Source organism: Aeromonas allosaccharophila, assembly GCF_016026615.1.
Classification (GTDB): Bacteria; Pseudomonadota; Gammaproteobacteria; order Enterobacterales; family Aeromonadaceae; genus Aeromonas; species Aeromonas allosaccharophila.
On sequence record NZ_CP065745.1, the window covers coordinates 3,700,172 to 3,812,154 of the forward strand.

At 59.1% G+C, this 111,983-nt stretch carries 109 protein-coding genes and 4 tRNA genes (2 of these 113 running past the window's edge); 75 read left to right on the forward strand and 38 right to left on the reverse strand.

Going from position 1 to position 111,983, the window contains the following annotated elements; all coding sequences use genetic code 11:
• From I6G90_RS16900 to I6G90_RS16910, 3 genes are all read left to right on the forward strand, one after another.
• A protein-coding gene (locus I6G90_RS16900) for a LysR substrate-binding domain-containing protein (protein WP_182970176.1) crosses the window boundary here: on the forward strand, window positions 1–213 show its end. It extends 759 nt beyond the left edge of the window; the window shows 213 of its 972 coding nt (coding positions 760–972); its start codon lies beyond the left edge, outside the window; it ends in the stop codon at window positions 211–213.
• A gap of 106 nt (window positions 214–319) precedes the next feature.
• A complete protein-coding gene (locus I6G90_RS16905; RefSeq protein ID WP_042062429.1) occupies window positions 320–1,159 on the forward strand; it encodes a PfkB family carbohydrate kinase in 840 nt (279 codons plus the stop codon).
• A gap of 345 nt (window positions 1,160–1,504) precedes the next feature.
• Complete coding sequence (locus I6G90_RS16910) at window positions 1,505–1,957, forward strand: Rrf2 family transcriptional regulator (protein WP_005339654.1); 453 nt, start codon at window positions 1,505–1,507, stop codon at window positions 1,955–1,957.
• 72 nt (window positions 1,958–2,029) lie between these two features.
• On the opposite strand, the gene I6G90_RS16915 is transcribed toward I6G90_RS16910, so the two are convergent.
• The gene (locus I6G90_RS16915) at window positions 2,030–2,551 is read right to left on the reverse strand and encodes a ferredoxin-type protein NapF (RefSeq protein WP_005339657.1); all 522 of its coding nucleotides are present in this window, start codon (window positions 2,549–2,551) and stop codon (window positions 2,030–2,032) included.
• Window positions 2,552–2,691: 140 nt separating this feature from the next.
• Here I6G90_RS16915 and I6G90_RS16920 point away from each other — a divergent pair, with 140 nt between their 5' ends.
• Complete coding sequence (locus I6G90_RS16920) at window positions 2,692–2,907, forward strand: hypothetical protein (RefSeq protein WP_197928430.1); 216 nt, start codon at window positions 2,692–2,694, stop codon at window positions 2,905–2,907.
• Window positions 2,904–4,244 (forward strand): DNA recombination protein RmuC, encoded by a 1,341-nt coding sequence (rmuC, locus tag I6G90_RS16925; protein WP_197928432.1) that lies wholly within the window; start codon window positions 2,904–2,906, stop codon window positions 4,242–4,244. The genes I6G90_RS16920 and rmuC overlap by 4 nt, the downstream gene beginning before the upstream one ends.
• Before the next feature lie 151 nt (window positions 4,245–4,395).
• On the opposite strand, the gene add is transcribed toward rmuC, so the two are convergent.
• From add to glnA, 5 genes are all read right to left on the reverse strand, one after another.
• The gene (gene add, locus I6G90_RS16930) at window positions 4,396–5,397 is read right to left on the reverse strand and encodes an adenosine deaminase (protein WP_100647087.1); all 1,002 of its coding nucleotides are present in this window, start codon (window positions 5,395–5,397) and stop codon (window positions 4,396–4,398) included.
• A 142-nt stretch (window positions 5,398–5,539) separates the two neighbouring features.
• The gene (gene glnG, locus I6G90_RS16935) at window positions 5,540–6,958 is read right to left on the reverse strand and encodes a nitrogen regulation protein NR(I) (RefSeq protein ID WP_042062424.1); all 1,419 of its coding nucleotides are present in this window, start codon (window positions 6,956–6,958) and stop codon (window positions 5,540–5,542) included.
• Between the two features lie 9 nt (window positions 6,959–6,967).
• Complete coding sequence (gene glnL, locus I6G90_RS16940; protein ID WP_197928434.1) at window positions 6,968–8,023, reverse strand: nitrogen regulation protein NR(II); 1,056 nt, start codon at window positions 8,021–8,023, stop codon at window positions 6,968–6,970.
• An 86-nt stretch (window positions 8,024–8,109) separates the two neighbouring features.
• Entirely contained in the window at window positions 8,110–8,688 is a 579-nt protein-coding gene (locus tag I6G90_RS16945) for a DUF4124 domain-containing protein (RefSeq protein ID WP_139409732.1), read from the reverse strand.
• Between the two features lie 115 nt (window positions 8,689–8,803).
• The gene (glnA, locus tag I6G90_RS16950) at window positions 8,804–10,213 is read right to left on the reverse strand and encodes a glutamate--ammonia ligase (protein ID WP_197928436.1); all 1,410 of its coding nucleotides are present in this window, start codon (window positions 10,211–10,213) and stop codon (window positions 8,804–8,806) included.
• Between the two features lie 352 nt (window positions 10,214–10,565).
• Between glnA and typA the strand changes: the two genes are divergently transcribed.
• Complete coding sequence (gene typA / locus I6G90_RS16955; RefSeq protein WP_042062420.1) at window positions 10,566–12,377, forward strand: translational GTPase TypA; 1,812 nt, start codon at window positions 10,566–10,568, stop codon at window positions 12,375–12,377.
• 249 nt (window positions 12,378–12,626) lie between these two features.
• Here the strand turns inward: typA and I6G90_RS16960 are convergent, their stop codons facing one another.
• The 5 genes from I6G90_RS16960 to def all read right to left on the reverse strand — a co-directional run bounded on the left by I6G90_RS16960 (window position 12,627) and on the right by def (window position 18,444).
• On the reverse strand, window positions 12,627–14,069 hold the full coding sequence (locus I6G90_RS16960; RefSeq protein ID WP_042657333.1) for a TrkH family potassium uptake protein: 1,443 nt from the start codon (window positions 14,067–14,069) through the stop codon (window positions 12,627–12,629).
• Window positions 14,070–14,165: 96 nt separating this feature from the next.
• Window positions 14,166–15,542 (reverse strand): Trk system potassium transporter TrkA, encoded by a 1,377-nt coding sequence (gene trkA / locus I6G90_RS16965; protein WP_042062417.1) that lies wholly within the window; start codon window positions 15,540–15,542, stop codon window positions 14,166–14,168.
• A gap of 79 nt (window positions 15,543–15,621) precedes the next feature.
• Entirely contained in the window at window positions 15,622–16,914 is a 1,293-nt protein-coding gene (gene rsmB, locus I6G90_RS16970) for a 16S rRNA (cytosine(967)-C(5))-methyltransferase RsmB (protein ID WP_111807273.1), read from the reverse strand.
• A 60-nt stretch (window positions 16,915–16,974) separates the two neighbouring features.
• Window positions 16,975–17,919 (reverse strand): methionyl-tRNA formyltransferase, encoded by a 945-nt coding sequence (fmt, locus tag I6G90_RS16975; protein WP_197928438.1) that lies wholly within the window; start codon window positions 17,917–17,919, stop codon window positions 16,975–16,977.
• Between the two features lie 12 nt (window positions 17,920–17,931).
• Window positions 17,932–18,444: a peptide deformylase gene (gene def, locus I6G90_RS16980; RefSeq protein ID WP_042062412.1), complete on the reverse strand. Its 513-nt coding sequence runs from the start codon at window positions 18,442–18,444 to the stop codon at window positions 17,932–17,934.
• Window positions 18,445–18,552: 108 nt separating this feature from the next.
• Between def and I6G90_RS16985 the strand changes: the two genes are divergently transcribed.
• The 9 genes from I6G90_RS16985 to I6G90_RS17025 all read left to right on the forward strand — a co-directional run bounded on the left by I6G90_RS16985 (window position 18,553) and on the right by I6G90_RS17025 (window position 25,314).
• A complete protein-coding gene (locus I6G90_RS16985) occupies window positions 18,553–19,644 on the forward strand; it encodes a LysM peptidoglycan-binding domain-containing protein (protein WP_197928440.1) in 1,092 nt (363 codons plus the stop codon).
• Between the two features lies 1 nt (window position 19,645).
• Window positions 19,646–20,761 carry a DNA-processing protein DprA gene (dprA, locus tag I6G90_RS16990; RefSeq protein WP_197928442.1) on the forward strand — a complete coding sequence of 372 codons (1,116 nt, stop codon included), beginning with the start codon at window positions 19,646–19,648 and terminating at the stop codon, window positions 20,759–20,761.
• Window positions 20,754–21,227 (forward strand): DUF494 family protein, encoded by a 474-nt coding sequence (locus I6G90_RS16995; RefSeq protein ID WP_042062407.1) that lies wholly within the window; start codon window positions 20,754–20,756, stop codon window positions 21,225–21,227. The genes dprA and I6G90_RS16995 overlap by 8 nt, the downstream gene beginning before the upstream one ends.
• Before the next feature lie 55 nt (window positions 21,228–21,282).
• Window positions 21,283–21,840 carry a DNA topoisomerase family protein gene (locus I6G90_RS17000; protein ID WP_197928444.1) on the forward strand — a complete coding sequence of 186 codons (558 nt, stop codon included), beginning with the start codon at window positions 21,283–21,285 and terminating at the stop codon, window positions 21,838–21,840.
• 74 nt (window positions 21,841–21,914) lie between these two features.
• Complete coding sequence (gene purE, locus I6G90_RS17005) at window positions 21,915–22,418, forward strand: 5-(carboxyamino)imidazole ribonucleotide mutase (protein WP_042062405.1); 504 nt, start codon at window positions 21,915–21,917, stop codon at window positions 22,416–22,418.
• 132 nt (window positions 22,419–22,550) lie between these two features.
• Window positions 22,551–23,111: an L-threonylcarbamoyladenylate synthase gene (locus tag I6G90_RS17010; RefSeq protein WP_197928445.1), complete on the forward strand. Its 561-nt coding sequence runs from the start codon at window positions 22,551–22,553 to the stop codon at window positions 23,109–23,111.
• Between the two features lie 112 nt (window positions 23,112–23,223).
• Window positions 23,224–24,132: an oxygen-dependent coproporphyrinogen oxidase gene (gene hemF, locus I6G90_RS17015; RefSeq protein ID WP_197928446.1), complete on the forward strand. Its 909-nt coding sequence runs from the start codon at window positions 23,224–23,226 to the stop codon at window positions 24,130–24,132.
• A 103-nt stretch (window positions 24,133–24,235) separates the two neighbouring features.
• Window positions 24,236–25,057 (forward strand): shikimate dehydrogenase, encoded by an 822-nt coding sequence (gene aroE, locus I6G90_RS17020; RefSeq protein ID WP_197928447.1) that lies wholly within the window; start codon window positions 24,236–24,238, stop codon window positions 25,055–25,057.
• The gene (locus I6G90_RS17025; protein WP_197928448.1) at window positions 25,054–25,314 is read left to right on the forward strand and encodes a DUF1488 family protein; all 261 of its coding nucleotides are present in this window, start codon (window positions 25,054–25,056) and stop codon (window positions 25,312–25,314) included. The genes aroE and I6G90_RS17025 overlap by 4 nt, the downstream gene beginning before the upstream one ends.
• Window positions 25,315–26,090: 776 nt before the next feature.
• Here I6G90_RS17025 and yihA read toward each other — a convergent pair.
• Window positions 26,091–26,747 (reverse strand): ribosome biogenesis GTP-binding protein YihA/YsxC, encoded by a 657-nt coding sequence (yihA, locus tag I6G90_RS17030; RefSeq protein WP_005341943.1) that lies wholly within the window; start codon window positions 26,745–26,747, stop codon window positions 26,091–26,093.
• 142 nt (window positions 26,748–26,889) lie between these two features.
• On the opposite strand from yihA, the gene I6G90_RS17035 reads away from it, so the two are divergent.
• From I6G90_RS17035 to hemN, 4 genes are all read left to right on the forward strand, one after another.
• Window positions 26,890–27,507, forward strand: a complete 618-nt coding sequence (locus I6G90_RS17035) for a c-type cytochrome (RefSeq protein ID WP_197928449.1) — start codon at window positions 26,890–26,892, stop codon at window positions 27,505–27,507.
• A gap of 838 nt (window positions 27,508–28,345) precedes the next feature.
• Window positions 28,346–28,933, forward strand: coding sequence for a Der GTPase-activating protein YihI (gene yihI, locus I6G90_RS17040; RefSeq protein WP_042063757.1), 588 nt, complete (start codon window positions 28,346–28,348; stop codon window positions 28,931–28,933).
• Between the two features lie 11 nt (window positions 28,934–28,944).
• Window positions 28,945–29,385 (forward strand): DUF2489 domain-containing protein, encoded by a 441-nt coding sequence (locus I6G90_RS17045; RefSeq protein ID WP_075111916.1) that lies wholly within the window; start codon window positions 28,945–28,947, stop codon window positions 29,383–29,385.
• Window positions 29,386–29,416: 31 nt separating this feature from the next.
• Window positions 29,417–30,790: an oxygen-independent coproporphyrinogen III oxidase gene (gene hemN, locus I6G90_RS17050; RefSeq protein ID WP_197928450.1), complete on the forward strand. Its 1,374-nt coding sequence runs from the start codon at window positions 29,417–29,419 to the stop codon at window positions 30,788–30,790.
• A 715-nt stretch (window positions 30,791–31,505) separates the two neighbouring features.
• Here hemN and I6G90_RS17055 read toward each other — a convergent pair.
• The 3 genes from I6G90_RS17055 to I6G90_RS17065 form a co-directional block, all read right to left on the reverse strand.
• Window positions 31,506–31,874, reverse strand: a complete 369-nt coding sequence (locus tag I6G90_RS17055) for a CopG family transcriptional regulator (protein WP_197928451.1) — start codon at window positions 31,872–31,874, stop codon at window positions 31,506–31,508.
• Window position 31,875: 1 nt separating this feature from the next.
• Complete coding sequence (locus I6G90_RS17060) at window positions 31,876–32,523, reverse strand: AAA family ATPase (protein ID WP_042063761.1); 648 nt, start codon at window positions 32,521–32,523, stop codon at window positions 31,876–31,878.
• Between the two features lie 97 nt (window positions 32,524–32,620).
• Window positions 32,621–32,797: a hypothetical protein gene (locus I6G90_RS17065; protein WP_197928452.1), complete on the reverse strand. Its 177-nt coding sequence runs from the start codon at window positions 32,795–32,797 to the stop codon at window positions 32,621–32,623.
• Between the two features lie 747 nt (window positions 32,798–33,544).
• Between I6G90_RS17065 and arcA the strand changes: the two genes are divergently transcribed.
• The 4 genes from arcA to I6G90_RS17085 all read left to right on the forward strand — a co-directional run bounded on the left by arcA (window position 33,545) and on the right by I6G90_RS17085 (window position 38,368).
• Window positions 33,545–34,765, forward strand: coding sequence for an arginine deiminase (gene arcA, locus I6G90_RS17070; protein ID WP_042063762.1), 1,221 nt, complete (start codon window positions 33,545–33,547; stop codon window positions 34,763–34,765).
• Window positions 34,766–34,827: 62 nt separating this feature from the next.
• The gene (arcC, locus tag I6G90_RS17075; RefSeq protein WP_005339719.1) at window positions 34,828–35,754 is read left to right on the forward strand and encodes a carbamate kinase; all 927 of its coding nucleotides are present in this window, start codon (window positions 34,828–34,830) and stop codon (window positions 35,752–35,754) included.
• A 79-nt stretch (window positions 35,755–35,833) separates the two neighbouring features.
• Window positions 35,834–36,838, forward strand: a complete 1,005-nt coding sequence (gene argF, locus I6G90_RS17080; RefSeq protein WP_021231476.1) for an ornithine carbamoyltransferase — start codon at window positions 35,834–35,836, stop codon at window positions 36,836–36,838.
• A 123-nt stretch (window positions 36,839–36,961) separates the two neighbouring features.
• Entirely contained in the window at window positions 36,962–38,368 is a 1,407-nt protein-coding gene (locus tag I6G90_RS17085; protein ID WP_182933135.1) for a YfcC family protein, read from the forward strand.
• A gap of 128 nt (window positions 38,369–38,496) precedes the next feature.
• Here the strand turns inward: I6G90_RS17085 and I6G90_RS17090 are convergent, their stop codons facing one another.
• The 5 genes from I6G90_RS17090 to I6G90_RS17110 all read right to left on the reverse strand — a co-directional run bounded on the left by I6G90_RS17090 (window position 38,497) and on the right by I6G90_RS17110 (window position 41,406).
• Window positions 38,497–38,988 carry an arginine repressor gene (locus I6G90_RS17090; RefSeq protein WP_042063766.1) on the reverse strand — a complete coding sequence of 164 codons (492 nt, stop codon included), beginning with the start codon at window positions 38,986–38,988 and terminating at the stop codon, window positions 38,497–38,499.
• A 200-nt stretch (window positions 38,989–39,188) separates the two neighbouring features.
• Window positions 39,189–39,653: an aspartate carbamoyltransferase regulatory subunit gene (pyrI, locus tag I6G90_RS17095; protein ID WP_042063767.1), complete on the reverse strand. Its 465-nt coding sequence runs from the start codon at window positions 39,651–39,653 to the stop codon at window positions 39,189–39,191.
• 15 nt (window positions 39,654–39,668) lie between these two features.
• Window positions 39,669–40,589 carry an aspartate carbamoyltransferase gene (gene pyrB / locus I6G90_RS17100; protein ID WP_042063824.1) on the reverse strand — a complete coding sequence of 307 codons (921 nt, stop codon included), beginning with the start codon at window positions 40,587–40,589 and terminating at the stop codon, window positions 39,669–39,671.
• Window positions 40,570–40,764, reverse strand: coding sequence for a hypothetical protein (locus I6G90_RS17105; protein WP_148140577.1), 195 nt, complete (start codon window positions 40,762–40,764; stop codon window positions 40,570–40,572). The genes pyrB and I6G90_RS17105 overlap by 20 nt, the downstream gene beginning before the upstream one ends.
• 99 nt (window positions 40,765–40,863) lie before the next feature.
• Entirely contained in the window at window positions 40,864–41,406 is a 543-nt protein-coding gene (locus I6G90_RS17110) for a hypothetical protein (RefSeq protein WP_197928453.1), read from the reverse strand.
• A 201-nt stretch (window positions 41,407–41,607) separates the two neighbouring features.
• Between I6G90_RS17110 and I6G90_RS17115 the strand changes: the two genes are divergently transcribed.
• Both I6G90_RS17115 and I6G90_RS17120 read left to right on the forward strand, forming a co-directional pair.
• A tRNA-Trp gene (locus I6G90_RS17115) sits at window positions 41,608–41,684 on the forward strand.
• Window positions 41,685–41,944: 260 nt separating this feature from the next.
• Window positions 41,945–43,837 (forward strand): methyl-accepting chemotaxis protein, encoded by a 1,893-nt coding sequence (locus I6G90_RS17120; RefSeq protein WP_197928455.1) that lies wholly within the window; start codon window positions 41,945–41,947, stop codon window positions 43,835–43,837.
• Between the two features lie 66 nt (window positions 43,838–43,903).
• On the opposite strand, the gene I6G90_RS17125 is transcribed toward I6G90_RS17120, so the two are convergent.
• The 6 genes from I6G90_RS17125 to I6G90_RS17150 form a co-directional block, all read right to left on the reverse strand.
• Window positions 43,904–44,368: a gamma-glutamylcyclotransferase family protein gene (locus I6G90_RS17125; protein WP_197928457.1), complete on the reverse strand. Its 465-nt coding sequence runs from the start codon at window positions 44,366–44,368 to the stop codon at window positions 43,904–43,906.
• Window positions 44,365–45,009: a pyroglutamyl-peptidase I gene (gene pcp / locus I6G90_RS17130; RefSeq protein ID WP_197928459.1), complete on the reverse strand. Its 645-nt coding sequence runs from the start codon at window positions 45,007–45,009 to the stop codon at window positions 44,365–44,367. The genes I6G90_RS17125 and pcp overlap by 4 nt, the downstream gene beginning before the upstream one ends.
• Window positions 45,010–45,026: 17 nt before the next feature.
• Window positions 45,027–45,950, reverse strand: coding sequence for a DUF979 domain-containing protein (locus tag I6G90_RS17135; protein WP_058052017.1), 924 nt, complete (start codon window positions 45,948–45,950; stop codon window positions 45,027–45,029).
• Complete coding sequence (locus tag I6G90_RS17140) at window positions 45,950–46,645, reverse strand: DUF969 domain-containing protein (protein ID WP_058052016.1); 696 nt, start codon at window positions 46,643–46,645, stop codon at window positions 45,950–45,952. Before I6G90_RS17140 ends, I6G90_RS17135 begins: the two co-directional genes overlap by 1 nt.
• A gap of 399 nt (window positions 46,646–47,044) precedes the next feature.
• Entirely contained in the window at window positions 47,045–47,557 is a 513-nt protein-coding gene (locus I6G90_RS17145; RefSeq protein ID WP_197928461.1) for a lipocalin family protein, read from the reverse strand.
• Window positions 47,558–47,574: 17 nt separating this feature from the next.
• On the reverse strand, window positions 47,575–48,477 hold the full coding sequence (locus I6G90_RS17150) for an AraC family transcriptional regulator (protein WP_042657309.1): 903 nt from the start codon (window positions 48,475–48,477) through the stop codon (window positions 47,575–47,577).
• Window positions 48,478–48,634: 157 nt separating this feature from the next.
• Here I6G90_RS17150 and yqhD point away from each other — a divergent pair, with 157 nt between their 5' ends.
• From yqhD to I6G90_RS17190, 8 genes are all read left to right on the forward strand, one after another.
• Window positions 48,635–49,798: an alcohol dehydrogenase gene (gene yqhD, locus I6G90_RS17155; protein WP_197928463.1), complete on the forward strand. Its 1,164-nt coding sequence runs from the start codon at window positions 48,635–48,637 to the stop codon at window positions 49,796–49,798.
• A gap of 507 nt (window positions 49,799–50,305) precedes the next feature.
• Window positions 50,306–51,832: a Re/Si-specific NAD(P)(+) transhydrogenase subunit alpha gene (gene pntA, locus I6G90_RS17160; RefSeq protein ID WP_197928465.1), complete on the forward strand. Its 1,527-nt coding sequence runs from the start codon at window positions 50,306–50,308 to the stop codon at window positions 51,830–51,832.
• Window positions 51,833–51,843: 11 nt separating this feature from the next.
• Window positions 51,844–53,328, forward strand: a complete 1,485-nt coding sequence (pntB, locus tag I6G90_RS17165; protein WP_075111904.1) for a Re/Si-specific NAD(P)(+) transhydrogenase subunit beta — start codon at window positions 51,844–51,846, stop codon at window positions 53,326–53,328.
• Between the two features lie 98 nt (window positions 53,329–53,426).
• Window positions 53,427–54,203 (forward strand): substrate-binding periplasmic protein, encoded by a 777-nt coding sequence (locus I6G90_RS17170; protein ID WP_197928467.1) that lies wholly within the window; start codon window positions 53,427–53,429, stop codon window positions 54,201–54,203.
• A 148-nt stretch (window positions 54,204–54,351) separates the two neighbouring features.
• Entirely contained in the window at window positions 54,352–55,020 is a 669-nt protein-coding gene (locus I6G90_RS17175; protein WP_197928469.1) for a helix-turn-helix transcriptional regulator, read from the forward strand.
• A 21-nt stretch (window positions 55,021–55,041) separates the two neighbouring features.
• Window positions 55,042–56,343 carry an L-cysteine desulfidase family protein gene (locus tag I6G90_RS17180; protein WP_197928471.1) on the forward strand — a complete coding sequence of 434 codons (1,302 nt, stop codon included), beginning with the start codon at window positions 55,042–55,044 and terminating at the stop codon, window positions 56,341–56,343.
• Window positions 56,344–56,476: 133 nt separating this feature from the next.
• Window positions 56,477–57,877, forward strand: a complete 1,401-nt coding sequence (locus I6G90_RS17185; RefSeq protein WP_042063787.1) for an L-cystine transporter — start codon at window positions 56,477–56,479, stop codon at window positions 57,875–57,877.
• A gap of 98 nt (window positions 57,878–57,975) precedes the next feature.
• Window positions 57,976–59,304 (forward strand): CoA-disulfide reductase, encoded by a 1,329-nt coding sequence (locus I6G90_RS17190; RefSeq protein WP_197928472.1) that lies wholly within the window; start codon window positions 57,976–57,978, stop codon window positions 59,302–59,304.
• Between the two features lie 145 nt (window positions 59,305–59,449).
• On the opposite strand, the gene I6G90_RS17195 is transcribed toward I6G90_RS17190, so the two are convergent.
• A complete protein-coding gene (locus tag I6G90_RS17195) occupies window positions 59,450–60,205 on the reverse strand; it encodes an outer membrane protein assembly factor BamD (protein ID WP_042082907.1) in 756 nt (251 codons plus the stop codon).
• A gap of 117 nt (window positions 60,206–60,322) precedes the next feature.
• Between I6G90_RS17195 and rluD the strand changes: the two genes are divergently transcribed.
• The 4 genes from rluD (at window position 60,323) to I6G90_RS17215 (ending at window position 65,809) form a co-directional block, all read left to right on the forward strand.
• Window positions 60,323–61,303 carry a 23S rRNA pseudouridine(1911/1915/1917) synthase RluD gene (gene rluD / locus I6G90_RS17200; RefSeq protein WP_042657303.1) on the forward strand — a complete coding sequence of 327 codons (981 nt, stop codon included), beginning with the start codon at window positions 60,323–60,325 and terminating at the stop codon, window positions 61,301–61,303.
• A gap of 109 nt (window positions 61,304–61,412) precedes the next feature.
• The gene (gene pgeF, locus I6G90_RS17205) at window positions 61,413–62,150 is read left to right on the forward strand and encodes a peptidoglycan editing factor PgeF (protein WP_197928473.1); all 738 of its coding nucleotides are present in this window, start codon (window positions 61,413–61,415) and stop codon (window positions 62,148–62,150) included.
• A 200-nt stretch (window positions 62,151–62,350) separates the two neighbouring features.
• The gene (gene clpB / locus I6G90_RS17210; RefSeq protein WP_042657301.1) at window positions 62,351–64,924 is read left to right on the forward strand and encodes an ATP-dependent chaperone ClpB; all 2,574 of its coding nucleotides are present in this window, start codon (window positions 62,351–62,353) and stop codon (window positions 64,922–64,924) included.
• Window positions 64,925–64,984: 60 nt separating this feature from the next.
• Window positions 64,985–65,809, forward strand: coding sequence for an MBL fold metallo-hydrolase (locus I6G90_RS17215; RefSeq protein ID WP_197928474.1), 825 nt, complete (start codon window positions 64,985–64,987; stop codon window positions 65,807–65,809).
• Between the two features lie 223 nt (window positions 65,810–66,032).
• Here the strand turns inward: I6G90_RS17215 and asnA are convergent, their stop codons facing one another.
• The gene (gene asnA / locus I6G90_RS17220; RefSeq protein WP_197928475.1) at window positions 66,033–67,025 is read right to left on the reverse strand and encodes an aspartate--ammonia ligase; all 993 of its coding nucleotides are present in this window, start codon (window positions 67,023–67,025) and stop codon (window positions 66,033–66,035) included.
• A 154-nt stretch (window positions 67,026–67,179) separates the two neighbouring features.
• Here asnA and asnC point away from each other — a divergent pair, with 154 nt between their 5' ends.
• Entirely contained in the window at window positions 67,180–67,641 is a 462-nt protein-coding gene (gene asnC / locus I6G90_RS17225; RefSeq protein WP_033135290.1) for a transcriptional regulator AsnC, read from the forward strand.
• Window positions 67,642–67,649: 8 nt separating this feature from the next.
• Here the strand turns inward: asnC and I6G90_RS17230 are convergent, their stop codons facing one another.
• The gene (locus I6G90_RS17230) at window positions 67,650–68,414 is read right to left on the reverse strand and encodes a substrate-binding periplasmic protein (RefSeq protein ID WP_197928476.1); all 765 of its coding nucleotides are present in this window, start codon (window positions 68,412–68,414) and stop codon (window positions 67,650–67,652) included.
• Between the two features lie 87 nt (window positions 68,415–68,501).
• Here I6G90_RS17230 and I6G90_RS17235 point away from each other — a divergent pair, with 87 nt between their 5' ends.
• Window positions 68,502–69,038: a DUF2301 domain-containing membrane protein gene (locus I6G90_RS17235; protein ID WP_005357578.1), complete on the forward strand. Its 537-nt coding sequence runs from the start codon at window positions 68,502–68,504 to the stop codon at window positions 69,036–69,038.
• Here I6G90_RS17235 and I6G90_RS17240 read toward each other — a convergent pair.
• A complete protein-coding gene (locus I6G90_RS17240) occupies window positions 69,035–69,439 on the reverse strand; it encodes a CBS domain-containing protein (protein ID WP_111807320.1) in 405 nt (134 codons plus the stop codon). The genes I6G90_RS17235 and I6G90_RS17240 overlap by 4 nt on opposite strands.
• 162 nt (window positions 69,440–69,601) lie before the next feature.
• Here I6G90_RS17240 and I6G90_RS17245 point away from each other — a divergent pair, with 162 nt between their 5' ends.
• Window positions 69,602–70,306, forward strand: coding sequence for an SDR family oxidoreductase (locus tag I6G90_RS17245; protein WP_197928477.1), 705 nt, complete (start codon window positions 69,602–69,604; stop codon window positions 70,304–70,306).
• On the opposite strand, the gene I6G90_RS17250 is transcribed toward I6G90_RS17245, so the two are convergent.
• Entirely contained in the window at window positions 70,232–70,807 is a 576-nt protein-coding gene (locus tag I6G90_RS17250; RefSeq protein WP_197928478.1) for a 2-amino-4-hydroxy-6-hydroxymethyldihydropteridine diphosphokinase, read from the reverse strand. The genes I6G90_RS17245 and I6G90_RS17250 overlap by 75 nt on opposite strands.
• Window positions 70,808–70,931: 124 nt before the next feature.
• On the opposite strand from I6G90_RS17250, the gene cydH reads away from it, so the two are divergent.
• The 4 genes from cydH (at window position 70,932) to I6G90_RS17270 (ending at window position 74,329) form a co-directional block, all read left to right on the forward strand.
• Window positions 70,932–71,024 (forward strand): cytochrome bd-I oxidase subunit CydH, encoded by a 93-nt coding sequence (cydH, locus tag I6G90_RS17255; RefSeq protein WP_111807323.1) that lies wholly within the window; start codon window positions 70,932–70,934, stop codon window positions 71,022–71,024.
• Between the two features lie 103 nt (window positions 71,025–71,127).
• On the forward strand, window positions 71,128–72,528 hold the full coding sequence (locus I6G90_RS17260; RefSeq protein WP_197931215.1) for a sensor histidine kinase: 1,401 nt from the start codon (window positions 71,128–71,130) through the stop codon (window positions 72,526–72,528).
• Entirely contained in the window at window positions 72,525–73,052 is a 528-nt protein-coding gene (locus tag I6G90_RS17265) for a hypothetical protein (RefSeq protein ID WP_408628284.1), read from the forward strand. The genes I6G90_RS17260 and I6G90_RS17265 overlap by 4 nt, the downstream gene beginning before the upstream one ends.
• Window positions 73,049–74,329 (forward strand): sigma 54-interacting transcriptional regulator, encoded by a 1,281-nt coding sequence (locus I6G90_RS17270; protein ID WP_005339807.1) that lies wholly within the window; start codon window positions 73,049–73,051, stop codon window positions 74,327–74,329. The genes I6G90_RS17265 and I6G90_RS17270 overlap by 4 nt, the downstream gene beginning before the upstream one ends.
• A 128-nt stretch (window positions 74,330–74,457) precedes the next feature.
• On the opposite strand, the gene I6G90_RS17275 is transcribed toward I6G90_RS17270, so the two are convergent.
• Window positions 74,458–74,940: a DUF1097 domain-containing protein gene (locus I6G90_RS17275; protein ID WP_197928480.1), complete on the reverse strand. Its 483-nt coding sequence runs from the start codon at window positions 74,938–74,940 to the stop codon at window positions 74,458–74,460.
• A 368-nt stretch (window positions 74,941–75,308) separates the two neighbouring features.
• Between I6G90_RS17275 and msrP the strand changes: the two genes are divergently transcribed.
• Both msrP and msrQ read left to right on the forward strand, forming a co-directional pair.
• Window positions 75,309–76,310, forward strand: a complete 1,002-nt coding sequence (gene msrP / locus I6G90_RS17280; protein ID WP_058052000.1) for a protein-methionine-sulfoxide reductase catalytic subunit MsrP — start codon at window positions 75,309–75,311, stop codon at window positions 76,308–76,310.
• Window positions 76,301–76,927: a protein-methionine-sulfoxide reductase heme-binding subunit MsrQ gene (msrQ, locus tag I6G90_RS17285; RefSeq protein WP_111807327.1), complete on the forward strand. Its 627-nt coding sequence runs from the start codon at window positions 76,301–76,303 to the stop codon at window positions 76,925–76,927. Before msrP ends, msrQ begins: the two co-directional genes overlap by 10 nt.
• Here the strand turns inward: msrQ and I6G90_RS17290 are convergent.
• Complete coding sequence (locus I6G90_RS17290) at window positions 76,924–77,172, reverse strand: PepSY domain-containing protein (protein ID WP_058051998.1); 249 nt, start codon at window positions 77,170–77,172, stop codon at window positions 76,924–76,926. The two genes, msrQ and I6G90_RS17290, sit on opposite strands and share 4 nt — an antisense overlap.
• 63 nt (window positions 77,173–77,235) lie before the next feature.
• On the opposite strand from I6G90_RS17290, the gene I6G90_RS17295 reads away from it, so the two are divergent.
• Genes I6G90_RS17295 through I6G90_RS17310 form a run of 4 tightly spaced genes read left to right on the forward strand, consistent with a single transcriptional unit; the run spans window position 77,236 to window position 80,101 of the window.
• On the forward strand, window positions 77,236–77,574 hold the full coding sequence (locus I6G90_RS17295) for a PepSY domain-containing protein (RefSeq protein ID WP_042063810.1): 339 nt from the start codon (window positions 77,236–77,238) through the stop codon (window positions 77,572–77,574).
• A 21-nt stretch (window positions 77,575–77,595) separates the two neighbouring features.
• Window positions 77,596–78,252, forward strand: a complete 657-nt coding sequence (locus tag I6G90_RS17300) for a response regulator transcription factor (protein ID WP_005339826.1) — start codon at window positions 77,596–77,598, stop codon at window positions 78,250–78,252.
• The gene (locus I6G90_RS17305) at window positions 78,249–79,598 is read left to right on the forward strand and encodes a sensor histidine kinase (RefSeq protein WP_042063812.1); all 1,350 of its coding nucleotides are present in this window, start codon (window positions 78,249–78,251) and stop codon (window positions 79,596–79,598) included. The genes I6G90_RS17300 and I6G90_RS17305 overlap by 4 nt, the downstream gene beginning before the upstream one ends.
• Before the next feature lie 41 nt (window positions 79,599–79,639).
• Window positions 79,640–80,101 carry a hypothetical protein gene (locus tag I6G90_RS17310; RefSeq protein ID WP_033135304.1) on the forward strand — a complete coding sequence of 154 codons (462 nt, stop codon included), beginning with the start codon at window positions 79,640–79,642 and terminating at the stop codon, window positions 80,099–80,101.
• Between the two features lie 85 nt (window positions 80,102–80,186).
• Here I6G90_RS17310 and torA read toward each other — a convergent pair whose 3' ends face one another.
• Both torA and I6G90_RS17320 read right to left on the reverse strand, forming a co-directional pair.
• On the reverse strand, window positions 80,187–82,667 hold the full coding sequence (torA, locus tag I6G90_RS17315; protein WP_197928481.1) for a trimethylamine-N-oxide reductase TorA: 2,481 nt from the start codon (window positions 82,665–82,667) through the stop codon (window positions 80,187–80,189).
• 23 nt (window positions 82,668–82,690) lie between these two features.
• Window positions 82,691–83,821, reverse strand: coding sequence for a NapC/NirT family cytochrome c (locus I6G90_RS17320; protein ID WP_197928482.1), 1,131 nt, complete (start codon window positions 83,819–83,821; stop codon window positions 82,691–82,693).
• A gap of 277 nt (window positions 83,822–84,098) precedes the next feature.
• Between I6G90_RS17320 and I6G90_RS17325 the strand changes: the two genes are divergently transcribed.
• From I6G90_RS17325 to I6G90_RS17335, 3 genes are all read left to right on the forward strand, one after another.
• The gene (locus I6G90_RS17325) at window positions 84,099–86,066 is read left to right on the forward strand and encodes an ATP-binding protein (protein WP_197928483.1); all 1,968 of its coding nucleotides are present in this window, start codon (window positions 84,099–84,101) and stop codon (window positions 86,064–86,066) included.
• Window positions 86,067–86,121: 55 nt separating this feature from the next.
• The gene (locus I6G90_RS17330) at window positions 86,122–86,619 is read left to right on the forward strand and encodes a response regulator (protein ID WP_197928485.1); all 498 of its coding nucleotides are present in this window, start codon (window positions 86,122–86,124) and stop codon (window positions 86,617–86,619) included.
• A gap of 67 nt (window positions 86,620–86,686) precedes the next feature.
• Window positions 86,687–88,663 (forward strand): DNA topoisomerase III, encoded by a 1,977-nt coding sequence (locus tag I6G90_RS17335; RefSeq protein ID WP_197928487.1) that lies wholly within the window; start codon window positions 86,687–86,689, stop codon window positions 88,661–88,663.
• A 114-nt stretch (window positions 88,664–88,777) separates the two neighbouring features.
• Here I6G90_RS17335 and I6G90_RS17340 read toward each other — a convergent pair whose 3' ends face one another.
• Complete coding sequence (locus I6G90_RS17340; protein WP_075114208.1) at window positions 88,778–90,133, reverse strand: TrkH family potassium uptake protein; 1,356 nt, start codon at window positions 90,131–90,133, stop codon at window positions 88,778–88,780.
• A complete protein-coding gene (locus tag I6G90_RS17345) occupies window positions 90,130–90,783 on the reverse strand; it encodes a potassium channel family protein (protein ID WP_042657286.1) in 654 nt (217 codons plus the stop codon). The genes I6G90_RS17340 and I6G90_RS17345 overlap by 4 nt, the downstream gene beginning before the upstream one ends.
• Before the next feature lie 127 nt (window positions 90,784–90,910).
• Between I6G90_RS17345 and murB the strand changes: the two genes are divergently transcribed.
• Window positions 90,911–91,948, forward strand: coding sequence for a UDP-N-acetylmuramate dehydrogenase (gene murB, locus I6G90_RS17350; RefSeq protein ID WP_159158029.1), 1,038 nt, complete (start codon window positions 90,911–90,913; stop codon window positions 91,946–91,948).
• Window positions 91,945–92,910, forward strand: coding sequence for a bifunctional biotin--[acetyl-CoA-carboxylase] ligase/biotin operon repressor BirA (gene birA / locus I6G90_RS17355; RefSeq protein ID WP_197928489.1), 966 nt, complete (start codon window positions 91,945–91,947; stop codon window positions 92,908–92,910). Before murB ends, birA begins: the two co-directional genes overlap by 4 nt.
• A gap of 80 nt (window positions 92,911–92,990) precedes the next feature.
• On the opposite strand, the gene coaA is transcribed toward birA, so the two are convergent.
• On the reverse strand, window positions 92,991–93,929 hold the full coding sequence (gene coaA / locus I6G90_RS17360; protein ID WP_042063823.1) for a type I pantothenate kinase: 939 nt from the start codon (window positions 93,927–93,929) through the stop codon (window positions 92,991–92,993).
• A gap of 263 nt (window positions 93,930–94,192) precedes the next feature.
• Here coaA and I6G90_RS17365 point away from each other — a divergent pair.
• The 20 genes from I6G90_RS17365 to fusA all read left to right on the forward strand — a co-directional run.
• A tRNA-Tyr gene (locus I6G90_RS17365) sits at window positions 94,193–94,277 on the forward strand.
• A 38-nt stretch (window positions 94,278–94,315) separates the two neighbouring features.
• Window positions 94,316–94,390: transfer RNA gene (locus tag I6G90_RS17370), tRNA-Gly, on the forward strand.
• A 172-nt stretch (window positions 94,391–94,562) separates the two neighbouring features.
• The gene (gene tuf, locus I6G90_RS17375; RefSeq protein WP_042657281.1) at window positions 94,563–95,747 is read left to right on the forward strand and encodes an elongation factor Tu; all 1,185 of its coding nucleotides are present in this window, start codon (window positions 94,563–94,565) and stop codon (window positions 95,745–95,747) included.
• 53 nt (window positions 95,748–95,800) lie between these two features.
• A tRNA-Trp gene (locus I6G90_RS17380) sits at window positions 95,801–95,877 on the forward strand.
• Between the two features lie 60 nt (window positions 95,878–95,937).
• Window positions 95,938–96,309 (forward strand): preprotein translocase subunit SecE, encoded by a 372-nt coding sequence (gene secE / locus I6G90_RS17385; RefSeq protein ID WP_005306322.1) that lies wholly within the window; start codon window positions 95,938–95,940, stop codon window positions 96,307–96,309.
• 9 nt (window positions 96,310–96,318) lie between these two features.
• Window positions 96,319–96,870 carry a transcription termination/antitermination protein NusG gene (nusG, locus tag I6G90_RS17390; protein WP_042058251.1) on the forward strand — a complete coding sequence of 184 codons (552 nt, stop codon included), beginning with the start codon at window positions 96,319–96,321 and terminating at the stop codon, window positions 96,868–96,870.
• Between the two features lie 134 nt (window positions 96,871–97,004).
• On the forward strand, window positions 97,005–97,433 hold the full coding sequence (gene rplK, locus I6G90_RS17395) for a 50S ribosomal protein L11 (RefSeq protein WP_026456244.1): 429 nt from the start codon (window positions 97,005–97,007) through the stop codon (window positions 97,431–97,433).
• A 4-nt stretch (window positions 97,434–97,437) separates the two neighbouring features.
• Window positions 97,438–98,139 (forward strand): 50S ribosomal protein L1, encoded by a 702-nt coding sequence (gene rplA, locus I6G90_RS17400; RefSeq protein ID WP_042058253.1) that lies wholly within the window; start codon window positions 97,438–97,440, stop codon window positions 98,137–98,139.
• Window positions 98,140–98,395: 256 nt separating this feature from the next.
• A complete protein-coding gene (gene rplJ / locus I6G90_RS17405; protein WP_033135317.1) occupies window positions 98,396–98,896 on the forward strand; it encodes a 50S ribosomal protein L10 in 501 nt (166 codons plus the stop codon).
• A 51-nt stretch (window positions 98,897–98,947) separates the two neighbouring features.
• The gene (rplL, locus tag I6G90_RS17410) at window positions 98,948–99,310 is read left to right on the forward strand and encodes a 50S ribosomal protein L7/L12 (protein ID WP_033135318.1); all 363 of its coding nucleotides are present in this window, start codon (window positions 98,948–98,950) and stop codon (window positions 99,308–99,310) included.
• Window positions 99,311–99,534: 224 nt separating this feature from the next.
• A complete protein-coding gene (rpoB, locus tag I6G90_RS17415; RefSeq protein ID WP_075112886.1) occupies window positions 99,535–103,563 on the forward strand; it encodes a DNA-directed RNA polymerase subunit beta in 4,029 nt (1,342 codons plus the stop codon).
• Between the two features lie 91 nt (window positions 103,564–103,654).
• Window positions 103,655–107,959: a DNA-directed RNA polymerase subunit beta' gene (rpoC, locus tag I6G90_RS17420; protein WP_042058256.1), complete on the forward strand. Its 4,305-nt coding sequence runs from the start codon at window positions 103,655–103,657 to the stop codon at window positions 107,957–107,959.
• 194 nt (window positions 107,960–108,153) lie between these two features.
• Window positions 108,154–108,870 (forward strand): helix-turn-helix transcriptional regulator, encoded by a 717-nt coding sequence (locus I6G90_RS17425; RefSeq protein ID WP_005339902.1) that lies wholly within the window; start codon window positions 108,154–108,156, stop codon window positions 108,868–108,870.
• 24 nt (window positions 108,871–108,894) lie between these two features.
• Window positions 108,895–109,275, forward strand: a complete 381-nt coding sequence (locus I6G90_RS17430; protein ID WP_042019309.1) for a RidA family protein — start codon at window positions 108,895–108,897, stop codon at window positions 109,273–109,275.
• Window positions 109,276–109,359: 84 nt separating this feature from the next.
• Entirely contained in the window at window positions 109,360–109,752 is a 393-nt protein-coding gene (gene tusD / locus I6G90_RS17435; protein WP_197928491.1) for a sulfurtransferase complex subunit TusD, read from the forward strand.
• Between the two features lie 8 nt (window positions 109,753–109,760).
• A complete protein-coding gene (tusC, locus tag I6G90_RS17440; RefSeq protein WP_197928492.1) occupies window positions 109,761–110,120 on the forward strand; it encodes a sulfurtransferase complex subunit TusC in 360 nt (119 codons plus the stop codon).
• 7 nt (window positions 110,121–110,127) lie between these two features.
• The gene (gene tusB / locus I6G90_RS17445) at window positions 110,128–110,406 is read left to right on the forward strand and encodes a sulfurtransferase complex subunit TusB (protein ID WP_139710660.1); all 279 of its coding nucleotides are present in this window, start codon (window positions 110,128–110,130) and stop codon (window positions 110,404–110,406) included.
• A gap of 182 nt (window positions 110,407–110,588) precedes the next feature.
• Entirely contained in the window at window positions 110,589–110,963 is a 375-nt protein-coding gene (gene rpsL, locus I6G90_RS17450; protein WP_005306278.1) for a 30S ribosomal protein S12, read from the forward strand.
• Window positions 110,964–111,056: 93 nt separating this feature from the next.
• Complete coding sequence (gene rpsG / locus I6G90_RS17455) at window positions 111,057–111,527, forward strand: 30S ribosomal protein S7 (RefSeq protein WP_010675949.1); 471 nt, start codon at window positions 111,057–111,059, stop codon at window positions 111,525–111,527.
• A gap of 75 nt (window positions 111,528–111,602) precedes the next feature.
• Window positions 111,603–111,983: the 5' end (the start) of an elongation factor G gene (gene fusA, locus I6G90_RS17460; RefSeq protein WP_042058265.1), read on the forward strand. The gene runs 1,725 nt beyond the window's last position; the window shows 381 of its 2,106 coding nt (coding positions 1–381); its start codon is at window positions 111,603–111,605; the stop codon falls past the right edge of the window.

Sequence of the window (111,983 nt, forward strand, 5' to 3'; positions counted from 1 at the left end):
GGGCTGGTCTCCATCAATCTGGAGCACCTGTTCAAGCCCTGTCCGGCGCAGATCTGTTTCAGCAAGAGCATCCTGCTGCAGAACTACATGTATGACTTCATCAGCTCCTTCTCGCCCCACCTCACCAAAGAGGTGATCCAGAGCGTGATGCAGCAGCCGAGTCAGGCGCGTATCGACGAGCTGCTGGCCGGGGTGGAGTTGCCCATCTATTGATCCCGATCGGATTCCCGATCGCTGCCGGTTGTCTCTTCTGTCAGGCTGGGCTCTACTCGGGGTTCAGCCTGTCTCTTTTGGGCTATCTCCATCGTTCGAGGTCTATATGTCCCGCATTCTGCTGCTTGCCAATCTCAACTGTGATCATGTGCTCTCCCTCTCCGAACCGCTGGTTGCGGGGGCCCGGCTGCAATACGTGGATCAGGGACGCAGGCTCGGCGGCGGCGCGGCCAACACCGGCATCGGGCTGGTGTGGGCGGGCCACGAGGTGACTATCGCTTCCCGCATCGGGCTGGATGAGACCGGCGACTGGCTGCTGGAGCAAGCGGCCGGTTACGGGCTGGATTGCAGCCATGTGGAGCGCTTTGGCGGCGAGACCGGCGAGCTGCTGATCCTGGTGGACTCCACCGGCGAGCGCACCATACTGCGTCGCCCGCGGCGTCCCGATCTGCCCGGCGATCTGCCGCTGGAGGGGGTGGATTGCCTCTATGTGAACTATCCCGGCACCGCCATCATCAGCTACATGCGCCAGATGCTCGGCAAGAGCTTCGTGGTGGCCCAGTATCCCAAGGGCGGCCAAGCGCGCCGCCCCTGCCACGTGCTGGTGGCCTCCCGTTCCGATCTCGGCGAGGTGAGCGACCCCTGGCAACATGCCCGCCAGCTGGCGGGGGAGCAGCTCGAATGGCTGGTACTGACTGAAGGCAAGGCAGGGGCCGTCGCCATCCACGGTGAGGAGCAGATCCGGGTCGCCGCCCGCCCGGTCTCGGTGGTCGATACCACGGGGGCGGGAGATGCCTTCGCCGGTGGATTGATCCACGGTCTGGCACGGGGCATGGCGATCAAGGATGCGTTGCAGTGTGCAGTGGACTGGGGCGCGTTTGCCGTCGCCTCCGAGAGCTCCATCCCCTCGGTTGCGCTGAAAAACTGGCTGAAACAGCCTCACTGAACCACCTCTCTGCCGGTCGATTCAGGGGCGGTTCGCGGGCCATATGGCTGCTGCTCGAAGGGCTTTGGTGAGGGGGGTGATTCGGGAGATTTACCCGCCATAAAGCGGGTAAACGCCGGGCTAACCCGGCAAGTTTGCGATCAATCAAAGAAAGTGTCGATTTATGTGCATCTTCATCGACACCCGGTTGTGCTGCTCTTAACCTGTCACTCCGCAACTCAGATTAAGAGACAGGCCCCCCTCTGGCGAACCAATGGGAAAACAGAGGCAAACCGGTTGTCTCCTGCCTCTTAGCTCAATGTTGTCGTCCTGATTCCTGGCTTGTAGTAAGAGGCAAGTGCGACCATGCAACTGACACGATTTACCGACTACGCCCTGCGTACCCTGACCTTCCTGGCGGTTCAGCCGGGGGATCGTCTGTCGACCATTACCGAAGTGGCCGATACCTTCGGCATCTCTCGCAACCACGTGGTCAAAATTGTGCACCAGCTTGGTATCAAGGGGTACATCGAGACGGTACGCGGCAAGCACGGTGGCATCCGCCTCGGTCGCTCGGCGGTCTCCATCAATTTGCGGGATGTGGTGATGGACATGGAGCATGTGCTCTGTCCGGTCGATTGCAAGCGGGAGAACTGCCGTCTCTCCGGCGGCTGCCGTATTCAGGGCATTCTGCGTCGCGCCATGAACGCCTTTCTCGAAGTGCTGGGCGAGTACACCCTGGCCGATGCGGTGCGCGATCCCAACCGTCTCTGCCACCTGCTGGGTATCGAGCAAGAGACGATTGTGACCATGGCCTGACGGGGCGCGGGATAACGAACAAGATGTGAAAGGGGCCTGATGGCCCCTTTTGCTTTTGTACGCAGATGGTTTTTAACGACTGCCTGGCTGGCGGATCAGGGTGATGGCGCCGTGCAGGCAGGCGAGGCCGCAGGCACCGCAGCCATTGCAGGCATCCATATTGACGTTGATGCCGTCGGCGGTGGCCTTGATCGCCTGTTGGGGGCAGGCATCTTCACAGAGCAGGCAGTAGAAGCCCTGCCGTGCCTGACAGCTCTCTTCAATCTGGACCCGGGTCTGCACCTGTCGACCCAGTTGCAGATCGAGGGCGCCGGTGGGACAGGCTCTGGCGCAGCTGCCGCAGTAGCTGCACTGGCCGCAGGCAAGATCGAGCACCGGCGTACCGGCGATGGGGCTCCCCTCGTACTCCTCCTGGGTGGCCGGTTTGAGCAGACCGCGCGGGCAGGCCTTGAAGCACTCGCCACAGCGGGTGCAGAGGGAGAGGTACTGGGACTCCTCGATGGCCCACGGCGGGCGCGCTTCATGGCAAACCACGGCGGGCTTGCGGGAAGCTTGCCAACCTTGTGTCAGCCAACGGAGGAAATAGTGAGTCATGCTCGCCCCTGATACCTATTAGGGGTTAATTTTATCGAAGTTTCGGCAAGCAGGCCAGAGAATAGCGGCCGTCAGGATCGCAAGCGCAGTTGCCCTTGTGTAAGCTAGGCGGGTCTTTTTACGTGGTTGAATGAAAACATATGTGGCTATTTCTCTGGCGTGCGTCCCTGCTCTATGTCTTTCCCCTGCTGATGTGGGCCTACTGCCGCATCAAGGATATCGAGTTCGCCGAGCTCGATACCGGCGTCAACACTCACAAGTGGGTGGTGCTGGCCGTCTACCTCATCTACGTGGTGATCTGGATTTTGGTTAACCGCTATCTCGAACTGTTCCTGCGTCAGCGGAGCCGCAAATGATCGACCCCGGGCTCTGGGGAATCTTGTTGCCCGCCGCCGTGCTGGCCCTCGGACTGGGCTGGCTGATCGGGCAGCGAGCCGCCACGGCGCAGGCTCAGGAGCTGATGCTGGCGCAGGAGCGTTATCAGGCGCTGCAGGATCGCTTCGACGAGTTGCAGGATGAGCGGATGCAAGGCCAGCAGAAGCTGGATCAGCAGCAGACCCTGCTCATCAAGCTCACCGCCCGCCTCAAGGATGCGGAAGCGACCTTGCGCAGCGAGCGGCTGGCCGCCGCCGAGAAGCTGCAACTGCAACAGGAGGCGGAGCAGCGCCTTAGCCAGCAGTTCGAGAACCTTGCCAACCGGATCTTCGAGCAAAACTCCGGTAACTTCCGCGAGTTGAACCAGAACAGCCTCGATCTGTTGCTCACACCGCTCAAAGAGCAGCTCGAGGGCTTTCGCCGTCAGGTGGGTGAGACCCACGCCCAGGAGACAGCCCAGCGCCACAGCCTCAAGTTCGAGCTGGAGCGCCTCGCCGAGCTCAACGCCCGCATGACCGAAGAGGCGGCCGCCCTGACCCGCGCCCTCAAGGGCGACAGCAAGCAGCAGGGCAACTGGGGAGAAGTGGTGCTGGCACGGATCCTCAGTGAGTGCGGTCTGCGCGAAGGTCACGAGTACCACACCCAGGTCAATATCGAGGTGGAGAAGGGCAAGCGCTACCAGCCCGACGTGATCGTCCACCTGCCACAAGAGAAAGACATCATCATCGACGCCAAGGTGTCACTGACCGCCTACGAGCGCTGGTACAACGCCGATGACGAGCTGGAGAAGGCGGTGGCGCTGAAAGAGCACGTCGCCTCGGTGCGCAACCATATCCGCGAGCTGGGCCGCAAGGATTACCAGCAGCTGCCCGGGGTGCGCACCCTCGATTATGTGCTGATGTTCGTGGCGGTGGAGCCCGCCTTCCTCACCGCGATGGAAGCCGATCCCTCGCTGGTGCGTTACGGTCTCGACAACAACATTCTGCTGGTGAGCCCCACCAACCTGATGGTGGCGCTGCGCACCATCGAGAACCTGTGGCGCTACGAGCGGCAGAACCAGAATGCCCGCCAGATTGCCGAGCGGGCCGGTCGCCTCTACGAGAAGCTGCGGCTGTTTGTCGAGGAGATGCAGCAGATGGGGGGCAGCTTGCACAAGGCGCAGGAGAGTTACGACAAGGCGATGGGGCGACTGGTCAACGGCCGTGGCAACCTGATTGCGCAGGTCGAGCGTTTCCGTGAGCTGGGGGTGGAGGTGACCAAGAGCCTGCCCGAGCCGCTGGTGGAGCGCGCGCTGGAGCGCGACAAGGAGCAGGAGTAGTTTTCCCCTGCACCGCCATCAGCAAAAGGCCCAAACACGGTTTGGGCCTTTTGCTATCTACCGTCTGCCTAGCGCCTACCCATCTTCAGAACTCCGTAAATAACAACGGCCCACCGAAGTGGGGCGTTTTTATTTGTACTGCTGGTGTTAATCAGCGGCTGGCAGCGCGGGCGCTCAGCTCTGCTTTCTCGCTATCGCTCAGGAAGGCCAGGGTCAGGCCGTTCTGCTGGGCGGTGCGGATTTCGCTCGCCGTCATGCCAGCGGCCGGAGCGGCCACCTCATATTCGTGGGGCAGGTCGATGCCCTCTACTGCCGGGTCGTCGGTGTTGAGGCAGGCCAGTACACCGGCAGCCAGGAACTGGCGGATCGGGTGCTCGGTCAGGCTCGCTACCGTAGTGGTCTGGATGTTGGAGGTGAGGCAGGATTCGATGCCGATGCGGTGTTCGGCCAGATAGGCCATCAGGGCCGGATCCTGAATCGCTTTGACGCCGTGGCCGATACGCTCGGCGCCCAGCTCGCGAATGGCCTGCCACATGCTCTCGGGGCCAGCGGCTTCACCGGCGTGCACCGTGACGCGCAGGCCCGCATCGCGCACCTTGCGGAAGTGGTCGGTAAAGAGGGTGCCCGGGAAGCCCAGCTCGTCACCGGCCAGATCGATGGCGACCAGCTTGTCGCGGTGGGCCAGACAGGCGGCCAGCTCCTGATTGCACTGCTCGGTGCCGAAGGTGCGGCTCATGATGCCGATCAGGTTGGTCTTGATGCCGAAGTCGCGGCTGCCAGCGGCCACGCCGTCGATAATGGCTTCCACCACGCCCTGCGGGTGCAGTTTGTGGGCCATCGCCATGTAGGCTGGGCTGAAACGCAGCTCGGCATAGTCGATACCGGCGCGCAGCAGATCTTCCACGTTTTCGTAGGCGACCCGGCGGCAGGCGTCATAGTCGGCCAGCACGGCCACGCCCCAATCCAGCTTCTTGAGGAAGGCGACCAGACTCGGCTCGTTCTCGACGATCTGTACGTGGGGGCGCAGCGCTTCCAGCTCGAAGGCGGGCAGCGCGATATTGTGTTGGCGACCCAGCTCGAGGATGGTTTGCGGGCGGATGTTGCCGTCCAGATGGCGGTGCAGGTCGGTCAGGGGGAGAGATCTGTCAATCATGGTTGGCGCCCTAGTCGAGTCAGGTTTGAAAGCCTGCCATTCTAGGCGGGGCTTTCAAAAAAGATACCCCGTTTACGGTTAAACGGGGTGCTTGCGGGCAGTGATTTGTCAGGGCGTGATGGGAATCGTTTTTCCCGGGGACTCAGGAGAGATCGAGTTCCTTCAGCTTGCGGGTCAGGGTGTTGCGACCCCAGCCAAGCAGGCGCGCCGCTTCCTGTTTGTGGCCGTGGGTGTGTTCCAGCGCCGTCTCCAGCATGATCCGTTCGAACTGGGGCATGGCATCGGCCAGGATATCGATCTCGCCCAGCGCCAACTTGCTGGCCACCCACTCCTGCAACTGCTGCTGCCAGCAGCCGGGCATCGCCGGTTGACCGGGTTCGGCACTGTTGGTGATGGGGGTGAGCAGCTCGGCAGGCAGATCGCCGACCAGCACCTCCTGCCCCGAAGCCATCACGGTGAGCCAGCGGCAGACGTTCTCCAGCTGGCGCACGTTGCCCGGCCAGGGCAAACGGCTGATATAGGCCTGGGTATCCGGGTGCAGGCTCTTGGCCTCGACGTTCAGCTCCTTGGCGGCGCGCAGCAGGAAGTGGCGGGCCAGCTGGGGGATATCCTCGCGGCGCTCCTTGAGGGCGGGGATGTGGATGCGGATGACGTTGAGGCGGTGGAACAGATCTTCGCGAAACTCGCCATCGGCCACTCTTTTCTCCAGATTCTGGTGGGTGGCGGCGATGATCCGCACATCCACCTGCACCGGCTGGTGGCCGCCGACCCGGTAGAATTGGCCATCGGCCAGCACCCGCAACAGCCGGGTCTGCACATCCAGCGGCATGTCGCCGATCTCGTCGAGAAACAGGGTACCGCCGTCGGCCTGCTCGAAGCGGCCGTGGCGGATGTTGTTGGCGCCGGTGAAGGCCCCCTTCTCGTGACCGAACAGCTCGGATTCGATGAGATCTTTCGGAATAGCCGCCATGTTGAGGGCGATGAAGTTCTTGTGGGCGCGCGGGCTGTGCTTGTGCAGCGCATGGGCGACCAGCTCCTTGCCGGTGCCGCTCTGGCCGTTGATCAGCACCGAGATGCTGGAGCGCGACAGGCGGCCGATGGCGCGGAACACCTCCTGCATCGCCGGTGCCTCGCCGATGATCTCGGGAGTGGCGGTGGCTTCTTGCTGGCGAGACTTGCGCTTGGTGCGCTGCTCCTTGAGGTGATTTTCGGCGCGGCGCACCAGGGTCACCGCTTCGTCGATATCGAACGGCTTGGGCAGGTACTCGAAGGCACCGCGCTGGTAGGCGTTGACCGCGCTGTCGAGATCCGAGTGGGCGGTCATGATGATGATGGGCAGATCGGCCTGACGGCGGTGGATCTGCTCCAGCAGGCTCAGGCCGTCGATGCCGGGCATCCGGATATCGGAGAGGATCACATCGGGCGAGCGCAGCTCAAGGGCGTGCAGCAGCGCTTCGCCATCGGCAAAGCTCTCGCAGTTGAAGCCTTCGCTGCCGAGAGTGCGCTCCAGCACCCAGCGGATAGAACTGTCGTCATCGACGATCCACACTTTGGCGGTCATGGGGTTCCCTTACTTGCGAAGCGGTAGAAAAATGGTGAATTCGGTGTGACCCGGCCAGCTGATGCAGTCAATCCGTCCCTTGTGCTGGTCGATCAGGTTCTGGGCGATGGAGAGGCCGAGCCCGGTACCTCCCTCCTTGCCGGTGATCATCGGGTAGAACAGGGTGTCGCGGATGGCATCGGGAATGCCGGGGCCGTTGTCGATGATCTTGATCTCCGCCGCCAGCCGGTAGCGTTGGCCGTGGATGGTGATCTGGAACGCGGTGCGAGTCTTGATGCGGATAAGCCCGGTCTGATCGCCCAGCGCTTCGGCGGCGTTGCGCACTATGTTGAGAAACGCCTGCTGCAGCTGATCCGGCTCCATCTCGAATTCGGGGATGCTGGGGTCGTAATCCCGCTCGATGCGAACAGAGGGGGGCAGCTCCAGCTCCACCAGTCGACGTACCTGCTCCAGCACCGAATGGACATTGTGCATCTGGTGGCGGCCGGGGCGCTGGGGGCCGAGCAGCCTATCGACCAGCACCCGCAGCCGGTCGGCCTGCTCGATGATGATGCCGGTATATTCGCGCAGCGCCGGGTCCGGCAACTCTTTTTGCAGCAGCTGGGCCGCGCCGCGCAGGCCGCCGAGGGGATTCTTGATCTCGTGGGCCAGGCCGCGCACCAGCTCCTTGGCCGCCAGCTGTTGGGCATGTTGCTGCTGCTCCTGGCTGATCTTCTTCTGCTGGTCGATCTTGCGCAGCTCCACCACCAGCAGGCGCTGTTCATGGTCAGCCATGGGCGTTGCACTCAGTTCTACCAACCGCGGTTCTCCCTCTACCACCAGGGTCACTTCGCTATCGGTAAAGCCCTGCCCTGAAATGAGGCACTGTTTCAGCCGTTGCAGGTCGAGGGAGATATGTTCCAGCAGATGGGGCAGTTCGATACCGATCAGCCTGCGTTCACTGAGGGAGAGCAGCTGTTCAGCCGCCGGGTTGACGAATTGGATGCTGAGCCGCTCATCCATCAGGATCACGGCGGTCAGCAAATTATCCAAGAGTGTTTTGGCGTTGTCCGAGCGGGTTGGCACAGGTTTCTCCCTAAAACGGTGCTACACACCTGTTATGCACCGATATGGTGCATAGAGTTTACCCGCATCGGTGCGCTATATCACCCCTAGTCGGCTTTGGGGGTGGGTTTGGGAGCCGGCGTCACGCTCGCTCTATGCAGGTAAAAGGTGACTGCACTGGATTTAGCAAGGATCGTACCGTCTTTGGCGAGCAGCTCGAGCTGAGCCTCGTGGGCGCCGCGATCAACGTTCTCGACGCGGATCGACAGGCTGTTGTTGACGATGGGGGCAGCCTTGCCATCCAGGATCAGGCGCACATCATACTGGGTCGGTGGTTTCGGACTGATATTGCCCTGAAAGACGATGTTGCCGGTGTTGTCGCGCAGCGTGCTGCCCTGTTCCGGGGAAAGCAGTTCGATGGCCAGCTTGGCTGCTTCTTTTTCCTTCTTGGCATCGGCGCCGGTCAGGCTGTTGAAGTTGTCCACCTGCACCGATTTGGGCGTGCTGCTGCCCAGCAGCGGGGCGACCCGCAGATCGACCTCTTTGGCACTCTTGTTTGGCGGTGGTGCATCCGTGTAGTGGGTGATGCCATTGCCATCGACCCAGGAGTAGACCTTGGCCGCATCTGCCCCGAACGAGGTCAGTAACAGCAGGGTGAGCACCCCTAAAACATGCTTGTTGTTCATCCATCTCTCCTTGACGGTCATTTTCTTAATCCTATCAGAGAAAAAACCCGCCAGATGGCGGGTTTTGTCACGATTAAGCAAGCTGGCCGGATTTAAATGGGCAGCCTGTTCTGGCTTAGACGGAGTAGTACAGTTCGAACTCCAGCGGGTGCGGGGTCATGCGCACACGGTCAACATCCTGCTGTTTCAGTTCCAGGTAGGAGTTGATGAAGTCATCGCTGAACACGCCACCACGGGTCAGGAACTCGCGATCGCTATCCAGAGCAGCCAGCGCTTCGTCCAGAGAACCGGCAACGGTCGGTACTTCTGCGGCTTCTTCCGGCGGCAGGTCATACAAGTTCTTGTCCATGGCATCGCCCGGATGGATCTTGTTGATGATACCGTCCAGACCGGCCATCAGCTGGGCTGCGAAGGCCAGGTACGGGTTGGCAGCCGGATCCGGGAAGCGCACTTCGATACGACGGGCTTTCGGGCTCGGTACTACCGGGATGCGGATGGAGGCAGAGCGGTTGCGGGCAGAGTAGGCCAGCATGACCGGTGCTTCATAACCCGGAACCAGACGCTTGTAGGAGTTGGTGGTCGGGTTGGCGAAGGCGTTGATGGCCTTGGCGTGCTTGATGATACCGCCGATGTAGTGCAGAGCCATTTCGGACAGGCCGCCATACAGGTCGCCAGCGAACAGGTTGACGCCGTTCTTGGCCAGAGACTGGTGGCAGTGCATGCCGGAGCCGTTGTCACCGAACATGGGTTTCGGCATGAAGGTAACGGTCTTGTTGTAGGCGTGGGCCACGTTGTGGATCACGTACTTCAGCACCTGCACTTCGTCAGCTTTCAGCGTAAGAGTATTAAAGCGGGTAGCGATCTCGTTCTGACCGGCAGTGGCCACTTCGTGGTGGTGAGCTTCAACAACCTGGCCCATCTCTTCCAGCACCAGACACATGGCGGCGCGGATATCCTGGGAGGAGTCGACCGGCGCAACCGGGAAATAACCGCCTTTCACGAACGGACGGTGACCCTTGTTGCCATGCTCATAGGCAGTGCCGGAGTTCCATGCGGCTTCTTCAGATTCGATTTTTACGAAGCTGTGGCCCATGGTGTTCGAGAAGGTGATGTTGTCGAACATGAAGAATTCCGGCTCCGGCCCGAACAGCACGGTGTCAGCGATGCCGCTGGCTTTCAGGAAATCTTCGGCACGCTTGGCAATGGAGCGCGGATCGCGGTCGTAGCCCTGCATGGTGGCAGGCTCCAGCACGTCACAAACGATGTTCAGCGTGGTCTCTTCGGTGAACGGGTCCAGCTTGGCGGAGGCTGCGTCCGGCATCAGTACCATGTCGGATTCGTTGATGCCTTTCCAGCCACCGATGGAGGAACCATCGAACATCTTGCCGTCTTCGAAGAAATCTTCATCAACCTGGTGAGCAGGGATGGATACATGCTGCTCTTTACCCTTGGTGTCGGTAAAGCGCAGATCAACAAACTTGACTTCGTGTTCCTGGATCAGGGCCAATACGTTCTGGGCTGACATGCTAAGTAACCTCCGGTGTTAAAACTCTCTGGGTGAATGCGTCGTCACATTCACATAAGCCAGTATCGTGCCAAGTTTGTGACAGCTTGATTTCAGGGCAATCCCGCTGATGAGGCTCCCCAAAATCAGGCGTTCTCGACTCGTGTTGCATCAATTTAGTGCAGTGGTGGATCGTTTTGGTGCGCTATAATGGTGCGCAAAATACGGCCACCGCCCATCTAAGCAGGGTTTGTCGGGGAGGTCTATGATCCAGATCCGTTGTTGTGCGCGAATGTACTGCAATTCTGCTAGGCAGATCACAAAGGCGAGAGTACAATTAGCGCCCAATTTTACCCGGTGATTTGAGGCGAGAATGTTAGAGAATTTACGCAATATTGCGATTATTGCGCACGTTGACCACGGCAAAACGACTCTGGTTGATAAGCTGCTGCAGCAATCCGGTACTCTGGATCGCACCAGCGAAGGTCAGGAACGGATCATGGACTCCAATGATCTGGAACGGGAACGTGGCATCACCATTCTCGCCAAGAACACTGCGATCCGCTGGAACGACTACCGCATCAACATCGTTGATACCCCGGGTCACGCCGACTTCGGTGGTGAAGTTGAGCGCGTACTGTCCATGGTTGACTCCGTGCTGCTGCTGGTTGACGCCGTAGATGGCCCGATGCCGCAAACCCGTTTCGTGACCCAGAAAGCGTTCGCTCAGGGTCTGAAGCCGATCGTGGTCATCAACAAGATCGACCGTCCGGGTGCTCGTCCTGACTGGGTAATGGATCAGGTATTCGACCTGTTCGACAACCTGGGCGCGACTGACGAACAGCTGGATTTCAAAGTTGTTTACGCCTCTGCACTGAACGGTTGGGCCACCATGGATCAGGACGTCGAGTCCGAGAACATGGAGCCGCTGTTCCAGGCTATCGTTGACAACGTAGAAGCCCCGGCGGCGGATGCCGACGGTGGTTTCCAGATGCAGATTTCCCAGCTGGACTACAACTCCTACGTCGGCGTTATCGGTATCGGCCGTATCACCCGTGGTCGCGTCAAGACCAACCAGCAAGTCACCATCGTTGGTGCTGACGGCAAAACCCGTAACGGTAAAGTCGGCCAGGTGCTGGGTTACCTGGGCCTGTCCCGTACTGAAGTTACCGACGCGCAAGCGGGTGACATCATCGCCATCACCGGTCTGGGCGAGCTGAAAATCTCCGACACCATCTGTGACAACGGTGCTGTTGAAGCCCTGCCGCCGCTCTCCGTTGACGAGCCGACCGTGAACATGACCTTCCAGGTCAACACCTCACCGTTCGCCGGTAAAGAAGGCAAGTTCGTGACCTCCCGTAACATTCTGGAGCGTCTGAACCAGGAGCTGGTCCACAACGTGGCCCTGCGCGTGGAAGAGACTGATGATCCGGACAAGTTCCGCGTATCCGGTCGTGGTGAACTGCACCTCTCCATCCTGATCGAAAACATGCGTCGCGAAGGTTACGAACTGGCTGTGTCTCGTCCGGAAGTAATCCTGCGTACCGTTGACGGCGTTCTGCAAGAACCGTTCGAAACCGTAACCGTGGACGTTGAAGAAGCGCACCAGGGTTCCGTGATGGAGCAACTGGGTCTGCGTAAAGGCGAAATGACCAACATGACGCCGGATGGCAAGGGTCGTGTCCGTCTTGACTTCATGATCCCGAGCCGTGGCCTGATCGGTTTCCAGACCGAGTTCATGACCATGACCTCCGGTACCGGTCTGCTGTACCACACCTTCGACCATTACGGTCCGCACAAGGGTGGCAGCATCGGCGAGCGTCAGAACGGCGTGCTGATCTCCAACGCAACCGGTAAGGCCCTGACTTACGCCCTGTTCGGTCTGCAAGACCGCGGTCGTCTGTTCATCGGTCACGCGACCGAAGTGTACGAAGGCCAGGTGATCGGTATTCACTCCCGTTCCAACGACCTGACTGTTAACTGCCTGAAGGGCAAACAGCTGACCAACATGCGTGCCTCCGGTACCGACGAAGCCCAAGTGCTGACTCCGCCGATCCGCATGACTCTGGAACAGGCTCTCGAGTTCATCGACAACGACGAACTGGTAGAAGTGACTCCGAAGAACATCCGTATCCGCAAGAAATTGCTGACCGAGATGGACCGCAAGCGCTCCGGCCGTGGTTAATGCCATGCGCTGAGTCTCGGCAGCCCTCGTGGCCGCTGACGGTTCACTGATAAACGGACCCAAACCTCTGGTTTGGGTCCGTTTTTTTATGCGTGTGCTCCGCTCTGGCCATCTATGTGAGGTCGTTCAGGCCATCCGGCAATGGGTGATGAATGGGCCGATAAGCGCTGAGCAAAGTCGTGGGGATGGGTGAGATAACAAAGCCGCAGCGGGTGAGCGCTGCGGCTTTTTGCTGGCATGCAGAAGGGGTTACTGGCGCCAGAAGGAGGGGAAGAAGAGTACGGCGACCGTCAGGATCTCCAGCCGTCCCAGCAGCATGCCAAACGACAGCAGCCACTTGGCTGATTCCGGCAGGCTGGCAAAGTTGGTGCTGGGGCCAACCACAGGGCCCATGCCCGGGCCGACGTTGGCGACGGCGGTGATGGAGCTGGAGATGGAGGTGAGGGGATCGAGCCCGATGGCGGCCAGCAGCGCGGCGATCACCAGAATGATGGCGAAGTAGGCCAGCACGAAGGAGATCATCGAGCGGATGATGGCGTCATTGACCGTCCGGCCGTTGTATTTCTGCGGGAACACGGCGGAGGGGTGCATCAGCTGGCGCATCTGCTTTCTGAACAGGGCGAAGGCTACCTGCACCCGGAAGATCTTCAGACCACCCGCAGTGGAGCCGGAGCAGGCTCCCAGCGCCAGCAGCACGATGAAGACGATGCTGGCGAGCGGGCCCCAGGTGCCGAAGTCACCGAGACCGAAGCCGGTGGTGGTGAGTACCGAGACGATGTTGAAGCAGCTGATGCGCAGGGCATCCATAAAGCTGAACAGATCCCGCTGCCACAGATAGAGGGTCATGATGGCGGTGACCCATACCACCAGCCAGAAGAAGCCGCGCACCTGGGCATCCTTGAACAGGCTGTAGTCCCTGTGGTTAAGGCTCTGCACATAGAGCAGGAAGGGCAAGCCGCCAAGGAACATGAACAGGGTGCCAATCCAGTGTGCCGAGTTGGAGAAGTGGGACATGGATTGATCGGAGGTGGAGTAACCGCCGGTACTGAGGGTGGTCATGGCGTGGTTAATCGCCTCGAACATGTTCATGCCGCTGGCCCAGTAGGCCATGAAGCAGAGCATGGAGAGCACCAGATAGACCACGACGATGTTGTTGGCCACCGTCTTGGCCCGCGGCGCGCTTTTGTCTGACCAGTCCGAGCTCTCGGTCTGGAACAGCTTCATACCGCCGACGTTGAGGTAGGGCAGTACGGCAACCGCCATCACGATAAAGCCGACCCCGCCCAGCCACTGCAAGATGGAGCGCCACAACAGGATGCTGTGGGCCATGTTGTCGAGGCCGGAGAGCACGGTGGAGCCCGTGGTGGTGACCCCCGACATGGTCTCGAAGTAGGCGTCGGTAAAGTTGATGTGGGTGATGAAGACAAAGGGCAGCGCGCCGAAGGCACAGGCCACTACCCAGACCGAGGTGGTGAGCAGGAACATCTCCCGCACCCCCAGATGAAACTCCGCCTTGCGGCCGTAGTGGAGGCAGAGAAGGGCGGCGCCGTGGGTGATCAGCACGGACTTGAGAAACTCGACAAATCCCTCTGACCCGGTGAGCAGTGCCAGCAAGGTGGGCAGCCACATGAAGAGCGCCAGCTTGGAGAGCACCAGCCCCAGGGTGAAGATAATGGGACGCAGCTTGATCATGTTCGATAACCTGGTCGTTGATTAACAAAAGACCCGGACCATCCCCTTGGAGGAGCTGAGCCGGGTCTGGTTTGACAGCCTGTGCGCATGAAGACGTTACAGGAAGAAGGGGCTTGGCTGGAACAGCCGCTCTACTTCCGGGATGTACTTCTTGTCCACCAGGAACATGACCACGTGGTCATCCTGCTGGATCTTGGTGCGATCGTGAGCGATTAGTACCTCATCCCCGCGCACCACGGCACCGATGGTGGTGCCCGGCGGCAGCTTGAGTTCGCCCACCGTCTTGCCGACCACCTTGGAGGTGTTCTCGTCGCCGTGGGCGATCGCCTCGATCGCCTCGGCCGCACCGCGGCGCAGGCTGTAGACGTTGGCGATATCGGCCCGGCGCACGTGGGTCAACAGCGCCGAGATGGTGGCCTGCTGCGGCGAGATGGCGATATCGATGGAGCCACCCTGCACCAGATCGACGTAGGCGCCGCGCTGGATCAGCACCATGGTCTTCTTGGCGCCCATCTTCTTGGCGAGCAGCGCCGACATGATGTTGGCCTCGTCCTCGTTGGTCACGGCGATGAAGACGTCGATCTGATCGATGTGCTCCTCGGCCAGCAGCTCCTGATCCGCCGCATCGCCGCAGAAGACGATGGTGTTCTCCAGCAGTTCGGAGAGCTGCTCCGCTCGCTTCTGGTTGCGCTCGATAAGCTTGACGCTGTAGCGCTTCTCCAGCTGGCGGGCGAGGCCGGCGCCGATGTTGCCGCCACCGACGATCATGATACGGCGGTAAGGGCTCTCGAGGCGCTGCAGCTCCGACATCACGGCGCGGATATGGCCCGCGGCGGCAACGAAGAAGACCTCGTCATCCGCTTCGATGATGGTGGTGCCTTGCGGACGGATCGGACGGCCCTGACGGAAGATGGCCGCTACACGAGTCTCGATGTTGGGCATGTGCTCGCGCAGGGTGGAGAGGGCATTGCCCACCAGCGGGCCGCCGTAGTAGGCCTTGACCGCCACCAGACCAACGCGACCACCTGCAAAATCAACCACCTGCAGGGCACCCGGATACTCGATCAGGCGACGTACATAGTCGGTCACCAGCTGTTCCGGCGCGATCAGGTGATCCACCGGCACCGATTCCGGCAGGAACAGACGATCCCGCTCGGTCAGATAGGCGGGCGAGCGGATCCGCGCCACCTTGTTCGGGGTGTTGAACAGGGAGTAGGCCACCTGACAGGCGATCATGTTGGTCTCGTCACTGTTGGTGACGGCAACCAGCATGTCGGCATCCTGGGCCCCCGCTTCGCGCAGCACCCTGGGGTGGGCGCCGTGACCATTGACCACCCGCAGGTCAAACTTGTCCTGCAGCTCGCGCAGCCGTTCGCTGTCGGTATCGACGATGGTGATGTCGTTGTTCTCCCCGGCCAGGTTCTCGGCCAGGGTGCCGCCGACCTGGCCGGCTCCCAAAATGATGATCTTCATAGGGAACGTCTACTCACGTTGATGCAGTAAAGGGGCGTGCCGCCAGCATGGCGGCTACCCCGGGAGAAGCTGGCCAGACTCACAGCTTGAACAGTTTGGCGTAGTAGAAGCCATCCATCTCGGCTTCACCCGGCAGGAACTGACGACCCGGGCAGTCCGGGGTGTCCTGTTCGTGCAATGGCACCAATTTGGCATCTTTGGTCGCCGCAAGGAAGGCGCGGATCTGCTCGCGGTTCTCTTCCGGCAGGACGGAGCAGGTGGCGTAGAGCAGGGTGCCGCCGCTTTTCAGCTTGCCCCAGAGGGCATTGAGAATGCGGCGCTGCAGTTCGGCCAGCTCGCGAATGTCCTGATCCCGGCGCAGCCACTTGATGTCGGGATGGCGGCGGATCACGCCGGTGGCGGAGCAGGGGGCATCCAGCAGGATGCGGTCGAACTGACCCTCCGGCCACCACTGTTCCGGTGCCGCAGCATCGCCGTGGATAACCTTGGCGGTCAGGCCGATGCGGTCCAGGTTCTCCTGCACCCGCTTGAGGCGGTTCTCGTCAGCATCGACGGCGACTACGCCAGCCAGCTTGGGTTGACGCTCCAGCAGGTGGGCAGTCTTGCCGCCGGGTGCCGCGCAGGCATCCAGCACCCACTCGCCTGGTTGCGGGTCGAGCAGTGCCGCAGCCTGTTGTGCTGCACCATCCTGTACCGAGCAGTCACCGACCTCGAAGCCGGGCAGCTTGGTCACGTCGCAAGGACGCTCCAGCAGGATGCAATCCTCGCCCTCTTCACCGGCCACGGCATTGATGCCGACGTCGGCCATGCGAGCCAGCATGGCATCACGGCTCTGGCGCTGGCTGTTGTTGCGGATCCACATGGGAGGGCGCTGGTTGTTCGCCTCCATGATGAATTCCCACTCATCGTGATAAGCCTGACGCAGGCGCTTGGTGAGCCACTCGGGATGACCGAGGCGAATGCTGGGAACGCGGTCGATGCGCAGCAGAATGACTTCGGCGCTGCGCTGGAAGTTGCGCAGCACGCCGTTGATGAGGCCACGCAGGGAGGTACCTTTGAGCAGTTTGACGGCATTGACGGTCTCGGCCACCGCGGCGTGAGCCGGAATGCGGGTGTAGATGAGCTGATAGAGACCGACCAGGATGAGGTAATGGAAAATACGGCTCTTGTTCTTGAGCGGCTTGTCCATCATCTCGTTGACTGCCGCATCGAGGCGGGGCAGCCAGCGCAGGGTGCCGTAGCAGAGTTCTTGCAGGAGAGCGCGATCGCGAGGCGCGACCTTCTCCTGGGCAGCAGGCAGAACAGCGGAGAGGGATTGACCCTGATCCAGCACCTGTTGAATAACGAGAGCGGCCTGTGCACGTGTTTTCATAGAGTTACCTTAGATGCGCAAGTCGGGGCCTGGGCCCCGCTTGTGTCAATTCAATCCAGTTCAATTCAATTGCGTGCCGGGTTCAAACCAGTCGCGGCGAGAGTTGAGCAGATCCGAAACGGACATGGCCTTCTTGCCGGGCGGTTGCAGGGTCAGCAGGCGCAGTACCCCTTTGCCGGTGGCGATGTCGATCCCCTGTTTGTCGGCCTTGAGCAGGGTGCCAGCGGGTTGGCCGTGGTCACTGTCCACCACCGCGGCTTGCCACACCTTGACGGTCTGGTCGGCGACTTCAAACCAGCTGATTGGCCAGGGGTTGAACGAGCGGATGCAGCGTTCGATGGCAACAGCCTCCATCGACCAGTCGATGCGGGCCTCTTCCTTGGAGAGCTTTTCGGCATAGTTTGCCTGCGCATCATCTTGTGCCTCGGCTGCGGTTTCACCGGTGGCCATGGCATTGATGGTGTCGACCAGCGCCTGCGGGCCCAGCTCGGCCAGCTTGTCATAGAGGCTGGCGGAGGTGTCATCGGCGGCGATGGGGCAGCTTACCTTGCGGATCATGGCGCCGGTATCCAGCCCTACATCCATCTGCATGATGGTGACGCCGGTTTCGTTATCGCCTGCCCAGATGGCGCGCTGGATCGGCGCTGCGCCGCGCCAGCGGGGCAGCAGGGAGCCGTGGACGTTGATACAACCCAGACGCGGGGTATCGAGCACCACCTTGGGCAGGATCAGGCCATAGGCCACGACGACCATCAGGTCGGCCCCCAGAGCAGCCAGCTCGGCTTGCGCCTCTTCCTTGCGCAGGGTTGCCGGTTGATAGACCGGCAGATTATGGCTCAGGGCCAGCTCTTTGACCGGGCTGGCAGTGAGCTTCTGACCACGACCGGCGGGTTTGTCCGGCTGGGTATAAACGGCAACGACCTCGTGGTCGGAAGACAACAACGCCGCCAGGTGACGGGCGGCGAAGTCGGGAGTACCGGCAAAAATCAGTTTCAGCTTATTCAATGGGGCAGATCCTCAGAGGACTTTGCGATCTTCACGGGCCATCTTTTCCAGCTTCTGGCGAATGCGTTGGCGCTTGAGCGGGGATAAGTAATCCACAAACAGCTTGCCGACCAGATGATCCATCTCATGCTGGATGCAGATGGCGAGCAGATCGTCGGCTTCCAGCTCGAACGGCTTGCCGTTGCGATCCAGCGCGCGGATTTTGACCTGTTCGGCGCGTGGCACCAGAGCACGACTGCCGGGCACGGAGAGGCAACCCTCTTCGATGCCGGTGCTGCCGCACTGCTCGATGATCTCCGGATTGATCAATACCAGAGGATCTTCACGGTTTTCAGAGACATCGATCACTATGATGCGTTGATGAACGTCGACCTGAGTCGCGGCCAGGCCAATGCCTTCCTCCGCATACATGGTTTCGAACATATCATCTACAATCTGTTGTAACTCGGGTGTAAAGGTCTCGACAGGGGCTGCGACAGTGCGCAGGCGTTCATCGGGAAAACGCAATACATCTAGAATGGCCATAGTTTTTTCTTTAGTTTCGTATAAATGCAGTCAATATTGGCGTAATTCTAGTCATTTACGCCGACAAAAAACAGCAACACTTTGCGTGCAGAAGTAACAGGGAGTGTTATGTATCTGAAGCAAACCATCCTCGCCTGCCTGCTGGTGACCGTGAGCCACTCCGCTCTGGCCGACCAGCTGAGGCTAAAAGCGGGCTATCCCGAAAGCTATGTGGTGCAAAAAGGCGACACCCTGTGGGATATCTCCGGCAAGTATCTATCCGAGCCCTGGCTGTGGCCCCGGCTCTGGAACATCAATCCGCAGATTGCCAATCCTCACTGGATCTACCCCGGTGATGTGCTGCACCTGAGCTGGGTCAATGGTGAACCCCGGCTCGGCAAGGCGATGCAGGGGGGCAAGCAGGTCATCCGCTTGGGGCCGAAAACCCGTTACGAGAACAAGGCCAACCCCATTCCGACCCTGCCCATCAGCGAGATCGGCCCCTTCTTGCAAACCGACCATATTCTGGCAGACAGCCAGCAGCAGAAAACCCTGCCTTATCTGCTGGGCTCGGACCAGAAACATATCGGCATGCTGGAGGGGGACACTCTCTATGTTCAGGGCTCCCTGACGCCGGGCCAGATGTATGGCATCTATCACCCGGGGGTGGTCTACAAGGATCGTGAAACCGGTGAACAACTGGGTCAGGAGGCCATCTTTGCCGGGGTGGTGCGCGCCGTGGCGCGTCTTGATGGCGACCGGACCGAAGTGACGCTGACTCATAACCAGCGTGAAGTGCTGCAGGGCGACAAGGTGATGCCGCTGCCCGCTCAGGAGAACATGCCCGCCGTCTTCACGCCGAAGGCGGCACCCGCCATCACGCCGGGTTATATCATCGACTTGCCGAACAAGACCCGAGGCGGTGGCAAGTTTGATGTGGTGCTGATCAATCGGGGTGGTCGTGATCAACTGGTCGCCGGGGATGTGCTGGATGTCAGGCGGCCCGGTGCTGCCTTGGTGACCAAAAATGGCGATGTGCAGTACAAGGAGCTCTCGTCGGTCTACAACAAGGTGTTTTACAGCAGCAATAACAAGGCACCACTGCCTTCCGAAGCGATTGCCCGCGTCATGTTGTTCAAGGTGTATGACAAGGTGAGTTACGGTCTCATCATGCAGAGTAACGACATGGTGAGTTCGGGTTATCAGGTCACTCACTTCTGACGTGAGCTACCCCGACGAGCGCCTGGCGCTCTGGTTAACCCTTGATGCGGTTACCGGTATCGGTCCGGTGACCGCAACCCGCCTGCTGGAGCGGGTCGGGGGAAGCATTGATGCCCTGTTCCAGTGCGATGAAGCGCAACTGCATGGCATGGGGCTATCGTCAGAGCAGATCAAGCAACTGCGTTGGCCCTCGCCGCTTGTCGAGCAGAGCCTAGCTTGGGCCGCTTTGCCTGGCAACGTCCTTATTCCGCAAGATCACCCGGTTTACCCCTCTTTGCTGCGGGAGATCCCCGCTGCCCCCTTGTTGCTCTACTGTCGCGGCGATCTCGCCGCCTTGTCATTGCCTCAGCTGGCGATGGTGGGGACGCGCCATCCCACCTACGCAGGCAAGGATAATGCGTCCCGTCTCTGTAGCGAGCTGGTTGGATGCGGATTAGCCATCACCTCGGGCCTTGCGCTTGGTATCGATGGAGTTTGCCATCAGCAGGCGCTGGCTTGTGGTGGTATCACCCTTGCTGTGTTGGGATCGGGGCTCGACAGTCTCTATCCCAAACGCCATCAAGGGCTAGCTGGCCAGATTCTGGAAAAGGGTGGTTTGCTTATCTCCGAGCTGGCGCCGGATAAAGGGCCGCTAGCTGAACATTTTCCTCGTCGCAACCGTATTATCAGTGGTCTGTCGCTGGGAACCCTGGTGGTGGAGGCGACCGAGCAGAGCGGTTCGCTGATCACCGCCCGCTATGCGCTGGAGCAGGGGCGCGACGTGTTTGCTGTTCCTGGCGCCCCGCAAAATGCCCAGGCGATAGGGTGCAACAGATTAATTCAGCAGGGAGCCAAACTTGTGCTGAGTGCGGCCGATATAGTGGAAGAGCTGCCAGAGTTGGTCACACGGCCACATCCGTCGGTTACATCATCTGAGCAACCGCATAATAGCGAATTGCCTTATGCCGATTTGTTGGATAACGTAGATTATGAGACCACGAGCGTGGATACCGTTGCCGAGCGGGCCCAGCTTCCTGTCGAAGTGGTATTGGGCAGGTTGGTAGAGCTGGAGCTGGCCGGTGCAGTGATAGCGGTAGCCGGTGGATACGTCAGAGCGAGGAGGGCGAATCATGTTTGATGTATTGATGTACCTTTTCGAGACCTACATCCACAGCGATGCAGATGTGATGGTCGAGCAGGATGAGCTCACCGACGAGCTGAGCCGGGCCGGTTTCGATAAAGCCGAAATCGACAAGGCGCTCGACTGGCTGGAGCGACTGGCCAATCTGCACGATAGCGAGCGGGAGGTCTATGTCACCGCCAGCGCGCAAGGCTCGATGCGTATCTATGCCCCGCAAGAGCTGGCACGCCTCAGCACCGAGTGCCGCGGCTTCCTGCTCTTTCTGGAACAGGCCCAGGTGCTGAATGCCGAAACCCGCGAGATCTGTATCGAGCGCCTGCTCGAGCTGGACAAGCCGGATATCGAGCTGGATGACCTGAAGTGGGTCGTCATGATGGTGCTGTTTAACGTACCGGGCAGTGAAAATGCCTACCAGCAGATGGAAGAGCTGGTGTTTGATGAGTCAGACGGCGTCATCCACTGACAGTCCGGTGCCGCGCTGGTAGAATTCAGGCCATCTGGATTTCAAGGCGCGGCCCATGTCAAAAATCGATCATCACCTCTTTTCAGCCCACGAACATGCCTTCGAGCGCGAGCCGTGCCCGCAGTGCGGGGCCGAGCTGGTGATCCGCCAGGGCAAACATGGTCCCTTTCTCGGCTGCTCTGCTTACCCTGCCTGTGATTACATTCGTTCCCTGACGCCATCCGGTCGCGACATCGAAAAGGTGCTCGAAGGCTCTGCCTGCCCCGACTGCGGAGAGCCGCTGGCGATCAAGAAGGGGCGTTACGGTCTGTTTGTTGGCTGTACCCAGTATCCGGCTTGTCAGCACATCGAATCCCTGCAGGAGAGCGACGATACCCAGATCCTCTGCCCCGAGTGTGGCAAGGGGCATCTGGTGAGCCGGACCTCCCGCTACGGCAAGCAGTTTTACTCTTGTGATGGCTATCCACACTGCAAATATGTGGTTAATGACAAACCGATCCCCATGCCTTGTCCAGCGTGTGGCTGGGGCATCATGGTAGAGAAAAAAGTGAGGGGAACTCTGCGTTGGATCTGTCCGCAAAAGAAATGCGGCCACCAAAGTGAGCAGGTATAATCCCGCCGCCGCAACCGCATTGAAACGTTTTCGGCGAACTTCAACCCCCCACTTGGAGTAAGGAAATTCCCACCATGATTAAACCCTTTGTTGCCGTATTGATGGGCTCTGATTCTGATTTCCCCGTGATGCAGACCACCCTTGAGGTGCTCAAGTCATTTGATATCGCAGTGGAAGTCAAAGTCACCTCCGCGCACCGCACGCCGGCTGCGACCCATCAGTATGTGACCGATGCCGAGGCCCGTGGCTGCAAGGTCTTTATCTGTGCTGCCGGTCTGGCGGCGCATCTGGCGGGTGCCGTAGCCGGCATCACGACTCGTCCTGTGATCGGGGTGCCCATTGATGGCGGCCCGCTCAAGGGGCTGGATGCACTGCTCTCCACCGTGCAGATGCCGGGTGGTGTACCGGTGGCGACCGTGGCGATCGGCAAGGCCGGTGCCAAGAACGCGGGTTATCTGGCAGCCCAGATGCTGGCAGTAGCCGATGATGAACTGGCGGCCAAGGTTCGGGCCGAACGCCAGAAGAATGCCGAAGAGGTGATGGCCAAGGATGCCGCCCTGCAGGCTCAACTCAAGTAAGTGAACGGGTGGCGATCCGGAAGTGTCGTATTTTCTGTCTACAGCAACACGTCACGTTGCCATGGTCGCCGCCATACGGATTCAACTTGCTACCAAGTGACGAGGCGGCAGCCAGGCTGCCGCATTTTTCCTATGCCAAATGAATTTGAACAGGCAGTTGCCGCCCTCCAGCAGGAAGGGGTGATTGCTTATGCGACTGAGGCGGTGTTTGGTCTGGGTTGTGATCCCGACTCCGAAGCTGCGGTGCAGCGACTGCTGGCCATCAAGCAGCGTCCGGTGGAGAAGGGGCTGATCCTGATTGCTGCCGACGTGGCGCAATTGCAGGATTACATCGATCTGAGTCAGCTTGGCGGTGAGCAGTTGGCTCTGGTTGAAGCCAGCTGGCCCGGCCCCTTTACCTGGATCATGCCTGCCCGAGCGACGACGCCGGCCTGGCTGACCGGGCAGTTCGATACCCTGGCGGTGCGCGTGACGGCCCATCCTCAGGTGCAGGCGTTGTGCCGTGCCTTTGGCAAGCCGCTGGTCTCTACCAGCGCCAACCTGACCGGTGAGGAGCCTGCCCGTCGGGTGGCCGATATTGGTGAGCGGCTGGCAAGCAAGTTAGCCTATATCCTGCCCGGTGAAGTGGGTGGTCAAGCCAACCCATCCGAGATCAAGGACGCCCGTACCGGCGCCATTATTCGCCCCTCCTGAGCGGGCGGATGCGTCATGATTTGCCATCAATCCGCTGAGCGGTGAGCTCACCGGATTGATTTAACTATAAAAATGGACAGGGCGTTCACGATCCTGCCTGACTGGAGACAAGATGAGCAAACCGGATGTGGCCCAGGTCAAGGCCTTCCTGTTGCAGTTGCAGGACGAGATCTGCCGTGGTCTGGAGCAGGCCGACGGCAGTGGACACTTTGTGGAAGATGCCTGGAGCCGTGAAGGCGGTGGCGGCGGTCGTACCCGCGTGCTGCGCCATGGCGCGGTGATCGAGCAGGGGGGCGTCAACTTCTCCCATGTCTATGGCGATGCCATGCCTGCCTCTGCTACAGCACATCGCCCCGAGTTGGCCGGTCGCAAGTTCGAGGCGATGGGAGTATCGCTGGTGATCCATCCGCACAACCCCTATGTGCCGACCAGCCACGCTAACGTCCGTTTCTTCATCGCCGAGAAGGAAGGCGAAGAGCCGATCTGGTGGTTTGGCGGTGGCTTCGATTTGACGCCCTTCTACCCATTTGCCGAGGATGTGCAGCACTGGCATCAGGTCTCCCGTGATCTCTGCCAGCCGTTTGGTGATGAGATCTACCCCGAGTTCAAATCCTGGTGCGATCGCTACTTCTTCCTCAAGCATCGCAATGAGACACGGGGTGTGGGCGGTCTCTTCTTCGACGATCTGAATCGCTGGCCTTTTGCCGACTGCTTCGCCTTTATGCAGGCGGTCGGTCAGGGTTATCTCGATGCCTACCTGCCGATCATCGAACGACGCAAGGCACTGCCCTATGGCGAGCGGGAGCGGGAGTTCCAGCTCTATCGTCGCGGTCGTTATGTGGAGTTCAATCTGGTGTATGACCGGGGCACCCTGTTCGGGCTGCAGACCGGTGGACGTACCGAGTCGATCCTGATGTCGATGCCACCGCTGGCACGTTGGGAGTATGACTGGCAGCCACAGGCGGGCACTCCTGAAGCCTTGCTCTACACCGATTACCTCACGCCGCGAGAGTGGCAGTGACCCGAGGGGCCATGATGGCCCCTTTTTGCTGGCCGATATTCGGCTTGTTCCCGAGAGCGAAAAACCGTTAAATCGGAATATTGCCCTCTGATGGAACTCTTTGATGGATCGTTATCTGGTTTTTGGCCACCCGGTGCGCCACAGCAAGTCCCCCTTCATTCACACCCTGTTTGCCAGACAAACCCAGCAAGAGCTGGAGTATGGTCTGGTTGAACCCGCCGTCGACGAGTTTGCCCAAACCCTGCGGGCCTTTTTTGCCCAAGGGGGCAAGGGGTGCAATGTCACCGTTCCCTTCAAGGAGCAGGCATTCACTCTGGTCGATCGGTTGAGCCCAAGGGCCAAGCGGGCGGGCGCGGTCAATACCATCAAGCTGACCGATGATGGCGTGTTGCTGGGGGATAACACTGATGGCGCCGGATTGGTTGCCGATCTCAAGTCCCACGGTGTGACGCTGGCGGATAGCCGGATCCTGCTGCTGGGTGCAGGCGGAGCGGCTCGTGGTGCATTGGCGCCGCTGCTGGCCGATCTGCCGAGCGAGCTGGTGATTGCCAACCGTACGCACACAAAAGCGCAGCAGTTAGCTGCCGAATTCTGCGATCTGGGGCCCGTGACTGCCCAGACCTATGAGCAGCTGGCTGCGCCGTTCGATCTCATCATCAACTCTACCTCCGCCAGCCTGCAAGGGGAGCTGCCGCCGTTGGCACCCGCCCTGATCCACGCCGATATTGCCATCTACGACATGATGTATGGCTCATCGGATACGGCGTTTATTAGTTGGGCCAAACAGCAGGGGGCCCGCCAAACCATGGATGGACTCGGCATGCTGGTGGAGCAGGCCGCCGAAGCCTTTACCGTGTGGCGCGGAATTCGTCCCGGGACTAAACAGGTATTGAGAGAATTGAAGCGTAACTTGGGGGTGATATGAACCAGGGTATTCTGTTTCCCGATCTGATGGAGTGGCAGGCTGGCGAACAGCGGGTTCGTTTTCCCGCCCAGCAGATGGGGGCGCTGATAGATTGCTACATCAGCCAGCGGCGACTGGAGAAAATGACCGGTCTGGCGCTGACGAGGGAGGATGACATCGTCAGAGCCTTCGAAAGCGTACGCTTTGATATTGAAGATATGGCTGAAAAACTCATTGAAGAACAAGAGTTTGCTGAAGATGGCGCTATCTACCTCTGATTTTTCAAAGTTTTTTTGTTTTGTAGCGGAACTACTTTGAAATGGCGCTGACTAACTAGATAGTTGAGGAAGTGCTAGCTAGTCACCTTTATAACTCCCCGGTATTCGTACTGGGGATTTTTTTATCTGCATGAAAATAAAAGATTTTTTCTTAATCTGTAAGTTGTGAAACTAAATTACATAAATTACTTTCACTTTCTGCTGCTTTGCTGTACAGTTGTCTGCGTAGGGTACAGAGGTAAGATGTTCTATCTTTCAGACCTTTTATTTCACGTAATTGAATGTGGCTGAATAGCTGCCCCGATGAGGTTCTCGTCGGGGTGTTTTTTTATGCGCGCCATTTAGAGTAAATGCTTTAAATTGGCGATGCATTTGATAGAATGAGGCTGCTTCTTGAGGAATACCTGTCGTCTGGTACTCAAGATTCAGCTTCTTCCCAATTTTTTGAACTTATTATTTCAGGCTGGATGGCATCACTGTCGTCCGGCCTCATTTTTATCCCTTCTGGTTAGGTTCTGTAATTAAATTTCATTTTGGTCTCTTTTTGTAATTCTTATTCGTTTTGAAAGAACAGATTTGAAAACGCTATCAACGCCTCCTTAAGTTAATTCCTGCCATGAATTAACGATCTATCTATATGAACTGTAAGCGGTAATGGATATAACAGGGGAGACGAATGCGGGGTATTAGTCGTGAGGCAGGTGAAAGCGGCAATCTGAAACCCTTTCAATCAGCGGAGGAGTGCTCCGCCAATTGCAAGGAAAGCGAGGAGTGGATTACTCCTCGACAGGTTGCTGTTCGTCAGCGTCCAGCAGGTCGGTATCGTCACCACTGACGTACCATTCGGTCAGGGTTTGCGCCAGCTTCTCCACACCGATATGGGTGAGGGAGGAGAAGGCTTCAACCTGGATCTGGGAACCAAGGTTGGCAACGGCTTGCCGCACCTTGATCACCTGGTTGTTGCGCGGACCCGGGCTCAGTTTGTCGGCCTTGGTCAGCAGCAGCATGACGGGCAACTGACGGTGTGAGCTCCACTCCAGCATGTTCATGTCGGTATCTTTGAGCGGGTGGCGGATGTCCATCAGGATCACCAGACCTTTCAATGACTCACGGCGCTGCAGATACTCTGCCAGTGACTTTTGCCACTTGAGCTTCATTTCCAGCGGAACTTGCGCATAACCATAACCCGGCAAGTCGACCAGACGCTTGCCCGGTTCCAGCTCAAACAGGTTGATCAGCTGGGTACGACCGGGTGTCTTACTGGTACGCGCCAGGTTCTTGTGTTTGGTTAAGGTGTTCAATGCAGATGACTTACCGGCGTTGGAACGGCCGGCAAACGCGATCTCGACACCCCCATCATTTGGCAGGTGACGGATGTCGGGTGCGCTGGTCACAAAATGCACCTTATTGAAATTCAGAGTTTGTGTATCCAACGTAAATTCCCCATGGAGATAGAGGGTTATAGAGTTACTTTTTTGTAAAATGGTGTAAAATAGCGTCGCTTAAACGCGTTTATTTTAACATGCCTTCAGCGGCATGGGATCTGGAAGCCTAATAACGAAAAGTTGGAACGCCATGAAGAACCTAGTCATTACTCTTGCTCTGATGGTTGGCGTAACGGGGATGGTACAAGCCAAGGGCGATGCCGCTGCGGGACAGACCAAGGCTGCCGTTTGTGCGGCTTGTCATGGACCGGACGGAAACAGCCTGGTTGATATGTACCCCAAAATTGCTGGTCAGCACGCATCATATATCAAAAAGCAGTTAGTTGAACTGAAGGCTGCCGCTTCTGGTCAAATTGGCCGGGTTGCGCCAGTGATGGGGCCGATGGCGTTACCTTTGTCGGAACAGGACATGGATGACCTGGCGGCTTATTTCTCCAGCCTGAAGGTTACCCCGATCGCGGTCCCTGACGATGTGGTCGACGCGGGCAAGGCACTCTATATGGGCGGTGACATGAGTCGCGGTCTGGCAGCCTGTACGGCTTGCCATGGTCCCCGTGGCTCGGGTGTCGAACAGGCGAAGTATCCAAGCCTGTCCGGCCAGCATCCTGCCTATATCAAGGCTCAGCTCACCGCATTCCGTGCCGGGACACGTGACAACGATCCGAATGGCATGATGCGGGACGTTGCCAAGAAACTGACTGATCAGGATATCGAAGCCCTCTCCAAATATGTGGCGGGTCTGCACTGATATAGTCGATACGGTCGATTCGAGTTGAAACGGGGAGCCTTTGCTCCCCGTTGTTTTTATGGTTTTCAGATAATTCTCGGTTTAATCCCCCCGTTCTGTAAGAGATCTCCCATTCTCAAGGCAGGCCAAGGCTCATAAAATTGCATAAAATATTAAATATTCATTACTTATCAATTGATTATGTGAATATTGATATTTTTCGAGATGTTGAGAATCTTTTGGGTGGATTGAGCCGTTTTATAGAGTTGATACAGTAGGCTCAATGGATTCACCCACGGATTGGGTGGCGGTTTCACAACAGGATGTTGTGAGCAGAGGATGGCTGGCGTGGCGGGATGCCATGGGCTCGCATGAGCTGGCAAGGGATTTGAAGGATCAGGATGGTGACCATCTCCGGAGCGGGATGGGGTTGCGGGATGCAGACTCCCCGGCACGATGGCAGGATGCGGTCGAGACGGGTCAAACAGGCACACGCACATTCAGGAACGACCAATACAAGGTCAGGATGACCACACAACGATATGCTGCGGCGACAAGTTGTCACGGAGAGGACGAAACAGACTGTTTTGCCATTCAGGATGGCGCCCGCATGAACATATCAAGGCAGCTTCGGCTGCCTTTTTTCTTTTGGGTCATTAACCCGATTAGCCATTCTGTGTCAAAATACCAGCAACATGCCCAGAGGATACCGATCCTGCGGTGTTCAGTGGCCTGATTAGGCCGGATTGGTGCCGGATCCTGCTCTTGTTCCAGCCTTACTGTTCCTCGCATCGTATCCCACCGGGTGAGATCATCCCGGGTACGGGTCAATCCAGTTATTTTTCGGAGTTAGCCATTCATGTCTGCCAAACAACCCACTCGCAAGCCTACTGGCAAGCGCAAAGAATCTGATGTCAGTGCTCAGGAAGGTCGTGAGCGTAAACGGGCTGCCAAGCGCAAGGGCCTGAAGGCTGGTTCTCGTCAGCAAGTTGAACAATCGAACAACAAGTCTGGCAACAGCCAGTCCAAAGATCCGCGTATCGGTTCCCGCAAGCCGGTGGTACTGGTGGTGGATGACAAACAGAAGAAGCCGGCAGCACCCAAGGCAGTGAAAGAGAAGAAGCTGGTGATGACCCCCGAGCAGGAGCTGGCTTCCATCGAAAACGATGACCGCTTGAATGATCTGCTGGATCGTCTTGATGCCGGTGAAACCCTGGAAGCGGCCGAGCAGGCCTGGGTTGATCAGCGCGTCGACCGTTATCAGGAGCTGATGGATGAGCTGGGCATCATCGATAACGACGATGATGAAGATGACGAGCTGCCGTTTGATGATGGCGATGACGCCGAGTTCGACGAGCAAAAGCCGGCCTCCGAAGAGGAGTTGTGGGATCGTTTCAACCAGGTCGATTTCAAGCCGGAACCCAAGCCTGAGCCGAAGAAAAAGTGATGAGTGGATGGATGCTGGCCGCCCTGTTGGGCGGCCTGATTTTGTCAGGGTTGGCCATCTATGCAGGCATGCTGCTGGCCAGACTGAGGCGACAGCAAACGATGCAGTGGCAGGCGATAACTGCTCGCAATGAGCGAATTCTGGAGAGCGTGCGGGTCATTGCCCACGCAGTGCAGGAGGGGCAGTGCGATTACTCCGAAGGCGCCATTCGGCTGACCAATCTGCTGGATGCGTTGCAGATCAAGGGTGGGCGGGCGTTCGCTGCCGAGTTCCCGGGTCTGTACGGGCTGTATGAGAAGGTGAAAGATATGCCGACTCATGAGGCCAGACGCGCACTTAAACGCAATGAAGTGATGAAGATGGATCTCGAACGCAGCGGCTACGAGGCCGAGCTGGAAGCTCAGATCCTCAAGGATGTGGCCCAACTGAAGGATTTTCAGTTAGGTCGGTGAGCCAACAATAACAACAAGAGAGGAAGCGAGCGTGCAAGCAGAACAGATTGTGTGGGATCAGGCCCTGATCGAAAAATATAACTACAGTGGCCCGCGATATACCTCTTATCCCACTGCGCTGGAGTTCAACGAGAGCTTCGGTTATCCGGATTTTGTCCGCGCTGCCGGCCAGTATCCCGAGCGCAATCTGTCGCTCTACGTGCATATCCCTTTCTGTCACAAGCTCTGTTATTACTGCGGCTGTAACAAGGTCATTACCCGCCATCAGCACAAGGCTGACGAGTACCTCGACTACCTGGAGCAGGAGATCAAGGCGCAGGCCCCGCTCTTCAAGCATCGTCTGGTCACCCAGCTGCACTGGGGCGGCGGTACACCCACCTATCTGGACGAAGCGCAAACGCGCCGCCTGATGGCCATGCTGCGTGAGCACTTCCATTTTGCCGAAGAGGGGGAGTTTAGCATCGAGGTCGATCCGCGCGAGATCGCCATTACCATGCTGGATGTGCTGCGAGACGTCGGCTTCAACCGCATCAGCCTGGGGGTGCAGGATTTCAACAAGGATGTGCAGGTTGCGGTCAACCGCGAGCAGGACAACGACTTTATTAAAGCCATGTTGGAACGGGCCCGTGAACTTGGCTTCCGCTCGACCAACCTCGACCTTATCTATGGCCTGCCGCATCAGGATCGTGCCAGCTTCCACCATACGCTGGAAGAGGTGCTCAAGACCGATCCGGCGCGCCTCTCCATCTTCAACTATGCCCATCTGCCGAGTCGCTTTGCCGCCCAGCGTAAGTTGAAAGAGGTGGATATGCCTGCTCCGCAAGAAAAACTGGCCATGCTGCAGGACACTATCGCCTTCCTCACTGGTCAGGGTTACCAGTTCATCGGCATGGACCATTTTGCCAAACCCGATGACGAACTGGCCGTAGCGCAGCGCGAGGGCAAGCTGCACCGCAACTTCCAGGGCTATACCACCCAGGGAGATTGCGATCTGCTGGGGCTGGGGGTCTCCTCCATCAGCATGATCGGTGATGCCTATTCCCAGAATCAGAAAGAGCTCAAGGCTTATTACGCACAGGTTGAAGAGCTGTGTCATGCCCAGTGGAAAGGCTGCTCGCTCAATCAGGATGATCTGATCCGTCGTGAGGTGATCAAGCGACTCATCTGTGATTTTCGCTTGAACTTTGCCGCTGTCGAGCAGGCGCACGGACTCATTTTCAGAGAGTATTTTGCCGACGATCTCAAGCTGCTGCAGACCTTCATCAACGATGGGCTGGTGCGAATGACGGAGGATGGCCTGGAGGTCTCCTCCACGGGGCAACTGCTGATCCGCAATATCTGCATGTGCTTCGATGTCTATCTGCGCAACAAGGCGCGTCAGCAGCAGTTCTCTCGCGTGATATAAGCTTGTTTGCCGATCAGAAAACAGAAAGGGGCGTCATCGTGGCGCCCCTTTCATATGTATTTTTGCTTAAGCTGCGGGTCTGGCAATAAGAAAGACCCGCGATAAGGCAAGTAATCGGGTGGTAAAACGCAGACAAAAAGATGGGGGCGACTTGCGTCGCCCCCGGTAGTCGTATCGCTCATATCCTTGAACGAAGTTGCTCCCTGCAATCCCTGACTGTTTACCTCTTCCTTTAGGTTTCCCCTTCCCAATCCTTTGGGGTGTCCTTTAGCCATCTTGGCCTGACGAGTCATCCTGTCCCGTCGCACTTTCTCCGTCCTGGGAGGTGTCCTTTACCACATCCTGTGGTGAGTCCATTTGCCCAACCCTGGCAGCCAGTCTTCCTGACCGACTTCATTGCGTCCGTGCATGAGTAACTATAAGGATTTTCTTACCGGCTACAACGTCAGATTGGAAAACGTTTTTGTCATTAGCTGTTCCGAAAGCGGTGTGTTTCGACTTATTCATTTATAAACATGATGTTAAGTGTGCCATCTTCATGTTTTAAGATCCTATCTTCCGATTATCTCGAGGATCTTTTCGGCTGTTGGCTTACATATGGAATGGCAGATCTCTTACACGGCTTTTTGGTTACTTTGGAAACAGATTCTGCAGTCTGATGATGGTCATTCGGGGTGGGTTGGCGAGGCACAAAAAGAGTGGCTGAATGGAGAAATTATGAGCGCTGGTTGAGTCGTTCATAGATGGTCTGGCGCTCTTCCGGGGTAAGCGAAGAGAAGTAGTGGGTAAAGAGGCGCAGCAACAGGGATTTGTTCATGCCATCTTGCTGGGTCAGATTGCCCAGCTCGTCGATGGCCGCCGTACTCATGGAGAAGGTGGCCTTTTTGTAACTGGGCCTCAGGTGCTCGCCACTCTCGATAAAGGCCAGCGCCGACAGGGCGTCATCACGATGCAGGCTCAGTTCAAGGCTGACCACCTTGGGTTTTCCCTTGGCGTAGAACTCTGCATCTTCGATAAATTCGTCGACGGTGAACTTCTTCTGGTGATGCAGCTGGTGCTTTTTCTTCAGATCGGCCAGACCCATCTCACACCCCCACTTGCAGGAACTCTTTGGCTATGGCCCGGATCTCTTCGGCGGATTTGCCATCCGGCTCGATCTCCATCACCGACAGCCCCTTCTCTTCGCTGTCGTCGTAGACGTTGCGACCATAGGTGATGGCGTTCAGTACATCGACACCGAATGAGGCGCAGACCTCTTTCGCCTCCAGAATGCGTTTTACCTGATTGGGCAGGGCGGGGCACTGGGTCAGCACTACAGCGGCATTGAGCGTCGGATTGACCATCTTGCAGGTGGTGATGAGATCTTCCATATGGGGCAGGGTCTTGAGGTCGCGGCGTTTCGGGCGCAAGGGGATCAGGGCGTGGGTGGCGACAGCCATGGTGGAGCGCAGTGCCCGGTTGTCCTGTCCGCCGCAATCGACGATGACGTAGTCGTAGCGGTTTTTCAGGCTGAGCAAGTCGTTGCGAATATTGCCATAGAGCTGAACGCAGTTGATTTGTGGCAGCTCCGGGTTGTCGTTGCGCTCCTGAATCCAGTCAGAGGTGGTGCGCTGCGGGTCGCAATCGACCAGTAACACCTCCCCCTGAAATTGGGATCTGAGGTAGACCGCCAGATTTTGTGCCAGGCAGCTCTTGCCACTCCCCCCCTTCTCTCCACCGACCAACAAGATCATGACGTTCCCCTATCCATGAGAAAACCGCTGATTTCAGTATAGGAGGGGCCAGCCTCATCACAAGGCGAGAGGAGTGATGCTCCTCTCGTTGTGTCGATTAGTAATGAATGCTGCCTCCATGCCAGCGGCAGACATAGTCAGGCACCAGCATCTGGGGGGCCTGGTCGACATGGCATACCACCATGGGCATGGCAGGGGCCCCTTCAGCTTGAATGAAGGTCGGGAGCGCAGAGAGCAGCAAAGTCGCGAGCAACAATATGGGTTTCATTTTCATAACAACTCCTTGGTAGTGCCATTCATGTGTGATCTGGATCACTTTCTGAGTTAAGTCGAGGTTGGCGCCAGCGCAAGGTGAGACGAATAAATTCAATTAATGAAAAAAGTATCAAAAGGCGTTGTGGTGACGAACGGGGATGGTTGCCAGCCTCGATGCGAACTTTGTGCATATTAAGTTGAACCGCATAAAGAGGTGATGGCTGATGAGGCCTTGCCTGATGGGGTTGGCATCAATGCCATGATCTGGGACAAGAAAAGATTTATGCAGCGAGTGTGGTCGATGTGAGTATTTATTTCCCCCGAGTTCCTCTTGTCACTCCGATGTATTCAATACACAGGAAGTAATATTCAAATTTTATTTGAAAAGTCATTTATTATTATGATTTTTAAGGGGTTTTGTTTTTTGAATTTAATCTCCCCAGTGAGCCTGCATGAATAAAAATTGAATCAATCTGAAATATAGCGGGGTGGTTGTGCATGGCTATTCAGTGTGCTTTGTGTGGGAAATGTGCAATTTGCTACCGGGGTCATAGATTGAACGGTGAATATATTCAGTTCTGAGTGAATGTGATCAATGTCTAAGTTTGCATTGGTTCGCAGGTCTAACCTCGGTCTCGAAAGGCAAGGGCAGGATAGAACATAAGCCGAGTACCCTACATAAAGAATATCCCGCCTTAGCCACGAGCATGAATAGAAGGAATCTATTCAATCACTCGCAGGGACCACTGCTAGACGGAATATAATCATGAGCAAATTTTATGTAGGTTCTGAAGTTGGCCAATTGCGCCGTGTCATGTTGCACCGCCCCAACCTCAGTCTGAAGCGTCTGACTCCTTCCAACTGCCAGGATCTGCTGTTCGATGACGTCCTGTCTGTTGAACGCGCCGGTCAGGAGCACGACAAATTCGCTCAGGTACTGCGCGATCAGAATGTCGAAGTTTTCCTGCTGACCAATCTGCTGGCCGAGACTCTGGATGTGCCGGAAGCCAAAACCTGGCTGCTGCAACATCAGGTCTCCGACTACCGCCTCGGTTCTTCTTTTGCCAACGACGTGCGCTGCTTCCTGGCAGACATGCCGCACCGCGAGCTGGCCCGCATTCTCTCCGGTGGCCTGACTTACTCCGAGATGCCTTATCACGGCGTCAACATGGTAGTGGGTATGCATGCACCGACCGACTTCATCATCGAGCCGCTGCCCAACCACCTCTTCACCCGTGACACCTCCTGCTGGGTTTACGGTGGCGTCTCCATCAACCCGATGGCCAAACAGGCTCGTCGCCGCGAAACCAACCATGTGAAGGCCATCTACCGCTGGCACCCGATGTTTGCCGGTCAGGACTTCATCAAGTACTTCGGTGACGAGGAGCGTGACTACGACAACTCCACCATCGAGGGTGGCGACGTACTGGTTATCGGCCGCGGCGCCGTGCTGATCGGCATGTCCGAGCGCACCACGCCGCAAGGGGTCGAGCACCTGGCTCGCAGCCTGTTCAAACACGGTCAGGCCAAACAGGTCATCGCCATGGAACTGCCGAAACACCGCAGCTGCATGCACCTGGATACCGTCATGACCCATATGGATGTCGATACCTTCTCCGTTTATCCGGAAGTGATCCGCAAGGACGTGCAGTGCTGGAGTCTGACTCCGGGCGGTGCCACCGGCATGAACATCAAGGAAGAGGGTTACTTCGTCACCGCTATCGAGAAAGCACTGGGCGTGGATCAGCTGAAGATCATCACCACTGGCGGTGACAGCTTCGAAGCCGAACGCGAGCAGTGGAACGACGCCAACAACGTGCTGACCGTACGTCCCGGCGTGGTGGTGGGTTACGAGCGTAATACCTACACCAACGAGAAATATGACAAGGCCGGTATCACAGTTCTCTCCATTCCGGGTGATGAACTGGGTCGTGGCCGCGGCGGCGCCCGCTGCATGAGCTGCCCGATGGAACGCGACAGCATCTGATGAGACGGCGTGGCGCCGGCAGAAGCTGGCGCCACACAGAACCAAACTCGAGATTAACCACTATGAAAAAACCAACTGTCGTCGTCGCTCTGGGTGGTAATGCACTGCTCCGTCGTGGTGAGCCCCTTGAAGCTGATATCCAGCGCAAGAACATCGCCACTGCCGCCAAGACCATCGCCCTGATCGCTCAGGAGTACAACGTGGTGCTGGTGCATGGCAACGGTCCGCAAGTCGGCCTGCTGGCCCTGCAAAACAGCGCCTACACCAAGGTATCCCCCTATCCGCTGGATGTGCTGGGTGCCGAGTCCCAGGGCATGATCGGTTACATGCTGATTCAGGAGCTCAAGAATCTGATGCCGAGCCGCAACGTCACCGCGCTGCTGACTCAGGTGCAGGTCGATCCCAAGGATCCGGCATTCGCCAACCCGACCAAATTTATCGGCCCCGTCTACGAAGAGGCTGAAGCCCGTACCCTGGCAGAAGAGAAGCACTGGGTGGTCAAGGCTGACGGCAAGTTCTTCCGCCGCGTAGTGCCGTCCCCGCTGCCCCAGCGCATCGTTGAAGGCGATGCCATCGAAACCCTGATTGCCCAGGGCCACCTCATCATCTGTACCGGTGGTGGCGGCATCCCTGTGACCTGGGATGGCCAGAGCCTGACCGGTATCGAAGCCGTCATCGACAAGGACATGTCTGCCGCCTATTTGGCCAAGCAGATCAAGGCCGACGCCCTGCTGATCCTGACCGATGCCGATGCCGTCTATCTGGATTGGGGCAAACCGACCCAGCGTCCGCTGCGGGTCACCAGCCCTGACGAGCTGGCCGGGGTCAAGTTCGATGCAGGTTCCATGGGGCCGAAAGTCGAAGCCTCCTGTGAATTTGTCAAAGCGACCGGCGGCATGGTCGGCATCGGCTCGCTGGAAGATGGCCTCGCCATCCTCAAGGGGGAAGCCGGCACCAATATCGTTGCCACCCGCACCGTACATGCGTAATTACCGATATCTGTACTGAGAATGCGTAGTCAACACTACTGCCCGAACTGGTCTGAAACATATATAGAGAGAACTCATCATGGCTTTTAATCTGCGTAACCGTAACTTCCTGAAACTGCTGGACTTCACCCCGCGCGAAATCCAATACATGATCGACTTGGCCATCGACCTGAAGAAAGCCAAATACGGTGGCTACGAGCGCAAGCATCTGGTCGGCAAGAACATCGCCCTGATTTTCGAGAAGACCTCCACCCGTACCCGTTGTGCGTTTGAAGTGGCGGCCTTCGACCAGGGCGCTCAGGTCTCCTACCTTGGCCCAAGCGGTTCCCAAATCGGTCACAAGGAGTCCATGAAGGACACCGCTCGTGTACTGGGTCGCATGTATGACGGTATCGAATACCGCGGCTACGGTCAGGAGATCGTGGAAGAGCTGGGTGCCTACGCCGGTGTACCGGTCTGGAACGGTCTGACCAACGAATTCCACCCGACCCAGATCCTGGCCGACTTCATGACCATGCTGGAGCACGGCAAGGGCAAGCGTCTGGATCAAATCAAGTTCGCCTACCTGGGTGATGCCCGCAACAACATGGGTAACTCCCTGATGGTCGGCGCTGCCAAAATGGGCATGGACATCCGTCTGGTCGCGCCGAAAGCCTTCTGGCCGGAAGAGGAGCTGGTTGCCAAGTGCCGCCAGATCGCCGAAGAGACCGGCGCACGCATCACCCTGACCGAAGATGTGAAAGAGGGTGTGCTGGGTGCTGACTTCCTCTACACCGACGTCTGGGTATCCATGGGTGAAGCGAAAGAAGCCTGGGATCAGCGCGTCAAACTGATGACCCCGTATCAGGTCAACATGGATGTCATCAATGCTACCAAGAACCCGGATGTGAAGTTCATGCACTGCCTGCCCGCGTTCCACAACGACGAGACCACCATGGGCAAGGAAGTGGCTGACAAATATGGCATGAAAGGCCTGGAAGTGACCGAGGACGTGTTCGAATCCGAGCACAGCATCGTGTTCGACGAGGCCGAAAACCGGATGCACACCATCAAGGCAGTGATGGTTGCTACGCTGGGCGACTAAGGTCGCAGTAGTGGTGCCGGGGGGCGACCCCCGGCTTTTCGACCATGTGACAGCGGCATAATACCTCTAACCCTACAACCCGCAGCCTGCATGGATACCACACCCACAGAAGGAAGCTGGACCATGACCAAATTCAAGTTCCCGTCAGCCTACACGATACTGTTTGTGCTGATCGCCCTGGTGGCCGCCCTGAGCTGGATAGTGCCGGCCGGCAAATATGAGATGACCATGAACGAAGCCCTCGGCAAAGAAGTGCCGGTGGCGGGTACCTACAAACTGGTGGAGGGAAATCCCCAGGGGATCGTCGACGTGCTGCTGGCACCTATCGATGGCCTCTACAACCACGACACCTATGAGGCAGGCGCCATCGACGTCTCCCTCTTTATCCTGATCATCGGTGGTTTTCTTGGCATTGTGACCAAGACAGGTGCCATCGATGCCGGTATTGAACGTGTGACCGACCGCCTGCGCGGCCGGGAGGAGTGGATGATCCCGATCCTGATGGCGCTGTTCGCCGCAGGGGGCACCATCTACGGGATGGCCGAAGAGTCGCTGCCGTTCTACACCCTGCTGGTGCCGGTGATGATGGCCGCCCGCTTCGACCCAGTGGTCGCCGCGGCAACCGTATTGCTGGGTGCCGGTATCGGTACTCTCGGCTCCACCATCAACCCGTTTGCCACCGTTATCGCCGCCAACGCCGCCGGTATCTCCTTCACCGATGGTATCTGGCTGCGCGTTGCCATGCTGGTCGCCGGTTGGCTGCTCTGCGTTGCCTACGTCATGCGTTACGCCAAGATGGTGCGCAGCGATCCGAGCAAATCGCTGGTGGCTGACAAGTGGGAAGAGAACCGTGCCCACTTCCTTGGCAACAAGAGTGACCAGATGCTGGAGTTCACCCTGACCCGTAAAATCGTGCTGGGTATCTTCGTCGCCGCCTTTGCCGTGATGATCTACGGTGTGGCCGTGCTGGGCTGGTGGATGGCGCAGATCTCCGGCGTGTTCCTGGCTGCCGCCATCATCGTCGGTATCATCTCCCGCATGAGCGAAGAGGAGCTGACCTCCAACTTTATCGACGGTGCCCGCGACCTGCTTGGTGTGGCGCTGATCATCGGTATCGCCCGCGGTATCGTGGTAGTGATGGATAACGGCATGATCACTCACACCATTTTGCACAGTGCAGAAGGGATCGTGACCGGCCTCTCCACCATCGTCTTTATCAACGTGATGTTCGTGCTGGAAGTGGTGCTCTCCTTCCTGGTGCCGTCCTCCTCTGGTCTGGCCGTACTGACCATGCCGATCATGGCGCCGCTGGCCGACTTCGCCAACGTGGGCCGCGATCTGGTGGTGACTGCTTACCAGTCTGCCTCCGGTCTGGTGAACCTGGTGACCCCGACCTCCGCCGTGGTCATGGGTGGTCTGGCCATCGCCAAGGTGCCTTATGTTCGCTGGCTGAAGTGGGTGGCTCCGCTGCTCGGTATTCTGACCGTGCTGATCGTGGTCTGCCTGAGTCTGGGCGCCGTGATCTCCTGAGGGATGACAAGCAAGATGAAACGGGAGCCTGCGGGCTCCCGTTTTTTATGGGCGCAGCTGACGGCCAAAAAATGAGAGGCAACAAAAAGGCGACCCGCAGGTCGCCTCGATGCATTTGATGGAAGGGGTTAGCGGGCTTGCGCCAGCGTGCGCACCACGGCGGCGTGGGCCTGACGGGTGCGGCTGATGTGGCGCGGCGCGACCAGCACCACGTCATTGCCGGCGACGGCGCCCATGATCTCGGGATTGGCGTTGCGATCCAGCAGGCGGGCTACCACGGTGGCGGCGCCCGGGGTTGTGTGGATCAGCACCATCTGCTGGTTGTGCACCACTTCGCGCACCATGTCGTGGATCGAGCGGGTGCTGCCGGCGGGCTCCAGCTGATCGTCTACCAGGGTGTAGACCTTCTTGCCGTTGGCATTCTGCGCCTTGGCAACGCCGAGGCGGCGCAGCAGGCGGGAGATGGTGGACTGGCTGATGTCGGCGAAACCGCGCTCTGACAGCTCACGACGGATCTCTTCCTGGGTGCTGTAGCAGTGCTGACCGATGATCTGGCGACAGGCATCCAGCTGGGCCAGATCGGGCTCTTGGGCAACGGGACGACTGAGGGTTTTGACCACGGCGAATTCCTTTGACGATGACCGGAGGTAAACGCGCGATATCTGCCATAGCTGTCGGTTATCAGCCAAAAACACTGATAATCCATCTATATGCAGGGAATGAACGGGCATTACCATCTTGGGATGGCAAATTATAGCTGACTGGAAATTCGGTGATGTGACAGGGTTCAAAAATGGGCCCCGCAGGGCCCAATCAGATATTAGTCACGCTCGCTGACGATGTCCTGAGTGAAGGACTTCTCGCAATACTTGCACTTCATCCGTACCACGCCTTTCACTTCGCGCACCCGGAAGTAGCTGTCCACCGGCTCGTTGTGGGAGATGCAGTTGGAGTTGGGGCAGTGGAACACCCCGGCGATGAACTCCGGCAGCTCCAACTGGTGCTTCTTCACCACATTGAAGTCTTCGATGATGTTGACGGTCGCTTTCGGGGCGAACAGCGCCAGCTGGTTGGCCTGTTGCTCGGTCAGGCGGGTGTTCTCAATCTTGATGAGATCCTTCTTGCCCAGCGCGCCGGATTTCAGGTTGAAGCCGACGGTGATCCGCTCCTGGGTTTCAACCAGCTGGAACAGCTTGAGGATCTTGATGCCCTGGCCAGCGGGGATGTGATCGATGACGGAGCCGTGACGGATGGCTTCGACTTGCAGTTGGTTCTTGTCAGACATGATATTCCCCTAAGCTCAGACAGTTTCGTTCAGTACCAGTGCCAGCAGCGCCTGGCGTGCATATACCCCGTTCTCCGCCTGCTGGAAGTAGCAAGCGTGGGGGGTCTTGTCGACCGCCACATCGATCTCGTCGACGCGGGGCAGGGGATGCAGGATCTTCATGGTGGGCTTGGCCCCTTCCAGGGTCGCCAGCTCCAGCACGAACTTGGCAGCCATGTGCTTGTATTCAGTCTCGTCGAAGCGCTCTTTCTGGACGCGGGTCATGTAGAGGATGTCCAGCTCCGGCATCACCTCTTCCATGGTCTGGTGGACGCTGAACGGGATGCCTTTCTCTTCCAGCTCTTCGCAGATGTAGTCCGGCATCGCCAGCGCTTCCGGGGAGATGAAGAAGAAGCGGCAGTTGAACAGGCTGAGGGCCTGGGCCAGCGAGTGCACGGTGCGGCCATATTTCAGGTCACCGACGAAGGCGACGTTGAGGTTGTCCAGACGACCCTGGGTCTCATGGATGGTGAACAGGTCGAGCAGGGTCTGGCTCGGATGCTGGTTGGAGCCGTCGCCGCCGTTGATGACCGGCACGCGGGAGAACTCGGCAGCCAGACGGGCCGCGCCCTCTTTCGGGTGACGCATCACTACCGCATCCGAGTAGGAGCCGATGATCTTGATGGAGTCAGCCAGCGTCTCGCCTTTCTTGGCGCTGGTGTTGCCACCGTCGGCGAAGCCGATGATGTTGCCGCCGAGGCGCTGTACCGCGGTCTCGAATGAGAGGCGGGTGCGGGTGGAGGCTTCGAAGAAGCAGCTGGCAACCAGCTTGTCTTTCAACAGGCTGGTGTCAGGTTCAGCCTTCAACCGTTGTGCGGTTGAGACTACCAGTTCCATTTCTGACCGGGTCAGGTCCGAAATGGAGATGACATGTTTCTTATAGAGTGGATTGGTCATCGTCTGCATTCCCTTTGACATCATTGGAGGTTTTTCGGGCACAAAAAAAAGCCCCTGAAACAGGGGCTTTTTTTAAAAATAACTGGGGATCCTTGGGGTGGGAACCGAAAACAACGGGGCCGCTCTGGTGCGCACCACCCGTCTGCAAGGCTGTTTTCTGAATCAAAAACTGCATCGTTTCGTCCCGACCTTTTTCAAAACCGGACAGATTATAGGGCCGCTTTTTTAATTGTCAAAATTTTATTTCTGATGCCAATTTCAGCATGAAAAACGTTTAAGTTGCGCGAACAGGACGACAAATCCACACCCTGTGCGTCTCTTGCAGCGATTCCCCATCGCGGGCCATGGCACGCAAATAACCGAGTCTGTGGTGCCCTTCCAGCAGGCAGTAGGGTTGCGGCAGCGGTTGCCCGTTCGGGTAACTGCACCCCTCGGCGGGCGCCAGCACGATGACAGGTTCCGGCCAGGTGCCTTCGCTCAGCATCTTCTCGCCGAGCCAGGATCGGCGCACATAGCGATTGCTGCACAGCATCTCGCCCCAGCGCTCGATCACCTCCATATGGCGGGAGTCCACCTGAGCCACCAGTTGCGCGGTGGGCCAGCTTTCACAGGTGAACTGATGGCTGGCGAGATCGATAAAGCTCCAGTTGGACTCAAAACCGCGCCAATGACGGTAAATCCACTGGGATAGCACATTTTCAGGAATAAAGGGCACCAGCGGTGCGACCCGTTCAAGATAGGCGGGCAGGGACTCTGTCTTGCGTTCATCCCTGAAGTTGAGGGGCGCCAGTTGTTGGAGCAATCGGTAATTGAGCATAAGTGGCCTCCCGGTACCTGATTTCACCCTACCCCCATTTATGTCCCATTCCTACCCCGGCAGGGCTGCAAATACAGCAAGTTATTCCGCTTTGCTGCACAAACAACCGAGACTTGTTCGGGATTTGTGCAATCGCATCAAAAGCGTAAAAAAAGCCTTTACCTTTGATCTCCACTTTGTATACTACGCCTCGTTTGTTGCAGGGGCGTAGTTCCAATTGGTAGAACAGCGGTCTCCAAAACCGATGGTTGCGGGTTCGAGTCCTGCCGCCCCTGCCATTTTCAGAAAGGCCAGCTCATTGAGCTGGCCTTTCGCATTTCTGGCGTTCGCCCTCTGCCCCTCCCGCCCCCTGTTTCTCCTCCTGATTGTTCTGCCGCTCGGTAGCATGGAATAGCGAGCAACCAATTTCTGATAGCTATCCCTGTTGTTGATGGATGTAAAAATATACAGATTCACTAAAGTCTGTTCATGTTGCGGCCGATAGCCTTTGATACATCAGGGTTTTCCCTGCCTGACACAACAACAAGGATTCGTCGTCATGACCCTCTCTCTGCGCGGCAAGCTGCTGGCCACCAGTCTTGGCGTGGTGCTGCTGATGGCATCACTGCTCGGTATCGTTGCCTTTCACACCCTCAAATCCCGCACCATGAACGCCATCCAGAGCGAGGCGGTCAACTATGGTCACGCCTACTCGGTCGCGATCGGAGAATGGATGACGGATCGCAAGAACACCGTCCATGCGCTAGTCAACCTGATCAGCGACAACCCCCAAGCCGAGCTGGTGCCCCACCTGAAGCAGGCCTACACCTCCGGTGGCTTCGGCCTCACCTATTTTGGCTCCGCGCAGGGGGTGATGACCCGGCAGGATCCCTCCCTCAACACCGGCAACTATGACCCGCGCGAGCGCCCCTGGTATCAGGATGCGGTGAAGGCGGGTCAGTTGATCGTCACTGCCCCCTATGTCAGCGTCACCATGCAGAAGCTGGTGGTCACTCTTTCCGAGCCGGTGCGCCATCAGGGTGAGCTGGTCGGCGCCGTGGGGGCCAACCTGGCGCTCGACAAGCTGATCGACGAAGTGCTGGCGATGAAGGTGCAGGGTGAGGGTTACGCCATGCTGCTCGACAGCAGCGGCCTCATCGTCGGCCATCCGCAGAAGGATCTGGCGCTCAAGCCCATCGCCGAGCTGGCGCCGGGACTCTCTGCCGCCACTTTCCAGCAGTGGGGCCGTGAAAACAGCGAGCTGCACGCTGCCACCCTCGACGGGCGCGACGTGCTGCTGGCAGTACAACCGGTAGCGGGCACCGACTGGCTGCTGGCCATGGTGATGTATCGCGATGTGCTGGAGGCGCCGCTCAGCAGCCTGCTGTGGGAGCTGGTGGGGCTGACGCTGGTGCTGATGCTGGTGTTCAGCGCCCTGCTCACCGCCACCTTCAAATACCTGTTCGCCGATCTCGGTCGGGTCGCGCACGCCCTGCACGACATCGCCCACGGCGAGGGGGATCTCACCGTTCACATCAACACCCACAGCAAGGATGAGGTGGGTCAGCTGGCCCAGAACTTCAACCAGTTCGTGGCGCGGCTGCACGGCATCGTTAGCCGGTTGCGCGATGTGACCGTCGAGCTGGCGGCCCAGTCCCGCACTCAGGCTGCCGGGGCGCAGGCCCGCAGTCAGCGGGTGCGTCAACAGCAGGACGAGATCGTGATGGTGGCGACTGCGGTGACCGAGATGGCCTCCGCCACCCAGGAGATCGCCGGCAACGCCGAGTTTGCCGCCACCACCGCCACCGATGCGGTTGCACTGGCGGTCGCCGGTCAATCCCAGGTCGGCCAGAGTCAGCGCAGCATTACCGGTCTGGCGGACGAAGTGGCCGATGCCAGCCAGATCATCAACGAGCTCGACAGCCATGCCCAGAAGATCAGCGGCATTCTGGCCACCATCAGCGGCATCGCCGAGCAGACCAACCTGCTGGCGCTCAACGCCGCCATCGAGGCGGCCCGGGCCGGTGAGCAGGGCCGTGGTTTTGCGGTAGTCGCGGACGAGGTGCGGGTACTGTCGCGGCGCACCCACGACTCCACCGACGAGATCCAGCAGATGATCGAAACCCTGCAGCAGACCACCCGTCGCGCCGTGGGTGGCATGGAGACCAGCCGTCAGCTGGCGGGCACCAGCGTGGAGGATGCGGAAGCGGCCAACCTGAGCCTTGGCCGGATCAACGAGGCGATCGGCTCTATCAGCGACATGGCGACCCAGATCGCGGCGGCGGCCGAGGAGCAGACCTCGGTGACCGGCGAGATCAGCCGCAATACCGAGAATATCCGCCACGTCTCGCAAGAGCTGGCCGAGCAGGCGGGCAACGAGGCGGCGCAGGCGGCCGAACTCAAGTCGCTGACCGAGCGACTGGAGCAGGAGATCGGCCGCTTCCGGCTCTGATCATCCCGCCACTCCAGCAACAGAAAGGGCAGCCCGCGGGCTGCCCTTTTTCATTGCTGGTGGCCGTCAGGCGGCGCTCTCCAGCTGCGCCAGATGGAAGGCGCGCCAGTTGCCGTCGGGCAGGTAGTGCTTGCCCTGCTGCCACCTGGGGTCGTGCTGTACCACGTAGCGGTAGTGGTAGGCCAGCTGCTGGCCTACATAACGCCCCTGCGCCGGGTCGAAGATCTCCACCTCGATGAGCTGGCGCAGATATTCGCTCTGGGGATCATCCTCGCCGTGGAAGTTCTCCATCTCATCCAGCGCCGCGATGGCGGCGGGGAAGTCGTCCAGCACAAACAGCTCGCCATAGACCCAGTCATCACCCTGCAGCAGGGCCGGATAGCCCTTGTGTTGCAGGTGATAGAGGGCGCCGCGCACCCGGGCGCGCCGTGGCGGCTGGCTCACATGAGCGGCCAGATAGCGCCGGTAGTTGAACAGCCCATCCATCAGACTGCCATAGACGAACAGCGGGCGTGGCTGGCCGAGGCTCATGAGATCTCGCCGCCCACGATCTTGAGGTCGCCATCCTGCTGCAGTACCACCGCCTCGATGGCCAGCGCCAGCGCGCGGGTGATGTCGCTCATGGCGAGGCAGGGCTGGTTCACCTTGTCCGCAACCTGCTCGGTGATGTAGGGAACGTGGATAAAGCCGCCGCGCACCGCCGGGAACTCCTGCTCAATCAGGTAGTGCAGCTGATACATGATGTGGTTGCAGACGAAGGTGCCCGCGGTGTTGGAGACCGCAGCCGGAATACCGTTCTCCTTGATGCGCTGCACCATCCCCTTGAGGGGCAGACGGGAGAAGTAGGCCGGTGCGCCATCGGCCTGAATCACTTCGTCGATGGGCTGCTGCTGCTCGTTGTCGGGGATGCGGGCATCGTCGATGTTGATGGCGACCCGCTCCGGGGTAATGGCGAAGCGGCCGCCCGCCTGACCGACGTTGATCACTACGTCAGGCTGGTGCTGGCGCATCAGCTCCGCCAGCAGGGTAGCCGACTTGACGAATACGGTGGGGATCTGCGCCTTGATCACGGTGGCGTCCAGAATGGTGTCGGGCAGGCGTTTAACCGCCTCCCACGCCGGGTTGATGGGCTCGCCGCCAAAGGGGTCAAAACCGGTAATCAGAACTTTCATCATCATCTCCCGAATTCTCAAAATGCCCAGTAGTACATGAGGGCGATATGGATCAGCACCAGGGTCAGCGCCATCGGCACCTGCACCTTGATCACCTTGTTGAGATCCTTCATCTCCAGCAGGGCGGCGGGCAGGGCATTGAAGTTGGCGGCCATGGGGGTCATCAGGGTGCCGCAGAAACCGGCGGTCATCGCCAGCGCACCGGCGATCACCGGATCACCCCCTTGCGCTACCACGAAGGGAATGCCGATCCCGGCAGTGATGACGGTGAAGGCGGCGTAGGCGTTGCCCATGATCATGGTGAAGACCATCATGCCGAGGCAGTAGGCCACCACCCCGACGAAGGGGCTGCCCATCGGCACCACGGTGGAGATCCCGTGGGAGATGACGTCACCGACGCCGGACGTGTTGAAGATCACCCCGAGGGCGGCCAGCAACTGGGGCAGGATGCCGGTGATGCCGACCTGCTGGATCATCCGGTCCGAGTCGCCCACCACGGTGGAGGGGGTGGCGCGGGTCAGCAGTACCGTGATGACGAAGGCGATCACCGCCGCCAGGCCGATACCGACCTGACCGCCGAGCGGCGTGAACTGGGCGATCACTACTGCCAGCAGCGCCAGCAACACGCAGGGCAGGAAGATCCGGTTGCCGATGCGGTTGGCGTGGCGCTGGGACTCCTCCTCGCTCGCCTGCTCCAGCTTGCCGATCTTCACCTGCTTGAGCAGGGTGATGACCCCCATGGTGAGGATCAGCATCCCGTTGATCATGTTGGGGATATAGCTGCCGAAGGCGAACAGCACCCCGAGGATGGTCCAGAACAGGGCGGTGCCGACTCGGGCCGGGTGGTTGCCATCACGCAGGACGCGCCAGGCGCTGCTAAACAGGATGACGCCGATCAGCACATAGAAGAATTCGAGCATATTGGGGATCAGTGCAGCCATTACTGTTGACCTCCCTTGCTGTTGCCAGATGCATATTTCTTGGCCATCTGACGGTCAAACCACATATTGGAGGCGGCGACCATCAACAGGGTAATGATGGCAATCGGCATGGAGGCCTTGGCAATATCGACGGCGGAGACGTTATATCCCAGCGACTCGAACGTGCCGACAATCAGCAATACCCCGGCGGAGGCGACAAAGGTATTTTGGGCAAAGAAGTTGCCGTAGTTTTCGGTGGCCGAAACCCGCGCCTTGATATATTCCTCGTCCTCTTCGCTTAATTTCCCGTGCACCTTGCTGGCGGCTGCCTGGGTCATCGGGTTGACCAGCGGACGAATAAACTGGGTATGACCCTGTACCCGCACCGAGAAGAGACCGGCCAGCTCGCGGATAAACATATAGAGGGTCATGAACTTGCCCGGAGTGAGCTTTTTGATCCGCTCTATCAGGGTGACCGCCTGCTGTTTCAGGCCGTAGCGTTCGCAGATGCCGATCATCGGCAGGGTCAGCAGAAACAGCGTCACCATGCGGTTGGAGACGAAGGCTTCGCCCAGCAGGGAGAGGCAATCGGTCATGGAGAGACCGGAGACCAGTGCCGTGGTAACGGCAGCGACCAGCACGACGGCCAGAGTATCGAGTTTGAAATAAAATCCTAACAAAATAATGAGGATGCCACTCAATTTAATCCATTCCAATTAACCACCTCGTTCAAGTGAATATTTATGTGTAATTTTTGATGATGGAGTTGTTTATCATCTGCAGACAGGGATGGCAACAATTAAGCGTTTGCGAGGAGATGCATGGCGGATGGCACCACATTTTTGCTGATTTATCGTTCGTTGGTAAACGGTGAGTCCTGTTATCACGGTGCCAATGTGCATCAATGCTGATTATTCATCATGATTTCCCAGATATATTTCAGCGATACCTGCGTGGCAGTTCAGCTGCCTGATAAATAACCTCCCATTTGATTTGGCAATATACATGCAACATGCCGTCTATATATTTGGCGGAAAAGGTGGCTAGAGATCGGAGGCAGGAAAATATGGCGGGCAGGTGAGTGCGGTGGCGAAGGGGTCGCCACCGCTGAAGGCTCAGGGGGTCTGCTTGACCCAAATCAGCTGGTCGGTAGTAAAGCCCAGCCCCTTGGCCTTGGCGATCAGCGCGTCCACCTTCTCCTTGGGCGGATTGGGGGAGCGGGAGAGGATCCAGAGGTAGTCGTGGTTGTAGCTGGTCACCAGCGATAGCTGGTAGTCGGGATCGAGGTCGATGACGTTGTAGCCGCCGTAGAAGGGGCCGAAGAAGCTCACCTTGAGCCGCGCCTCGTCCGGCTTGTCGATGAAGTAGGCTTTGCCCTCGGCTTCGCGCCAGCTGCCATCGCTCTGCTTGCCGCGGTTGAGTACCTTGACGCCGCCATCATCGCGCAGGCTGTAGGTGGCGCTCACCTGCTCCAGCCCCCGCTCGAAGCTGTGGTCGAGGCGGGCGATTTCGTACCAGGTGCCGAGATAGCGGTCGAGCTGGAAGCCGGTGACGGGACGGATGCCGTCGGCAATCCCGGTACAGGCCGTCAGCAGCAAAGCGGTGAACAGGCAAAGCAGTGAACGCATAAGTAATCCCTCTCTGGTTATCCCTCGATGATGCGCAGCTGGCCATCCCGGAAGCGGGAGGCCTGATCCGTCGGCGTGCTGCCGAAGAAGCGCTTGTACTCCCGGCTGAACTGGGAGTTGCTCTCGTAACCGACTCTGGCCGCCGCGGTGCCCGCCTTGATGCCGTCGTGCAGCATCATCATCCGCGCCTTGTGCAGCCTAAACGACTTGATGTACTGCAGCGGCGAGGTGGCGGTGACCGCCTTGAAGTGGTGGTGAAAGGCGGAAACGCTCATGTTCACCTCCCGCGCCAGCTCCTCCATGGTGAGGTTGTCGGCATAACGGGACTCTATCATACGCAGCACCCGGGCGATCTGGCCCACATGGTTGTGGCGATTGGCGAGCGCTTGCAACGCCGGGCCGCCCCCCTCGGTGAGGGCGTGAAACAGCATCTCCCGCACCGTCTGCGGCCCCAGCACCTTGGCGTGCAGCGGGTTGTCCATCAAATCGATCAGCCGCTCGGCGGCGCAGAACATCGCTTCCGACAGGGGCACCGAGTGGACGCCGCTCTTCTGCGGAGCGGGGGCGGGCAGGGCGTCGCCCAGCTCCAGCAGCAGTTCTTGCAGGGTGACCATGTTGATCTCGATGGTAAAACCGATCAGCGGCTGCTCGGGGGAGGCGAAGCACTCGCACTCGCAGGGCAGCGGCAAAGTCATCAGCAAGTAGTGGTTGGGGTCGTAGCGAAACACCTGATCCGCCAGATAGCCCACCTTGTGCCCCTGCAGGATAACGATCATCCGCGGCTGGTAGAGCACCGGGGTACGACCGTGGTACTCGGTGGTGTAGATGAAATTCACCTGCTCCACCGGGGAGGGGGTGATGCCGGGGGCGGTGACGTGGCGGGTCACTCTGGCGGCGAGGTCGCTGTAACGGTTTGGCATGGGCGCTCTTTGATTCGACTGTTCCGGCTTTCGCTGCTTTGTAGAAATAGGCAAGAATCAAGCAGGATGTTGTCTTGATGGTAGGGTGGTTCTGGAGAAAAATGCAATCACGATTTCGCGGCCTGGCCGCCCTGACTATCAGAAGAAGGCAATGTCGATGAACAACTTTACGCTCCATACCCCGACCAAGATCCTGTTTGGCCAAGGGCAGATCGCCCAGCTGCGTGAGCAGCTCCCGAGCGATGCCCGCGTCATGATCACCTACGGCGGCGGCAGCGTGATACGCAGCGGCCTGCTGGAGCAGATCCGCAGCGAACTGGCTGGCATGACCCTGTTTGAATTTGGCGGCATCGAGCCGAACCCGGCCTACGAGACCCTGATGGGTGCCGTGGAGCTGGCCCGTGCCGAGCGGGTCGACTTCCTGCTCGCCGTCGGCGGCGGCTCAGTGCTCGATGGCACCAAGTTTATCGCCGCTGCCGCGCACTACGATCTGGCCAAAGAGCCTTGGCACATTCTCGAGACCGTGGGCAGCGAAGTGCGTTCCGCCATCCCTCTGGGTTCAGTGCTGACCCTGCCGGCAACCGGCTCCGAAATGAACATGGGCGCCGTCATCACCCGTCGCAGCAGTGGCGACAAGGTGCACTTCTTCTCGCCGTTGGTGATGCCGCGCTTCGCCGTGCTGGATCCGGTGCTCACCTACACCCTGCCCGAGCGTCAGGTGGCGAACGGGGTGGTGGATGCTTTCGTCCATACCGTGGAGCAGTACCTCACCTATCCGGTCAATGCCAAGGTGCAGGATCGTTTCGCCGAAGGCTTGCTGCTGACCCTGATCGAAGAGGGCCCCAAGGCGCTGGCCGAGCCGCACAACTACGAGGTGCGCGCCAACATCATGTGGAGCGCCACCATGGCGTTGAACGGTCTGATCGGTGCCGGTGTGCCGCAGGATTGGGCCACCCACATGCTGGGTCACGAGCTGACTGCCCTGCATGGCCTCGACCACGCCCAGACCCTGGCGGCGGTACTGCCCGCCCTGTTGCAGGCCAAGCGCAAACAGAAGCATGCCAAGCTGCTGCAATACGCAGAGCGGGTGTGGGGTCTGCGCAACGGCAGCGAAGCGGAGCGCATCGACGATGCCATCGCTGCGACCCGCGACTTCTTCGAGCGGATGGGGGTCAAGACCCGCTTGCGTGACTACGGCCTCAAAGATCTCGGTATCGATACCCTGATCGGCAAGTTGGGTGAGCACGGCATGACCCGTCTGGGCGAGCACAGCGATATCGATCTGGTGCAGAGCCAGCATATTTATGAAGCGGCCTGGTAAGGGCCGCCAATCGGCGCCACACGGGCGAAACGATTGAATTGTCGGGGCCCTCTCCCGCCATCTGGCGGCTGAGTGGCCCCGCTTTTGTTGGGAAAATGTTACTTTTCGGCGTTTCGCTGCGAGAAGTGAGACGAAAGCGGATTTCGTAAGAACAAAAAACGCTAAGATAGAGGGCCGGTAAAACATTTTTTTTGACTGGTTGGATCACTTTTTTCAGCCGTTTTTACTGGTATAAGCCTCTAATTTGGTTTGTTTTTTTTAATCGTAGCCAGGGATGGGCTGAATTCTGTACGAGTGCCGTCGGGACTGCGGTTGTAATAAAACTCCAAAATTTGATACTAATCACCTTCGCGCCTGAAAAGCGGGGGCCTGACCATGACAGGAGGTTGAGGTAAAGCCTACTGATTTTCATAACAAAGAGCCCTGGACCTGCACTTTGGTCATGTCTTGTTTCGTCAGAAGTGAGACACTGGGCAGCGATTGTTTATTAACCATCAGGGAATAGTCATGCAGATTGGAATACCGAGAGAGAGTCTCGCCGGTGAGACCCGGGTCGCAGCGACCCCGGCTACCGTCGAGCAGCTGAAAAAGCTCGGCTTCGAGGTCGCCATCGAGTCCGGCGCAGGCCAGTTGGCCAGCTTCGATGATGCCGCCTTCGAGGCTGCCGGTGCCAGCGTGGTGCCGAATGTCTGGCAAGCCGACCTTATCTTCAAGGTCAATGCGCCGACCGATGCCGAGATCGCACAAATTAAAGATGGTGCCACTCTGGTGAGCTTCATTTGGCCTGCCCAGAACCCTGAGCTGGTCAAGAAGCTGTCCGAGCGCAACATCAATGTGATGGCGATGGATATGGTGCCGCGGATCTCCCGTGCCCAGTCCCTCGATGCCCTCTCCTCCATGGCCAACATCGGTGGCTATCGCGCCGTGGTTGAAGCTGCGCACCAGTTCGGTCGCTTCTTCACCGGTCAAATCACCGCAGCCGGTAAAGTGCCGCCTGCCAAGGTGCTGGTGATCGGTGCCGGTGTCGCCGGTCTGGCCGCCATCGGTACGGCCGGTTCCCTCGGCGCCATCGTGCGTGCGTTCGATACCCGTCTGGAAGTAGCCGAGCAGATCGAATCCATGGGTGGGGAATTCCTCAAACTGGACTTCGGCGGCGAAGACGGCGCCTCCAGCGATGGTTATGCCAAAGTGATGAGCGAAGAGTTCATCAAGGCCGAGATGGAGCTGTTCGCCCAGCAGGCCAAAGAGGTGGACATCATCATCACCACCGCTCTGATCCCGGGCAAGCCAGCTCCCAAACTGATCACCAAAGAGATGGTGGACAGCATGAAGCCGGGCTCCGTCATCGTGGACATGGCCGCTCAGGCTGGCGGCAACTGCGAATACACAGTGCCGGGTGAACTGCATGTCACCGCCAACGGCGTCAAGGTGATCGGTTATACCGATCTGCCGGGTCGTCTGCCTGCCCAATCCTCCCAGCTCTACGGTACCAACCTGGTCAACCTGATGAAGCTGATGTGCAAGGAGAAGGACGGCAACGTTGCCATCAACTTCGAAGACGTGGTTCAGCGCAACATGACGGTGATCCAGGCCGGTGAAGTGACCTTCCCGCCGCCCGCCATCTCCGTCTCTGCCGCCCCGCAGAAACCGGCTGCCGCCAAACCGGCCGCCAAGAAAGAAGCGGCCAAGCCTTCCAACAAGAAGTTCGTGTTCGGTGCCCTCGGCATCGCCGCCTTCGGCTGGATTGCGTCCGTTGCCCCGGCTGCCTTCCTCTCCCATTTCACCGTATTCATCCTGGCCTGTGTGGTCGGTTACTACGTGGTGTGGAACGTTTCGCATGCCCTGCATACGCCGCTGATGTCGGTCACCAATGCCATCTCCGGCATTATCGTGGTCGGTGCCCTGCTGCAGATCGGGCAAGGGTCGACCCTGGTCACCGTGCTGGCGTTCGTCGCCGTGCTGATTGCCAGTATCAACATCTTCGGCGGTTTCACCGTCACTCAGCGCATGCTGAAGATGTTCCGTAAGGATTAAGGGGGTTTAACGTGTCTCAAGGACTGGTAACAGCATCCTATATCGTTGCCGCCGTGCTCTTCATCCTCAGTCTCGCGGGACTGTCGAAGCAAGAGACGGCCAAGCATGGCAACCTGTTCGGTATCGCGGGTATGGCTATCGCCCTGCTCGCCACCGTATTCAACCCGGAGACCAGTGGCGTACACTGGATCATCCTGGCCATGGTGATCGGCGGTGCCATCGGCGTGCGTCTGGCACTCAAGGTCGAGATGACCGAGATGCCCGAGCTGGTGGCCGTGCTGCACAGCTTCGTGGGTATGGCGGCAGTGCTGGTGGGCTTCAACAGCTTCATCGATCTGCACCCGTCTGCTCCTGCTGAGGTGGTGGTCTCCGTCGGTTCCAACCTGGATGCCACTCTGGCAGCCGCCCGTGCGGCGTTCGAACAGGCGGCCAGCGTCGCCCAGGTCGAGCACCTCTCCGGCGCCATGCTGAACATCCACCTGGTCGAGATCTTCCTGGGCGTCTTCATCGGTGCCGTGACCTTCACCGGTTCCGTGGTTGCCTTCGGCAAACTGCGCGGTCTGATCTCCTCCAAGCCGCTGATGCTGCCGCACCGCCACAAGCTGAACCTGCTGGCCGTGGTCGCGTCTCTGGCGCTGATGGTCTACTTCGTCAACGCGGGCGGCTCTACCTTCGCTCTGCTGGTGATGACCCTGATCGCCTTCGCCTTCGGCTGGCATCTGGTGGCCTCCATCGGTGGCGCCGACATGCCGGTGGTGGTCTCCATGCTGAACTCCTACTCCGGTTGGGCGGCGGCGGCGGCGGGCTTTATGCTCTCCAACGACCTGCTGATCGTGGTGGGTGCGCTGGTAGGTTCCTCCGGTGCGATCCTCTCTTACATCATGTGCAAGGCGATGAACCGCTCCTTCATCTCGGTGATCGCCGGTGGCTTCGGCTCCGACGGCGTGGCCTCCACGGCTGATCAGGAGATGGGCGAATACCGCGAAACCAGCGCCGAGGAAGTGGCTGACCTGCTGAAGAACTCCAGCTCCGTCATCATCACCCCGGGCTACGGCATGGCGGTGGCACAGGCCCAGTATCCGGTGGCTGAAATCACCCAGAAGCTGCGTGATCGCGGCGTCAAGGTGCGCTTCGGTATCCACCCGGTTGCCGGTCGTCTGCCAGGCCACATGAACGTGCTGCTGGCGGAAGCGAAAGTCCCGTATGACATAGTTCTGGAAATGGACGAGATCAACGACGACTTCGCCGATACCGACACCGTGCTGGTGATCGGTGCCAACGACACCGTCAACCCGGCTGCGATGGAAGATCCGGGCAGCCCGATCGCCGGGATGCCGGTACTGGAAGTGTGGAAAGCGCAGAACGTCATCGGCTTCAAGCGCTCCATGAACACTGGCTACGCCGGTGTCCAGAACCCGCTGTTCTTCAAAGAGAATACCCAGATGCTGTTTGGCGATGCCAAGGCCAGCGTCGAGGCGATCCTCAAGGCACTGTAAGTGCCTGTCAGGTATCGCATAACAAGGAGGCTTCGGCCTCCTTTTTTATTACCCCCGGATTGTATACTCTCAAACCATGGCGGTATGGAGATATGCCCATGGATTGGCAGCGAATGTGGCGACGGGGGTGGCAAGGCGGCTGGCTATTGGCCTCGCTGGTGTTGGGCGGCAGCGCGCTGGCGGACGAGCCCCCGACCCTGACCATACTGACCGAGCTGTGGCCTCCCTATGTCATGCGCAGTGACAATGGCGAGCTGGTGGGGGCCGATCTCGAGCTGGCCCGCGCCGTGTTGCTGCAACTGGGCTATCGCACCGAGGTGAGGGTGCTGCCCTGGAAGCGGGTATTGCAGCAGGCTCGTCTCAAGCAAGGGGATGCTGTGCTCGATGTCTTCTATATCGAGGCTCGCCAGCAGTGGCTCCACTATCCCGAAGAGCCGCTCTCTCACAGCGGCGAGGTGCTCTTCTATCCAGCTGATCGCCCGGTGAAATTCGAGCAACTCTCCGACCTCAAGGGGCTGCGGATCGGCGTTCAGGCTGACTATGCCTACAGCCCTGATTTTCTGGCCGATAAGGGGGTCATCCGGGTTGCCATGACCGGCGATGGCAACATGATCAAGCAGTTGCACCTGATGATGGCTGGCAGGCTGGACGGGGTGGTGCTCAACGAGCGGGTCGGTCGTTATCTGCTGCGTACCCAGGGGCTGCAGGATCAGGTGCTCAATGGTAGCCGCCTGTTGACCGACGACAACCGCAACTTCCTGGGTTTTACCCGCAAGCCTGGCCACGATCAGCTGGCCATCCAGTTCTCCTCCGCGCTCAAAGCATTCAAGCAGACGCCCGCCTATCGGCAGCTGCTGGCTCGCTATCACCTCTGAGTCATCGCGCCGTCTGTGCGCGACTTCACAAATTGTCGCACTTTGTTAAAAGGTGGGCATAATGGCATGCAAAAAGGGGATACCGCTCAACATTAGTTTATCTTGTTGATAGTAGAATCAACTGCGGTTTACTCAAAGTCACTCATATATGTCCACAGCAGCCACCACAGACAACATCAATTTGTTAACGGACGAAGAACGTCATCTGATCGCCAGTTTCGAGCCCGCCGTCGAGGCACTGGCGGCCCTGTTTGGCAGTGGCTGCGAGGTGGTGCTGCATGCCTTTGACTCGCTGGATGCATCGGTCATCAAGATTGCCAACGGCCATGTGACAGGGCGTCGGGAGGGGGCACCGGTTACCGACTTTGCCCTCAATCGCTTGCAGGGAGTGGCGGGCAGCCAGTGGAGCAGCTACTTCACCCGCACCCGTGACGGGGCACTGATGAAGTCCTCTTCCGTCACCATCAGCAACCGGCAGGGCAAGCCCATCGGCATGCTCTGTGTGAACTTCAGTCTGGATACCTCCCTTGGCAGCCTGCTCGATACCTTTACGCTGCCTGCGGCACCGGCGCCGCTCAACAACGAGACCTTTGCCAGCTCGGTTGACGATCTGGTGGCTCAAGTGATTGAGAAGGTGGATCAGGATAGTTCGCTCTCCAGCTCGGTGCGCAACAAGGAGATAGTGACCCGGCTCTACGACATGGGGATTTTCGAGATCAAGGAGGCGGCCCAGCTGGTTGCCCGGATGCTCGGCATCTCCCGTCACACCGTCTATTTGCACATCCGCAATCACAAGGCGGATCTGAACAAGCAATAACTGCCTGCGGGCACCCTGAACATGAGAAACACTGCAATGAAAGCACAATGGACCGACTTTATTACCCTGCTCAAGCGTGAAGTGGTACCGGCCCTGGGCTGCACCGAGCCGATGTCGGTGGCGCTGGCGGCGGCCAACTGCCGCAAGCTGCTGGGGCAGGATCCGACGCGCATCAGCGTCTGGGTCAGTGGCAATCTGTTCAAGAACGGCATGGGAGTCGGGGTGCCGGGTACCGGCATGATCGGCCTGCCGGTGGCGGCTGCGGTCGGCATCACCGGCGGCAATCCCGATGCCGGGCTGGAGGTGCTCAAGACTCTCACCCCGGCCCAAGTCGAGGCGGCCAAGGCGTTGCTGCACTGCATTGTGGTGGATGTGAAGGATGTGCCGGACGTGCTCTACGCCGAGGTGCTGGCCGAGGTGGAGGGCCATAGCGCCCGGGTGGTGATCTGCACCGACCACACCCGCATCATCCTGATGGAGAAGGATGGCGAGGTGCTGATGGAGCAGAACAATGCCCCCGGCGTGCAGATCCAGCCCGCCAAATCCGCCAAACCGACCATGACCCTGCGGGAGATCGTCGATTTTGCATTGCAAGTGCCGCTGGCGGAGATCGACTTTATCCGCGAGGCCGCCACCATGAATCAGGCGCTGGCAGATGAAGGGTTGCAGGGTTACGGCCTGCAGATCGGCAAGATCCTCACCGAACAGGTGGAGCGCAAGCTGCTCTCCGATGACCTGATGACGTTGGCAATGCGCCTCTCCTCCGCCGCCTCAGATGCACGGATGGATGGCGCCATGCTGCCCGCCATGTCCAACTCCGGTTCCGGCAATCAGGGCATTGCTGCCACCATGCCGGTGGTCGCCGCCGCCCGCTTCCTCAAGGCGAGCGACGAGCAGCTGACCCGGGCGCTGGTAATGAGCCATCTGGTGGCCATCTACATCAAGACTTACCAGAACAAGCTGTCGGCCCTCTGCGCCGCCAGCACCGCCGCCATGGGCTCCGGTGCCGCCATCACCTGGCTGCTGGGCGGCCAGTATCAGCAGATCAGCCACTGCATCAACAACATGATTGGCGATGTCTCCGGCATCATCTGCGATGGCGCGGGCAGCGCCTGCTCCATGAAGGTATCCACCTCCACCTCGGCGGCGGTGAAGTCTTCCCTGATGGCCATTAACAACCTGCATGTCCCCCAGAGCGAGGGGATCGTCTCCGATGACGTGGACGAGACTATTGCCAATCTGGGTCGCCTCTCCAAGGAGGGGATGCTGGATACCGACATCGAAATCATCAACATCATGCGAGCGAAACAGCAGAAGCAGTGAATGTGTGACAAGGGGGCGATAGACCCCCTTGTTCTTGTCACGACGGCGCAGACCGTCTGACACGGTTGCCAGGGCAAGCATGGCGCTTGCTCTTGTTTCTCGGGCGCAAGCCCGCTTTTTGGGGAGTCATACCATGACATTTAGCGTTATCGGCAATCTGGCCATCGCCGCCATCTTGCTGTTCTTTCTCTACCGGTTACAGGAAAAACATGTGAGCTTCACCCGCCGGGTATTTGCCGGTCTGGGGCTCGGTATTCTGTTCGGCGCCGCATTGCAACTGCTCTATGGCGCCGGTTCGCCGGTTATTGTCCAGACCATCGACTATCTGGATATCGTGGGCGGCGGCTATGTGAAGCTGCTGCAGATGATTATCATCCCGCTGATCATGGTCTCCATCATAGGTGCCATCCTCAAGCTCAATGGCGGCACTGCGCTGGGCAAGATCAGTGCCATGACCATCGGCGTGCTGATCTTCACCACCGCCATCGCCGCCGGGGCGGGCATCCTGATGTCCAACCTGTTTGGCCTGACCGCTGAAGGGCTCACCTCCGGTGCCGCCGAAAGCGCCCGTGGCGCCGCGCTGCAGACCACCCTTGGCAGCGTCGAGAGCATGTCGTTTGCCAAGATGATGCTGGAGTTTATTCCGGCCAACCCCTTCCTCGACATGACTGGCGCGCGCAAGACCTCCACCATCGCCGTGGTGATCTTCTCCATCTTCATCGGCCTTTCTGCCACCGGCATCGCCCGCAAGAAGCCGGAGATCTTCGCCAGCTTCAGCCACTTCGTGGCCGTGGCCCATGCCATCGTGATGCGCATGGTGACCCTGGTGCTGCGCCTGACCCCGTTCGGCGTACTGGCGCTGATGACCAAGGTGGTCTCCGGTTCCAACTACGCTGACATCATCAACCTGCTCAGTTTTGTGATGGCCTCTTACGGTGCTATCGCGCTGATGTTCGCGGTACACCTGCTGCTGGTGAGCATGGTCGGCATCAACCCCGCCCGCTTCCTCAAGAAGATCACCCCGGTGCTGGCGTTTGCCTTCACCTCGCGCACCAGTGCGGGCTCCATCCCGATGAACGTGCAGACCCAGACCAAGTCGCTGGGTATTCCGGAGGGGATCGCCAACTTCGCCGCCTCCTTCGGTTCCACCATCGGCCAGAACGGCTGCGCCGGTATCTATCCGGCCATGCTGGCGGTGATGATTGCCCCGACCGTCGGGGTCAACCCGATGGATCCCGGCTTCATCATGACCCTGATCGCCATCATCACCGTCAGCTCCTTCGGGGTAGCCGGGATTGGCGGCGGCGCCACCTTTGCCGCGCTGATCGTGCTCTCCGCACTGGACTTCCCGGTGGCGCTGGCCGGTCTGCTCATCTCCATCGAGCCGCTGATCGACATGGGCCGTACCGCCCTGAACGTCTCCGGATCCATCACTGCAGGGACTGTCACCAGCCGCCTGATGGGCGAGACCGACATGCATGTGTTCAACAGCGATCACGAAGTGAGTCTGGACGGCGAAGAGTCCACCGTCTGATTTGCGTCGGTTGATCTGGGCGTGGAAAGGGGTGACCCTTTCCCGTCATAGACCGCAGGGAGGGCATGCCCTCCCTGCGCCATTGAGAGGAAAAAACAATGAGAATTCTGATCATCGGTGGCGAAGCCGCTGGTATGAGCGCGGCGGCCAAGGCACGCCGTCTGGCCAAAGAGGCCGAGATCGTCGTTTATGAGGCCTCCGAGGTGATCTCCTTCGGTGCCTGCGGCCTGCCTTACTTCGTCGGTGACGAGTTTCAGGAGCCCGGCTACATGGCCGAGTTCACCCCCGAGCAGTTCGCCGCCAAGGGGATCGAGGTCAAGATTGGTCATCGGGTGCTGAGCGTTGACGCAACTGCCCAGACCCTGCAGGTGGAACATAACGGCGACACCTTCACCGATCGTTACGATCGGCTGATGATCGCCACCGGTGCCCGCGAAGTGATGCCCCCCATCCCCGGTTTGCAGCAGCAAGGGGTATTCGGTCTGCGCCGGATGGCCGATGGACTGGCGCTCAAAGCGGCGGTGCAAGACAAGAACAATCGTCGCGCCGTGGTGATCGGCTCCGGCTTTATCGGGTTGGAGGTGGTCGAGGCGCTGGTGCATCAGGGCAAAGAGGTGCGTCTCATTGAGCTGGCGGATCGGGTCATCCCCGATGCATTTGATGGCGAGATCACCCAGCACATCGAAACTGAACTGCGCGAGCAGGGCGTCTCTCTCCATCTGGGTGAGCGAGTTGAAGCGCTGCTGGGGGATGGCCGGGTGACCGGCGTGCGAACCAGCCAGGGCGAGTACGAGGCCGATATCGTGGTGGTCTGCACCGGGGTCAAGCCCAACACCGAGTTTCTGGCCGACACCGGCATCGAGCGACTCGGCAACGGCGCCATCAATGTGGACCGTCAGGGACGCAGCTCGCTGGCCAACGTCTGGTCAGCCGGTGACTGTGCCAGCGTCTGGCACAGCGTGAAGCAGCAGCAGGTCTATGTGCCGCTCGCCACCATAGCCAACAAGCTGGGTCGCATGGTGGGTGAGAACCTGGCGGGGGCCGAGCAGACGTTCCCGGGCACTCTCGGCTCTGCGGCACTCAAGGTGCTGGGGCTGGAGGCGGGCCGTACCGGTCTCTCCGAGCAGGAAGCCAAGGCGATGGGTATCGACTATCGCACCGTGGTGATCAAGGACAAGTGCCACACTAACTATTGCCCGGGCCAGTCAGACATTCACGTCAAACTGGTCTATGAGGCGGGCAGCAAGCGGCTGCTGGGTGGCCAGATCCTCGGTCGCAAGGGGGCGGTACACCGCATCGACGCGCTGGCGGTGGCCATCACCATGGGAGTGACCACCGAGCAGCTCGGCATGCTGGACTTTGCCTACGCGCCGCCCTTCTCCCGCACCTGGGATGCCCTGAACGTGGCGGGCAACGTCGCGAAGTAAGAGCTGTGATGACGGCGCAGGGAGGGCGCTGTCACGCTGATACAGCTCTGCAGAGCCTCTGCGGGTAATATCAGTGGCTAAATTGCAGCGATAAAAAAACCGATGCCAAGGCATCGGTTTTTTGTTACCGGTTGACCCGTATCACTCAGCCACGGCCGAGGCGGTTCTCCGGGAAGTTCTTGGCCAGCACTTCGCGGGCATGCTTGGCCAGCTGCGGCATCTTCAGCGTGTCGTAAGACTCGACCATGATCTCCAGCGCTTTCTCGGTTTCGGCTGTGTCGGGGTAGGTTTCGACAAGCAGCTTGGCCCGGTTGGCGGCCGCGACCAGTGCATCACGCTTCACGTAATACTCGGCCACGCTCAGGTCATATCTGGCCAGACGATTCTTCAGGCCAATCATGCGGGCGCGGGCATCGGCGGCATAGACGCTGTTGGGGTAGTTCTGCAGCAGGGTCTTGAAGTCCTGGAATGCCTGACGGGCATAAGCCGGGTCTTTGTCGTCCCGATCGATGCCGAACAGGCTCTGGAAGAAGTTGTAATCCGCTGCCATGTTGGTCAGGCCGCGCATATAGAAGACGTAATCGATATTTTTATGCGCCGGATTTAGGCGGATAAAACGGTCGATATTGGCGATCGCCTGAGCGGTATCATCCTGCTTGTAATAGGCATAGATGAGGTCAAGCTGCACCTGGTTGGAGTAGGCGCCGAACGGGTAGCGAGAGTCCAAAGCCTCAAGCAATTCAGTGGCTTGCACGTAATTGCCAACGTCCAGTTTGAGGCGTGCTTTCTGGTACAGGGTCTCCGGCGGTTCGTCGGGTACCTTGGGTTTGGTGCTGGAACAGCCTGTGATCAAGGTAGCGACCAAGGCGAGCGACATCAGCAGGTGAGACTTCTTTCCCATCAACAACATCCGGTCCATTTCCACGAAATTGGCAAAGTATCCGTTATGCTTGGCTAAAAGAAAAGCTAGAATACCCGGATTATTTCGAATTGATACCCCCCGCTCAAGAGACCATACATGAGCCAGCATATTGAACTGACAGGCGAATTCCAGGATCACCAATTCGGGCAGCGACTCGACCAGGCCCTGGCCGAATTGTTTCCAGACTACTCCCGCACCCGCATCAAGGAGTGGATTTTACAGGACAGAGTGACCCTGGACGGTCAGGTTGCCAACACCCCGCGCGAGAAAATTCTGGCCGGGCAACAGGTGCATGTGAATGTCGAGCTGGAAGCCGATACCCGCTGGGATGCCCAGGAGATAGAGCTCAACATCGTTTATGAAGATGAACACATTCTGGTGATCGACAAACCGGCCGGACTGGTGGTTCACCCGGGCGCAGGCACGCCCGATGGCACCATCCTCAACGCCCTGCTGCACCGCTACCCCGGCATTGCCGAGGTGCCCCGCGCCGGTATCGTGCACCGTCTGGATAAAGACACCACAGGTCTGATGGTGGTTGCCAAGACAGTACCCGCCCAGACCCATCTGGTGGAAGCGCTGCAGGCGCGCCAGATCACCCGTGAGTACGAAGCGATTGCCATCGGTCACATGACCGCAGGTGGCACAGTTGATGCGCCCATCGGCCGTCACCCGACCCAGCGTACCCATATGGCTGTGGTGCCCAATGGCCGTCCTTCCGTGACTCACTACCGGGTGCACGAGAAGTTCCGTGGCCACACCCGTCTGCGTCTGCGTCTGGAAACCGGTCGTACTCACCAGATCCGTGTCCACATGGCGCACATCAAGCACCCGCTGGTGGGCGATCCCGCTTATGGTGGTCGTCTGCGCCTGCTGCGCAACGCGACACCGGAGCTGACCCAGATGCTGCGTAGCTTCAATCGTCAGGCGCTGCATGCGACCATGCTGCAACTGGCGCACCCCATCACGGGTGAAGTGATGCAGTGGCACTCAGAGACACCACAGGACATGGTGGATCTGATGGAAGTGCTGCGTGCGGATACTATCGCCAATCCGGACGATTTGGTCTGGAACTGATGCAATAGGGCCTGCGTCGGTTTCTGCCGCCATCCGGCCCGAAGAGATGCCAAACGGGGTTCCCTTGCAGGAGCCCCGTTTTTATAGCGGTGAATTGAAGGAGTCACAGATGAAATGGATCGAACCCGATTGGCCTGCACCTGCCAACGTCAGAGCCTTGTCGACCACCCGGGATGGCGGTGTCAGTGACGGGGTCTTTGCTGGCCTCAATCTGGGTGCTCACGTGGGGGATGAACCGGCGCTGGTTGAGGCCAATCGCGCCCGGCTGCAGCAGGCGGCCGCCATCCCGGGGCCCCTTAACTGGCTCAATCAGGTGCACGGCACCGTGGTTCATCCGGTCAGCAGCCATTATCAGCAGGCGCCGGATGCCGATGCGGCCTGCGCCCATGAGGCACAGCTGGCCTGCATCGTGATGACCGCCGACTGTCTGCCGGTGCTGTTCTGCGATCGGGCAGGCACAGTGGTGGCCGCCGCCCATGCTGGCTGGCGTGGGTTGAAAGAGGGGGTGCTGGAGGCGAGCATCGCCGCCATGGGTTGCGAGCCGGGCGAGATCCTGGCCTGGCTCGGCCCGGCCATCGGCCCCACCGCGTTTGAAGTGGGTGGCGAGGTGCGCGAGGCTTTTATGGCGGAGCAGGCCGAAGCGGCTGCTGCCTTCGTGCCTTCGTCCAACGAGGGGAAATGGCTGGCGGATATCTACCGGTTGGCGCGGCTGCGGCTGGCTCGCGCCGGGGTGAATGCTGTCTATGGCGGCGAGCACTGCACCTTCAGCGATAGCGAACAGTTTTATTCCTATCGCCGCGATGGTCAGACCGGTCGCATGGCCTCCCTCATCTGGTTGGCCCGCTAAGCAATTACCCGCCAAGTAATACCCCGTCTCTCTCAAGAGCAAATCCGTATGAGAGAGGCGGGGATCCTGCCTTCTCCCCGCTTTGCAGAAAAAATAACCAGTCCATGCCCTTGAAATAGCCCGTACGGGCCTCATCTTTCATCTCAGAAAGTTATGTTGTTTGCCGCGCAAGCGGCGTCCGTCTTGAAAGGGGGAGTGCAATGCGCCTCGATCGCCTGACCAGCAAATTCCAGATTGCTATTTCTGATGCCCAGTCTTTGGCACTGGGTCGTGACCACCAATTTATCGAACCCGTTCATCTGATGACCGCGCTGGTCAATCAGGATGGCGGCTCCATCCGTCCGCTGCTCACCCTGACCGGGCTGGATATCAACTCTTTGCGCTCCCGCCTCGGCGAGGAGCTCGATCGCCTGCCCAAGGTGAGCGGGGTGGAGGGGGATGTACAGCTCTCCAACGGCCTCGGTCGCCTGCTCAACGTCTGCGACAAACTGGCCCAGCAGCGCAAGGATCAGTTCATCTCATCCGAGCTGTTCGTACTGGCGGCCCTCGACGAGAAGGGCAACCTGGGCGAGCTGCTGCGTGCCCAGGGGCTGACCAAAGAGAAACTGGAAGCGGCCATCGACAAGGTGCGTGGCGGCAAGAAGGTGGAGGATGCCAACGCCGAGGAGAACCGTCAGGCGCTGGAGAAATACACCATCGACCTGACCGAGCGGGCCGAGATCGGCAAGCTCGACCCGGTGATCGGCCGTGATGACGAGATCCGCCGCACCATTCAGGTGCTGCAACGCCGCACCAAAAACAACCCGGTGCTGATCGGTGCGCCCGGTGTCGGTAAAACCGCCATCGTCGAGGGGCTGGCCCAGCGCATCATCAACGGTGAAGTGCCGGAAGGGCTGAAGAACAAGCGGGTGCTCTCCCTCGATATGGGGGCGCTGGTAGCCGGTGCCAAGTATCGCGGCGAGTTTGAAGAACGGCTGAAAGCCGTATTGAACGATCTCGCCAAGGAGGAGGGCAACGTCATCCTCTTTATCGACGAGCTGCACACCATGGTTGGCGCTGGCAAAGGCGAAGGGGCCATGGATGCGGGCAACATGCTCAAGCCTGCGCTGGCCCGTGGCGACCTGCACTGCGTCGGCGCCACCACGCTGGATGAGTACCGTCAGTACATCGAGAAGGATGCGGCCCTCGAGCGCCGTTTCCAGAAGGTGCTGGTGGAAGAGCCGAGCGTGGAGGACACCATCGCCATCCTGCGCGGCCTGAAAGAGCGTTACGAGCTGCACCACCATGTGCAGATCACCGACCCTGCCATCGTGGCGGCGGCCCAGCTGTCGCACCGCTATATCGCGGATCGCCAGTTGCCGGACAAGGCTATCGACCTCATTGACGAGGCGGCGGCCAGCATCCGGTTGCAGATCGACTCCAAGCCGGAGGCGCTCGATCGTCTCGAGCGGCGCATCATCCAGCTCAAGCTGGAGCAGCAGGCGCTGATGAAGGAGGACGACGATGCCAGCCGCAAGCGTCTGGAGCTGATCAATCAGGAGATTGGCGAAAAAGATCGGGAATACAACGAGCTGGACGAAGTGTGGAAGGCCGAGAAGGCTGCCCTCGCCGGCACCCAGCACATCAAGGCGGCCCTCGAGCAGGCCCGTCAGGATCTCGATGTGGCGCGCCGCGCCGGGGATCTGGGCCGGATGTCCGAGCTGCAATATGGCCGTATCCCCGAGCTGGAAAAACAGCTGGATCTCGCCACTCAGGCTGAGATGCAAGAGACCAGCCTGCTGCGCAACCGGGTCACCGACGTGGAGATTGCCGACGTGCTGGCCCGCTGGACCGGTATTCCGGTGGCCCGCATGCTGGAAGGGGAGCGCGACAAGCTGCTGCGGATGGAAGAGCAGCTGCACAGCCGGGTGATTGGCCAGGAGGAGGCGGTCGAAGCGGTCTCCAACGCCATTCGCCGCTCCCGTGCCGGTCTCTCCGATCCGAACCGACCCATCGGCTCCTTCCTGTTCCTGGGGCCCACCGGGGTGGGCAAAACCGAGCTATGCAAGGCGCTGGCGGAGTTCCTGTTTGATACCCAGGATGCCATGGTGCGTATCGATATGTCCGAGTTCATGGAGAAACACAGCGTGGCCCGTCTGGTGGGGGCGCCTCCCGGATATGTGGGTTACGAGGAGGGCGGTTATCTGACCGAGGCGGTACGCCGTCGCCCCTACTCGGTGATCCTGCTGGACGAAGTGGAGAAGGCGCACCCGGATGTGTTCAACATCCTGTTGCAGGTGCTCGATGATGGCCGCCTGACCGATGGTCAGGGTCGTACCGTCGATTTCCGCAACTCGGTGGTGATCATGACCTCCAACCTCGGGTCGGATCTGATTCAGGAGCACCACTCCGAGAAGGATTACGACGAGATGAAGGCCATGCTGATGGAGGTGCTGACCCGCAGCTTCCGGCCGGAGTTTATCAACCGGATCGACGAGACGGTGGTGTTCCACCCGCTCGGCGAGGATCACATCAAGTCCATCGCCCGCATCCAGCTCAAGAGCCTGATGGGCCGACTGGAGGCTCAGGGTTACGAGGTGGAGGTGAGCGAAGCGCTGCTCGAGAAGCTGGTGCATGCCGGGTTCGACCCCGTCTACGGGGCGCGGCCTCTCAAACGGGCGATCCAGCACAAGGTGGAAAACCCGCTGGCGCAGGCCCTGCTCTCCGGTCGCATCGTGCCGGGCAAAAAACTGCTGCTGGGGGCCGACAGCAACGGCCTCACTATGACCCAGTAACCGGGTTGCCGACGAAAAACGCAGGCTTGGTGCCTGCGTTTTGTTTTCTGAGGGATTGAGATGCTGAAGTTTTCCGTGCTGGTGGATGATGATGTTCATCTACCCGGCTGCCTGCCCGAAAAGGGGCTGTCGTTATTGCTGGAGTGTGACGGTCTCAGGGTGCTGTTTGACAGCGGTCGTGGCCGGGCGCTGCGCCACAACGCCGAGGTGATGGGGATCGATCTCTCCTCGCTCACTCACGTGGTGCTCTCCCACGGTCATTACGACCATGTGGGCGGTATTGGTTCGCTACCCCTCTACTCACCAGCTATTCCTCTTATCGCCTGCCCGGATGTGTTTTGCGAGCGGGGCTATTTTCTGCCGCTTCCTTTCTGGCGGCGCAACCTCTATCGCCTCTCGGGTGCGCTGGGGCGAGAGTCGCTAGCTGCCAAAGGCTTGCTCCCCCACTGTTCGGCCGAGCCGGTGTGGCTCTCGGATCGTCTGGTGTTCCTCGGCAGCATTGTGCGGCGCGACCGGGCTGCGCCTTCCCTGCTTGGCTACATAGTGCGGGGTGGGCGGGTGGAGAAAGACCTTATCAGCGACGACTCGGCGCTGGCCTACAAGAGCGAGCAGGGGCTGATTGTCTTCATCGGCTGTGGTCACTCCGGGGTCGAGAACATCATCGAGTGGGCCAAAGAGGTGTGTGGTGACGAGCGGATCCACGTCGTCATCGGCGGCCTGCATCTTAAGTTTTCCGGCCCACAGCGGGCGGAGGTGCTCGGCACCTATCTGCAGGAAGAGGCGGTGGCGCAGTTGTTTGCCTGCCACTGCACCGGCAGCAGAAAGGCGGGGTTGCCGCGCCAGCGTCAGATTGGCGCCGGTTTCGAGCACCGGTTTTCGGCGTAAAAAAAACGGCAATCCGAAGATTGCCGGGAGGAATGTCGTGACGCGACCTTGCGTGGGTTGAGCGGGTCGCAGGGGCAAGCCCCGGTTTCGCCGCGGGCCATCAGGGATGGCCACACGGCTTACAGCATGTCCGGACTGCGCTCGTTCAGTCCGCACCGCCACACACCTTCAGGGCGGACCCGCGAGCCACAGCTTGCGGGCCAGACCGATGAAATCAATTCGTTTACAGCATGCCCTGTACGGCAGCCTTCATTTCAGAGGGCCACACACCAACCTGAACCTGCCCGATATGCTCTTTTTGTAGCAGCAGCATGGCCAGACGGGATTGGCCGATGCCGCCGCCGATGGTCTGCGGCATCCGTGCGGCCAGCAGATCCTGATGCCAGTCATACTGCAGGCGATCTTCATCGCCGGTGATGGCCAGCTGGCGGCGCAGCGCCTCGGCGTCGACCCGGATCCCCATGGAGGAGATCTCGAAGCTGTCTTGCAGCACCGGGTTCCACACCAGAATGTCACCGTTCAGACCCGCCAGACCCAGCTCGCTGTGGCTGCTCCAGTCGTCATAGTCCGGGGCACGCACATCGTGGCGTTCGCCGTGGGAGAGGGCACCACCGATACCGATCAGGAACACGGCTCCCAGCTCTTTGGCGATGGCCCGCTCGCGCTCCTTGGCATCGAGGTCCGGGTAGCGGGTCAGCAGCTCTTCGCTGTGCAGGAACTGGATCTCGGCTGGCAGGAAGGGGATCAGCTCATGCTCGGCGCAGACCGCGCGCTCGGTGGCCTTGATGGCGGCCCAGATGCCGCGCACGGTTTCCTGCAGATAGGCCAGATCGCGGCGCTCGCTCGGCATCACCTTCTCCCAGTCCCACTGATCCACATAGACCGAGTGGATGGGGGTGAGCTTGTCTTCATCCGGACGCAGTGCCTTCATGTGGGTGTAGATCCCTTCACCCGGGCCAAAGCCGAAGCGGCCCAGAGTCTGGCGCTTCCATTTGGCCAGTGAATGGACCACTTCGTAGTTGTGCTCCGGCAGGGTCTTCACTTTGACCTGCACTGCATTCTCATGGCCAGAGAGGTTGTCCTGAGTGCCATCACCGACCCGGCTAAGAATGGGGGCTTGTACCTCCATCAGACCCAGCTGCTGGGCGAGTTGGCGGGAGAACATCTCTTTGACGAAGCTGATCTGCTGTTGGCTGCGAATGTAGTGCTGTTTCATGCTGAATTCCTGTTTCAAACCCCGTTGGATGTGGTGATTCTTCAACAGAATGACAACTAAATTCAATATTCGACAATATAAATAGGCTTTGTGTGTTTTTTTCTTCAAAATACACTGTGGTTTAATGAGATATCGTTAACGGGAGTGCAAAAAAATGCCGGAAAATTACCGGATCGATAATCTCGATCAGGCCATCCTCACCGCCCTGATGGAGAATGCGCGGATCCCTTATGCCGAGTTGGCCAAACAACTGGCTGTCAGCCCGGGCACCATTCATGTGCGGGTGGAGAAGATGAAGCAGGCGGGGATCATCGAGGGGACGCGGGTACAGGTGAATGCGAAGAAGCTGGGCTATGACGTCTGCTGCTTTATCGGGATCAATCTGAAGAGTGCCAAGGATTACCCCTCGGCGCTGGCCAAGCTGCAGGCGCTGGACGAGGTGGTGGAGGCCTACTACACCACCGGCCACTACAGCATCTTCATGAAGGTGATGACCCGCTCCATCGACGAGCTGCAGATCGTGTTGATCAACAAGATCCAGACCATCGACGAGATCCAGTCCACTGAAACGCTGATTTCGCTGCAAAACCCGATCCTGCGGGATGTGAAGCCCTGACCCGTTGATTAGGGTTCGATATAGGGGATGCCGTACTTGTCGTAGAGGGCCTTGAGGCTGCCGTTGCGCTTCATGCGCAGCAGCTCGGCATCGTAGGCGGCCATCTGGGCGGGCGTATTCTCGTCGGCCCTGGCGCGGGTCCAGGTGTTGAAGTAGGGGCTGCTCTTGAGCGGCTTGGGCAGGTAATCGACCTTGCCCGTCAGCCCCTCCTCCTTGATCTGGGTGAAGGCTGTGACCAGCGGCATCGGCACGGTATCGATCCGCCCGGCCAGCAGTTTGCGCAGTTGCAGCTGGTTCATGGTGATCTCCTGAAACTGATAGGCCGGGTCGGCCATCGCTGCCGCCAGTTCAGGGGTATAGGAGAAATCCTTGGTCACCCCGATGCGCCAGGGTTTGAGATCGGCCAGCGTCTCGTAGCGGATCTTCAGCAGGTCGGTCTTGCGCACGAAGAAGTGCCAGCTGTGGCGAATATGGGCCTGCTGCGGGTAGATGAGATAACTCTCCCGCTCCGCCTTGTAGGAGTGAGTCATCACCAGGTCGCAGGCGCCAGTTTCGGCATTGCGGGTGAGGCGGGCCCCCGAATCGGCCAGCTCGATCCGGAATGGCGTCTCTAGCTTGTCGAAGATGGCGGTGACGATATCGATATCGAGTCCGCGGGGTTTCTGCTCGGCATCGAGAAACTTGAGCGGGGGCTCCATGGTGCCGCAGATCACCAGCTCCTTGGCCGGCAATCCGAGTGGAAACAGCAACAAAAGCAGGGGGATCACACGCAAACTACGTCTCCTGAGCCCGTTTGAAGATATTCCAGAACCTGATTCCAGTATATTGGGTAACACCTGATCCGTTAGAAGCGACTGTTTATGGCAAACCCTGAAATCGAGAGCCCGCTGGACGGGATCGACAAGTTGACCGTCTCGCTCTACCGCCTTGGCCTGAGTGCGGCAGCCCTGCTGCTGCTTTGCCGCGGTGCGGCGCTGCTGAGCGGGATGGCACTGCTCCCGTCGGCACAATGGTTGATGTCGCTGGCAGTGGCAAGCGCAATCTGCGGCTTCTCGCTGCATATCTACGACAAGCGGATTCGCCTGATTCTGCAGGGATTTGGTTGGGGCGCGCTGGCCCTAGCGGCGGTGGGGGCGCCGGATGCGCTGGTGCTGGGCGCGGCGTTGGCGACGCTCTCCGGGCTGGCGTTCAAGGAGCAGTTTTGCTTCGCCATTCCCGGCATCAAGCTGGTGCCCGTGCTGCTGCCGGCGTTATGGCTGCTGGAGTGGTTGCGGGTGGAGTGGGCAGCCGCACTGGTGGCGCTGGTCTGCGGGGCCCTGTTGACCTTGCTGGCGCTGGCCAAGTGGCGAATGCCCCTGCACTTCGATATCGGTGACAAGGGGCGTTATCAAATCTAGGTCTGCTGGCACACCTTCATCTGCTGGTTGAGGGCCTGCATCACCTGACGGCGGCTGATGATGCCGATCACCTTGCCCTGTTGCAGCACCGGGTAGATCTTGGGCTTGGCCTCGGCCATCTGGCGAGCCAGCTCCAGAATGCTGTCATCCGGCCCGACCGAGAGGGGTGTGTTGTTCATCAGATCCTCCACCCGGGTACGGGTGTCGCAGTGGTAGCTGCCGGTGAGCAGGCTGGGGATGCAGTCTTGTTCGGAGAGAAAGCCGATCAGCCGTTTCTGCTCATCCAGCACTGGCAGGCCGCCAAGGCCGGATTGATGCAGGCGATCCAGCGCCTCGGCCAGGCCGAGTCCGGCGGTGAGGGAGTGGGTCAGGCGACCCATGTGGTGGTGCACTTTCAGCATGGTGGTGACTCCGCAAGAGGGGGATGCCGCCACTATGCCGCGGCCGGGTGGCCCGCGACCAATGGCTTGTGCCGCAGGGATTGATAGGCACCGACCATCGGCGGTGATCCGCTGGCAGGCGGGCTTCGTTCATGCAAGACCATGAAAGGGAAAGGAGATCGTATGCGTGCATTGGTAACGGGCTGCGGCCGTAGACTCGGGTTTTATCTCTGTGAACAGCTGGTGGCAGCGGGCTGGCAGGTGACGGGCAGCTATCGTAGCGAACGGCCGGAGCTGGCTATTATTGCGGCGCAGGGGGTCGAGCTGGTGCAGGCGGATTTTGGCCGGGAAGAGGACGTTGGCAAGCTGATCGATGTGCTGGCAACCCATCAGGATCTGGCGCTGGTGATCCACAACGCTTCGGCCTTCGAGCCGCAGGCGGCCGATCCGGCGGCGCAACTGGCCCAGTTCGAGCAGTTCTATCGGGTGCACATGGCGGCCCCCTTCCAGCTCAATCGGGCGCTGGCCCCTCAGCTGGCCAGCAATCCCAACGCCAGCATCATTCACATCACCGATATCTATATCCACGCTCCGGCCCCTCGTTTTGCCAGCTATGTAGCGACCAAGGCGGGCGCCCATTCACTGGCCATGAGCTTTGCCCGCGAGCTGGCGCCCGCCGTGCGGGTCAACACCATAGAGCCGGGGCCGATCCTGTTTCTCGACGCGCATGACGAGGCGTGGCGCCAGCTGGTGTTGGCGAAAACACCGCTGGCGCGGGAGGGGGGGCTTGAGCCCATCTGGCAGGCGGTGCAGCTACTGATGGGGAACAGTTATATGACGGGGGCCAGCATCAAGGTGGATGGTGGGCGCGCGCTGGCCACCCTCTGAGGGGCTGCCGAGCACCAGCGGCCCCAGCCCGACCTGCCGGGTCAGCAAGCCCTTGCCGGGCTTGAGCTTGCCAGACGGGCCGGGAAGCGCCACTTGCAACGCCACCTTGGGGTCATGTACCTCGCCATGGCCGTACAGTTCGGCCAGCAGCTCCGCCAGATAGGAATCGACCTCTGCCGTGGCAAAGTCGCCGTGCGTGTTGCTGGCCAGAATATCGATGTCGAGCGGGCGATCGTGCACCTTGCAGAGCGGGTCGCTGCGATCCCGGCCGTGAGCCACTTCGAGGGCGACAAAGCGCTGCTTGAGACGGACGGCATCGAGCGGACTCTCCACCACCAGCAGGCAGTTGAGAAAGTCGTGGCTGGAGTGCATTCCCACCGGCTTGGTGCGGATCACCGAACTCAGCTGCAGGGGGCCGACGTGCGCAAGCAGCTCGGCCAGCGCACGGCTGACATGGATATGCGGATCAAGATTGGAACCAATGCTACACAGATAGAACATGCTCACCTTCCCGGGGTTGGGCTCATCTGAAATGTATACGCAGCTCACGGTTATCGGATTAACTATGGCTTAACATTGTTTTATCTATTGTGATCCGGCACTGATTGGCAGAAAGGAGGTTTGCATGAGTGTGGAGCTGAAATGGGCGCTGTTGACCGCCTCGGGCGCGCTGGCGATGATCCTGATTATCTGTCTGGCCTCTGTCGCGCTGGCGTGAATCACCACAATCCAGATAATCCAAACCGGCCCGTTGGCCGGTTTTGTTTTTTGGGACGGTGCGGCTATGCTGGCGCACCGGTGAGAATGCATGAGAAGAGATGATGACCAAGGTTCGCCCACGCTCCCTGCTGCAGGTGGTATTGATGGGATTCGCGCTGGTGTTGATGCCGCTGGGCGGGATGATCTGGCACAACAGCACCGCCCTTGCCCACCTCAGCCAGCTCACCAACGACGAGATGGTGCGGGCGGTCAAGGATACCCGCCGTGCCACCCTGCTGACGGCGCAAGCCATCGATATCGAACGCACCTTGCGCCGCTTCGCGGTGCTGGGGGACAGGCGCAGCCTCACCAGCTACCAGCAGCAACTCGACGGGTATCGGGTGTTGCTGGCGGAACATCGCAGCTCCATCTCCGATGGCCAGCTCTACCGCGGGCTCGATCAGGGGCTGGCTTGGCTCGACAGTTTGCAGGATGCCGCGCTGGCCCGGACGGCGGTGGCGGGCGACAAGCTCGAGCAGTTCAATGATGCCAACAAGCAGCTCGAAGTGGTCACCCGCAGCCGGGTTGATGAGCACATCGATCGGGTACAACTGACTATCGCGGAGCTGACCCGCGAACTCTGGTGGGTGAGCGGTGTCGTGGCGGCCATCAGCCTGCTGCTGGTCTTTATCTTCACCTACCTCATCATCCACCCGGTACGACAGATTGAGTCGCGCATCTTGAGTCTGGGGGCCGGGGTCGAACCCGATCCCAGCCCGGTTGACGGTCCCGCCGAGCTGGTGTTGCTGGGGCAGCGGATCGTCTGGCTGCACGACAAACTCAAGGAGCTGGAGCTGCAGAAGTACCAGTTCCTGCGCCATGTCTCCCACGAGCTCAAGACGCCGCTGGCGGTGCTGCGGGAGGGCACGGATCTGCTCTGCGAACAGCTGGTGGGGCCGTTGACCGCGGATCAGCTGGAGATCTGCCAGATGCTCGACGAGAACAGTCGCCGCCTGCAGACCCTGATCGAGCGGCTGCTCGACTTCAACCGGCTCAGTCAGCAGGAGGCCTTCGAACTGGAGCCCGTTCCCCTGCTGCCGATGTTGTCGGAACTTTCTGCAGAGTACCGGCTGGCATTGGAGTCCAAGCAGATCCGTGTACACTTGCCGACCGTGCCGGTTACCCTGTGGGCTGAGCCCTACCGGCTGCGACTGATCCTCGATAACCTCTTCTCCAACGCCGTCAGTTACGGCGCCAGCGGGGGCAATATCTGGATCAGGGCAGGGCAGGACGAACAGACAAGCTGGCTGGAGGTTGCCAACGAGGGACCCGAGATCCCCGTGGCCGATCAGCAACGAATTTTTGAACCCTTCGAGCAGGGCAGCACAGTGCGGCAAGGTCTCTTGAAAGGCTCTGGCATGGGCCTCTCCATCGCCCGCGAGTCTGCCACCAGCCTGGGGGGAGAACTGGTTCTGGTAGAAGATGAACAGGCGGATGTCTGCTTCAGGTTGACGTTGAAATGAGGACTATGAAGATACAACGCGTATTTCCAGCGCTGATGGTCGGGCTGCTCGCGGGTTGCTCCTTGCTGCCGCAACAGCCACAGCGGGACTCCTCCGATATCGCTTTTGCCAAGCGGATGGAGTTTGCCAACAAGGAGATGCAGGTGCGTCTGCAATACTCCGACTGGCTGCTGGCCAGTCACCCCCAGCAACGGGTGCAGGAGCGTCAGCGGCTGAAAGGGGCCGACGATCTGGAGAGCCGGGTCAGTCTGGCAATGGTCGATTCCCACCCCGCCGAATCGGTGGCCAATCGCACCGCCGGGCTGGTGCGCCTGAAGAAGATGCTGCCCGAACTGGGGCTCGATGCGCAGGCCTTTTTGCGCAGCTGGATCGCCCTCGGCGAGCAGCTGCTGGCCCGCGACAGCCGTCGCGATGACCAGAGTCAGGAGATCCAGCGGCTGCGCCGCCAGATCGAGCAGCTGACCGCCATCGACGACCAGCTCAACCAGCGCAAGCTGAACGAGAATCGTGAGGTAATACCATGAGTCGGATCCTGTTGGTGGATGACGACGTCAGCCTGCTCAAACTGATGAGCATGCGGCTGCGCAGTCAGGGTTATGAAGTGGATACCGCCGACAGTGCGGAAGGGGCCCTCGACCGGTTGCGTCAGCAACGGGCCGATCTGGTACTGAGCGATCTGCGGATGGCCGGCATGGACGGTCTGGCGCTGTTCGAGCGGATCCAGGCCCAGTGGCTGGGTCTGCCGGTGATTATCATGACCGCCCACGGCACCATCCCGGACGCCATTCAGGCGACCCGCTCCGGGGTCTTCAGCTTCCTGACCAAACCCATCAACAAGGATGAGCTGTTCGCCACCATCGAACATGCTCTCAGCCTGACCCGGCCGAAACAGCAGCAGGAGTGGCAGTCGCTGATCCTGACCCGCAATCCCCAGCTGGAGCAACTGCTGATCCAGGCTCACAGCATCGCCACCATGGAGGTGCCGGTGCTGATCATGGGGCCGTCAGGCTCCGGCAAGGGGGCGATGGCGCAGGCGCTGCATCAGGCCAGTCAGCGCCGTGACAAGCCGCTCCATACCATCAACTGCGCCGCCATTCCGTGGGCGTCACTCGACTTGCAGCTGTTTGGTGAAGATGGTCAGTCAGGGCTGTTCGAGCAGGCCAAGGGGGCGACCCTGTTTCTCGACGAGATTGGCAGCCTCTCCGAATCCCTGCAGGCCAAGCTGCTGCAGGTGATGGAGGAGTATGGTCAGGGCACGCCGGAGGTGCGGGTGCTCAGCTCCAGCCATCAGGATCTGGTCAAGGCGATGGAGGAGGGGCGTTTTCGGGAAGATCTCTTCTACCGTCTCAACGTCGCCAATATCACCTTGCCGTCTCTCAGTGCCCGCAGCGAGGATATCCCCCTGCTGGCCCGACAGGCGCTCGATGATTACCGTAGCCGCCACAGTGACTGCGCCGCCATGGGTTTTTCGCCCGAGTCGCTGGCGATGCTGGCGGCCGCTGCCTGGCCCGGCAACGTGCGCCAGCTCTGCAACGTGGTGGAGCAGCTCGCCAGCCTCTGTTGCAGCCCGGTGATCGGGGTCTCCATGGTGGAGTCCGCCCTGAGCGGCGGTGGCGGCGGCATCCCCTCGTTCAACGAGGCGCGGGCCGAATTCGAGAAGGAGTATCTGATCCGTTTGCTGCGCACCACCGAGGGCAACGTGACCCTGGCGGCCAACATGGCGGGCAGAAACCGTACCGATTTCTACAAGTTATTGAATCGGCACGGTATCGAAGCTGCAAACTTCAAATCGAAGGGATAAATCAGGCGGGATCAATCACAGCCGGAGCGGCGTCGGCTTTCTGGGTTTTATGGGAGAGCCAGAGGCCGCTCGCCTTCATCGGGTAGCTGAATTCAAGGGTGCGCCGATGATCTGGCGAGTGAATGAAATCAGGCGGGATCAATCACAGCCGGAGCGGCATCGGCTTTCTGGGTTTTATGGGAGAGCCAGAGGCCGCTCGCCTTCATCAGGTAGCCGAACAAGGCACCAATGATGAGGGAAGGCAGGATCAGCCGCCACTCGCCAGCCGCCCCGAAGGTGGCACAGCAACCGGCAAAGGTGCCGGGAATGTAGCCGAGCCACTGCTGCTTGGCCTGCACGCACATCAGGGTGGCCACCACCCCCGTCATCACATAGCCCGCCACGCCAGCACCCCACAGGTCACCACCATGGATCAGCAGCAGCGCCCACAGCATGCCGCTGGTGTTGCAGAAGATGGTCTGCAGCAGCGCCTTGTAGCCGCCGTTTGACGCGAAATAGCTGGTGCAGCCGAGAAAGCCGACCCAGGAGATAAGGCCGAACGCGACGGCAATCCAGCCCCAGACAGCGGAGAGAATTCCAGTAGTGATGGCGATGGCGATCAGTGGGCTCATGGGGCGACTCTTCAGTTGGCTTCGCAAAATGGGCAGCCTACCCCCGGCAATCGGGGCGGCAAGCGGGGGCCGAATTGTGTGTGATCTTTATCACCCTTTTCAACTCAGGAATACGCTTGCGCTCGCGAAAAAAATTCATTGGTGACCGGCCTGACAGTCGGCCATAGTTAGAGGCCCTGTCCTGCTCATGGAGTGAGTCTGATGGCGCCCAATGTGATCGTTCCCCTGCTGGTGTTCGTAGTCCTGTTTCTGGTCGGCACCATGGCCAAGGCACTGCCCCTGCACCACATGATGTAAATTTGTGTGAAATAAAAATCTGCCGGGGCGGGTCTTATCCATATCGCCTTATGTAGCCCCGGGAGTTTTTCATGTTGATCAAGCGTCGTGCCGCTCACCCCCTCACCGAACAGGATGTCACTCCGGAAGCCGTCTATCAGGATCGCCGCCTTATTCTCAAGGGGCTGGGTCTGGGCGCCGCCACCCTCGCTTTTCCCACTCAGGCCGGTGTGCTCGATCTGCTGCGCGGTAAAGAGGATGCTCCCCAATTAGCCACCAGGCCGCTCAACAGCAAGCCTGCCGAGCGCCCGGCCAATCTGGTGCTGACACCGGAGGAAAAGGCCACCAGTTACAACAACTTCTATGAGCTGGGTACCGACAAGTCCGACCCGGCCCGCAACGCCCATTACCTCAAACCCGAACCCTGGACTCTCAAGGTGGAGGGGGAGGTGGCCAAGCCCTTTACCCTCGATGTGTGGGATCTCATCAACAAGAGCGAGCTGGAGGAGCGGATCTACCGGCTGCGCTGCGTCGAAGCCTGGTCCATGGTGCTGCCCTGGAACGGTATCTCGCTGGCGGAGATCATCCGCCGCGCCGAGCCCACCAGTCGCGCCAAGTTTGTCGCCTTCGAAACCCTGTTTGATCCGAAACAGCTGCCGGGGCAGGCTTCCAGTCTGGGGGGGGGGATCGAGTATCCCTACGTGGAGGGGCTGCGTATCGACGAGGCGATGCACCCGCTCTCCTTCCTTGCGATGGGGCTCTATGGCAAGACCCTGCCCGCCCAGAATGGCGCGCCGATCCGGCTGGTGGTGCCGTGGAAGTATGGCTTCAAGAGCATCAAGAGCATCGTCTCGATCCGGCTGGTGGAGGAGATGCCCCCCACCACCTGGAACCTGCTGGCGCCCAACGAATATGGCTTCTACGCCAACGTCAATCCGCAGGTGGATCACCCGCGCTGGAGTCAGGCCAGCGAGCGCTTTATCGGCGAGGGTGGCGTGTTTGGCGCCAAGCGTCAGCCGACCCTGATGTTCAACGGCTATGGTGACGAAGTCGCCTCGCTCTATCAGGGGATGGATCTGCGCCAATGGTACTGAGATTGAAACCGGCCCATATCAGCGGTTTGCGGGCGCTGGTGCATCTGGGCGCTCTCGGCTTCCTGCTCTGGCTGGGGTTTGCCATTCCGGCAGGCCTGCTGGGTGGCGATCCGGTGCCCGAGCTTATCCACTACCTCGGCAAGGGGGCGCTCAACCTGCTGCTGCTCACCCTGCTGGTGTCGCCGCTGGCCAAGCGCTGGCGGCAGGGGCAGCTCATCAAGCTGCGCCGCCCCCTCGGGCTCTGGTGTTTTGCCTGGGCGCTGCTCCACTTCATGGCGTGGCTGGGGCTGGATCTGCAGTTTGACTGGGGGCTGATTGGCGGCGAGCTGGTCAAGCGCAGCTACATAGTGGTGGGGATGGTGGCATTGCTGCTGCTGGCCGCCCTCAGCATCACCTCGCTGCCCGCATTGCAGCGCAGAATGGGCGCCGCATGGCAGAAGCTGCACAACTGGGTCTATGCCATCGCCCTGTTGGTGCCGGTGCACTACTGGTGGTCGCTCAAGAGCGGTTGGGGGGAGCCCCTCATCTACCTGCTGCTGGCCTGCGCCCTGCTCTGGCCGAGGAAAGATAAGCTGCTGCGCCCCTGGCGGGGACGCTGGAATGCAAAAGAGGCCTAATCGGCCTCTTGTTGTTTGATCTCGCCCGTGTAGGCATCGACGATGAGATGCACCTTCTGATCCTGGCGATTGAGGGTTTTGACCTCGAATTTGTCCCCTTCCAGCTCCACTTCCCGAATGTCGTGATACCCTTGCGCCAGCAGGAGTTTGACCAGCCCGGCCATGTCGAGACGGCTCTGGGCCGCCCAGCTTGTGGCACTCAACAGACAAAGGATCAGCAGGACACTGCGCGGGATCATATTCATTCCGGATTCATGGCTGGCAGACTATAAACGCCATTATGTTAGGTTTTTGGAGATGAATCATCCATGAATAGAGCGCTCCCTCTGCTCGGGTTATTGCTGCCGGTGCTGGCACAGGCGGTCACGCCTGATGAAGCCCAGTTGCAGCAAGCGGTCCATGAGGGACGGGTTCGGCCCTTCCATGAAATGATGGAGGTGGCGGCCAGATTGCCGGTGCGGGTGTTGCGGGTGGATCTGGGGGAAGAGGATGGTATCTGGCTCTATGAACTGCGAGTCATCGATCGGGAGAACAGCGTGATCAAGGTGGCCTATCGGGCCGACAACCTTGAGCTGGTGTGGGCCAAGGGCCACCATTTGGAGCGGCTGTTCGAACCGCCCAAGCCCCCGGTCGAGGATGATGAATAACCCCTGTGTGGAAGCCTGTTCATGCGAATTCTGATTGTTGAAGACGAAAAAATCCTGGCCGGCCAGCTGGCCGAACAGCTGCGCCTCTCCGGCTTTGTCACCGATCTCTGCCACGATGGCAACGAGGCCGGTTTCCTCGGTGAGACCGAACCCTACGACGCCATCATTCTCGACCTCGGTCTGCCGGGGCGCGATGGCCTGAGCGTGCTGAAAGAGTGGCGCAGCAAGGGGATCGATACCCCTGTGCTGGTATTGACCGCCCGTGGTCAGCTGCACGAGAAGATCGAAGGGCTCAACGCCGGTGCCGATGACTACCTCACCAAGCCGTTCCAGGTGGCCGAGCTGGTAGCGCGTGTCCATGCGCTGGTGCGCCGGGCGGCAGGCAACGCCAGCTCCATTCTGGAGATTGGCGGGGTGCGCCTCGACATGGCGGCATCGCAGGTGTGGTATGAAGGGACTCCCATCAAACTGACCGCCCACGAGTTCCGGGTGCTCGGTTATCTGATGCAGCACCGGGGCAAGGTGGTGTCGCGCAGCGAGCTGATCGACCACATCTATGCCCAGGATTTCGACCGCGACTCCAACACCGTCGAGGTGTTCATCGGCCGCATCCGCAAGAAAACCAACCCAGACTTGATTGAAACAGTGCGCGGCCTCGGGTACCGGATCAACGAATGAGACTGGTGAGAACCCTGCGGGGGCGACTGCTCGCCATCGCGCTGGTGTGGTGCGGGCTGTTTCTGTTCGCCACCGGTTTCAGCCTGCAGACCATGATGCGCAACTATTGGCAGGAGGCGGAGGCCGACGGTCTGCGCCTGCAGCTCTATGATCTGCTCTCCCGGCTGGAAGTGGCCAAAACCGGCCTGCCGGTGGTGGTCGAGCCGATGTCGGATCCCCGTTTCAGCCAGCCTTACTCCGGCTACTACTGGCAACTGGAGCTGGGCCACGATGTGGTGGGGCGCTCCCGCTCCCTGTGGGATACCACCCTGAAGAGCGACGGGCTCAAGTCTGCCTTTGGCGATCCCGATCTGTTCGTCGGCAAGGGGCCAAATCGTGAACCCTTGCTGATCATGACCCGCACCGTGCTGCTGCCCGGTTCCGATCGAGTGTTCACTCTGGTGATGGCCAAGGACAGCAGCGCCCTGACCCAAACCCTCAACAAGACCCGCATCAGCCTGTTCCTCGGCCTCGGCTTTGCCGCCGCCGGTCTGGTGCTCGGCTTCATGTTCCAGATCGTCTATGGTTTGCGGCCGTTGCACCTGCTGCGCCGCGAGCTGGGGCGGGTTCATGAGGGTCATCAGGAGGGGTTCCGGCTGCGCTATCCGCTGGAGATCCAGCCGCTGGTGGAGGATATCAACCGGCTGCTGCACCACTACGGCGAGCTGCTGCAGCGGGCGCGCTCCCACACCGGTAATTTGGCTCACGCCCTCAAGACGCCGCTCAGCATCATGCGCAATCAGGTGGCCCAGTTGCCGCCGGAGGATCAGGCCGCCATCGGTGAGCAGCTCGACCAGATCCAGCGCCATATCGATTACCACCTTGGCAAGGCGCGGGTGACCGGCGCCGCCAAGATCCTCGGGGTCTCGACCCCGGTGCGGGCGCGGGTGGAGTACATCTGCCGCGCCTTCTCCCGCCTCTATCCGGGCAAGACGGTGGACTTGCAAGTGCCTGCCAATCTGGCGGTCGGGGTGGAGGAGCAGGACTTCGACGAGATGGTGGGCAATTTGCTGGAGAACGCCTTCAAGTGGTCTGCCAGCGAGCTGCGCATCTCCAGCGCCGAGCTGGGGGGCTGGATCACCCTGCGTATCGAGGATGACGGCCCCGGCATGAGCGAGGATCAGATCGCCAAAGCGGTGCTGCGCGGAGTGCGGCTCGACGAGAAGGTGCCGGGCTCGGGCCTGGGTCTCAACATCGTCTCCGATCTGGCGGAAGCCTATCGGGGCAGTTTCATCATGGGCCGCGCCGAACTGGGCGGTCTGGCCGCCTCTCTCTCGTTGCCCAAGGTGGCAAGAGTCGAGAGCTAGGCATAACATATGGCATTTGTTTTAGCCTGAGGAAGAGAAGCATGACCGACGATCCGTGGGCATTGTGTCACCTTGACGATTCGTTTGATGCCTCTGTGCTGGGGGTCAAGGGCGCCCAGATCCAGTGGTTTGAAGACAGGGATGGCCTGATCGCGTTCCTTCTGGAAGATTTTGTTGACCTGCTGGCCGATGTGGGCGAGCTAGAGGAAGATCAGACCGAACAGGCGCGTGAGCGCTTCACCCTGCTGGTGGAGCAGAGCTTCGACGATCGTACCCTGATGGATGCCATCAACGATCTCGCCTCCGGCCTGCGTCGCATCGCTTGGCTGGGGCCGCTCTCCGAGCTGGCCGAGATCAGCGATGAGTTCGCCTCCGGCCTGCGCCGCTACTTCTGGAGCCAGTACGACGGGGATGAAGATGACCCGGATGCCTGGGTGCCGGAAGAGCTGTGGCCGCAGCTAGTTGAGTGCGCGCAGGAGTATATGGAAGAGGGGGATTTTTAAATCCGTCCGGACTATGTGTGCTCTTTGGCAGACAGATACAGAAACGGCGCCTTGATGGCGCCGTTTTTATTGGGTGGTAATCGCCTTAGCCGTTGGCCGGTACCGCGTGGGCGGTGTTGGCCAGCACAGGGCCGGTGTACTTCTCGATCTGCAGCTGGGCCATGTGGCCGCAGTTGCCCTGCGCCAGACTGGACGAGCCTTCGTCGAAAGTGAGGCAGTTGACGTTGCCGTTCTTGCAGATGCTGCCCGCTTCGCCCGGTTTGGCCGGGTCATACCAGGCCCCTTCGCAGATCCGCACCACGCCCTGACGCACATCCTCGGAGAGCAGGGCGCCCACCAAAATCTGGCCGCGCTCGTTGAAGGCGCGCACCAGATCCCCCTGGGCGATGCCACGGGCCTTGGCGTCGGCCGGATGGATCATGATCGCTTCGCGGTCGGCGATGGCGAACTTGTCCCGTAGCGGCGTGTTGTCGAGCTGGGAGTGCAGCCGCTGGGTCGGATGGGAGGTGTTGAGCGACAGCGGATAGCGCGTTGCCACCTCGCTCTTCACCCACTCTTTGGGCTCATACCACTTGGGATGACCGGCGCAGTCGGCATAACCCATCCCCGCCACCGTGTTGGAGAAGATCTCGATCTTGCCGGACGGAGTGCCGAGCGGGTTGAGCAGCGGGTTCTCGCGAAAATCGGCGTGACGGATCCACTGGCGGTTGGCCTCGGGGATCGGGAAGCGGATGTAGTTGTTGGACTCCCAGAACATGTTGAACGGCGGCAGTGCCACGCGGGCACCACGGGCCTGCGCTGCCATGCCGTCGTACATCTGCTTGAGCCACAGCATCTCGTCTTTGCCTTCGGTGTACTGCTCCTGCACACCCAGCTTGGCGGCGATGGCGCTGAAGATATCGAAGTCGCTGCGGGACTCGTGCTGGGGCGGCACGCACTGGTGCATCGGGAAGACATAGCGCTGGGAGTAGTCGCCGCCCATCTCCAGATCGTTGCGCTCGTAGCTGGTGGTGACCGGCAGCACGATGTCGGCGTGCTTGGCGGTAGCGGTCCAGTAGGGCTCGTGCACTATCACGGTCTGCGGCTTGCGCCACGCCTGCAGCAGGTTGTTGGTGTCCTGATGGTGGTGGAAGGGGTTGCCGCCCGCCACGTAGACCAGCTTGATGTCCGGATAGGTTACCTTGCGGCCGTTGAAGTCGATGGTCTTGCCCGGGTTGGCGAGACAGTCGGCGATGCGGGCCACCGGGATCGGGGCCGGGCTGTTCTTCGGCGCATTGCCGGCGGAGATACCCGCCAGAATACCGCCCTTGGCGGTGGGGCTGCCACCGGAGGAGTAGTGGTAGCTGAAGCCGTAGCCGCCGCCTGGCAGGCCGATCTGGCCCAGCATGGAGGCCAGGGTCACCAGCATCCAGTTCGGTTGTTCGCCGTGTTGCTGACGCTGCATGCCCCAACCGGCCATGATCATGGTGCGCTTGGATGCCATGTCGAGGGCCAGCTGGCGAATTACCTTGGCATCGACGCCGCAGACGCTGCTCGCCCACTCGGCGCTCTTCGGCTGACCGTCATCCTTGCCGAGCAGGTAGGCGAGGAACTTGTCGAAGCCGACGGTGTAGCGATCGAGGAAGGCCTGATCGTGCTTCTTCTCGCTGTAGAGGGTGTGTGCCACACCCAGCATCATGGCCACGTCGGTGTAGGCGTTCGGGGCAATCCACTCGGCGCCGACCAGCTTGGCGGTCTCGTTGTAGATGGGATCGATGCTGATGACGCGGGTGCCTTTCTCTTTCAGCGCCATGAAACCGGCCTGACCCTCGTGATCCGGCATGTTCCAGCTGTTCTTCAGGGTGACCTGAGCGTTGACTCCCCACAGCACCACCAGTTCGGCGTTCTCCACCACGTTGGGCCAGGCGGTCTGCTGCTCGTACACCTCGATGGAACCCATCACGTGGGACATGATCACCTGGGCCGCACCGGTGGAGTAGTCACCGGCATAACCGGTAAAGCCGCCGGAGAGGTTCATCAGGCGGTGCAGCAGGGTGCGGCTGTTGTGGAACATGCCGACACTCTTCCAGCCGTAGGAACCGGCGTGGATCGCCTGCGGACCGAAGTCACTCTGCACGCGCTGGATTTCACCGGCCACCAGTTCGATCGCCTTGTCCCAGCTCACCCGTACCCACTCGTCGGCGCCGCGCAGCTCCGATTTGGCGCCCGGGCCGTGCTCCAGCCAGCTCTTGCGTACCATGGGGTACTTGATGCGGTTCTTGGCGTGCACCTGGAACGGCGCCATGTCGATGAGATCGTTCGGCGCCGGATCATCGGCCACCGGCTGGACGCGTACCATGCGACCATCCTCGACGACCGCCTCAAAGGCACCCCAGTGGGCGCCGGTCAGAATGCCCTTCTGGGCGGGCACCAGGGTCGGGAACTGGCTCAATGCGGTGCTGATGGCTTGCGCCAGCGCGCTCTTGGGAAAAATACCGCCGAGCAGGGGCAGGGCTGCGCAGGCGCCGAGCCCCTTGAGCAGGTTGCGGCGGGACAGATTGGTCTTCTTGTCGTTGAAAAAAGTCATAACGGTTTTCCTCTGTTCCAGCCTTAGTGGGCCGCGCTCATGTCACTGGCATGTTTCTGGACATACTGGGTCAGCATGCGAGCCTGTTCCGGGGTCAGGGAGGTACGAGACTCCATCCCCTTGATGACGCCGATCCACTGGTTGGCATTGAAGTGATCCAGCGCGGTGAGGCCGTGGCAGCCGGTACAGTTGTTGGACATCAGGTTGGAGGCGTATTGCCACAGCTTGCCCTGATCGCCGATGAGCTGGGTCTGGTCTACCCAGGCGGTCAGCTTGACCTGATGCCAGGTGAGGTTGGTGGCGCTGTCGGTTTCGCTCTGGCCGGTGACCAGCGCTTTCTTGGCGGCATCGCCGACCAGTACGCTGAGGATCCGTTTGCCCGGTGCGGCGTAGAACACTTCGCTCACGCCATCCTGTTGCCAGCCTTCGATCTGCACCTTGGCTCGGCCGTTTTCGTTGGCCAGCACTTCCACCTTGGTGGAGGGCATCAGGGTGCCTTCGTCAGTCTTGGCGGCGGCATCGAGGAACAGCGGGGTGGTGGCGATGGCGTAGCGGGTGGTGACGTTGGCCGGAGTCTGGGCGGCAGCCTGCGCCAGCTCGCTGGCACCGGCGGCAGCCAGGCCGCTCATGTCAGGCATGATGTGGGCGACACCGCGGTGGCAGTCGATACAGGTTTGCCCTTCATTGATGGCGACCGGGTGCTCGGCGCGGGCATTGGGGCGCTGGGCCAGAATGTCCATCGCCTCGTAGCTGTGGCAGCTGCGGCAGGTGGCGGAGTCGTTGGCCTTCAGCTCGTCCCAGACGGACTGGGCCATCCGCAGCTTGTGGGCTTCATATTTCTCAGGCGTGTCGAGCGTGCCGATCGCTTCGTGATAGATATCCTTCACGGCGCGCATCTTGGTCCACAGGTAGGAGGTGGGGTCACCCGGAATGTGGCAGTCGGCACACTCGGCGCGGATCCCCTTGGTGTTCTGGAAGTGGACGCTGCCCTGATACTCGGCGAGCGGAGTCTGCATGGAGTGGCAGGAGACGCAGAATTCGGTGGAGCTGGTCTTGTGCAGCACGGTCACGGTGACACCCAGTGCCGCGACACCCAGCAGGGCCCCGAGCAGCAGGAGCCAGAACCAGGTTTTTCTTATCAGTTTTCCAATCATGGCGGCGTTTTCCTACGGTCAATTTTTACCTACATAGTACTAGTCCAATAGTAGTAGTAATGACAGGGATAAGGCGTTGACCTTCATCATGGTTTATATTTTTTGATGGCTGTCACATTTTGTCTTTTGTTTTGATATTGACTGTTGAGTGGAATTAAATTCAATTAATCGTCGATTGATCAATTTATTCACTTTCCACGACAGCTGTTAGCCCCCTCGCAAAACCCCACAAGATTCGTTGATATAGTGAACAGTGAGCCACAACGGAGTGTCGCCGATGAGCCCTTTCTCACTGCTGTGTGTCGCCGCCAACGTGCAGCTGCTGACCGAATTCGAACAGGAGCTGGCCCCGCTGCTCGGCCATTTTGCGCTGGTGGTGGTGGTTGGGCAGGAGTCGGCGGAGCTGGCCCTCGACGAGCTGGATCGTAAGGGGCAGCCGCCCGCTGTGGTGGTGTGTGACAGTGACTTGGGGGATGGGCGAGGGGCCGATTTTCTGATCCGCCTAGGCAGCCGCCACGAGGCGTGCCGCAAGATCCTGTTGGGCAGCCAGCCGGAGATGAAATCGATCATCGAGGCGGTCAACCTCGGTCGTCTCGACTACTACCTGCAACGCCCCTGGCGCGATGGCAGCCTGCGTCGGGCGGTGATCGAGCAGGCCAGCCACTTTGTGTTGCTCCAGCCCGAGGCTGACCTGCTGAGCTATGCCGCCGTGCTCGACAACCAGAAGTTGCTGCGGGTCCACGTCGATCGCCAGTTGGCAGCCTATCGGCAGGGTTTTATGGATTACACCCACTGCAGCGATGAAGAGCTGTCGCGGGTGGTGATCGACGGCCTCTACCAGTTTTTCGATGGCAATGACGAGGCGCGGGTCTGCCGCCACTACAGTCCGGGCCATGTGCTGACCCGCGAGGGGGAGCCCAATAGCTTCCTCTGGTTTATCGCCAAGGGGGAGGTGGTGCTGCGCAAGCGGGACGAGCAGGGCATCGATCAGGAGGTGGTGCACTATCGCACCGGCTCGCTGGTGGGGGGCATGTCCTTTGTGACCGGCGAACCCGCCTTCACCACCGGGGTGACCCTGACCGGCGCCGAGGTGATCAAGCTCGACAAGCTGCAATTCTCCCGGGTGATGCAGGCGCGCAGCGAACTGCTCCCCTCCTTTACCAATCTGCTGCTGCGCCACTTCAACCGCCGCCTGCAAAACAGCATCCGTACCGAGATGCGGCTGCAACAGACCCTCAACTCCCTCGATGCCGCCCACGCCCAGCTGGTGGAGAGCGAGAAGATGGCGATGCTGGGTCAGCTGGTGGCCGGTGTCGCCCACGAGCTGAACAACCCGGTGGCGGCCATCATCCGTGGCAGCGAGACCCTGCGGGCCGCCATCCCCGATCTGGTCAATCTCGAACTGCCTGCTCCCATCAAGGGGCTGGGCAACCAGACCCTCTGTCAGGTGCTGACCGCCCAGCCGGTCTCGACCGGCGAGATCCGTGACAAGACCCGGCAGGCGGAGGGGCGCTTTGGCGATCGCCAGCAGGCGCGGCTGGCGGTGCAGATGAATCTGGATGACGAGCTGAACTGGCAGCGCTGGTTTGCCAGCCGCACCGCCGCCGAGCGGGAGGCGCTGCTATCCCGGCTGGAGCTGTTCCAGCAGACCGGCAGCTTCCTGCGCAATATCGAGGTGTGTGCCCGTCGCATCGGCGATCTGGTCAAGAGCCTCAAGCAGTATGCGCGGCAGGATCGGCTCGAACCCTCGCTGGTGGACCTGCACGAGGGGCTGGAAGATACCCTGATGATTTTCGAAAACCGCCTCAAGCACCATGAGATCTGCAAGGAGTATCAACCGCTGCCGCTGGTGCGCTGTCACCCCATCGCCCTGCAACAGGTGTGGACCAACCTGATCGCCAACAGTCTGGATGCCATGAGCGGCCCGGGGCGACTCACCATTCGCACCGGATTGCTGGATCCCGAGTGGGCCATGGTGGAGATCGAGGATAGCGGCTGCGGCATCGAGCCCGAGTTGTGGCAGCGGATCTTCGATCTCAACTTCACCACCAAGCGGGAGGGCCATTTCGGCCTCGGCATTGGCCTGAGCGTTTCGCTGCAGATAGTTCAGCAGCACCACGGCCGGATCGAGGTGGAGTCTGAGTCGGGTCGTTACACCCGGATGCGGGTCTGTCTGCCGCTGGATGGCATGGGGCTGGCCGGTTACGGGGGCGAACCTCATCACAACAAGGAGCATGCGGCCTGAGCCGTCGCCAGCATCAATCGCGCGGCGTGCCAAACCATGTCGCCAAGGAGGAGCAATGAACAAACACTATCTGATCCTGTGTGTGGACGATGAGCGTGAGGTGCTGGATGCGGTGATCCACGATCTCGCCCCGTTCCGTTCCCACTTCGAGCTGGAGGCGGCCGAGAGCGTCGATGAGGCGCGAGCGGTGGTGGAGGAGTGGGAGAGCGACGGCAACAAGCTGGCGCTGATCCTCTGTGACCACATCATGCCGGGAACCCTGGGGGTCGATTTTCTGGTGGAGCTGAACCAGCGCGCCAGCACCCGTGCCAGTCGCAAATTGCTGTTGACCGGGCAAGCGGGGCTGGAGGCCACCGTCGAGGCGGTCAATCGTGGCGGACTGCACTACTACCTTGCCAAGCCGTGGAAGCTGGAGACCCTGCAAGAGGCGGTGCGCGAACAGCTGACCGACTACCTGCTGGCGGAAGATGGCGAAAATGCCTTCCACTATGCGCCGCTGCTCAATCAGGCGCGGCTGTTTGCCGCCATCCACGATCACCCGTTCGACGAATAGGGGCTGTTGGGCTTTCGCGGTGGCAGTTGTATACTGTCTGCATATACAGTATTGCAGGTAGCCACCGATGCGACTCTTTATCGCCGAGAAGCCCACGCTGGGCCGCGCCATTGCCGATGCCCTGCCCATGCCCCACAAGAAGGGCGACGGTTTTATCGAAACAGCCCAGGGGGATGTGGTCACCTGGTGCATCGGCCATCTGCTGGAGCAGGCCGAGCCCGATGCCTATGACGCCGCCTTCAAGCAGTGGCGGATGGAGCACCTCCCCATCATCCCCGCCCAGTGGCAGCTGGTGGCCAAGCCCAAGACCAAAACCCAGCTCACCGTCATCAAGCGGCTGATCAAGCAGGCGGACTGCGTGGTCAACGCCGGTGACCCGGATCGGGAAGGGCAACTGCTGGTGGATGAGGTGATCGACTTTCTCGGCTACCCGAAAACCAAGCCGGTGCAGCGTTGTCTTATCAGCGATCTCAACCCGCCTGCGGTGCGCCGCGCCCTCGACAAGCTGCGGGACAACAAGGAGTTCGTGCCGCTGGCGGTCTCCGCACTGGCCCGCAGTCGGGCCGACTGGCTCTATGGGATTAACATGACCCGTGCCTACACCCTGCTCGGGCGCAAGGCCGGTTGCAGCGAGCTGCTCTCGGTCGGTCGGGTGCAGACTCCGCTGCTGGGGCTGGTGGTACGGCGGGATCTCGAGATCGAGGCCTTCGTGCCCAAACCCTTCTACGAGGTGCTGGCCCATCTGCTGACCGACGGTAACGAGCGCTTCACCGCTAAGTGGTTGCCGTCCGAAGCCTGCCTGCCGTGGCAGGACGAGGAGGGGCGGGTGCTCAACCGGGCGCTGGCCGACAAGGTGGTGAGCCGGATCAACGGCCAACCAGCTCAGGTCGAATCGGTGGAGGAGCAGGCCCGCAAGCAGGCGGCGCCACTGCCTTACAACCTCTCCAGCTTGCAGATCGATGCCGCCAAGCGGTTCGGCATGGATGCCAAGCAGGTGCTCGACATCTGTCAGAGCCTCTACGAGCGCCACAAGCTCATCACCTATCCGCGCTCCGACAGCCGCTATCTGCCGACCGACCACTTCAAGCGGGCCGAGCAGGTGCGCGGCGCCATCGCCGCCACAGCGCCTGCGCTGGCCAAGGCAGTCGCCGAGGCAGACGGCAAGATCCGCAGCAAGGCATGGAACGACAGCAAGGTGGATGCCCACCACGCCATCATCCCCACCGAGAAGCAGGGCAACCCCGCCACGTTGGGGGCCGACGAGGCGAAGCTCTATGGCCTGATTGCCCGCCAGTACCTGCTGCAGTTCTATCCCCCGTTCGAATACAACGACAGCAAGGTGCTGCTGCGCATCGCCGGTGGCCTGTTTCAGGCCAAGGCGCGCCGCATTCTGAAAGCGGGCTGGAAGGCGCTGCTCGGAGTGGAGGAGGATGACGACGAAGAGAAGGCGGGCACGCTACCCGCGCTGAAGGAGGGTGAGCAACTGTTGTGCGAGCGGGGCGAACTGCTGGAGAAGATGACCCAGCCGCCCAAGTCGTTCACCGATGCCACCCTGCTGGCGGCCATGACCGGCATCGCCCGCTATGTGCAGGATCCCGAGATCCGCAAAACTCTGCGCGATACCGACGGCCTCGGCACCGAGGCGACCCGGGCCGGTATCATCGACCTGCTGTTCAAGCGCCGCTTTCTGGTGCGTCAGGGCAAGAGCATCAAGGCGACCCCGACCGGGCGGGCGCTGGTGCAGGCGCTGCCCGCCACCGCCACTACGCCGGATATGACGGCGCTGTGGGAGCAGAGCCTAGGCCAGATCGCCGAGCGCCACGGCAGCTATCAGCAGTTTATGGGGCCGCTCACCGAACAGCTCAACGGCTTGATCGAGGGGGCGCGGCAGGACTCTGGCGCCAGCTTCAGCGCCCTGCCGAAGGAGGCGCCGGGTGCCAGCAAGCGGCGCTTTGCCAAACGCAAGAGTCCGGCGGCCAGCGGCGCTGGTGCCGCTCCTCGCAAAAGCACGGGCAAGCGCACAGCCAGAAGCAAGGCTGCCTGACCGTTTGAGGGGCGTTGCTGGCGGTTTGGCTGATGTGCAAATGCCGCCAGCGGAAAAGAGAGAGGGGCCATATGCCCCTCTCTCTTTTTTATCGCGGTAATGGCTTGGCTCCACTTAGCCGGTGTAGACGTTCTCTTCCGGATAACGGATGCGGGTCTCGACCGGGCGGGCCAGCATAAAGGCCAGGGTGAGGGGGCCGAGACGGCCGCAGATCATCACCAGCACCAGGATCAGCTTGCCCGGCTCGCTCAGGGAGGCGGTGATGCCGGTAGAGAGGCCAACGGTGGCAAATGCCGAGATGGTCTCGAACATGATTTTGTCGAACGGCAGATCCTCGGTCACCATCAGCAGGAACATCGCCAGCATCAGTACCATGGTGCTGACGATGATGATGGCCAGCGAACGGGTCACGATTTGGGGCGACAGGGTGCGGCCAAAAGCGGTGACATGGGGTCGTTTGGTCAGAAACGCCTTGGTCGCCAGCAGCACAACAGCGAAGGTGGTCACCTTGATACCACCACCGGTTGAGGTCGCACCGGCACCGATAAACATCAGCATCATCAGGAACAGCAGCGCCGCCGGGGTCATCAGCCCGATATCGATGGTATTGAAACCGGCGGTACGGGCACTGGCAGACTGGAAGAAGGCGGCCAGCAGCTGGCCACCGATACCGGCCTTGCCGAGGGTACCCGGGTTGTTGTGCTCCAGCAGCCAGAACATCAGGGTACCGGCCAGCAACAGCGCCGGGGTCATCAGCAGCATCAGTTTGCTGTGCAGCTTCAGCTTGCGCCAGCGGCGGTTGCGCACCAGATCGACGATGACGGTAAAGCCGATCCCCCCCAGGATCAGCAGACCGGCGATGGTCAGGCTGATGATGGGGTCGTCTCTATAGTCCATGAGATTGTTGGCAAACAGCGAGAAGCCGGCGTTGTTGAAGGCCGAGACCGCGTGGAAGAAGCTGACATAGAGGCCGTGCACCCAACCCATCTCGGGCACCCAGCGGATCGCCATGATGCCGGTGCCGATCAGCTGGGCAATAAAGGCGAACAGCACAATGCGTTTGACCAGCTGGATGATGTTGACCGAGCCCTCCTGTCCCAGCGCCTCCTTGGCCAGTACCTGCTGGCGCAGACCAACCCGTTTGCTGAAGATGGCGATCAGCAACAGGGTCATTGTCATCTGGCCCAGTCCGCCGATCTCCATCAGCATCAGCAGGAAAATCTGCCCCTGCAGGGTGAAGGCACTGCCGGTGTCCACCACGCCAAGCCCCGTCACGCTGATGGCCGAGGTGGCGGTGAACAGGGCGTTGACGAAGGTGACCTCGCCATTGTGGCTGGAGGGTTGCACCAGAAAGATGGTGCCAACCAGCAGGATGAACAGGAAGCTGCCGAGGATCAGCCTTGCCTCGCTCCAGCGGGAGTCCTGCTCCCGATGCAGCGCAAAGGCGTAGCTGCTGCGCCAGTTGATCATAGGGTTTCGAGCCAGTGGTCGATGGCGTGCTTGTTGCCCGCGAGGATCAGGATATCGCCCAGTTGCAGCTCCATCTTGCCGGTCAGTACGTTGTGCAGCACTTCACCGCGCTTGATGGCGAGCAACTGGAAATCGCTCTGCTGCAGCAGGTGAAGGTCCCCGAGCGCCTTGCCATTTTGCGGCAGGCCGATGACAAACTCGGTCAGCACCATGTTGTGGCCCAGTTCCAGATAGTCGAACAGCCGGTTGTCCAGCATGCTCTGGGCGACCCGGCGGCCCATGTCCCACTCCGGATTGATCACCTTGTCGGCGCCCACTTTTTGCAGGATCTTGGCGTGGAACTTGTCACGCGCCTTGACCCACACCTTCTTCACGCCTGCCTCTTTCAGGACGAGGGTGGTGAGGATGCTGGTCTCCAGGTTGTCGCCGATGGCGACGAAGACGATATCGAAATTGGCCAGCCCCAGTTCGGCGACCGTGGCCTCATCAGTGGCGTCAGCGACGATGACGTGATTGCAGAGGGCGGCGATTTGGCGGGTCTTGCTCTCGTCGATATCGATGGCCAGCACTTCGGCATCTTGCCGTTGCAGCTCTTCACATAGCGCGCTGCCAAACAGGCCCAGGCCGATGACGGCAAACTGGTTGTTCATGAGTTGTTCCTCAACAGTTGAAGCCGTCTACTGTAAACCACTGTTATTGCCCCGAAAAGGGCCCGAGTTTTTCGTCAGGGGGTAACTTGAGGTAGACTGCGCCCTTGCACCAAGCCGGGATAGACCGATGAAACTGAATGCCAACGCCTCCTTGTTGAAGCTCAACACCCTTGCCCTCGATGCTTATTGCCTCTGGCTGGCCGAGGTGGAGCAGGTTGCCGATCTGGCGACCCTGCGTGCCGATCCACAGCTCAACCAGTTGCCTCGCCTCAATCTGGGCGGCGGCAGCAACATGCTCTTCACCACCGATTTTCTCGGTCTGGTGGTGCTCAACCGGCTCAAGGGGATTACCGCTGAAGATGGTGGCGATCACTGGTTGCTCCATGTGGCGGCCGGTGAAGATTGGCATCAGCTGGTGCGCCATACCTTGCAACAGGGCTGGTTCGGGCTGGAGAATCTGGCGCTCATTCCCGGTACGGTCGGTGCAGCGCCGGTGCAGAACATCGGTGCCTATGGCGTTGAGCTGGCCGACTTCTGCGCCTATGTCGAGGCGTTCAACTGGCAGAGTGGCGAGATTGAACGGATCGCGGCGGCAGAGTGCCGCTTCGGTTATCGCGACAGCATCTTCAAACACGAGTATCAGGATTCCCACCTGATCACTGCCGTCGGGCTCAAACTGCCCAAGGCGTGGCAACCGGTGCTGGGCTATGGCCCACTGGCGGCGCTCGGTGACGCGCCTTCGGCGCAGGTCATCTTCGATACCGTCTGTGCCACCCGCATGGCCAAACTGCCGGATCCCGCCGTGCTCGGCAATGCCGGTAGCTTCTTCAAAAATCCGGTGGTGCCTGCCGCGCTGGCGGAGTCGCTCAAGGTGCGCTACCCGCAGATGCCCTGCTATCCGGCCGGAGAAGGGCAGGCCAAGCTGGCTGCGGGCTGGCTCATCGATCAGTGCGGTCTGAAAGGTTTCGCCATCGGCCGCGCCGCCGTCCATCAGGAGCAGGCGCTGGTACTGGTCAATCTGGGGGGCGCCAGTGCCATGGAGCTGATCGCACTGGCGGCTCATGTCCGTGACAGCGTGGAGCAGACGTTTGGCGTGGTGCTGGAGCATGAGGTGCGCTTTATGGGCGCGCACGGTGAAACCTGGCTCGACGAGGTGCTCTCATGACGTTGACTCCCATCAGACAGACCCTGATCACCCTGCTCAGCGACGGCCAGTTTCACTCCGGCGAACAGCTGGGCGAGCAGCTCGGCATCAGCCGGGCTGCGGTAAGCAAACACATGGCGGCGCTCAAGGAGCTGGGGTTGGATCTCTTTAGCCTGACCGGCAAGGGCTATCGGCTGGCGGTGCCGATGGCGCTTTATGATCAGGCCACCTTGCAAGCGCTGGCTCCGATGGCGCCGGTGCACTGTTTTCCGGTCATTGGCTCGACCAATCAGCACCTGCTGGATCGGGTCAATGATCTGCGCTCCGGCGAGAGTTGTCTGGCCGAGTGCCAGACCGCCGGGCGCGGTCGCCGTGGCAAACCCTGGATTTCGCCGTTCGGTTGCCAGCTGATCCTCAGCATGTACTGGCGACTCGAACAAGGCATGGCTGCAGCCATGGGGCTGAGCCTGGCGGTGGGTGTGGCTGTAGTCGAGGCGCTGGAATCCCTTGGCTATCAGGGCGTCGAGCTCAAGTGGCCGAACGACCTCTACTATCAGGGCCGCAAGCTGGCGGGGATATTGGTGGAGATGAGCGGTAGCGCTGGCGCCAGCTGTCATCTGGTGATCGGCATCGGTCTCAATCTGGCGATGCCTGCCCGCGAAGGGGAGAAGATCGATCAGGCCTGGGCCGAGCTGCGCCACATCAATCCGGAACTGGTGGATCGCAATCAGCTGGCGGCCCGGATGATCGTCCATCTGCAACAGGCGCTGCGCACCTTTGAGCAGCAGGGGTTGGCAAGCTTTGTCGATGACTGGAACCGGCTCGATCACTTTGCCGGTCGCCCGGTGCGTCTGTTGATGGGAGATCAGGAGATCCGCGGCATCGCCCGTGGCATCGACGATCGCGGCGCCCTGCGCCTGGAGACGGGCGAAGGGGTCAAATTCTATCTGGGGGGCGAGCTATCCCTGCGCCGGGGTGACTGAGGGCCAGCAAGGCCGCTGATGATGCCAAATAGAAGAGGGGGCCTGCGGGCCCCCTCTTCGTTATCCGGCAACTGCTGTCATCATTTGCGCAGCTTGATCTGCTCGATGGCGTGCTCATGGCCCTTGGTCATGATCAGGTTGGCACGCTCACGAGTTGGCAGGATATTTTCCTGCAAATTCAGATAGTTGATATCTTGCCAGATATTGCTGGCGATCCGGGTCGCCTCACTCTCCGCCAGCTTGGCGTAGTTATGGAAGTAGGAGTCGGGATCCGAGAAGGCACCGCTTCTGAACTTGAGGAAGCGTTCGATATACCAGGTGCGCAGCAGTTCGGCATCGGCATCCACATAGATGGAGAAGTCGACGAAGTCCGACACGAAGACCCGATGGGGCTCCTGGGGGTAGTCCATGCCGCTTTGCAGCACATTGAGTCCTTCCAGGATCAGGATGTCCGGCTGCTCCACCACCTTCTTCTCATCGGGAATGATGTCGTAGATGAGGTGGGAGTAGACCGGCGCTTCGACCTTCTCGTGACCGGCGCGGATATTGGCGACAAACTCCACCAGATGACGGATGTCGTAGGATTCCGGGAACCCCTTGCGACGCATCAGGCCGCGCTCTTCCAGTACCTTGTTGGGATAGAGGAAGCCGTCGGTGGTGACCAGCTCCACCCTAGGGTGCTCCGGCCAGCGCTCCAGCAGCGCCTGCAGAATACGGGCCGTGGTGCTTTTACCCCCCGCCACGCTGCCGGCAATGCTGATGATATAGGTGCCCTTGCCGCGGGACTGACCGAGGAACTGCTCCAGTACCCGGCTGCGACGCTGCTTGGCTTTGACATAGAGATTGAGCAGGCGGGAGAGGGGCAGGTAGATCTCTTCCACTTCCCGCAATGACACCTTCTCGTTGATCCCGCGCAGGGTCTGCAGATCGTGTTCGGTCAGGGTCAGGGGGACCGAATCGCGCAATAACGCCCATTGATCGCGGGTGAATTGCAGATAGGGGTTATGCTCTGTCGTCATGGTGTCATCACTGTTTCTTGGGCACGGCGACCATACACCAAGGGGGGGGGGGCGACAAGGGACGCAGCAGGATTGGCTTGTTTGCCCCCGCTTTTTTGCAAACTTCCCGGCAATAAAGCATATTTTGCCGGGTTCAATGGTTGCATCCCCCAAAACCTTACAATAAAATGCGCGACGCTTGACTGTCTGTCGTCTATTTGCCGTGCAAAAGCGATAAAAACAACGGGTGCAAGCAGAATTACCGTTGTGACAATCTGGCGTCTGGAGGGGTTCCCGAGCGGCCAAAGGGATCAGACTGTAAATCTGACGGCTCTGCCTTCGAAGGTTCGAATCCTTCTCCCTCCACCATATTTCTCTGCGGTTTGAGTTCTTTGGGTTAGAGAAATGCGGGCATCGTATAATGGCTATTACCTCAGCCTTCCAAGCTGATGATGCGGGTTCGATTCCCGCTGCCCGCTCCAAGATGCTGATATGGCTCAAGCGATACCAAGAGCTACACCCTCGGGTGAGGTCGGCAGTCGAATCTGCCTGTCAGCACCAGCCTCTCTTCCCCACCAGATTCAAATCCATCATATAAACTGTTCTGTGGTTAGCTTGCCACCGCGTACTCAGCGTTAGTTTAGAGGGACGATCATGTCTAAAGAAAAATTTGAGCGTAATAAACCGCACGTTAACGTGGGTACCATCGGCCACGTTGACCACGGTAAAACCACCCTGACTGCAGCTATCACCAACGTGCTGGCCAAGCACTTCGGTGGTAAAGCTTTCGCCTTCGACCAGATCGACAAGGCACCGGAAGAGCGTGAGCGTGGTATCACCATCAACACCTCCCACGTAGAATACGACACCGCTACCCGTCACTACGCCCACGTAGATTGCCCGGGTCACGCCGACTACGTTAAAAACATGATCACCGGTGCTGCCCAGATGGACGGCGCGATCTTGGTAGTAGCAGCGACTGACGGCCCGATGCCGCAGACTCGTGAGCACATCCTGCTGGGTCGTCAGGTTGGTATCCCGTACATGATCGTGTTCATGAACAAGTGTGACATGGTTGATGACGAAGAGCTGCTCGAACTGGTCGAGATGGAAGTTCGTGAACTGCTGACCGAATATGACTTCCCGGGTGATGACCTGCCGGTAGTACGTGGTTCCGCGCTGAAAGCGCTGGAAGGCGACGCTGCATGGGAAGAGAAGATCATCGAGCTGGCTCACCACCTGGATACCTACATCCCGGAGCCGGAGCGCGCAATTGACCTGCCGTTCCTGATGCCTATCGAAGACGTATTCTCTATCGCTGGCCGTGGTACCGTAGTTACCGGTCGTGTAGAGCGCGGTATCGTTAAAGTAGGTGAGACTGTAGAAATCGTTGGTATCAAAGATACCGTTTCTACCACCTGTACCGGTGTTGAAATGTTCCGTAAGCTGCTGGACGAAGGTCGTGCAGGCGAGAACATCGGCGCACTGCTGCGTGGCGTGAAGCGTGAAGACGTAGAGCGTGGTCAGGTCCTGGCCAAGCCGGGTTCAATCAAGCCGCACACCAAGTTTGAATCTGAAGTGTACGTACTGTCCAAAGAAGAAGGTGGTCGTCATACCCCGTTCTTCAAAGGCTACCGTCCGCAGTTCTACTTCCGTACTACCGACGTGACCGGTACCATCGAACTGCCGGAAGGCGTTGAAATGGTAATGCCAGGCGACAACATCAAAATGGTTGTTACCCTGATTGCTCCGATCGCGATGGACGACGGCCTGCGTTTCGCTATCCGTGAAGGTGGCCGTACCGTAGGTGCCGGTGTTGTAGCCAGCGTAATCGCTTAATCTTTGGCTTACATAAATAAAGCAAAGCCCCTATAATAGGGGCTTTCTTGTGTAGGGGCGTAGTTCGAATTGGTAGAACAGCGGTCTCCAAAACCGATGGTTGCGGGTTCGAGTCCTGCCGCCCCTGCCATATACCTCGTCTCGTACGGGGCTTTTGTGTCTTTGGTTACGTCAGATACAGGTGGGTTGTATGAGTGTTAGTTCTGAGAGCCAGGGCGGAAGCAAGGATACCCTGCTTTGGGGCCTGGTTTTCATTATCCTGGCGGCCGCTGTAGTGGGTAATTACCTGCTCAACGATGTTGTCGCTGCCGTCCGCGCCCTGGGTGTGGTCGTTGTCATTGCTGCTGCCGGTGCAGTAGCCCTGCAAACCACCAAGGGAAAGGCAACACTGGCATTTGCCCGTGAGTCTCGCCTGGAAGTCCGCAAGGTCGTATGGCCGACCCGTCAGGAAGCCATTCAGACAACCCTGATTGTGCTGGCGGTGACCGCCGTGATGGGGCTGCTGCTGTTCGTTCTGGACGGTGCCTTGGTCTGGTTGGTCAACCTGATTACCGGTGTGTAAGGATAAGCCATGACTGAACAACGTGAACAACGTATGAGATGGTATGTCGTGCAGGCTTTTTCCGGCTACGAAGGCCGTGTAGCCAAGTCCCTGCGCGAACATATCAAGATGCATGGCATGGAAGACATGTTCGGTGAAGTACTGGTCCCGACCGAAGAAGTGGTCGAGATGCGTGCTGGCCAGAAGCGCAAGAGTGAGCGCAAGTTTTTCCCGGGTTATGTCCTGGTTCAGATGATGATGGATGAAACCACGTGGCACTTGGTGCGTAACGTACCGCGCGTAATGGGCTTCATCGGCGGTACTTCCGACCGTCCGGCACCGATCTCCGACAAAGAGGCCGATGCCATCCTGAACCGTCTGCAGGATGCCCACGACAAGCCGCGTCCGAAAACCCTGTTTGAACCGGGTGAAATGGTGCGGGTTGCCGATGGTCCGTTTGCCGACTTCAACGGTACCGTTGAAGAGGTCGATTATGAGAAGAGCCGCGTGAAGGTCTCTGTACTGATCTTCGGTCGCTCTACTCCTGTTGAACTGGATTTTGGTCAGGTCGAAAAGGGCTGATTGAATTCTGTACGTTTAACGGTTGTCAGGGGCAGCGATTATCTCTATAATTCGCTGCCCCTTTATTAGTTGGGGAGCCGTTTGCAGGAGCAAGTCTCCGAGGCGCTAGAACCCATTTTTGAGGTAATTTCCTAATGGCTAAGAAAGTCACAGCTTATATCAAGCTGCAGGTTGCTGCTGGTGCAGCCAACCCGTCTCCTCCCGTTGGTCCTGCACTGGGTCAACACGGTGTGAACATCATGGAATTCTGTAAGGCGTTCAACGCTCGTACAGAGAAGCTGGAAAAAGGTTCACCGACTCCGGTCGTGATCACCGTTTACAGTGACCGTTCCTTCACCTTCGAAACCAAGACTCCGCCTGCTTCCTTCCTGCTGAAGAAAGCTGCTGGTATCAAGTCTGGTTCTGCCAAGCCGAACAAAGACAAGGTTGGTAAGGTGACCGTAGCCCAGCTGCAAGAAATCGCCAAGACCAAAGAACCGGATATGACCGGTGCCGATCTGGATGCAAAAGTACGTTGCATCGCAGGCTCCGCTCGTTCCATGGGTCTGGTAGTGGAGGATTAAGACAATGGCTAAACTTTCCAAGCGTATGCGCGTTATTCGCGAAAAAGTTGACGGTACCAAAGAGTACTCCATCAACGAAGCCATTGCCCTGCTGAAAGAACTGGCTACCGCCAAGTTCGTTGAAAGCGTTGACGTTGCTGTCAACCTGGGTATCGACGCTCGTAAATCTGACCAAAACGTACGTGGTGCTACTGTACTGCCGCACGGTACCGGTCGTGATGTACGCGTTGCCGTATTTACTCAAGGTGCCAACGCCGAAGCAGCTAAAGCTGCCGGTGCTGACCTGGTAGGTATGGATGACCTGGCCGATCTGGTTAAGAAAGGCGAGATGAACTTCGACGTCGTTATCGCATCCCCGGATGCAATGCGCGTTGTTGGTCAACTGGGTCAAATCCTGGGCCCGCGCGGCCTGATGCCGAACCCGAAAGTCGGTACTGTAACTCCTAACGTTGCTGAAGCGGTCAAGAACGCCAAAGCCGGTCAGGTTCGTTACCGTAACGACAAGAATGGTATCATCCATACCACTCTGGGTAAGGTTTCTTTCGACGAAGTTCAGCTGAAAGAAAACTTGGAAGCTCTGCTGGTTGCCCTGAAAAAAGGCAAACCCTCTTCCGCCAAAGGTATCTTCATCAAGAAAGTCAGCATCTCCACCACCATGGGTGCCGGTGTTGCCGTAGACCAAGCTTCTCTGGAAGCTCAGGCCTAATTGATGGGTTTTACAAGGCGCAAAATTTAATCTATAATTTTGCGCCTTGATTGGTTGGGGGTTTCGACCTCCGTCCAAGACCGCAGGAGGCTGCAAAGCCTTAATGTTTCCTGCGTAGACGGTGCCGGAAACCCAGCGAGAAAGTTTCTTTCTCTTCTGGAATCCTGCTACCGCATCGTTCCCCTCTGTTGTAAAGGTAGGGGGGATGTGTCTGTACTGGGTCAATAGACCCGGATTCAATCCAGGAGTTAAGCCAATGGCATTGGGACTCGAAGACAAAAAGGCAATTGTTGCTGAAGTCAACGAAGCTGCCAAAGGCGCTCTGTCTGCAGTTGTAGCCGATTCTCGCGGTGTGACTGTAGATAAGATGACCGTCCTGCGTAAAACCGCTCGCGAAGCTGGTGTGTACATGCGCGTTGTGCGTAACACCCTGCTGCGTCGTGCAGTTGAAGGTACCGAATTCGAGTGCCTGAACAACGCATTTACCGGTCCTACCTTGATTGCTTTCTCTAACGAACACCCGGGCGCTGCCGCTCGTCTGTTCAAAGAGTTTGCCAAAGCGAACCAAAAGTTCGAAATCAAGGCTGGCGCTTTTAACGGTGAGTTTATCGCCGCAGCACAAATTGATCGTCTGGCCACGCTGCCGACCTACGACGAAGCGATTGCGAAGTTGATGGCTACTATGAAAGAAGCCTCTGCTGGCAAGCTGGTTCGTACCATCGCTGCTGTGCGTGATCAGAAGCAAGCTGCTGCTTGATTCTCGCCTATCTAGGCTGTTTGAGTTTATTCAACATCAGGAATTTTTGTCATGTCTATCACTAAAGACCAAATCATCGAAGCCGTTGCTTCCATGTCTGTAATGGAAGTTGTTGAGCTGATCGAAGCTATGGAAGAGAAGTTCGGTGTTTCTGCCGCTGTTGCTGTTGCTGCCGGTCCGGCTGCTGAAGCAGTAGAAGAGAAAACCGAGTTCGACGTAGTTCTGACCGCTGCTGGCGCCAACAAAGTTGCCGTCATCAAAGCCGTTCGTGGCGCTACCGGTCTGGGCCTGAAAGAAGCCAAAGATCTGGTTGAAGCTGCCCCGGCTAACCTGAAAGAAGGCGTGTCCAAGGACGAAGCTGAAGCTCTGAAGAAGCAGCTTGAAGAAGCTGGTGCTTCTGTTGAGATCAAATAATCTGCATTTATGTAGATTAGCCTGATAAAACAGGCTAGGGCTGGTGAATATTTGTTCACCAGCCTTTTTGCGCTGTAGACTGAGAGCATTTCACACCGTTTACGACTCTCGGTGCACCAGCAATCCGGACTGTTTCCATTCGTCCGGGCCAACACAAAACGGTGTTGAGACAGAGCTGTCCTGCGGGACAGAGTGGGTCACTTATCAGCGAGCTGAGGAACCCTATGGTTTACTCTTATACCGAAAAAAAACGCATTCGTAAGGACTTCGGTAAGCGAGACCAGGTACTGGACACGCCTTATCTGTTGTCCATTCAGCTGGACTCCTTCAAGCAGTTCATCGAGGCTGACCCGGAAGGTGAATATGGCCTAGAGGCCGCTTTCCGTAGCGTTTTCCCGATCACCAGTTACTCCGGTAGTGCTGAGCTTCAGTATGTCAGCTATCGCCTGGGTGAGCCGGTATTTGACGTAAAAGAATGCCAGATCCGTGGAGTGACCTACTCCGCGCCGCTGCGTGTCAAGCTTCGTATGGTTCTGTACGATCGTGAAGCAGCTGCCGGCACCGTCAAAGACATCAAGGAACAAGAAGTATACATGGGCGAAATTCCGCTCATGACCGAGAACGGCACCTTTGTTATCAATGGTACCGAGCGGGTTATCGTCTCCCAGCTGCATCGCAGCCCGGGCGTCTTCTTCGACCACGATAAAGGCAAAACTCATTCATCCGGTAAGGTACTGTATAACGCTCGCGTTATCCCCTACCGTGGCTCCTGGCTGGACTTCGAGTTCGATGCAAAAGACAACCTGTTTGTCCGTATCGACCGTCGTCGCAAACTGCCAGCATCCATTATTCTGCGCGCTCTGGACTTCACTTCCGAACAGATCCTGGCCACCTTCTTCGAGACCATCGGTTTTGAAGTAAAAGATGGCAAGTTGATGATGGATCTGGTGCCGGAGCGTCTGCGTGGTGAAACTGCGACCTTTGACATCGTGGCCAATGGCGCCGTGGTGGTTGAGACCGGTCGTCGTGTGACTGCGCGTCACATCCGTCAGTTGGAAAAAGATGCCGTTACCCAGATTGAGGTACCGGTTGAGTATGTTGTTGGCAAAGTTGCTGCCAAGGACTACGCACATCCGCAAACTGGCGAGATGGTCGTGACCGCCAACCAGGCACTGAGCCTGGAAGCGATCGCCAACCTGTCCCAAGCCGGCTTCAAGCACTTCGAGGTTCTGTTCACCAACGAACTGGATCACGGTGCCTACATGTCCGAGACCCTGCGTGTCGACTCCAGCTCCAACCGTTTGGAAGCGCTGGTCGAGATCTATCGCATGATGCGTCCGGGCGAGCCGCCTACTCGCGAAGCTGCAGAACAGCTGTTCGAAAACCTGTTCTTCTCCGCCGAGCGTTACGACCTGTCTACCGTAGGTCGGATGAAGTTCAACCGCCGTCTGGGTCGTGAAGACGAGACTGGCGCTGGCGTACTGACCAAAGACGACATCGTTGAAGTCATGAAGCGCCTGATCGACATCCGTAACGGCAACGACGAAGTGGACGATATCGACCACTTGGGTAACCGTCGTATCCGTTCTGTCGGTGAAATGGCCGAGAACCAGTTCCGCGTCGGTCTGGTGCGTGTCGAGCGTGCGGTCAAGGAGCGTCTCTCCCTGGGCGACCTGGACACCCTGATGCCGCAGGATCTGATCAACGCCAAGCCGATCTCCGCCGCAGTCAAAGAGTTCTTTGGTTCCAGCCAGCTGTCCCAGTTTATGGACCAGAACAACCCGCTCTCCGAAGTGACCCACAAGCGTCGTATCTCCGCGCTGGGCCCGGGCGGTTTGACGCGTGAGCGTGCCGGCTTTGAAGTCCGAGACGTACACCCGACTCACTACGGTCGTCTGTGCCCTATCGAGACTCCTGAAGGTCCGAACATCGGTCTGATCAACTCGCTGTCCGTGTACTCTCGTACCAACGAGTACGGTTTCCTCGAGACCCCGTACCGCAAGGTCATTGACGGTGTGATCACCGACGAAGTGGACTACCTGTCTGCTATTGAAGAAGGCAAGTACGTGATCGCACAGGCTAACGCCGCGACCACCGAAGATGGCCGTCTGAAAGATGAATTGATCCCGTGCCGTCACAAAGGTGAATCCACCTTTATGAACGCCGACCAGATCCAGTATATGGACGTGAGCCCGCAGCAGATCGTATCTGTGGCAGCTGCTCTGATCCCGTTCCTGGAACACGATGACGCGAACCGCGCATTGATGGGTTCAAACATGCAACGTCAGGCTGTACCGACTCTGCGTGCTGACAAGCCGCTGGTAGGTACCGGTATGGAACGTGCTGTGGCCGTTGACTCCGGTGTAACCGTAGTGGCCAAGCGTGGTGGCGTAATCGACTATGTCGATGCCTCCCGTATCGTCCTGAAGGTCAATGAAGATGAGCTGATGCCAGGCGAAGCCGGTATCGACATCTACAACCTGACCAAATACACCCGTTCCAACCAGAACACCTGTATCAACCAGCGTCCTTGCGTGATGTTGGGTGAGCCGGTCATGGCTGGCGACGTACTGGCTGACGGCCCGTCCACCGATCTGGGTGAACTGGCGCTGGGTCAGAACATGCGCGTCGCGTTCATGCCGTGGAACGGTTACAACTTTGAAGACTCGATCCTGGTGAACGAGCGTGTTGTTCAGGAAGATCGCCTGACCACCATCCATATCCAGGAACTGGCCTGTATCTCCCGTGACACCAAGCTGGGTCCGGAAGAGATCACTGCTGACATCCCGAACGTGGGTGAAGCCGCTCTGTCCAAGCTGGACGAGTCCGGTATCGTCTACGTGGGTGCCGAAGTGAAGGGCGGCGACATTCTGGTCGGTAAGGTAACCCCGAAAGGTGAAACCCAGCTGACGCCGGAAGAGAAGCTGCTGCGCGCCATCTTCGGTGAGAAGGCCTCCGACGTGAAGGACTCCTCCCTGCGTGTACCGAACGGTGTGTACGGTACCGTGGTTGACGTGCAAGTCTTTACCCGCGATGGCGTGGAAAAAGACAAGCGTGCCAAAGAAATCGAAGAGATGCAGTTGAAGGAAGCGAAGAAGGACTTGACCGAAGAGTTCAAGATCCTGGAAGACGGCATTTTCGGCCGCTCCCGCAACCTGCTGCTGGCCGCCGGTTACAGCGAAGATCGTCTGAACAAGCTCGATCGCTCCAAGTGGTTTGAACTGGCCATCGAAGACGAAGGCAAGCAGACCGAACTGGAACAGATCGCTGAACAGCACGTTGAGCTGAAAGCCGAGTTCGACAAGAAATTCGAGAACAAGCGTCGCAAGATTATCCAGGGTGATGATCTGGCGCCGGGCGTACTGAAAATCGTCAAGGTTTATCTGGCAGTCAAGCGTCGCATCCAGCCGGGTGACAAGATGGCGGGCCGTCACGGTAACAAGGGTGTTATCTCCAAGATCTGTCCGGTCGAGGATATGCCCCATGACGAGTTCGGCCGTCCGGTCGACATCGTACTGAACCCGTTGGGCGTACCATCCCGTATGAACATCGGTCAGATCCTCGAAGTGCACCTGGGCCTTGCGGCCAAGGGTATCGGCGAGAAGATCGATCGCATGGTCAAAGAGCAGCGCGAGCTGCACGAGATGCGCAACTTCCTGCAACAGGTCTATGACCTGGGCGAGAAGGACACCCAGCAAGTGAACATCGCCGAACTGTCTGACGACGACGTACGTATCCTGGTGGGTAACCTGCGTAAGGGTCTGCCGGTCGCTACTCCAGTGTTTGATGGTGCCAAAGAGCGCGAAATCAAAGCCCTGCTGAAGCTGGCCGATCTGCCGGAATCCGGTCAGATTGATCTGTTCGATGGCCGTACCGGTAACCGCTTCGAGCGTAAAGTAACCGTTGGTTACATGTACATGCTCAAGCTGAACCACTTGGTCGACGACAAGATGCACGCGCGTTCTACCGGTTCTTACAGCCTGGTTACCCAGCAGCCGCTGGGTGGTAAGGCGCAGTTCGGTGGTCAGCGTTTCGGTGAGATGGAAGTGTGGGCCCTGGAGGCTTACGGTGCGGCATATACCCTGCAGGAAATGCTGACCGTCAAGTCTGACGATGTGAATGGCCGTACCAAGATGTATAAGAACATCGTGGATGGCGACCACCGTATGGAGCCGGGCATGCCCGAATCCTTCAACGTATTGCTGAAGGAAATCCGCTCTCTGGGTATCAACATCGAGCTGGACGAAGAGTAAGAGCTCGCTCTTATTGTTCGAGAATTGACGTGGGCGCCCCGCTGTTTTGGCAGCCGGGGCGCCGAGGTTAGACTCCTGACAGGGGAAACACGTGAAAGACTTACTCAAGTTTTTGAAGGCTCAGACCAAGACCGAAGAGTTTGACAGTATCAAGATCGGTCTGGCCTCTCCTGACATGATCCGCTCCTGGTCATTCGGTGAGGTCAAAAAGCCTGAGACCATCAACTACCGGACTTTCAAGCCGGAACGTGATGGTCTGTTCTGCGCCCGCATCTTCGGACCGGTGAAGGACTACGAGTGTCTGTGCGGCAAGTACAAGCGCCTGAAACACCGTGGTGTGATCTGTGAGAAGTGCGGCGTTGAAGTGACCCAGACCAAGGTCCGTCGTGAGCGTATGGGCCACATCGAGCTGGCCAGCCCGACTGCCCACATCTGGTTCCTGAAGTCCCTGCCGTCCCGTATCGGTCTGCTGCTGGACATGACCCTGCGCGACATCGAGCGCGTGCTTTACTTCGAATCTTTCGTGGTAATCGAGCCGGGCATGACCAACCTCGAACGCAGCCAGATGCTCTCTGAAGAGCAGTACCTGGATGCGCTGGAAGAGTGGGGCGACGAATTTGACGCCAAGATGGGTGCCGAAGCAATCCTGGCATTGCTGCGCGCCATCGATCTGGAAGGTGAAGTCAAAACCATGCGCGAGGAGCTGGATCAAACCAACTCCGAGACCAAGCGCAAGAAGACCACCAAGCGTCTGAAGCTGATGGAAGCTTTCCTGCAGTCCGGCAACAAGCCGGAGTGGATGATCATGACAGTGCTGCCTGTGCTGCCGCCGGACCTGCGTCCGCTGGTACCGCTGGACGGCGGCCGTTTCGCGACTTCCGATCTGAACGATCTGTACCGTCGCGTGATCAACCGTAACAACCGCTTGAAGCGTCTGCTGGATCTGGCTGCTCCGGACATCATCGTGCGCAACGAAAAGCGTATGCTGCAAGAGTCCGTCGATGCGCTGCTGGATAACGGCCGTCGCGGTCGTGCCATCACCGGTTCCAACAAGCGCCCGCTGAAATCCCTGGCCGACATGATCAAGGGTAAGCAAGGTCGTTTCCGTCAAAACCTGCTGGGTAAGCGTGTCGACTACTCCGGTCGTTCCGTTATCACCGTAGGCCCGACCCTGCGCCTGCATCAGTGCGGTCTGCCGAAGAAAATGGCGCTGGAACTGTTCAAGCCGTTCATCTATGGCAAGCTGGAAACCCGCGGTCTGGCGACCACGATCAAGGCCGCCAAGAAGATGGTGGAGCGCGAGGAAGCTGTCGTTTGGGATATCCTGGACGAAGTGATCCGCGAGCACCCGGTGCTGCTGAACCGTGCACCGACCCTGCACCGTCTGGGTATCCAGGCATTCGAACCGACGCTGGTCGAAGGCAAGGCAATCCAGCTGCACCCGCTGGTTTGTGCTGCGTATAACGCGGACTTCGATGGTGACCAGATGGCGGTCCACGTACCGCTGACTCTGGAAGCCCAGCTGGAAGCGCGTGCGCTGATGATGTCTACCAACAACATCCTGTCGCCTGCCTCCGGTGAGCCGATCATCGTTCCTTCTCAGGACGTGGTCTTGGGTCTGTACTACATGACCCGTGCCCGTATCAACGCCAAAGGCGAAGGTATGGTGCTGGCCGGCCCGAAAGAAGCCGAGAAAGTATATCGCGCCGGTCTGGCCGATCTGCATGCTCGTGTGAAAGTGCGCATTACCGAATACCTGCGTCAGGAAGACGGTTCTCTGCGTGAACACACCGAGATGAAGAACACCACCGTTGGTCGTGCGATCCTGAGCCTGATCCTGCCGAAAGGCATGGAATACGCCCTGATCGACGAGCCGAAGGTGCTGACTGCTGCAGAGCAGGCTGACCTGGATGCCAATCCGCAGAACTGGATCAAATCCGTATCCAACAAGGCGCTGGGCAAAAAGCTCATCTCCCGTCTGCTGAACACCTGCTATCGCAAGCAGGGCCTGAAGGACACCGTTATCTTCGCTGACCAGCTGATGTATACCGGTTTCCACTATGCGGCCCTGTCCGGTGCTTCCGTTGGTATCGATGACATGGTCATCCCGGATGCCAAGAAAGACATCATTGCGGCAGCCGAAGCCGAAGTTGCCGAGATCCAGGACCAGTTCCTGTCCGGTCTGGTGACTGCGGGCGAACGTTACAACAAGGTTATCGATATCTGGGCCAGCGCCAACGAGCGCGTCTCCAAGGCCATGATGGAGAACTTGTCCAAAGAGCGTAACGTCAACTCGCTGGGTGAAGAAGAAGAGCAGGCATCGTTCAACAGCATCTTTATGATGGCCGACTCTGGTGCGCGTGGTTCCGCCGCCCAGATCCGTCAGCTGGCCGGTATGCGTGGCCTGATGGCCAAGCCGGATGGCTCCATCATCGAGACGCCGATCGTCGCGAACTTCCGCGAAGGTCTGAACGTATTGCAGTACTTTATCTCCACTCACGGTGCTCGTAAGGGTCTGGCGGATACCGCACTGAAGACTGCGAACTCCGGTTACCTGACTCGTCGTCTGGTAGACGTGGCACAAGACATGGTGATCACCGAGGACGATTGCGGCACTACCGAAGGTCTGTGGATGACTCCGCTGATCGAAGGTGGCGACGTTGTCGAACCGCTGCGTGAGCGCGTGCTGGGCCGTGTGGTTGCCGATGACGTGATCAAGCCGGGTACTGAAGATGAGGTGCTGGTAGCACGTAACACCCTGCTCGACGAGCAGCTGTGTGACCTGCTGGAGCAAAACTCTGTTGACCGCGTGAAGGTACGTTCTGCCATCACCTGTGAAACTGACTTCGGTAACTGTGCTCACTGCTACGGCCGTGATCTGGCCCGTGGCCACCTGGTTAACAAAGGTGAGGCTGTCGGTGTTATCGCCGCCCAGTCCATCGGTGAGCCGGGTACCCAGCTGACAATGCGTACGTTCCACATCGGTGGTGCGGCATCCCGTGCTGCTGCCGAGAACAGCATCCAGGTCAAGAACACCGGTACCATCAAGCTGCAGAACGCCAAGTTCGTTCACAACAGCGATGACAAACTGGTTATCACCTCCCGTTCTACCGAACTGACCATCATGGACGACATGGGCCGTACCAAGGAAAGCCACAAGCTGCCTTACGGTTCCGTGCTGGAAGTGAAGGACGGCCAGGCTGTGAACGCTGGCGAGACCGTTGCCAACTGGGATCCGCACACCCACCCGATCATCACCGAAGTGGCAGGTCGCCTGCAGTTCGAACACATGATCGATGGCGTGACCATCACTCGTCAGACCGACGAGCTGACCGGTCTCTCTTCTATCGTCGTACTGGATGTCAACGAGCGTCCGAGTGCCGGTAAAGAGATGCGTCCGACCGTTAAGCTGGTCGACCTGAACGGCAAAGACGTGATGATCCCGGGTACCGATGTAGCCGCCCAGTACTTCCTGCCGGGCAAGGCGATCGTGAACCTGGAAGATGGTGCCAACGTGGGTGTGGGTGACGCGGTAGCGCGTATCCCGCAAGAATCCGGCGGTACCAAGGACATCACCGGTGGTCTGCCGCGCGTTGCGGATCTGTTCGAAGCACGTCAACCGAAGGAACCGGCAATTCTGGCCGAGATCTCCGGTACCATCTCCTTCGGGAAAGAGACCAAGGGCAAACGCCGTCTGGTCATCACCCCGACTGATGGTGGCAACGTCTACGAAGAGATGATTCCGAAGTGGCGTAACCTGAACGTGTTCGAAGGTGAAAAAGTTGAGAAGGGTGAAGTGCTGGCGGACGGTCCTGAGTCTGCTCACGACATCCTGCGTCTGCGCGGTATCAGCCCGGTCGCCAACTACATCGCCAACGAAGTGCAAGACGTTTACCGTCTGCAAGGCGTTAAGATTAACGACAAGCACATCGAAGTCATCGTTCGTCAGATGCTGCGCAAGTGCGAGATCCTGAGCGCTGGCGACACCGATCTGATCGAAGGCGAACAGGTTGAAGTTGCTCGTGTGAAGATTGCCAACCGTAAGCTGGTTGCCGAGGGCAAGACCCCAGCGACCTTCCGTCATGTACTGATGGGTATTACCAAGGCATCTCTGAGCACTGAGTCCTTCATCTCTGCGGCTTCCTTCCAGGAAACCACTCGCGTTCTGACCGAAGCCGCCGTTGGTGGCAAGCGTGATGAACTGCGTGGTCTGAAAGAGAACGTCATCGTGGGTCGTCTGATCCCGGCTGGTACCGGCTTTGCCTACCACCATAGCCGGATCAACCAGCGTGCTGCCGCAGCTCGTGCTGTTGGTACCCCGCAGGTGACCGCTGATGAAGCTCAACAGAACCTGGCGGATCTGCTGAACGCAGCCGGTAGCTTCGACGAAGAGTAACTCGTCATCCGTGATTGAAAAGGGCTCCTTCAAGGAGCCCTTTTTGTTGGCCAATTACTCGGCAAAGGTAGACGCAGCGCGGGTTTCAGGATGATCCAGAGCAAAGTTGTAGAGTAAAAAATCAAAAAAAGTTGACTTTACTCCCCTGCAATTTAAAACTCGGGAAAGTTGAATGGTTATTACAGGGGTAGAACATGACTGTCGGTATCGAGGAAGCCATGCTTCCCGAAGAACAGCTGATCAGCCGCACTTTTACAGATGAAGACAGGGAATTGTTGCGCTCATACGATGGGCTCATCGATGGCTTGGCCGAGCTGTTCGGCAAGCATTGTGAAGTGGTCCTCCACTCCCTGGAAAATCTGCACGAGTCGGTGATCAAGATCGCCAACGGCTTCAATACCGGACGCACCCTCGGGGCGCCCATCACCGATCTCGCCCTGCGCATGCTCAAGGATATCGAGAGCACTGGCCAGGATTACACCCAGAGCTATTTTGCGCGCAGCCGCACCGGTGCGCTGATGAAGTCGAGCACTATCGCCATTCGTAACAGCGAGCGGCAGGTAGTGGGGCTTATCTGCATCAACCTGCACATCAATGCGCCTTTCCACGAGTTCGTGGCCGAATTTTTCCCGACGCCCCAGCAGGCGGCGCGTCAATCACCCGAGACCTTCGCCAACAGTGTGGAAGAGCTGGTTGCCCAGACGGTGGATAACACCATCGACGAGATCAACCGCGACCCCACCGTGGCCAACAATGCCAAGAACCGCTTCATCGTGACCCAGCTGTTCGAGAAGGGCATTTTCGACATCAAGGATTCGATCAATCTGGTGGCGGACAAACTCAATATTTCAAAACATACCGTTTATCTTTACATCCGACAGCGCAAGCAGGGTGAAGACGAGAACGAGTAACTCATTCCAGAAGGGGATAGATGAATGGCTAAAGAAGTGATTGCAACCGACAAGGCGCCTGCCGCGATTGGTCCGTATGTTCAGGCTACCAAGGTTGGCGAGATGATCTTCACCTCCGGGCAGATCCCGCTCGATCCTGCCACCATGGAAATCGTGGCTGGCGGCATCGAAGAGCAGGCCGAACGGGTGATGAAGAATCTGGTTGCCGTGTTGCACGCTGCCGGTGCCGATGCCAGCAACGTGGTCAAAACCACCTGCTTCCTGAGCGACATGAACAACTTCGTTGCCTTCAACCAGGTCTATGCCCGCTACTTTGGTGATGCAGCGCCAGCCCGCTCCTGCGTGGAAGTGGCCCGTCTGCCGAAAGATGTGCTGGTCGAGGTCGAGGCGATTGCCCATCTCTGATTAACGCATCGAATCAAGCCCCTCCTGGCAGGGGCTTTTTTGTTTTTGGCGTAAAATGGACCGGGTCAGCACAGGAGTCCTGCTATGAGTCTGAGTTTTGCCATCCTGGTCACGGGGCCCACCTATGGCACCCAGTCGGCCAGCACCGCCTATCGCTTTGCCCGCTCGCTGTTGGCGCAGGGGCATACCTTGTCCCACCTGTTCTTCTATCAGGATGGGGTCTGCAACGGCAACGGTCTGCACCTGCCTGCATCCGATGAGACCGACCTGGTGCGTCTGTGGCGAGAGCTGGCAGAAGAGCAGGGGATCCGTATCGACGTCTGTGTCGCCGCCGCCATGCGGCGCGGTGTGCTCGATGAGCAGGAGGCCAAGGGGGCAGGGCAGGCGCACTTCAATCTGCAGGCGCCGTTTTGCCTCAGCGGTCTGGGCCAGTTGGCCGAGGCGGCACTTACCGCCGATCGTCTGGTTCAGTTCTAGGGGGAGTCATGAGCAAGAAAATCGCCTTTATCTGCAGTCGTGGCCCCCATGGCCATGCCGCCGGTCGGGAAGGGTTGGATGCCCTGCTGGCCACCTCGGCTATGACCGATGAGCTGGCCCTCTTCCTGATTGGGGACGGTGTGCTGCAACTGGTCAAGGAGCAGCAGCCGGCGACCATTTTGCAGCGCCACTACGCGCCCACCTTCAAAATGCTGGAACTCTACGACATCGAAGAGGTCTATGTTTGTGCTGACTCGCTGGCAGAGCGTGGCCTGACAGTGGATGATCTGCTGATCCCGGTCGAGAGTCTGCCGCGCCAGGAGCTGGCTCGGCGCTGGGCACAATGTTCGACTCACATCAGCTTTTGAGGTCTCCATGTTGCATCTGATATTGAACTCCCCCTTTCAGAGTCAGGCTTTGGCACAGGCGCTCTCATACCTCCAGCCCGAGGATGAGCTGGTACTGATGCAGGATGCCGTGATAGCGGCATCGGCTCCCCAATGGAGCGAGCAGCTGGCTGACATTCCGCTTTATGTGATGCAGGAAGACCTGCAAGCTCGCGGTTTGCATCATCGGGTGGGCAATGTGCTCGATATGGCGGGTCTGGTGGCACTGATTGCGCAAAAAGGTTCCCCGCGCACCTGGGGTGGCTGAGAAGCACATTTTCAAGAGAATTCAAGGTGATGTCATGAAATTAAACGGATCCGAATTGCCCTTTTGTGACGCAAATTGTATAAATCTTGACTCCCCAGACAACAGGGCATAAAATTTCGCGTCCCCGTATCTGCGGGGAGGATTTTCCACACGTTTATGAAGTCATTATCAGGAGCCTTTTGATGGCAACTATTAACCAGTTGGTTCGCAAGCCACGCATCAAGCTCGTTGTGAAAAGCAACGTGCCGGCGCTGGAAGCGTGCCCTCAGAAGCGTGGCGTATGCACCCGTGTATATACCACCACCCCGAAGAAGCCTAACTCTGCACTGCGTAAAGTATGCCGTGTACGTCTGACCAACGGCTTCGAAGTCACCTCCTACATCGGTGGTGAAGGTCACAACCTGCAAGAGCACTCTGTTGTTCTGATCCGTGGCGGTCGTGTAAAAGACTTGCCAGGTGTTCGTTATCACACCGTTCGTGGTGCGTTGGACTGTGCCGGTGTTAAAGACCGTAAGCAGGCTCGCTCCAAGTATGGCGTGAAGCGTCCTAAAGCTTAATGGTTCTCCGTTAAGTAAGGCCAAACGTTAATTCGTTTCTAGTTAGATAGCTTTCTAGTTTTGGGTAATCCCTGAAGTTACGGAGAATTTGAAATGCCAAGACGTCGTGTTGTTGGTCAGCGTAAAATCCTGCCAGATCCCAAGTTCGGATCAGAGCTGCTGGCTAAATTTGTCAACGTAGTAATGGTTGACGGTAAGAAATCTGTTGCAGAAGCCATCGTTTATGGCGCCCTGGACATCATTGCCACCAAATCTGGCAAAGAGCACCTGGCCCTGTTCGAAGTCGCTCTGGATAACATTCGTCCGGCGGTCGAGGTTAAATCTCGTCGCGTCGGTGGTGCAACCTATCAGGTGCCGGTAGAAGTTCGTCCGGTACGTCGCAATGCCCTGGCAATGCGCTGGTTGGTTGATGCCGCTCGTAAACGTGGTGAAAAATCAATGGCTCAGCGTCTGGCTGGCGAGCTGCTGGATGCCGCTGACAATAAGGGTTCGTCTGTCAAGAAACGTGAAGACGTTCACCGTATGGCTGAAGCGAACAAAGCCTTCGCTCACTTCCGCTGGTAATCCGCTTGCGCAGGGTCTTTTGGCTCTGCGCACCTTTAATTATCTAGGGACAAGCGCCTTAGTAAGAGGATGACAATGGCTCGTACAACCCCCATTGAGCGTTATCGTAACATCGGTATCTCCGCTCACATTGACGCCGGTAAGACTACTACTACCGAGCGCGTACTGTTTTATACCGGTGTAAGTCACAAGATCGGTGAAGTTCACGATGGCGCTGCCACCATGGACTGGATGGAACAGGAACAAGAGCGTGGTATTACCATCACCTCCGCCGCGACCACCGCTTTCTGGTCCGGTATGGGTAAACAGTTCCAACCGCACCGTATCAACATCATCGATACCCCGGGCCACGTTGACTTTACTATCGAAGTAGAGCGTTCAATGCGTGTTCTGGACGGTGCCGTGATGGTGTACTGTGCCGTAGGTGGCGTACAGCCACAGTCTGAAACCGTATGG

What these genes read in the sequence shown, in the direction of transcription:
- I6G90_RS17085 (WP_182933135.1), top strand. Translation starts at nt 36,962, where the DNA reads ATGACCAAATTCAAGTTCCCGTCAGCCTACACGATACTGTTTGTGCTG.
- I6G90_RS16910 (WP_005339654.1), top strand. Translation starts at nt 1,505, where the DNA reads ATGCAACTGACACGATTTACCGACTACGCCCTGCGTACCCTGACCTTC.
- I6G90_RS16905 (WP_042062429.1), top strand. Translation starts at nt 320, where the DNA reads ATGTCCCGCATTCTGCTGCTTGCCAATCTCAACTGTGATCATGTGCTC.
- rpsG (WP_010675949.1), top strand. Translation starts at nt 111,057, where the DNA reads ATGCCAAGACGTCGTGTTGTTGGTCAGCGTAAAATCCTGCCAGATCCC.
- tusD (WP_197928491.1), top strand. Translation starts at nt 109,360, where the DNA reads ATGAGTCTGAGTTTTGCCATCCTGGTCACGGGGCCCACCTATGGCACC.
- pyrB (WP_042063824.1), bottom strand. Translation starts at nt 40,589, where the DNA reads ATGACCAATCCACTCTATAAGAAACATGTCATCTCCATTTCGGACCTG.
- I6G90_RS17135 (WP_058052017.1), bottom strand. Translation starts at nt 45,950, where the DNA reads ATGGCTGCACTGATCCCCAATATGCTCGAATTCTTCTATGTGCTGATC.
- cydH (WP_111807323.1), top strand. Translation starts at nt 70,932, where the DNA reads ATGAGTGTGGAGCTGAAATGGGCGCTGTTGACCGCCTCGGGCGCGCTG.
- asnC (WP_033135290.1), top strand. Translation starts at nt 67,180, where the DNA reads ATGCCGGAAAATTACCGGATCGATAATCTCGATCAGGCCATCCTCACC.
- rluD (WP_042657303.1), top strand. Translation starts at nt 60,323, where the DNA reads ATGAGCCAGCATATTGAACTGACAGGCGAATTCCAGGATCACCAATTC.
- rmuC (WP_197928432.1), top strand. Translation starts at nt 2,904, where the DNA reads ATGATCGACCCCGGGCTCTGGGGAATCTTGTTGCCCGCCGCCGTGCTG.
- add (WP_100647087.1), bottom strand. Translation starts at nt 5,397, where the DNA reads ATGATTGACAGATCTCTCCCCCTGACCGACCTGCACCGCCATCTGGAC.
- I6G90_RS17065 (WP_197928452.1), bottom strand. Translation starts at nt 32,797, where the DNA reads ATGAAAATGAAACCCATATTGTTGCTCGCGACTTTGCTGCTCTCTGCG.
- aroE (WP_197928447.1), top strand. Translation starts at nt 24,236, where the DNA reads ATGGATCGTTATCTGGTTTTTGGCCACCCGGTGCGCCACAGCAAGTCC.
- torA (WP_197928481.1), bottom strand. Translation starts at nt 82,667, where the DNA reads ATGACTTTTTTCAACGACAAGAAGACCAATCTGTCCCGCCGCAACCTG.
- rpoB (WP_075112886.1), top strand. Translation starts at nt 99,535, where the DNA reads ATGGTTTACTCTTATACCGAAAAAAAACGCATTCGTAAGGACTTCGGT.
- I6G90_RS17425 (WP_005339902.1), top strand. Translation starts at nt 108,154, where the DNA reads ATGACTGTCGGTATCGAGGAAGCCATGCTTCCCGAAGAACAGCTGATC.
- murB (WP_159158029.1), top strand. Translation starts at nt 90,911, where the DNA reads ATGAAACTGAATGCCAACGCCTCCTTGTTGAAGCTCAACACCCTTGCC.
- asnA (WP_197928475.1), bottom strand. Translation starts at nt 67,025, where the DNA reads ATGAAACAGCACTACATTCGCAGCCAACAGCAGATCAGCTTCGTCAAA.
- tusB (WP_139710660.1), top strand. Translation starts at nt 110,128, where the DNA reads ATGTTGCATCTGATATTGAACTCCCCCTTTCAGAGTCAGGCTTTGGCA.
- pcp (WP_197928459.1), bottom strand. Translation starts at nt 45,009, where the DNA reads ATGAAAGTTCTGATTACCGGTTTTGACCCCTTTGGCGGCGAGCCCATC.
- I6G90_RS17345 (WP_042657286.1), bottom strand. Translation starts at nt 90,783, where the DNA reads ATGAACAACCAGTTTGCCGTCATCGGCCTGGGCCTGTTTGGCAGCGCG.
- I6G90_RS17325 (WP_197928483.1), top strand. Translation starts at nt 84,099, where the DNA reads ATGAGCCCTTTCTCACTGCTGTGTGTCGCCGCCAACGTGCAGCTGCTG.
- glnG (WP_042062424.1), bottom strand. Translation starts at nt 6,958, where the DNA reads ATGACCGCCAAAGTGTGGATCGTCGATGACGACAGTTCTATCCGCTGG.
- I6G90_RS16945 (WP_139409732.1), bottom strand. Translation starts at nt 8,688, where the DNA reads ATGAACAACAAGCATGTTTTAGGGGTGCTCACCCTGCTGTTACTGACC.
- I6G90_RS16915 (WP_005339657.1), bottom strand. Translation starts at nt 2,551, where the DNA reads ATGACTCACTATTTCCTCCGTTGGCTGACACAAGGTTGGCAAGCTTCC.
- rplJ (WP_033135317.1), top strand. Translation starts at nt 98,396, where the DNA reads ATGGCATTGGGACTCGAAGACAAAAAGGCAATTGTTGCTGAAGTCAAC.
- I6G90_RS17340 (WP_075114208.1), bottom strand. Translation starts at nt 90,133, where the DNA reads ATGATCAACTGGCGCAGCAGCTACGCCTTTGCGCTGCATCGGGAGCAG.
- I6G90_RS17110 (WP_197928453.1), bottom strand. Translation starts at nt 41,406, where the DNA reads ATGCTCAATTACCGATTGCTCCAACAACTGGCGCCCCTCAACTTCAGG.
- def (WP_042062412.1), bottom strand. Translation starts at nt 18,444, where the DNA reads ATGGCCATTCTAGATGTATTGCGTTTTCCCGATGAACGCCTGCGCACT.
- I6G90_RS17025 (WP_197928448.1), top strand. Translation starts at nt 25,054, where the DNA reads ATGAACCAGGGTATTCTGTTTCCCGATCTGATGGAGTGGCAGGCTGGC.
- rplA (WP_042058253.1), top strand. Translation starts at nt 97,438, where the DNA reads ATGGCTAAACTTTCCAAGCGTATGCGCGTTATTCGCGAAAAAGTTGAC.
- pyrI (WP_042063767.1), bottom strand. Translation starts at nt 39,653, where the DNA reads ATGTCTGACAAGAACCAACTGCAAGTCGAAGCCATCCGTCACGGCTCC.
- coaA (WP_042063823.1), bottom strand. Translation starts at nt 93,929, where the DNA reads ATGACGACAGAGCATAACCCCTATCTGCAATTCACCCGCGATCAATGG.
- I6G90_RS17195 (WP_042082907.1), bottom strand. Translation starts at nt 60,205, where the DNA reads ATGGGAAAGAAGTCTCACCTGCTGATGTCGCTCGCCTTGGTCGCTACC.
- I6G90_RS17260 (WP_197931215.1), top strand. Translation starts at nt 71,128, where the DNA reads ATGACCAAGGTTCGCCCACGCTCCCTGCTGCAGGTGGTATTGATGGGA.
- clpB (WP_042657301.1), top strand. Translation starts at nt 62,351, where the DNA reads ATGCGCCTCGATCGCCTGACCAGCAAATTCCAGATTGCTATTTCTGAT.
- arcA (WP_042063762.1), top strand. Translation starts at nt 33,545, where the DNA reads ATGAGCAAATTTTATGTAGGTTCTGAAGTTGGCCAATTGCGCCGTGTC.
- I6G90_RS17105 (WP_148140577.1), bottom strand. Translation starts at nt 40,764, where the DNA reads ATGCAGTTTTTGATTCAGAAAACAGCCTTGCAGACGGGTGGTGCGCAC.
- I6G90_RS17265 (WP_408628284.1), top strand. Translation starts at nt 72,525, where the DNA reads ATGAGGACTATGAAGATACAACGCGTATTTCCAGCGCTGATGGTCGGG.
- I6G90_RS17125 (WP_197928457.1), bottom strand. Translation starts at nt 44,368, where the DNA reads ATGAGCCTCGGCCAGCCACGCCCGCTGTTCGTCTATGGCAGTCTGATG.
- I6G90_RS17185 (WP_042063787.1), top strand. Translation starts at nt 56,477, where the DNA reads ATGACATTTAGCGTTATCGGCAATCTGGCCATCGCCGCCATCTTGCTG.
- I6G90_RS17320 (WP_197928482.1), bottom strand. Translation starts at nt 83,821, where the DNA reads ATGATTGGAAAACTGATAAGAAAAACCTGGTTCTGGCTCCTGCTGCTC.
- I6G90_RS17240 (WP_111807320.1), bottom strand. Translation starts at nt 69,439, where the DNA reads ATGCTGAAAGTGCACCACCACATGGGTCGCCTGACCCACTCCCTCACC.
- I6G90_RS17045 (WP_075111916.1), top strand. Translation starts at nt 28,945, where the DNA reads ATGCTGGCCGCCCTGTTGGGCGGCCTGATTTTGTCAGGGTTGGCCATC.
- I6G90_RS17010 (WP_197928445.1), top strand. Translation starts at nt 22,551, where the DNA reads ATGCCAAATGAATTTGAACAGGCAGTTGCCGCCCTCCAGCAGGAAGGG.
- purE (WP_042062405.1), top strand. Translation starts at nt 21,915, where the DNA reads ATGATTAAACCCTTTGTTGCCGTATTGATGGGCTCTGATTCTGATTTC.
- I6G90_RS17035 (WP_197928449.1), top strand. Translation starts at nt 26,890, where the DNA reads ATGAAGAACCTAGTCATTACTCTTGCTCTGATGGTTGGCGTAACGGGG.
- I6G90_RS17215 (WP_197928474.1), top strand. Translation starts at nt 64,985, where the DNA reads ATGCTGAAGTTTTCCGTGCTGGTGGATGATGATGTTCATCTACCCGGC.
- birA (WP_197928489.1), top strand. Translation starts at nt 91,945, where the DNA reads ATGACGTTGACTCCCATCAGACAGACCCTGATCACCCTGCTCAGCGAC.
- I6G90_RS16995 (WP_042062407.1), top strand. Translation starts at nt 20,754, where the DNA reads ATGTTTGATGTATTGATGTACCTTTTCGAGACCTACATCCACAGCGAT.
- I6G90_RS17430 (WP_042019309.1), top strand. Translation starts at nt 108,895, where the DNA reads ATGGCTAAAGAAGTGATTGCAACCGACAAGGCGCCTGCCGCGATTGGT.
- glnA (WP_197928436.1), bottom strand. Translation starts at nt 10,213, where the DNA reads ATGTCAGCCCAGAACGTATTGGCCCTGATCCAGGAACACGAAGTCAAG.
- nusG (WP_042058251.1), top strand. Translation starts at nt 96,319, where the DNA reads ATGACTGAACAACGTGAACAACGTATGAGATGGTATGTCGTGCAGGCT.
- I6G90_RS17060 (WP_042063761.1), bottom strand. Translation starts at nt 32,523, where the DNA reads ATGATCTTGTTGGTCGGTGGAGAGAAGGGGGGGAGTGGCAAGAGCTGC.
- I6G90_RS17250 (WP_197928478.1), bottom strand. Translation starts at nt 70,807, where the DNA reads ATGTTCTATCTGTGTAGCATTGGTTCCAATCTTGATCCGCATATCCAT.
- I6G90_RS17170 (WP_197928467.1), top strand. Translation starts at nt 53,427, where the DNA reads ATGGATTGGCAGCGAATGTGGCGACGGGGGTGGCAAGGCGGCTGGCTA.
- I6G90_RS16920 (WP_197928430.1), top strand. Translation starts at nt 2,692, where the DNA reads ATGTGGCTATTTCTCTGGCGTGCGTCCCTGCTCTATGTCTTTCCCCTG.
- rsmB (WP_111807273.1), bottom strand. Translation starts at nt 16,914, where the DNA reads ATGAAAACACGTGCACAGGCCGCTCTCGTTATTCAACAGGTGCTGGAT.
- I6G90_RS17305 (WP_042063812.1), top strand. Translation starts at nt 78,249, where the DNA reads ATGAGACTGGTGAGAACCCTGCGGGGGCGACTGCTCGCCATCGCGCTG.
- trkA (WP_042062417.1), bottom strand. Translation starts at nt 15,542, where the DNA reads ATGAAGATCATCATTTTGGGAGCCGGCCAGGTCGGCGGCACCCTGGCC.
- pgeF (WP_197928473.1), top strand. Translation starts at nt 61,413, where the DNA reads ATGAAATGGATCGAACCCGATTGGCCTGCACCTGCCAACGTCAGAGCC.
- secE (WP_005306322.1), top strand. Translation starts at nt 95,938, where the DNA reads ATGAGTGTTAGTTCTGAGAGCCAGGGCGGAAGCAAGGATACCCTGCTT.
- rplK (WP_026456244.1), top strand. Translation starts at nt 97,005, where the DNA reads ATGGCTAAGAAAGTCACAGCTTATATCAAGCTGCAGGTTGCTGCTGGT.
- I6G90_RS17275 (WP_197928480.1), bottom strand. Translation starts at nt 74,940, where the DNA reads ATGAGCCCACTGATCGCCATCGCCATCACTACTGGAATTCTCTCCGCT.
- I6G90_RS17120 (WP_197928455.1), top strand. Translation starts at nt 41,945, where the DNA reads ATGACCCTCTCTCTGCGCGGCAAGCTGCTGGCCACCAGTCTTGGCGTG.
- I6G90_RS17245 (WP_197928477.1), top strand. Translation starts at nt 69,602, where the DNA reads ATGCGTGCATTGGTAACGGGCTGCGGCCGTAGACTCGGGTTTTATCTC.
- argF (WP_021231476.1), top strand. Translation starts at nt 35,834, where the DNA reads ATGGCTTTTAATCTGCGTAACCGTAACTTCCTGAAACTGCTGGACTTC.
- pntA (WP_197928465.1), top strand. Translation starts at nt 50,306, where the DNA reads ATGCAGATTGGAATACCGAGAGAGAGTCTCGCCGGTGAGACCCGGGTC.
- I6G90_RS16960 (WP_042657333.1), bottom strand. Translation starts at nt 14,069, where the DNA reads ATGATCAAGCTGCGTCCCATTATCTTCACCCTGGGGCTGGTGCTCTCC.
- I6G90_RS17235 (WP_005357578.1), top strand. Translation starts at nt 68,502, where the DNA reads ATGGCAAACCCTGAAATCGAGAGCCCGCTGGACGGGATCGACAAGTTG.
- I6G90_RS17055 (WP_197928451.1), bottom strand. Translation starts at nt 31,874, where the DNA reads ATGGGTCTGGCCGATCTGAAGAAAAAGCACCAGCTGCATCACCAGAAG.
- msrP (WP_058052000.1), top strand. Translation starts at nt 75,309, where the DNA reads ATGTTGATCAAGCGTCGTGCCGCTCACCCCCTCACCGAACAGGATGTC.
- I6G90_RS17335 (WP_197928487.1), top strand. Translation starts at nt 86,687, where the DNA reads ATGCGACTCTTTATCGCCGAGAAGCCCACGCTGGGCCGCGCCATTGCC.
- I6G90_RS17175 (WP_197928469.1), top strand. Translation starts at nt 54,352, where the DNA reads ATGTCCACAGCAGCCACCACAGACAACATCAATTTGTTAACGGACGAA.
- arcC (WP_005339719.1), top strand. Translation starts at nt 34,828, where the DNA reads ATGAAAAAACCAACTGTCGTCGTCGCTCTGGGTGGTAATGCACTGCTC.
- I6G90_RS17295 (WP_042063810.1), top strand. Translation starts at nt 77,236, where the DNA reads ATGAATAGAGCGCTCCCTCTGCTCGGGTTATTGCTGCCGGTGCTGGCA.
- I6G90_RS17310 (WP_033135304.1), top strand. Translation starts at nt 79,640, where the DNA reads ATGACCGACGATCCGTGGGCATTGTGTCACCTTGACGATTCGTTTGAT.
- I6G90_RS17270 (WP_005339807.1), top strand. Translation starts at nt 73,049, where the DNA reads ATGAGTCGGATCCTGTTGGTGGATGACGACGTCAGCCTGCTCAAACTG.
- I6G90_RS17180 (WP_197928471.1), top strand. Translation starts at nt 55,042, where the DNA reads ATGAGAAACACTGCAATGAAAGCACAATGGACCGACTTTATTACCCTG.
- I6G90_RS17145 (WP_197928461.1), bottom strand. Translation starts at nt 47,557, where the DNA reads ATGCGTTCACTGCTTTGCCTGTTCACCGCTTTGCTGCTGACGGCCTGT.
- yihI (WP_042063757.1), top strand. Translation starts at nt 28,346, where the DNA reads ATGTCTGCCAAACAACCCACTCGCAAGCCTACTGGCAAGCGCAAAGAA.
- I6G90_RS16985 (WP_197928440.1), top strand. Translation starts at nt 18,553, where the DNA reads ATGTATCTGAAGCAAACCATCCTCGCCTGCCTGCTGGTGACCGTGAGC.
- I6G90_RS17300 (WP_005339826.1), top strand. Translation starts at nt 77,596, where the DNA reads ATGCGAATTCTGATTGTTGAAGACGAAAAAATCCTGGCCGGCCAGCTG.
- tusC (WP_197928492.1), top strand. Translation starts at nt 109,761, where the DNA reads ATGAGCAAGAAAATCGCCTTTATCTGCAGTCGTGGCCCCCATGGCCAT.
- msrQ (WP_111807327.1), top strand. Translation starts at nt 76,301, where the DNA reads ATGGTACTGAGATTGAAACCGGCCCATATCAGCGGTTTGCGGGCGCTG.
- tuf (WP_042657281.1), top strand. Translation starts at nt 94,563, where the DNA reads ATGTCTAAAGAAAAATTTGAGCGTAATAAACCGCACGTTAACGTGGGT.
- I6G90_RS17000 (WP_197928444.1), top strand. Translation starts at nt 21,283, where the DNA reads ATGTCAAAAATCGATCATCACCTCTTTTCAGCCCACGAACATGCCTTC.
- I6G90_RS17190 (WP_197928472.1), top strand. Translation starts at nt 57,976, where the DNA reads ATGAGAATTCTGATCATCGGTGGCGAAGCCGCTGGTATGAGCGCGGCG.
- rpsL (WP_005306278.1), top strand. Translation starts at nt 110,589, where the DNA reads ATGGCAACTATTAACCAGTTGGTTCGCAAGCCACGCATCAAGCTCGTT.
- I6G90_RS17290 (WP_058051998.1), bottom strand. Translation starts at nt 77,172, where the DNA reads ATGAATATGATCCCGCGCAGTGTCCTGCTGATCCTTTGTCTGTTGAGT.
- yqhD (WP_197928463.1), top strand. Translation starts at nt 48,635, where the DNA reads ATGAACAACTTTACGCTCCATACCCCGACCAAGATCCTGTTTGGCCAA.
- typA (WP_042062420.1), top strand. Translation starts at nt 10,566, where the DNA reads ATGTTAGAGAATTTACGCAATATTGCGATTATTGCGCACGTTGACCAC.
- I6G90_RS17330 (WP_197928485.1), top strand. Translation starts at nt 86,122, where the DNA reads ATGAACAAACACTATCTGATCCTGTGTGTGGACGATGAGCGTGAGGTG.
- rplL (WP_033135318.1), top strand. Translation starts at nt 98,948, where the DNA reads ATGTCTATCACTAAAGACCAAATCATCGAAGCCGTTGCTTCCATGTCT.
- I6G90_RS17150 (WP_042657309.1), bottom strand. Translation starts at nt 48,477, where the DNA reads ATGCCAAACCGTTACAGCGACCTCGCCGCCAGAGTGACCCGCCACGTC.
- hemF (WP_197928446.1), top strand. Translation starts at nt 23,224, where the DNA reads ATGAGCAAACCGGATGTGGCCCAGGTCAAGGCCTTCCTGTTGCAGTTG.